This window comes from Variovorax boronicumulans (assembly GCF_029892485.1).
Taxonomy (GTDB): domain Bacteria; phylum Pseudomonadota; class Gammaproteobacteria; order Burkholderiales; family Burkholderiaceae_C; genus Variovorax; species Variovorax boronicumulans_B.
This window is the reverse complement of record NZ_JARXVG010000005.1, coordinates 397,254-491,839: the sequence shown is the minus strand read 5'-3', so window position 1 is coordinate 491,839 and position 94,586 is coordinate 397,254. Positions and strand designations below refer to the sequence as shown.

General features: G+C 67.3%; 79 protein-coding genes and 1 pseudogene (1 of these 80 only partly in view). 38 read left to right on the top strand and 42 right to left on the bottom strand.

All coding sequences use genetic code 11. From position 1 onward, the window contains the following. A partial coding sequence (locus M2282_RS15180) for a porin (RefSeq protein ID WP_280809601.1) occupies positions 1 to 821 on the bottom strand: 821 nt, incomplete at its 3' end. A 281-nt stretch (positions 822 to 1,102) separates the two neighbouring features. Here M2282_RS15180 and coq7 point away from each other — a divergent pair. Continuing rightward, positions 1,103 to 1,732 (top strand): 2-polyprenyl-3-methyl-6-methoxy-1,4-benzoquinone monooxygenase, encoded by a 630-nt coding sequence (gene coq7 / locus M2282_RS15175; RefSeq protein WP_280809600.1) that lies wholly within the window; start codon positions 1,103 to 1,105, stop codon positions 1,730 to 1,732. Positions 1,733 to 1,746: 14 nt separating this feature from the next. Here the strand turns inward: coq7 and M2282_RS15170 are convergent, their stop codons facing one another. After that, on the bottom strand, positions 1,747 to 2,196 hold the full coding sequence (locus M2282_RS15170; protein ID WP_126469846.1) for an OsmC family protein: 450 nt from the start codon (positions 2,194 to 2,196) through the stop codon (positions 1,747 to 1,749). Positions 2,197 to 2,464: 268 nt separating this feature from the next. On the opposite strand from M2282_RS15170, the gene M2282_RS15165 reads away from it, so the two are divergent. After that, positions 2,465 to 3,640 (top strand): porin, encoded by a 1,176-nt coding sequence (locus M2282_RS15165; RefSeq protein ID WP_280809617.1) that lies wholly within the window; start codon positions 2,465 to 2,467, stop codon positions 3,638 to 3,640. Between the two features lie 116 nt (positions 3,641 to 3,756). Here M2282_RS15165 and M2282_RS15160 read toward each other — a convergent pair whose 3' ends face one another. Beyond that, on the bottom strand, positions 3,757 to 4,887 hold the full coding sequence (locus tag M2282_RS15160; protein ID WP_280809599.1) for a hypothetical protein: 1,131 nt from the start codon (positions 4,885 to 4,887) through the stop codon (positions 3,757 to 3,759). A gap of 62 nt (positions 4,888 to 4,949) precedes the next feature. Here M2282_RS15160 and ilvA point away from each other — a divergent pair, with 62 nt between their 5' ends. Then, positions 4,950 to 6,545: a threonine ammonia-lyase, biosynthetic gene (gene ilvA / locus M2282_RS15155; RefSeq protein ID WP_280809598.1), complete on the top strand. Its 1,596-nt coding sequence runs from the start codon at positions 4,950 to 4,952 to the stop codon at positions 6,543 to 6,545. Between the two features lie 68 nt (positions 6,546 to 6,613). On the opposite strand, the gene M2282_RS15150 is transcribed toward ilvA, so the two are convergent. Continuing rightward, positions 6,614 to 7,243 (bottom strand): type II secretion system protein N, encoded by a 630-nt coding sequence (locus M2282_RS15150; RefSeq protein WP_280809597.1) that lies wholly within the window; start codon positions 7,241 to 7,243, stop codon positions 6,614 to 6,616. Between the two features lie 49 nt (positions 7,244 to 7,292). Between M2282_RS15150 and gspG the strand changes: the two genes are divergently transcribed. The 20 genes from gspG to M2282_RS15050 all read left to right on the top strand — a co-directional run bounded on the left by gspG (position 7,293) and on the right by M2282_RS15050 (position 31,087). Continuing rightward, complete coding sequence (gspG, locus tag M2282_RS15145) at positions 7,293 to 7,733, top strand: type II secretion system major pseudopilin GspG (RefSeq protein WP_280809596.1); 441 nt, start codon at positions 7,293 to 7,295, stop codon at positions 7,731 to 7,733. Next, positions 7,708 to 8,181, top strand: coding sequence for a GspH/FimT family pseudopilin (locus M2282_RS15140; RefSeq protein ID WP_280809595.1), 474 nt, complete (start codon positions 7,708 to 7,710; stop codon positions 8,179 to 8,181). The genes gspG and M2282_RS15140 overlap by 26 nt, the downstream gene beginning before the upstream one ends. Continuing rightward, complete coding sequence (gene gspI, locus M2282_RS15135) at positions 8,178 to 8,552, top strand: type II secretion system minor pseudopilin GspI (protein WP_280809594.1); 375 nt, start codon at positions 8,178 to 8,180, stop codon at positions 8,550 to 8,552. Before M2282_RS15140 ends, gspI begins: the two co-directional genes overlap by 4 nt. An 89-nt stretch (positions 8,553 to 8,641) precedes the next feature. Then, the gene (locus M2282_RS15130) at positions 8,642 to 9,343 is read left to right on the top strand and encodes a PulJ/GspJ family protein (protein ID WP_280809593.1); all 702 of its coding nucleotides are present in this window, start codon (positions 8,642 to 8,644) and stop codon (positions 9,341 to 9,343) included. Beyond that, a complete protein-coding gene (gene gspK / locus M2282_RS15125; RefSeq protein WP_280809592.1) occupies positions 9,340 to 10,341 on the top strand; it encodes a type II secretion system minor pseudopilin GspK in 1,002 nt (333 codons plus the stop codon). The genes M2282_RS15130 and gspK overlap by 4 nt, the downstream gene beginning before the upstream one ends. Before the next feature lie 127 nt (positions 10,342 to 10,468). Continuing rightward, a complete protein-coding gene (gspL, locus tag M2282_RS15120; RefSeq protein WP_280809591.1) occupies positions 10,469 to 11,680 on the top strand; it encodes a type II secretion system protein GspL in 1,212 nt (403 codons plus the stop codon). Then, a complete protein-coding gene (gene gspM / locus M2282_RS15115; RefSeq protein WP_280809590.1) occupies positions 11,677 to 12,213 on the top strand; it encodes a type II secretion system protein GspM in 537 nt (178 codons plus the stop codon). The genes gspL and gspM overlap by 4 nt, the downstream gene beginning before the upstream one ends. A 10-nt stretch (positions 12,214 to 12,223) precedes the next feature. Further along, the gene (gene gspN, locus M2282_RS15110; RefSeq protein WP_280809589.1) at positions 12,224 to 13,033 is read left to right on the top strand and encodes a type II secretion system protein N; all 810 of its coding nucleotides are present in this window, start codon (positions 12,224 to 12,226) and stop codon (positions 13,031 to 13,033) included. Positions 13,034 to 13,035: 2 nt separating this feature from the next. Further along, on the top strand, positions 13,036 to 15,363 hold the full coding sequence (gene gspD, locus M2282_RS15105) for a type II secretion system secretin GspD (RefSeq protein ID WP_280809588.1): 2,328 nt from the start codon (positions 13,036 to 13,038) through the stop codon (positions 15,361 to 15,363). A gap of 5 nt (positions 15,364 to 15,368) precedes the next feature. Then, positions 15,369 to 16,760: a GspE/PulE family protein gene (locus tag M2282_RS15100; RefSeq protein ID WP_280809616.1), complete on the top strand. Its 1,392-nt coding sequence runs from the start codon at positions 15,369 to 15,371 to the stop codon at positions 16,758 to 16,760. Between the two features lie 14 nt (positions 16,761 to 16,774). Continuing rightward, on the top strand, positions 16,775 to 18,013 hold the full coding sequence (gene gspF / locus M2282_RS15095) for a type II secretion system inner membrane protein GspF (RefSeq protein WP_280809587.1): 1,239 nt from the start codon (positions 16,775 to 16,777) through the stop codon (positions 18,011 to 18,013). A 13-nt stretch (positions 18,014 to 18,026) separates the two neighbouring features. Beyond that, on the top strand, positions 18,027 to 18,605 hold the full coding sequence (locus M2282_RS15090; RefSeq protein ID WP_280809586.1) for a hypothetical protein: 579 nt from the start codon (positions 18,027 to 18,029) through the stop codon (positions 18,603 to 18,605). Positions 18,606 to 18,625: 20 nt separating this feature from the next. Then, entirely contained in the window at positions 18,626 to 19,525 is a 900-nt protein-coding gene (locus M2282_RS15085) for a 5'-nucleotidase (RefSeq protein WP_280809585.1), read from the top strand. Between the two features lie 304 nt (positions 19,526 to 19,829). After that, the gene (locus M2282_RS15080) at positions 19,830 to 20,033 is read left to right on the top strand and encodes a hypothetical protein (RefSeq protein WP_280809584.1); all 204 of its coding nucleotides are present in this window, start codon (positions 19,830 to 19,832) and stop codon (positions 20,031 to 20,033) included. 17 nt (positions 20,034 to 20,050) lie between these two features. Continuing rightward, complete coding sequence (locus M2282_RS15075) at positions 20,051 to 22,309, top strand: phosphocholine-specific phospholipase C (protein ID WP_280809583.1); 2,259 nt, start codon at positions 20,051 to 20,053, stop codon at positions 22,307 to 22,309. 22 nt (positions 22,310 to 22,331) lie between these two features. Continuing rightward, positions 22,332 to 24,578 carry a phosphocholine-specific phospholipase C gene (locus M2282_RS15070; protein ID WP_280809582.1) on the top strand — a complete coding sequence of 749 codons (2,247 nt, stop codon included), beginning with the start codon at positions 22,332 to 22,334 and terminating at the stop codon, positions 24,576 to 24,578. Positions 24,579 to 25,027: 449 nt separating this feature from the next. Then, on the top strand, positions 25,028 to 25,210 hold the full coding sequence (locus M2282_RS15065) for a hypothetical protein (RefSeq protein WP_280809581.1): 183 nt from the start codon (positions 25,028 to 25,030) through the stop codon (positions 25,208 to 25,210). 32 nt (positions 25,211 to 25,242) lie between these two features. Then, positions 25,243 to 27,504, top strand: coding sequence for a phosphocholine-specific phospholipase C (locus M2282_RS15060; protein ID WP_280809580.1), 2,262 nt, complete (start codon positions 25,243 to 25,245; stop codon positions 27,502 to 27,504). Between the two features lie 22 nt (positions 27,505 to 27,526). Then, positions 27,527 to 28,921, top strand: a complete 1,395-nt coding sequence (locus tag M2282_RS15055; RefSeq protein ID WP_280809579.1) for an 8-oxoguanine deaminase — start codon at positions 27,527 to 27,529, stop codon at positions 28,919 to 28,921. A gap of 156 nt (positions 28,922 to 29,077) precedes the next feature. After that, positions 29,078 to 31,087, top strand: a complete 2,010-nt coding sequence (locus tag M2282_RS15050) for a lipoxygenase family protein (protein ID WP_280809578.1) — start codon at positions 29,078 to 29,080, stop codon at positions 31,085 to 31,087. A 6-nt stretch (positions 31,088 to 31,093) separates the two neighbouring features. On the opposite strand, the gene M2282_RS15045 is transcribed toward M2282_RS15050, so the two are convergent. Genes M2282_RS15045 through M2282_RS15035 form a run of 3 tightly spaced genes read right to left on the bottom strand, consistent with a single transcriptional unit; the run spans position 31,094 to position 33,277 of the window. Continuing rightward, positions 31,094 to 32,377 (bottom strand): c-type cytochrome, encoded by a 1,284-nt coding sequence (locus M2282_RS15045; protein WP_280809577.1) that lies wholly within the window; start codon positions 32,375 to 32,377, stop codon positions 31,094 to 31,096. A 7-nt stretch (positions 32,378 to 32,384) separates the two neighbouring features. Continuing rightward, entirely contained in the window at positions 32,385 to 33,092 is a 708-nt protein-coding gene (locus tag M2282_RS15040) for a c-type cytochrome (RefSeq protein ID WP_280809576.1), read from the bottom strand. After that, positions 33,089 to 33,277 carry a DUF2970 domain-containing protein gene (locus tag M2282_RS15035; protein ID WP_280809575.1) on the bottom strand — a complete coding sequence of 63 codons (189 nt, stop codon included), beginning with the start codon at positions 33,275 to 33,277 and terminating at the stop codon, positions 33,089 to 33,091. The genes M2282_RS15040 and M2282_RS15035 overlap by 4 nt, the downstream gene beginning before the upstream one ends. Before the next feature lie 80 nt (positions 33,278 to 33,357). On the opposite strand from M2282_RS15035, the gene M2282_RS15030 reads away from it, so the two are divergent. Beyond that, positions 33,358 to 34,788 carry a PLP-dependent aminotransferase family protein gene (locus M2282_RS15030; RefSeq protein ID WP_280809574.1) on the top strand — a complete coding sequence of 477 codons (1,431 nt, stop codon included), beginning with the start codon at positions 33,358 to 33,360 and terminating at the stop codon, positions 34,786 to 34,788. Here M2282_RS15030 and M2282_RS15025 read toward each other — a convergent pair. From M2282_RS15025 to M2282_RS15005, 5 genes are all read right to left on the bottom strand, one after another. Continuing rightward, the gene (locus M2282_RS15025; RefSeq protein WP_280809573.1) at positions 34,736 to 36,004 is read right to left on the bottom strand and encodes an MFS transporter; all 1,269 of its coding nucleotides are present in this window, start codon (positions 36,002 to 36,004) and stop codon (positions 34,736 to 34,738) included. The genes M2282_RS15030 and M2282_RS15025 overlap by 53 nt on opposite strands. 93 nt (positions 36,005 to 36,097) lie before the next feature. After that, the gene (locus M2282_RS15020) at positions 36,098 to 36,232 is read right to left on the bottom strand and encodes a hypothetical protein (protein ID WP_280809572.1); all 135 of its coding nucleotides are present in this window, start codon (positions 36,230 to 36,232) and stop codon (positions 36,098 to 36,100) included. 66 nt (positions 36,233 to 36,298) lie between these two features. Further along, positions 36,299 to 38,014 (bottom strand): putative 2-aminoethylphosphonate ABC transporter permease subunit, encoded by a 1,716-nt coding sequence (locus tag M2282_RS15015; RefSeq protein ID WP_280809571.1) that lies wholly within the window; start codon positions 38,012 to 38,014, stop codon positions 36,299 to 36,301. A gap of 2 nt (positions 38,015 to 38,016) precedes the next feature. After that, positions 38,017 to 39,090 (bottom strand): ABC transporter ATP-binding protein, encoded by a 1,074-nt coding sequence (locus tag M2282_RS15010; RefSeq protein WP_280809570.1) that lies wholly within the window; start codon positions 39,088 to 39,090, stop codon positions 38,017 to 38,019. A 22-nt stretch (positions 39,091 to 39,112) separates the two neighbouring features. Continuing rightward, complete coding sequence (locus M2282_RS15005) at positions 39,113 to 40,147, bottom strand: putative 2-aminoethylphosphonate ABC transporter substrate-binding protein (RefSeq protein WP_280809569.1); 1,035 nt, start codon at positions 40,145 to 40,147, stop codon at positions 39,113 to 39,115. Between the two features lie 297 nt (positions 40,148 to 40,444). Between M2282_RS15005 and M2282_RS15000 the strand changes: the two genes are divergently transcribed. Next, complete coding sequence (locus M2282_RS15000) at positions 40,445 to 42,235, top strand: ABC transporter ATP-binding protein/permease (RefSeq protein WP_280809568.1); 1,791 nt, start codon at positions 40,445 to 40,447, stop codon at positions 42,233 to 42,235. On the opposite strand, the gene queC is transcribed toward M2282_RS15000, so the two are convergent. Beyond that, the gene (gene queC, locus M2282_RS14995) at positions 42,217 to 42,930 is read right to left on the bottom strand and encodes a 7-cyano-7-deazaguanine synthase QueC (protein ID WP_280809567.1); all 714 of its coding nucleotides are present in this window, start codon (positions 42,928 to 42,930) and stop codon (positions 42,217 to 42,219) included. The genes M2282_RS15000 and queC overlap by 19 nt on opposite strands. Before the next feature lie 77 nt (positions 42,931 to 43,007). On the opposite strand from queC, the gene M2282_RS14990 reads away from it, so the two are divergent. Both M2282_RS14990 and M2282_RS14985 read left to right on the top strand, forming a co-directional pair. Beyond that, positions 43,008 to 43,418, top strand: coding sequence for a DUF2177 family protein (locus M2282_RS14990; protein ID WP_280809566.1), 411 nt, complete (start codon positions 43,008 to 43,010; stop codon positions 43,416 to 43,418). An 87-nt stretch (positions 43,419 to 43,505) separates the two neighbouring features. Further along, positions 43,506 to 44,648 (top strand): acyltransferase family protein, encoded by a 1,143-nt coding sequence (locus M2282_RS14985; protein ID WP_280809565.1) that lies wholly within the window; start codon positions 43,506 to 43,508, stop codon positions 44,646 to 44,648. Between the two features lie 9 nt (positions 44,649 to 44,657). Here the strand turns inward: M2282_RS14985 and M2282_RS14980 are convergent, their stop codons facing one another. Beyond that, positions 44,658 to 45,137 carry a DUF1854 domain-containing protein gene (locus tag M2282_RS14980; protein ID WP_280809564.1) on the bottom strand — a complete coding sequence of 160 codons (480 nt, stop codon included), beginning with the start codon at positions 45,135 to 45,137 and terminating at the stop codon, positions 44,658 to 44,660. Continuing rightward, on the bottom strand, positions 45,134 to 47,407 hold the full coding sequence (locus M2282_RS14975) for an ABC transporter ATP-binding protein (RefSeq protein ID WP_280809563.1): 2,274 nt from the start codon (positions 47,405 to 47,407) through the stop codon (positions 45,134 to 45,136). Before M2282_RS14975 ends, M2282_RS14980 begins: the two co-directional genes overlap by 4 nt. Positions 47,408 to 47,546: 139 nt before the next feature. Here M2282_RS14975 and cphA (M2282_RS14970) point away from each other — a divergent pair, with 139 nt between their 5' ends. The 5 genes from cphA (M2282_RS14970) to M2282_RS14950 all read left to right on the top strand — a co-directional run bounded on the left by cphA (M2282_RS14970) (position 47,547) and on the right by M2282_RS14950 (position 53,859). Further along, the gene (gene cphA / locus M2282_RS14970; protein ID WP_280809562.1) at positions 47,547 to 49,784 is read left to right on the top strand and encodes a cyanophycin synthetase; all 2,238 of its coding nucleotides are present in this window, start codon (positions 47,547 to 47,549) and stop codon (positions 49,782 to 49,784) included. A 41-nt stretch (positions 49,785 to 49,825) separates the two neighbouring features. After that, complete coding sequence (gene cphA, locus M2282_RS14965; protein WP_280809561.1) at positions 49,826 to 52,393, top strand: cyanophycin synthetase; 2,568 nt, start codon at positions 49,826 to 49,828, stop codon at positions 52,391 to 52,393. A 162-nt stretch (positions 52,394 to 52,555) separates the two neighbouring features. Beyond that, positions 52,556 to 52,966 carry a hypothetical protein gene (locus M2282_RS14960; RefSeq protein WP_280809560.1) on the top strand — a complete coding sequence of 137 codons (411 nt, stop codon included), beginning with the start codon at positions 52,556 to 52,558 and terminating at the stop codon, positions 52,964 to 52,966. A 31-nt stretch (positions 52,967 to 52,997) separates the two neighbouring features. After that, positions 52,998 to 53,465: a hypothetical protein gene (locus M2282_RS14955; RefSeq protein ID WP_280809559.1), complete on the top strand. Its 468-nt coding sequence runs from the start codon at positions 52,998 to 53,000 to the stop codon at positions 53,463 to 53,465. Positions 53,466 to 53,604: 139 nt separating this feature from the next. Then, positions 53,605 to 53,859 carry a hypothetical protein gene (locus M2282_RS14950; RefSeq protein ID WP_042580210.1) on the top strand — a complete coding sequence of 85 codons (255 nt, stop codon included), beginning with the start codon at positions 53,605 to 53,607 and terminating at the stop codon, positions 53,857 to 53,859. Between the two features lie 22 nt (positions 53,860 to 53,881). Here the strand turns inward: M2282_RS14950 and M2282_RS14945 are convergent, their stop codons facing one another. Next, positions 53,882 to 54,661 carry an SDR family NAD(P)-dependent oxidoreductase gene (locus tag M2282_RS14945; protein ID WP_280809558.1) on the bottom strand — a complete coding sequence of 260 codons (780 nt, stop codon included), beginning with the start codon at positions 54,659 to 54,661 and terminating at the stop codon, positions 53,882 to 53,884. Between the two features lie 118 nt (positions 54,662 to 54,779). Between M2282_RS14945 and M2282_RS14940 the strand changes: the two are divergent. After that, positions 54,780 to 55,679, top strand: a pseudogene (locus M2282_RS14940) (LysR family transcriptional regulator); the annotation flags it as partial. A 25-nt stretch (positions 55,680 to 55,704) separates the two neighbouring features. Here the strand turns inward: M2282_RS14940 and M2282_RS14935 are convergent. The 10 genes from M2282_RS14935 to M2282_RS14890 form a co-directional block, all read right to left on the bottom strand. Next, on the bottom strand, positions 55,705 to 56,622 hold the full coding sequence (locus M2282_RS14935) for a dihydrodipicolinate synthase family protein (protein WP_348541736.1): 918 nt from the start codon (positions 56,620 to 56,622) through the stop codon (positions 55,705 to 55,707). 9 nt (positions 56,623 to 56,631) lie between these two features. After that, positions 56,632 to 58,380, bottom strand: a complete 1,749-nt coding sequence (locus tag M2282_RS14930; RefSeq protein WP_280809556.1) for an IlvD/Edd family dehydratase — start codon at positions 58,378 to 58,380, stop codon at positions 56,632 to 56,634. 31 nt (positions 58,381 to 58,411) lie between these two features. Then, positions 58,412 to 59,446 carry a galactofuranose ABC transporter, permease protein YjfF gene (gene yjfF / locus M2282_RS14925; protein ID WP_280809555.1) on the bottom strand — a complete coding sequence of 345 codons (1,035 nt, stop codon included), beginning with the start codon at positions 59,444 to 59,446 and terminating at the stop codon, positions 58,412 to 58,414. A 61-nt stretch (positions 59,447 to 59,507) separates the two neighbouring features. After that, positions 59,508 to 60,542, bottom strand: a complete 1,035-nt coding sequence (locus M2282_RS14920; RefSeq protein WP_280809554.1) for an ABC transporter permease — start codon at positions 60,540 to 60,542, stop codon at positions 59,508 to 59,510. A gap of 148 nt (positions 60,543 to 60,690) precedes the next feature. Beyond that, positions 60,691 to 62,214 (bottom strand): sugar ABC transporter ATP-binding protein, encoded by a 1,524-nt coding sequence (locus tag M2282_RS14915; protein ID WP_280809553.1) that lies wholly within the window; start codon positions 62,212 to 62,214, stop codon positions 60,691 to 60,693. Positions 62,215 to 62,218: 4 nt separating this feature from the next. Continuing rightward, positions 62,219 to 63,433, bottom strand: a complete 1,215-nt coding sequence (gene mmsB, locus M2282_RS14910; RefSeq protein ID WP_280809552.1) for a multiple monosaccharide ABC transporter permease — start codon at positions 63,431 to 63,433, stop codon at positions 62,219 to 62,221. Then, positions 63,420 to 64,946 carry a multiple monosaccharide ABC transporter ATP-binding protein gene (mmsA, locus tag M2282_RS14905; protein ID WP_280809615.1) on the bottom strand — a complete coding sequence of 509 codons (1,527 nt, stop codon included), beginning with the start codon at positions 64,944 to 64,946 and terminating at the stop codon, positions 63,420 to 63,422. The genes mmsB and mmsA overlap by 14 nt, the downstream gene beginning before the upstream one ends. Before the next feature lie 35 nt (positions 64,947 to 64,981). Further along, positions 64,982 to 66,052 carry a multiple monosaccharide ABC transporter substrate-binding protein gene (gene chvE, locus M2282_RS14900; RefSeq protein WP_280809551.1) on the bottom strand — a complete coding sequence of 357 codons (1,071 nt, stop codon included), beginning with the start codon at positions 66,050 to 66,052 and terminating at the stop codon, positions 64,982 to 64,984. A 12-nt stretch (positions 66,053 to 66,064) separates the two neighbouring features. Next, positions 66,065 to 67,030 carry an ABC transporter substrate-binding protein gene (locus M2282_RS14895; protein WP_280809550.1) on the bottom strand — a complete coding sequence of 322 codons (966 nt, stop codon included), beginning with the start codon at positions 67,028 to 67,030 and terminating at the stop codon, positions 66,065 to 66,067. A gap of 60 nt (positions 67,031 to 67,090) precedes the next feature. Beyond that, complete coding sequence (locus M2282_RS14890) at positions 67,091 to 68,557, bottom strand: aldehyde dehydrogenase family protein (RefSeq protein WP_280809549.1); 1,467 nt, start codon at positions 68,555 to 68,557, stop codon at positions 67,091 to 67,093. Between the two features lie 149 nt (positions 68,558 to 68,706). On the opposite strand from M2282_RS14890, the gene M2282_RS14885 reads away from it, so the two are divergent. Further along, positions 68,707 to 69,666 (top strand): LysR family transcriptional regulator, encoded by a 960-nt coding sequence (locus M2282_RS14885; RefSeq protein WP_280809548.1) that lies wholly within the window; start codon positions 68,707 to 68,709, stop codon positions 69,664 to 69,666. Here the strand turns inward: M2282_RS14885 and M2282_RS14880 are convergent, their stop codons facing one another. Continuing rightward, positions 69,667 to 70,440 (bottom strand): SDR family NAD(P)-dependent oxidoreductase, encoded by a 774-nt coding sequence (locus tag M2282_RS14880; protein ID WP_280809547.1) that lies wholly within the window; start codon positions 70,438 to 70,440, stop codon positions 69,667 to 69,669. Between the two features lie 132 nt (positions 70,441 to 70,572). Here M2282_RS14880 and M2282_RS14875 point away from each other — a divergent pair, with 132 nt between their 5' ends. Beyond that, positions 70,573 to 71,493 (top strand): SMP-30/gluconolactonase/LRE family protein, encoded by a 921-nt coding sequence (locus tag M2282_RS14875; RefSeq protein WP_280809546.1) that lies wholly within the window; start codon positions 70,573 to 70,575, stop codon positions 71,491 to 71,493. A 9-nt stretch (positions 71,494 to 71,502) separates the two neighbouring features. On the opposite strand, the gene M2282_RS14870 is transcribed toward M2282_RS14875, so the two are convergent. The 4 genes from M2282_RS14870 to M2282_RS14855 all read right to left on the bottom strand — a co-directional run bounded on the left by M2282_RS14870 (position 71,503) and on the right by M2282_RS14855 (position 79,351). After that, a complete protein-coding gene (locus tag M2282_RS14870; RefSeq protein ID WP_280809545.1) occupies positions 71,503 to 72,582 on the bottom strand; it encodes an aldose epimerase family protein in 1,080 nt (359 codons plus the stop codon). Next, a complete protein-coding gene (locus M2282_RS14865; protein WP_280809544.1) occupies positions 72,579 to 73,562 on the bottom strand; it encodes an alpha/beta hydrolase family protein in 984 nt (327 codons plus the stop codon). Before M2282_RS14865 ends, M2282_RS14870 begins: the two co-directional genes overlap by 4 nt. Next, on the bottom strand, positions 73,559 to 78,358 hold the full coding sequence (locus M2282_RS14860) for a CapA family protein (protein ID WP_280809543.1): 4,800 nt from the start codon (positions 78,356 to 78,358) through the stop codon (positions 73,559 to 73,561). The genes M2282_RS14865 and M2282_RS14860 overlap by 4 nt, the downstream gene beginning before the upstream one ends. Before the next feature lie 114 nt (positions 78,359 to 78,472). Beyond that, the gene (locus M2282_RS14855) at positions 78,473 to 79,351 is read right to left on the bottom strand and encodes a LysR family transcriptional regulator (RefSeq protein ID WP_280809542.1); all 879 of its coding nucleotides are present in this window, start codon (positions 79,349 to 79,351) and stop codon (positions 78,473 to 78,475) included. 133 nt (positions 79,352 to 79,484) lie between these two features. Between M2282_RS14855 and M2282_RS14850 the strand changes: the two genes are divergently transcribed. Together M2282_RS14850 and M2282_RS14845 are read left to right on the top strand one after the other, a co-directional pair. Further along, positions 79,485 to 80,456: a DMT family transporter gene (locus M2282_RS14850; RefSeq protein ID WP_280809541.1), complete on the top strand. Its 972-nt coding sequence runs from the start codon at positions 79,485 to 79,487 to the stop codon at positions 80,454 to 80,456. Positions 80,457 to 80,460: 4 nt separating this feature from the next. Further along, positions 80,461 to 81,582: an NADH:flavin oxidoreductase/NADH oxidase gene (locus tag M2282_RS14845; RefSeq protein ID WP_280809540.1), complete on the top strand. Its 1,122-nt coding sequence runs from the start codon at positions 80,461 to 80,463 to the stop codon at positions 81,580 to 81,582. Positions 81,583 to 81,594: 12 nt separating this feature from the next. Here M2282_RS14845 and M2282_RS14840 read toward each other — a convergent pair whose 3' ends face one another. From M2282_RS14840 to M2282_RS14830, 3 genes are all read right to left on the bottom strand, one after another. Further along, positions 81,595 to 82,140, bottom strand: coding sequence for a DUF2147 domain-containing protein (locus tag M2282_RS14840; protein ID WP_280809539.1), 546 nt, complete (start codon positions 82,138 to 82,140; stop codon positions 81,595 to 81,597). Between the two features lie 99 nt (positions 82,141 to 82,239). Continuing rightward, on the bottom strand, positions 82,240 to 82,785 hold the full coding sequence (locus M2282_RS14835) for a GNAT family N-acetyltransferase (protein WP_432422904.1): 546 nt from the start codon (positions 82,783 to 82,785) through the stop codon (positions 82,240 to 82,242). After that, on the bottom strand, positions 82,782 to 83,372 hold the full coding sequence (locus M2282_RS14830) for a helix-turn-helix domain-containing protein (protein WP_280809537.1): 591 nt from the start codon (positions 83,370 to 83,372) through the stop codon (positions 82,782 to 82,784). Before M2282_RS14830 ends, M2282_RS14835 begins: the two co-directional genes overlap by 4 nt. Between M2282_RS14830 and putA the strand changes: the two genes are divergently transcribed. Then, positions 83,335 to 87,285: a trifunctional transcriptional regulator/proline dehydrogenase/L-glutamate gamma-semialdehyde dehydrogenase gene (putA, locus tag M2282_RS14825; protein WP_280809536.1), complete on the top strand. Its 3,951-nt coding sequence runs from the start codon at positions 83,335 to 83,337 to the stop codon at positions 87,283 to 87,285. The genes M2282_RS14830 and putA overlap by 38 nt on opposite strands. A 275-nt stretch (positions 87,286 to 87,560) precedes the next feature. Here putA and M2282_RS14820 read toward each other — a convergent pair whose 3' ends face one another. The 8 genes in view from M2282_RS14820 to M2282_RS14785 are tightly spaced (at most 48 nt apart) and all read right to left on the bottom strand, a layout consistent with a single transcriptional unit that may run on beyond the window. Continuing rightward, positions 87,561 to 87,953, bottom strand: a complete 393-nt coding sequence (locus tag M2282_RS14820) for a carboxymuconolactone decarboxylase family protein (RefSeq protein WP_280809535.1) — start codon at positions 87,951 to 87,953, stop codon at positions 87,561 to 87,563. Between the two features lie 48 nt (positions 87,954 to 88,001). Continuing rightward, positions 88,002 to 88,646, bottom strand: coding sequence for a phytanoyl-CoA dioxygenase family protein (locus M2282_RS14815; RefSeq protein WP_280809534.1), 645 nt, complete (start codon positions 88,644 to 88,646; stop codon positions 88,002 to 88,004). A 21-nt stretch (positions 88,647 to 88,667) separates the two neighbouring features. Next, complete coding sequence (locus M2282_RS14810) at positions 88,668 to 89,906, bottom strand: lipopolysaccharide biosynthesis protein (RefSeq protein WP_280809533.1); 1,239 nt, start codon at positions 89,904 to 89,906, stop codon at positions 88,668 to 88,670. 5 nt (positions 89,907 to 89,911) lie between these two features. Further along, the gene (locus M2282_RS14805; protein ID WP_280809532.1) at positions 89,912 to 91,177 is read right to left on the bottom strand and encodes a hypothetical protein; all 1,266 of its coding nucleotides are present in this window, start codon (positions 91,175 to 91,177) and stop codon (positions 89,912 to 89,914) included. Then, entirely contained in the window at positions 91,174 to 92,235 is a 1,062-nt protein-coding gene (locus tag M2282_RS14800; RefSeq protein ID WP_280809531.1) for a glycosyltransferase, read from the bottom strand. Before M2282_RS14800 ends, M2282_RS14805 begins: the two co-directional genes overlap by 4 nt. 22 nt (positions 92,236 to 92,257) lie before the next feature. Further along, on the bottom strand, positions 92,258 to 93,409 hold the full coding sequence (locus tag M2282_RS14795; protein ID WP_280809530.1) for a polysaccharide pyruvyl transferase family protein: 1,152 nt from the start codon (positions 93,407 to 93,409) through the stop codon (positions 92,258 to 92,260). After that, complete coding sequence (locus tag M2282_RS14790) at positions 93,406 to 94,464, bottom strand: hypothetical protein (RefSeq protein ID WP_280809529.1); 1,059 nt, start codon at positions 94,462 to 94,464, stop codon at positions 93,406 to 93,408. The genes M2282_RS14795 and M2282_RS14790 overlap by 4 nt, the downstream gene beginning before the upstream one ends. Continuing rightward, positions 94,461 to 94,586 carry the 3' end of a sugar transferase gene (locus M2282_RS14785; RefSeq protein ID WP_280809528.1) on the bottom strand. Its footprint extends 597 nt past the window's final position, so the window shows 126 of its 723 coding nt (coding positions 598–723); its start codon lies off the right edge, out of view; its stop codon occupies positions 94,461 to 94,463. The genes M2282_RS14790 and M2282_RS14785 overlap by 4 nt, the downstream gene beginning before the upstream one ends.

Genomic DNA, 94,586 nt, shown 5'->3' with positions numbered 1-94,586 from the left:
CCGAGGTTCAGGGTGTTGACCTTGTTGGTCGTGCCAACGTAGTACTGGTCGCCAACGGTGCTGCTGCCATAAGCAATTGCAACGTCCAGCGGGCCGTTTGCGTAGCCGAAGCGGCCACCGACGTAACGGCCAGCGCGCGAGTTGTTCGCGACGTCAGGCGTAGCGGTACCCGGGCTGTACTTGGTCTTTTCGCTGAATGCGTACTGCAGTTGGCCGTAGAAACCACCCAGGTTCGGCGGCAGGAAGTAGCCGATGCTGTTGCTGGTGCGAACGTAGTTGCTGCCGAAAACGCTAGGAACGCCAGGAACCGGTGTAGCAGCCGCGCCGTTGAAAGCGTTGAAGCCGTTGTTGGCGGTGAAGATCAGGCTGGTGCCAACGCCGTTGGTGCCGAACGGATCGAACACGGTGTCGTTCCAGAACGTGGCGGTGTAGTCACGACCCAGACGCAGTTCACCGAAACCACCCGACAGGCTCACGGTCGAACGACGAGCGAACGTCGAAACACCGGTTTGGCCGTCGTCATTGCTGATCGGGGCTTCGAGCCAGAAGCTGGCTGCCAGGCCACCACCGAGGTCTTCCGTACCACGGAAGCCCAGACGGCTGGAGTTGTAGGCGCCGTTGGCCAGTTCGCGACGGCTTGCCTTGATGCTGCCCTTGTTCACGTAGAACGGGTTCAGGAAGGTGGCACCGTTCAGGTCACGCGAGGTGGACGAGTAGCCGCTGATCGACGCGTCGACCACACCGAAAAGCGTGACGGACGACTGAGCCGAGGCAACACCGGCAACAGCCAGGGCAGCCAGAGCAACTAGAGATTTTTTCATTGCAAGTTTCTCCAAGGTTAAACATAGGGCTCCGGTGCGAAGGGCTCACCGTGACTGGCACTTTGTGCTCCCACCGGACCCCGGGCCAACCTCCTTTTGGGAAGTTGTTGCTATTGCACCAGAGCCGCTGCGGCAGGGCAAAACAAATCGCCCGAAATCTCTGATGGCTCGGGCGTTTCGTTGCAGTCCTGCACCAAAGGACTTAGCCCACTGGTCGCACCACGATGCGGAACAAGAACGTAACTTTTTGCAGCCTTTCCGAGGTGCGTTCAAATAGGCGAATGACGCTCTTGCTTGACCCCGTCCTCGTCGCAACCGATGCTGCCCTGCGCACCCTTTTCGCCCGCCCTCATGCAACACGGGCGATGCCTGCCCCGTCCAAGGCCCCAGGCGAAATGGACGAAAAGGAGCGCCGCCATGCCGGTGCGCTGATGCGAGTCAACCATGTCGGGGAAGTCTGTGCACAGGCGCTTTACACGGCCCAGGCTGCCGTGGCACGCGATCCGGTCTTGCGCGCCCAATTTCTTGAAGCCGCGCACGAAGAGACGGATCACCTGGCCTGGACACGGCAACGCCTGGATGAACTGGGCGATCGACCTTCGCTGTTGAATCCGCTCTGGTATGCCGGGGCTTTCGGCCTTGGCCTCGTCGCGGGCCGCCTCGGGGACCCTTTGAGCCTGGGTTTCGTCGCGGAGACCGAACGCCAGGTGGAAGCTCATCTCGACAGCCATCTGGACCGGCTTCCGCGGCCCGACAGCGCCTCACGCGCCGTGGTCGAGCAAATGAAGCTCGACGAAGCGCGCCATGCGGCGCAGGCCGTCGATGCCGGTGCCACGGAACTCCCGCCGCCGGTCAAGGCCCTGATGCGTCTGGCCTCGCGCGTGATGACGACGGTAGCGCACCGTATCTGAAAGGCGTCCCGGCTTCAGGTTTCGACCAGGTCGAAGCTTGTAGTGATCTCGGCGGTCTTCGCCAGCATGATGCTGGCCGAGCAATAGGTCTCGTGGCTCAGCGCAATCGCGCGCTCCACCGCGGAGGCCGGAATTCCCTTGCCCGCCACGGTGAAATGCATGTGGATCTTGGTGAAGACCTTGGGATCCTTTTCCGCGCGCTCGCTGGTCAGCTTGACGCTGCAGCGCTCCACGCGATGACGGCCCCGCTTCAGGATCAGCACGACGTCGTAGGCCGTGCAGCCGCCCGTGCCCGCAAGCACCGTCTCCATCGGCCTCGCGGCAAGGTTCTGGCCGCCGTTCTCGGGCTTGGCCGCATCGGGGGCACCATCCATCATCAGGACGTGGCCGCTCCCGGTCTCGGCGACAAAGCCCATGGCCGAACGCGTTCCCGCGTCGCCTGTCCAACTCACTGTGCATTCCATGATTTCTCGGATTCCAGTCTGGATGCCTGGGCAAAAACGCACGTTGGCATCGATTTGTGTGTGAAAAGCGTCACTGGCTTGTTGCATCGCAACAAACAGTCGATATACTTTATTTCATCGCGCATACGTTTGCGCCAACGGTTGTCTCCTCCACCCTTCCAATTGGTGGATTTAGCCCCGAGCTGCAAGGCTCGGGGCTTTTTTCTTGCCGATCGGCCTGCACGACCCGTACGCCACTCTAGCTTTCGCCCCCCAAAGGGCAGTTGCTCTGGCTGCCCTGGCTGTCGCCGGTGTTGCCTCGGCTCAGTCGTCCGTCACGCTTTTCGGTGTGGTCGACGCGTCGATCAGCGGCTATTCGAACAAGTCGCGCGATTTCAACAACAGAAGCGCCAAAGTCAGCCAGCAGGCTCTGACCAATTCGGGCTACAACGGCAGCCGTCTGGGCTTCCGCGGCACCGAAGACCTCGGTGGCGGCCTGGCTGCCAGCTTCTGGCTCGAAGCGCCGATCAGCAACGACGATGGCGCCAAGGGCATTGCCGATTTCACGCGTCGTTCGACCGTGAGCCTGTCGGGCGGTTTCGGTGAAGTCCGCCTTGGCCGCGACTACACCCCGACCTTCTGGAACGACACCGTGTTCGACCCGTTCGGCACCAACGGCGTTGGCACCAACCTGATCAATACGGCCAGCGGGTACAACTTCCTCACGGCCGGCGCCAAGGATACGGGTGGCTTCGGCTTCAACTCGAACTACGCACGCGCAAGCAATTCGATCGGCTACTTCCTGCCGCCGAACCTGGGTGGCTTCTACGGTCAGCTGCAATACGCGCTGCACGAGAACGTGAAGACCGACGGGGTTCAGGACAGCCCGAGCAAGCGCGGCCGCTATGTGGGTGGCCGCTTCGGCTACGCCAACGGCCCCCTCGACGTGGCCGCTTCCTATGGCCAGAGCGATGCCGGCGACCTGGAGCTGACCTTCGTTGGCTCCGGACTCCCCAAAATCGTTGCCGCTCCGGTCGTGAAGACCGCCAACCTTGGCGCCTCCTACGACTTTGGCCCCGCGAAGATCTTTGGCGAGTATTCGCAAGCCAAGATGGAATACGACATCAAGTCGCCTTTCATCGTGAGCGGCGATTCCACCCTCAAGGGCTATCTGCTTGGCGTGACCGTGCCTGTCGGCCCGGGCTTGATCCGTGCCGCCTACTCCAGCGTCAAGTACGACATGGGCGACCATCTGTCGTACCTGTATGACGACGGAAAGGCCAACAAGCTGGCGCTTGGCTACGTGCACAACCTGTCGAAGCGCACGGCTCTGTACGCAACGATCGCTCGCGTGAGCAACAAGAACGGTGCAGCCCTCACGGTCGGCGGCCCGGCCTTCCCGTCCAATGTCGCGCCCAAGAACACCTCGACGGGCTACGACTTCGGCATCCGTCACGCTTTCTGATCGGGATACCACCCTCGATGCTGGCGTACGCCAGTTCGAATCGGCAAAGCCTCAAGCCGCCCGGTACAAGCCGGGCGGCTTTTTGCGCCTTCTCGGCGTCGTCGTCATTGCCTCCCTCAACTCGCTCGGCCCCGCCTGCTCTGCAGCAGCCCCACGTTCATCTCTCCGCTCAACACCGATGCGTAGAAACGCTCGACCATGTTGACGCTCGTGCGCGCGTTACGCGCCAAGGTCAGCATGTCGATCCCTTGTCCATACAACAGCCGCAACGTGATCGCGGTATGGCGCAGGCAGTAAAGCGTTCTGGATTGACCCAACGGCCCCTTCGCGAGTCCGACCTTCTCGAGCACCCAGTGAAAGAAGAAGTTGAGCACCGCCAGCGCGTGCTCCCGGTTCTTCAGGTGCGGCATGAAGATGTAGTCCTCGGCACCGCCATGGCCATGCTCGCCGCGATAAGCGAGCAAACATTCATAGACGCGCACGGCCGGACGCAAGCTCACGATGGGCTGACTGTGCCGCTTGGTCTCCGGCAGATTCATTCGCAGGTAGACGTGTTTGCCGCGCACGATTTCGATGTGCTTGTGCTTCATGAGCTTGATGTCGCTCGGACGAACGAAGGTGTTCACCATCCAGCGGATCAGCCAGGGCAGTTCGTCGGGCATCACGAGCAGTTCTCTCGCGATCCAGAAACGTTCTCCGGCCGACAACCGATCGAGCACCGGATGCGCATGCCCACGCAGATTGCGTGCGGCCGAAATGATCGTTCGGTATTCCGCAACGCTGAAGCTGCCGCGCGGCTGGCTGCGCACCTTCACCTTCGGAAATACGGGCGCCTCGCGCAGCACGCCAGTGTGCACGCCATGCATCACGACTTTGCGAAACAGCACCAAGTACTGCGCGATCGTCGTGCTGGTGAAACCTTGTTCGCCAAGGTGGTTGATCAGTCGCTGCGCATCGGATGTGGCAAGCGACTGAGCCGGCAGATGGCCCAGCAATGGAACGATGTGCGCACGCAATCTGTTGCCCATCACTTGCCAAGTCGCGCGTCCGATCTCTCCGCGCTGAACGCGCGCCGCTTCAGCTCGCATCAGTCCCTTCGAAAGGTCGCTGACAAGAACTGTTAACAAATTTTGTTCAAACGTAATTTCATTTGCAGGCGTATGAATTGCGGAATAGTTGCGCGCAAAAAAACCGGAATCATTGGCTGCTGGCACGCTATTGAAGAGGGTTATGACATTTGTGTCCATGTCATATCTCGCATGCAATCTCGATACCATTTATCATCACGGGTAAACAAACGAAAACTCCCTTGGAAAAAGCTACGCACACGGCATCTGTACCGGCGCAATTGAAGCCCGCCGACTATCTCAGAAAAATTCTCAACGCCCGGGTTTACGACGTCGCTGTCGAGTCCGCGCTCGAGAAGGCGCGCGCGCTCAGCGAGCGTCTTGGAAATACTGTTTTGCTCAAGCGCGAAGACCAGCAACCGGTATTCAGTTTCAAACTTCGCGGGGCATACAACAAGATGGCGAATTTGAGTGCCGCGCAATTGGCGAGCGGCGTGATCTGTGCATCGGCCGGCAACCACGCGCAGGGCGTTGCCCTCGGGGCGCGCAAGCTCGGCACTCGCGCGGTGATCGTCATGCCGGTGACCACGCCCAAATTGAAGATCGATGCCGTGCGCGGCTTCGGTGGCGAAATCGTTTTGCACGGCGACAGCTATTCAGATGCCTACCTGCATGCGCTCGAATTGCAGAAGCAGCAAAACCTGACCTTCGTCCACCCGTTCGACGATCCGGACGTCATCGCGGGCCAGGGCACCATCGCCATGGAGATCCTGCGGCAGCACCAGGGTCCGCTCGACGCAGTCTTCGTGGCCATCGGCGGCGGCGGCTTGATCTCCGGTGTCGCCAACTACATCAAGGCCGTGCGTCCCGAGATCAAGGTGATCGGTGTCCAGATGAACGACTCCGACGCGATGATGCAATCGGTCGCGGCACGCCAGCGCGTGAACTTGCCCGACGTGGGTTTGTTCTCCGACGGCACCGCCGTCAAGCTGGTCGGCGAGGAAACCTTCCGCATCGCCAGCGAACTGGTCGATGAATACATCGCCGTCGACACCGATGCGGTGTGCGCTGCCATCAAGGATGTGTTCGTCGACACGCGCAGCATCGTCGAGCCGGCCGGCGCATTGGCCGTGGCCGCAATCAAGCAGTACGTGGCCGGGCACGGCCGCCACGGCGAGACCTACGCGGCCATCCTGTGCGGCGCCAACATGAACTTCGACAGGCTCCGCTTCGTGGCCGAGCGCGCCGAGGTCGGCGAGGAGCGCGAGGCGCTGTTCGCCGTCACGATTCCCGAGGAGCGCGGCAGCTTCCGCCGCTTCTGCGAGCTGGTCAGCGAACTGCCCGCGGGCGAATCGGATTCAGGCGGGGGCGCACCGCGCAACGTGACGGAATTCAACTACCGCATCAGCGACGCGGCCAAGGCGCACGTGTTCGTCGGACTCACGACCTCCGCGCGCGGCGAGTCGGCCACCATCGCGCGCAACTTCAGCGACCACGGTTTCGACGCGCTCGACCTCACGCACGACGAGCTTGCCAAGGAGCACTTGCGGCATCTGGTCGGCGGACGCACCGGCCTTGCGCACGACGAGCGCCTACTGCGCTTCGTTTTCCCTGAGCGCCCCGGCGCGCTGCTCAAGTTCCTGAGCCTGATGCGGCCGAACTGGAACATCAGCCTGTTCCATTACCGCAACCAGGGCGCCGACTATGGCCGCATCCTGGTCGGGCTGCAGGTGCCTGCCGGCGATGCCGCGGCCTTCGACGCATTCCTCGAAAACCTGGGCTATCCCTACGTCGAGGAAACGGCCAACCCGGCGTACCGATTGTTCCTTCAGGCCTGAAGCGCCCCCTCGCGAACCCATGAAAAAACCGGCGCGCAGCCGGTTTTTTCATGGACGCGAGCATCAGGTTACTGTTGCGTTGGCGCCTGCCCTTGTGGCGGTTGCGGCGGCGCCGTGTCGGGCTGGGGTGCCGGCGGCGGCATCGCCATGGCGGGCATGGTGGAAGGCAACATCCCGGCCGACCGCGGCGCAGGCACCGGGGCAGGCGACACGCCGGAGATCGGCGGCGGCGGCAGCCCCATGCTGATCGGTGCACGCACCGGCAGTTGAAGCGAGAACGCCGGCGGTCCATCGACCTGCGCACCGAGCGTTGCCGCACGCACGCCCACCGACTGGAGCACATAGTTGTCGCCGACGCGCGTGCCGACACGGAACGGCTTGGGCGGCTTGCCGTCGATGGCGATCAGCGCAGCGCCCTGGTTCGACGGATCGGCCACCACACCCACCAGCGCGAAGCGGCTGGCCGCCTCGGGAGCTGCAGGCGCAGCCGTCTGCGCGGAGACCACGCCGAGCAACCGCCCGACCGCCTCGGCATCCGCGGTGACCGAAGGCCGCGGCATCGCCGCCGCCGCGGCCACGGCATCGGCCGGCGAGGACAGGCGCAAGGCCCAGAACACCGCGGCGCCAGCGGCCAGCGCCCAAAGCCCCGTTGTTGCAAATGGGGCATGCCAGCGGGCGGCGGAGTAAGGACTTGTCATGGGCGCGGATTATCATGCAGCGCGCTTTCCGAATCATGTCGCCCAACCTATGAACAAAATCCTTCGTGCCGCCTCCCGGACCGCCCAGCGCGGCTTCACGCTGATCGAACTGATGGTGGTGCTGGTCATCATCGGCGTGCTCGCCGCGCTGATCGTGCCGAACGTGATCGAGCGTGCCGACGACGCCCGCGTGACGGCCGCCCGCACCGACATCAACAACCTGATGCAGGCCCTGAAGCTCTACCGCCTGGACAACCAGCGCTACCCGACCGCCGAGCAGGGCCTGCAGTCGCTGCTGACCCGCCCGACCGTCGGCCCGGCCGCTCCAAACTGGAAGCCCTACGTCGAGAAGCTGCCCAACGACCCATGGGGCCATCCCTACCAGTACATGAACCCGGGCATCAAGGGCGAAATCGACGTGCTCTCGTTCGGCGCCGATGGACAGAACGGCGGCGAGGGCAAGAATGCCGACATCGGCAGCTGGCAATAGCAGCAACCGCTCGGCGCGCGGCTTCACGCTGCTCGAGCTGATCATCGTGATCGCGATCATCGCGATCGCCACCGCCAGTGTGAGCTTTGCGATGCGCGACAGCAGCGCCGCCAAGCTCGATCGCGAGGCCGACCGGCTCGCCGCCCTCCTCGAATCCGCCCGCGCGCAGTCGCGGGCCAGCGGCGTCGCCGTGCGATGGCGCCCCGTCGAAGGCAGCTTCGTCTTCGATGGCCTCCCGCCCGAGGGGCTGCCCGGCGGCTGGGTCGCCGAAGGCATCACCGCCCAGGCCGCGCTCGGCAACGGCACGCTGGTTCCCGCACTGCAACTGGGGCCCGACCCGATCATCGCGGCGCAGCAGATCACGCTCTATTCCGCCGGCCCGCCCGCGCGCGCACTGCGCATCGCCACCGACGGCCTGCGTCCCTTCACCGTCTTCCCCGTGCCATGAGATCGCGGCCCGCCCGGACGACTCGCGGCTTCACGCTGATCGAAGTGCTGATCGCGCTGGGCATCGTCGCGCTGGCGCTGGCCGCGGGCTCGCAGGCCACGATGTCGCTCACGCGCAATGCGCAGCGCCAGTCCGACCTTGTGCTGGCCGACCTGTGCGCCGAAAACGAACTCGCCAAGGCCCGCCTCGCAAGGCAGATGCCGGCCGTGGGCGACTCGGGCTCGATCTGCGTGCAGGCGGGCGCCTCGTTCAACGTGACGACCTCGACCGTGCCCACGCTCAACCCCAATTTCCGGCGCGTGGACGTGCAGGTGCGCGACGAAGCGGATTCGCCGATCCTGCGCATCTCGACCGTGGTGGGGCGGTTCTGATGCTCGCCCCCAGGCTTCGCGCACTTCGTGTCGCTTCTCCAACCCCCTGCCGGGGGCAACACCTGCGGCCGGGTAAAGCCCGTTCCGCGGTGTTCCACCGACGGACCCTGCTGCGTCGGCCATGGGGCTTCACGCTGATCGAACTGCTCGTCGCCATCTCGGTGATGGCCCTGCTCTCGCTCGTGAGTTGGCGCGGGCTGGACAGCATGTCGCGCGCCACCACGCAGAACCAGCAGCGCGCCGACGCCATCCTCACGCTGCAGGCCACGCTCGCCCAGTGGGGCGCCGACCTCGACGCCGTGACCTCGATCGCGCAGACCCGCCCCATCGACTGGGACGGCAACGTGCTGCGGCTCACACGCCGCGGCAGCGATCCGACGGCGCCCGCCATGCAGGTGGTGGCCTGGACCCTCAGGCCCGGCACCGAAGGCCCACGCTGGCAGCGCTGGCAGTCGCAGGCCTTCACCACGCGCGGCGAATGGCAGCAGGCCTGGAACCTCGCCGCCTCCTGGGCGCAGGACGGCGGAGCGCGGGGCGGCGGCTACAACGACGTCGTGCTGATCCCCGCCAGCAGCTGGCAGCTGTACTACTTCCGCGAGAACGCCTGGACGCCCGCGAGCTCGCTGCCCACGGCGCCCGCCAACCCGGCGAACCCGGCCAACCCCGCGGGCCCGATCGTCAACATGCCCGATGGCGTGCGCCTGGTGATCAGCCTGCCGCCGGGCGACGGGCTGTCGGGCACGCTCACGCGCGACTGGGTCAGGCCGACGGTGGGAGCGTCGCGGTCATGACGAAGCGCGTGCCTTCGTTCATGCGCCGCGCGCGCCGCCAGTCCGGCGCCGCACTGCTCGCGGCGATGCTGACGGTGATGCTCGTGGCCACCTTCTCCTCGGCCGCGCTATGGCAGCAATGGCGCGCGGCGGAAGTAGAAGGCGCCGAGCGTGCGCGCGTGCAGGCGGCCTGGGTCCTGATCGGCGCGCTCGACTGGTCGCGTCTGATCCTTGCCGAAGACGGCCGCGCCGGCGGCTCCGACAACCTGGGCGAGCCGTGGGCCGTGCCGCTCGAAGAGGCGCGGCTCACCAGCTTTCTCTCGGCCGAGAAAAACGTGGCGAGCGACAACCTCGAAGGCCTGCCCGACGCCTTTCTTTCGGGCCGCATCGTCGATGCCCAGTCCAGGCTCAACGTGCTGTCGCTGGTCGATGCAGGCAAGCCGGTGCCGGCCAGCGTCGCGACCTTCACCCGACTCTTCAACCTGCTGGGCCTGCCGGCGTCGGAGCTCAGCCTGATGACCACAGGGCTTGCCAGGGCGCTGTCCACCGGCACCGACGAAGCCTCTGCCGGCGACTCTGGCAATGCGCCATTGATGCCCCAGGAAGTCTCGCAACTGGTGTGGCTCGGGCTCTCGCCGGCGACCGCCAAGGCGCTCGAACCCTACGTGACCATCCTGCCGGTCAAGACCACCCTGAACCTCAACACCGCGAGCGCCGAGGCCATCAGCGCCAGCCTGGAATCGATGCCGATCGCCACCGCGCGCCAATTGGTGGAGCGGCGCACCCGCTCCTTCTTCAAGACCATCGACGAGGCCAATCAGGGACTGCCCAGCGGCGGCTCCCGCTTCAATGCGGCCCAGCACGGCGTGGGCACCCAGTACTTCGAGGTCTATGGGCGGCTGCGGCTGGACCGCACCTGGGTCGAGGAGCACTCGCTCCTGCAGCGCAACGGTGTCACCGTGACCACGGTCTGGCGCACCCGCGGCGCCGGCGCGACAACCACCCCGGCTAAACCCTGAGTGCCGTTGACATCCATGGATAAAAAAGCCTTATAACGCCCGTCACAACTGTCAACTATGCTATTCAAATAATAGCAATTGCCTGTCAGACACCCTCCTACAATCACCGGCTTTTCCGACCATCTCCATGACTCCGCTGTTGCTCATTGCCCCCCTGCCTCCGGCCGACGCCGCGGGCGAGTACGACTGGGCCCAGGCAGGCGACGACGGCATTGCTTTGCGCAACCAGGGCCGCGCGCTGTTGGCGCTGCTGCCCTCGGGCAACGAGGTCACGCTCGGCATTCCTTCGGCGGCGCTGTCGTGGCACCGCGTCACGCTGCCCAAGGGCAGCATGGGCAGCGCGTCGAAGCTGCGCCTGGTGCTCGACGGCCTGCTCGAAGAACACCTGCTCGACGATCCCGAGGCGCTGCACTTCGCGCTCGAACCCGATGCGAAGGCCGGTGGACCGGTGTGGGTGGCGGCATGCAATCGCATCTGGCTGCGCAGCATCGTGCAGGGGCTCGAAGCGGCCGGGCGCCGCGTGGTGCGCATCGTCCCCGAATTCGCCCCCCAGGCGGCCGACGGCCCGTCGCTGCTGCAGATCACCGGCGAACCCGAGGCCCCGCAGCTCACCGTGTGCGATGCCGAGGGCGTGGTCTCGCTGCCGCTGGCCGGCGCCGGGCTCGCGCTGTCGGGCAGCCTTCCGCTCGACACGGCCGTCATCACCACCGAGCCTGCGGTCGCGGAAGCGGCCGAGCACCTGCTCGAGCGCCGCGTGCCGATCGTGCAGGCGCCGCAGCGTTGGCTGAATGCCGCGCGCACGCCGTGGGAGCTCGCGCAGTTCGACCTCGCCGCCACGGGCCGCGCGCGCGCCGGCAAGAAGTTCGCCTCGGTGCTGCAGACGCTGCGCTACGCGCCCGAATGGCGCGCCGCGCGGTGGGGCGTCGTCGTGCTGCTGCTGACGCAGCTGATCGGCCTCAACGCCTGGGCCTGGAAGGAGCGCAACGCGCTCGATTCCAAGCGGCAGGCGGCCAAGACCATCCTCACGCAGACCTTTCCCTCGGTGAAGATCGTGATCGACCCGCAACTGCAGATGACGCGCGAAGTCGCGGCGCTGCAGCAGGCCGTGGGCGACGTGGCCGCGACCGATTTCGAACCCATGGTCGGCGCGCTCGCCACCAACCTTCCGCCCGGCCGCACGCCTTCGGCCGTCGATTACAACGGCGGCCAACTGCGCCTGCGCGGCCTCGGACTGCAGCCTTCGGAGATCTCGCAGATCACCGGCGCGATGGCGCCGCGCGGCTACAACGTGCGCACCGAAGGCGACCTGCTGCTGGTACAGGCCGAGGCCATCCGATGAACTTCAGCGAACAACTCAAGGCCCGCTGGGCCGCCCTCGCGATGCGCGAGCGCCAGATGGTCGGCGCGGCCATCGCGCTCGTGGCACTGGCCTTGCTCTGGTGGATCGCGCTCGCTCCCGCGCTGCGCACGCTGGCCGCGGCACCGGCCGAACACGCGCAGCTCGATGCGCAGCTGCAGCAGATGGCCACCTTGCAGAACCGCGCGAAGGCGCTGCAGTCGCAGCCCCGGCTCGCCCGTGACGAGGCGCTGCGCTCGCTCGAGACCTCGGTGCGCGAGGGCCTGGGCGTCAACAACGCGCAGCTCATGACGGCCGGCGGCGACGGCGCCACCGTCACGCTGCGCGCCACGCCCGCCAGCACGGTGGCCCAGTGGCTCGCGCAGGCGCGCGGCAATGCCCACGCGGTGCCGCGCGAAGTGCACCTGACGCGCGCACCCGCAGCCACGCCGGCCCCTGGCAGCAAGGATGCGCCGCAGCTCCCGCAGGTCCGCTGGGAGGGCACGGTCGTGATGGCATTGCCCGCCCCCCGATGAACAGCCCGGCATGGTGACGCGCGCCCCTCTTTCCGCGCTCTCCGGGCCCAGGCCGCGACGCGGCTGGCGCTGGGCCCTCGTCGGCATCGTGGTCGGCGCGGTGCTCGCGGTGGTGCTGTTCGCGCCCGCGCGCTGGCTCGCCTCGGCGCTGTCGAGCTGGAGCCAGGGCCGGCTGCTGCTGGTCAATCCGCGCGGCACGGTCTGGAACGGCACGGCAGCCGTGGTGTTCGCCAGCGGCGCAGGCGGCGCGCAGGCGGTTTCGCTGCCCGGCCTCCTGCACTGGCGCATGCGCCCGAGCTTCAGCGGCATCTTCGCCTCGCTCGACCTGCCCTGCTGCGCGGCGCGCCCGCTCGAACTCAAGGCCAGCCCGCGCGGCGGCGGCATGCAGCTCGACTGGCAGGACAGCCGATCGCGGTGGCCCGCCACGATGCTCACCGGCCTGGGTGCACCGTGGAACACGCTCAAGCTCGACGGTGCGCTCGATCTCTCCACCAAGGCCTTCTCGCTGCAGTGGGACGGCCCGGTGCTGCGCATCGCGGGCCACGCCACGCTCGACGCCACCGATGTTTCCTCCAGCCTGTCGACCCTGCGGCCGATGGGCAGCTACCGGCTCTCGCTCGAAGGCGGCAACAGCCCGACGCTCCTGCTGAGCACGCGCGAAGGCAGCCTGCAGCTCAACGGCAGCGGCAGCTGGAGCGGCACCTCCTTCCGCTTCAACGGCGAAGCCAGTGCCGCGGCCGGCCGCGAAGACGCTCTTTCCAATTTGTTGAACATCATCGGACGGCGCGACAACGCGCGTTCGATCATCACCCTGGGTTGACCATGATGAAGTCCCATCCCTCGTTCGGCCCGGTCGGCATGCGCGGCGCCCGCCTCGGCGCCGTCGCAATCGCGGCGCGCCTGCTGATCGCGGCGTCCTTCCTGCAGGTGCTGCCGCCTGCCTTCGCGCAGGGCGATGCGCCGCGGCGCGGGGAGCCGATCACGCTCAATTTCTCCAACGCCGACATCGAGGCCGTGGCGCGCACCATGGCGGTGGTCACCGGGCGCGACGTGGTGGTCGATCCGCGCGTGAAGGGCACGATGAACCTTGTGACCGACCGCGCGATCCAGCCGGCCGCGGCCTTCAACCAGTTCGCCTCCGCGCTGCGCCTGCAGGGCTTTGCGGTGGTGGAGGCCGACGGCCTCTACAAGGTGGTGCCCGAAGCCGATGCCAAGCTGCAGAGCAGCACGGTGAACACCTCGATCGGCGCGACCGCGTCCTCGGGCAGCAACCAGATCGTCACCCAGATCTTCCGGCTCAACTACGAGTCGCCCAACAGCCTGCTGCCGGTGCTGCGTCCGCTGATTCCGCCCAACAACACCATCAACGTGAACCCGGGCAACAACTCGCTGGTGATCACCGACTACGCCGACAACATGCGGCGGCTGGCGCGCATCATCGCGGCGCTCGATGTGCCGAATGCGTCGGACATCGAGATCATCCAGCTGAAGCACTCGGTCGCCAGCGACCTGCTGCCGCTGGTGCAGCGGCTGGTCGACGGCAGCGGCGCGGGAGCGGCACCGGGTGCTGCGCCGGGCGCGGTCGATGCATCGTTCCGCACCACGCTGCTGGCCGACCCACGCAGCAATTCGCTGATCCTGCGCGCGGCCAACCCGGCGCGCGCGCAGCTTGTGCGCACGCTGGTCGAGAAGCTAGACCGTCCACCTGCCGAAAGCAGCAACGGCGCAGCCGGCAACATCTACGTGGTCTACCTGAAGAACGCCGATGCGGTGCGCCTGGCAGCCACGCTGCGCGCCGCGATGGCGGCGAACCAGCTGGCCACGCCGGGCACCCCGGGTGCCGCGGGCGGCGGCGGCAGCCCCGCGCCGCAGCAAACCAGCTTCCAGCAAAACAACCAGGGCAACATGGGCGGCAGCGGCCAAAGCGGCTCGCCTGCCGCCAACGCGCCGCTCAACAACGCCAACCAGCCGTCGACCGGCGGCCAGATCCAGGCCGACCCGTCCACCAACTCGCTGATCATCACCGCCCCCGAGCCCCAGTACCGCCAGATGCGCGCCGTCATCGACAAGCTCGATGGCCGCCGCGCGCAGGTCATGATCGAGGCGCTGATCGTGGAGGTCAGCGCCAACAAGGCCGCCAACTTCGGCGTGCAGTGGCAAAGCGCGCTGGGCAACAACGCGGTCATCGGCACCAACTCCAGCCTCAACAGGAACAACATCCTGGCGCTGACCCAGGCGCTGGCCACCCGCAATGCCGCAGGCCTGGCCTCCTCGATCCAGCCGGGCCTGAACCTGGGCCTCGCCGGAAAGATCGGCGGCCAGTACATCCTGGGCGCGATCGCCAACTTCTTCAACAGCGACGGCGATGCCAACGTGCTCTCGACGCCCAACCTGCTGACGCTGGACAACGAAGAGGCCAAGATCATCATCGGCCAGAACGTGCCCTTCCCCACGGGCTCGTATGCGAGCACCTCGGGCTCGGTGGGCGTGAACCCGTTCACCACGGTGGAGCGCAAGGACGTGGGCCTGACCCTGCGCGTGCGCCCGACGATCAACGAGAACGGCACGGTGCGCATGACGATTTTCCAGGAGACCTCCACGGTCGACCAGAACTCGCTGGCCAACCCCAACGGCCCGACCACCAACAAGCGCTCGATCGAGTCGAGCGTGCTGGTGGAGGACGGCGGCCTGGTGATGCTGGGCGGGCTGCTGTCGGACACCTACAACAACAACATCGAGAAGATACCGCTGGCCGGGGACATCCCGGTGCTGGGCAACCTGTTCAAGAACGAGAACCGCACGCGCAACAAGAGCAACCTGATGATGTTCCTGCGCCCGGCGGTGATGCGCGACGGGGCCTCGACCGAGGCCTTCGCCTACGACCGCTACGACGAGATCCGCGGCCAGCAGCTGCAGGTGCAGCCCAACACCGACAACATCATGCTGCGCGGCGTGAACGCCGCACCGGTGCTGCCCGAAGCGGCGCTGCAGCGCTCGAACAACCGGGGCAACGGCAGCACCCGCATGGAAGGCACGCAGCTGATTCCGCCGCCCCAGCCGCTGGCCGATACGCGCAAGCTCGCACCCAGCCCGCTGCGCGGGGCGCTGCCGCCTACGGCCGATCCGGTCTCCTCGCGCGAAATGCCCTGATGTCCATGCGCTACCCGCTTCCCTACGCGTTCGCACGCAGCCAGCAACTCCTTCTCGAAGAAGCCGACGACGGCCGCTACACGCTATGGATGTCGAGCCATCCCGCGCGCAGCGCGGTCGGCGAAGTGGCGCGCAAGTACAGCGTGCAGGCCTTCGAAGTGCTGGCCGACGGCGCACTCGCTCAGCGCATCAGCGCAGCCTATTCGCAGGGCGAATCGAGCGCCGCCGCGGTGGTGAGCGAAGTGCAGAACGACGCCGACCTCTCGCGGATGATGCAGGAGCTGCCGGCGGTCGAAGACTTGCTGGCCAGCGCGGGCGACGCGCCCATCATCCGCATGCTCAACGCGCTGCTCACTCAGGCTGCGCGCGACGGCGCGAGCGACATCCACATCGAGCCCTATGAGCGCACCTCGTCCGTGCGCTTTCGCATCGACGGCACGCTGCGCGAGGTGGTGCAGCCCAATCGCGCGCTGCACGCGGCGCTGATCTCGCGCCTGAAGATCATGGCCGACCTCGACATCTCCGAGAAGCGGCTGCCGCAGGACGGGCGCATCAGCTTGCGCATCGGCACGCGCGCGGTCGACGTGCGCGTTTCCACGCTGCCGAGCGCGCACGGCGAACGCGCAGTGCTGCGCTTGCTGGACAAGAGCGAATCGAAGCTCACGCTCGAATCGGTGGGCATGCAGGGCGACACGCTGCAGCGCTTCGAAAAACTCATCACGCAGCCGCACGGCATCATCCTGGTGACCGGGCCGACCGGCTCGGGCAAGACCACCACGCTGTACGCCGCGCTGGCCCGGCTCGATGCGAGCCGCAGCAACATCATGACGGTGGAAGACCCCATCGAGTACGAGCTGCCGGGCGTGGGCCAGACGCAGATCAACGCGAAGATCGAGCTCACTTTCGCCAAGGCCCTGCGCGCCATCCTGCGGCAAGACCCGGACGTGATCATGATCGGCGAAATCCGCGATTTCGAAACCGCGCAGATCGCCATTCAGGCCTCGCTCACCGGTCACCTGGTGCTCGCCACGCTGCACACCAACGATTCGGTCAGCGCCGTCACGCGCCTGACCGACATGGGGGTCGAGCCTTTCCTTCTGAGCTCGTCGCTGCTGGGCGTGCTCGCGCAGCGCCTCGTGCGCAAGGTCTGCACGAGCTGCGGCGGCGCGGGCTGCGACGTCTGCGGCCAGACGGGCTACCAGGGCCGCACCGGCATCTTCGAATTGCTGGTGGCCGATGAGACCGTGCAGGGCCTCATCCACAGCAAGGCGGCCGAGAGCGAACTGCTCAAGGCCGGCGCCCGCGGCGGCCTGCGCCTGATGCGCGAAGACGGCGAACGGCTGGTGCAAGCCGGCATCACGTCGCGCGCAGAGCTGCTGCGCGTCACACGCGACTAGAGCCCAGCCTCGCCATGCCCGCCTATTCCTTCGAAGCCATCGATGCCAGCGGCCAGTCGCGCGAAGGCGTGCTCGAGGCCGACACCGCGCGCAGCGCCCGCAGCCTGCTGCGCGCGCAGGCGCTGATTCCGCTGTCGGTCACGCCGGTCGGCAGCGACCACATCAACGGCACCGGACAGCGCAGCGGCCTTTCCCGCTGGCTGGGCGGCGGCAAGCGGGTCTTCAATTCCACGGGCCTTGCCGTGTGGACGCGGCAGCTCGCGGGCCTCGTCTCGTCGGGCCTGCCGCTGGAACGCGCGCTCACGGCGCTCACCGACGAAGCCGAGTCAGAGCCGCAACGCAACCTCGTCGCCTCGCTGCGCGCCGAGGTCAACGCGGGCTCGCCCTTCGCGCGCGCGCTGTCGGCGCACTCGCGCGAGTTCTCGCCCATCTACACCGCGGTGATCGGTGCCGGCGAACAGAGCGGCAACCTCGGCCTCGTGCTCGACCGTCTGGCCGACGACCTGGAAGAACGCCAGGCGCTGCAGCAGAAGCTGATCGGCGCGGCGCTGTACCCGGCCATCGTCACGCTGGTGGCGATCGTGATCGTGATCTTCCTCGTGAGCTACGTGGTGCCGCAGGTGGCGCAGGTGTTCGCGGGCACCAAGCGCTCACTGCCTTTTCTCACCACCGTGATGCTGTCGCTGAGCGCGGGCGTGCGCAACTACGGCTGGTGGATGCTGGGCGGCGTGGTGCTCGTCGCCATCGGCGTGCGGCTGGCCTTGGCGCAGGAGGCCTTCCGCCTGAAATTCGATGCCGCATGGCTCAAGCTGCCGCTGGTCGGCAAGCTCGCGCGCGGCTACAACGCGGCGCGCTTCGCAAGCACGCTGGCCATGCTGGCAACGGCCGGTGTGCCGATCCTGCGCGCGCTGCAGGCCGCCTCCGAAACGCTGGGCAATCGCGCGATGCGTGCCGATGCGCTCGACGCGCTGGTGCTGGTGCGCGAAGGCGCGCCGCTCGCCTCGGCGCTCGCGCAGAAGAAGCGCTTTCCGGGCCTGGTCTCGATGTTCGCCCGCCTCGGCGAACAGACCGGCACGCTGCCGCTGATGCTGCAGCGCGCGGCCAACCAGCTCGGCGCCGAGGTGCAGCGCCGCGCGATGCATCTGGCGACCATCCTCGAGCCGCTGCTCATCGTCGCCATGGGCGGCGTGGTGATGCTGATCGTGCTGGCGGTGATGCTGCCGATCATCCAGCTGAACCAGTTCGTCAAATAGCGGAAGTCGCGCCATGGCCAATCGGAGCTACCTGTTCGCGAGCCCCTTCGTTCCGGGGCCGAACGCCGCAGGGAACGATCCGAAACAGCTCAAGGGCCTCTCGGAGTGCAACTACAACATCCCGCTGGTCTACCAGCTTCTGGTGTCCACGGACGTGCAGCTGTGCCGCTCGACGATCTGGACCAGCCTGGACGAACCCACCGCACTCGCGGGCCGCGCCGGCGCGGGCATCGACCGGCTCCACCAGTTCCTGTCCCGCATCGATCATCCTTCGGTCGCGCCGCTGCGCGACCAGGCACTGGACTTCCTGAACAGCCACGCCGACCGCAACGGCTACTTCGTGCTGGAGTGCGCCGAGATTTTCGACATGGGCGACGAGCCGCTGGGCGAACAGGCCGTGAGTTTGCTGCGCGACGTGCAGAACATCGACACCGAGATCGAAGCCGCCATCAGCCGGCTGGCTCCGCAGAAAAAGACCTTCTGGGACCGCATCTTCACGCCGTCTCAGGAGAGCATCGAGGCGCCCTTGCGCGAGTTGGGCCTGGGCTACTGGTCGGATACGCTCTACTACTCGCCCAACGACGCCTCCTGAACCTCCGCCCGCACGCCACCATGCCAGTCACTCTCGAAGACAAACTCGTGGTCGCGATCTCCTCGCGGGCCCTCTTCAACCTCGAGGAAGAAAACAGGATCTTCGAAGCCGGCGACAACGAGGGCTACATGAAACTGCAGCTCGACCGGCTCGACGTGCCGGCCGCACCGGGCATCGCGTACTCGCTGATCCGCAAGTTGCTGCGCTTCAACGACGACGGCGTGCAGCGCGTCGAGGTGGTGATCCTTTCGCGCAACGACCCGGTCTCGGGCATGCGCATCTTCAAGTCGAGCGCGGCGGCTGACATCAAGCTGCAGCGCGGCGTGTTCACGCAAGGCCGGCCACCCTTCGGGTACCTGCGCCCGCTGCGTGCGCACCTGTTCCTCTCTGTCAATGCACAGGACGTGCGCGAAGCGCTGGGCGCGGGCTTTCCGGCCGCGCGGGTGCTGGTCGAATCGGTGAAGGCCAGCGATGCCTGGCCCAACGAAGTGCGCATTGCCTTCGACGGCGACGCGGTGCTGTTCTCCGACGAGGCCGAGCGCGTGTTCCAGGCCGAAGGGCTCGATGCCTTCCAGGCGCACGAGCTCAGCAAGGCCGAGCTGCCGCTGCCCGAGGGCCCGTTCAAGCCGCTGCTGATGGCGCTGCACCGCCTGCAGATGGCGGGCAATGCGCAGATGCGCATCCGCACCGCGCTGGTCACCGCACGCAGCGCACCGGCGCACGAGCGCGCGATCCGCACGCTGATGAACTGGAACATCCGCGTCGATGAAGCGATGTTCCTCGGCGGCCTGCCCAAGGGCGAATTCCTGCGTGAGTTCGAGCCCGATTTCTTCTTCGACGACCAGACAGGTCATGTCGATGCGGCTTCGCGGCATGTGCCTGCGGGGCATGTGTCGAGCGGGATCAGCAACGAGGGCTGAGCCCCGCTTTCGCGCACTTCGGGTCGCTTCGCCACCCGCCTTGCAGGGGCAATACCTACGGCCCGCAAAGCCGGTTCTGCGGTATTCCTGGAACGAGTTTCCCGCTTTTTTTAAGGTTGGATTCGTGCGCCGTCACACGCACGACTTCGCTCTGTCATCGCGCATTCATTGCCGCGTAACGCGCGCTTCTTAGCCTCGCTGTCTGTTCGGTGCGCAGTGCCTTCGTGGCACTTTTTCTTGCCGCACCGGCGTCCATCCCTCCGACACACAGCCCCGGCTTACTCCGATGCGCCCGACCCCAAACATGCGAATTCCATCTCTTGCCGCGCGTCTCGCGCCCTTGCTTTCCACGCTGGTCGTGGCATGCGTCCTGTCCGCCTGCGGTGGCGGCAGCGATGGCGGCGGCTTCTTCGGCGGCCTGCCTGGCGCCGGCACGCCGCCCACCACCCCGCCGACAACGCCCCCGCCCGAAACCGGCGTCGCCCCCGTGAAGAGCTGCGCGCCCTGAAAGAGAAAGCTCACGCCATGAACCAGAACGACAAGCCCACGAACTCGCGCCGCAAATTTCTGACGGGCACCGCCACCACCGGCGCTGCCGCGCTCGCGCTCTCGGCCTTTCCGCCCGCCATTCGCCGCGCGCTCGCCATTCCGGCCAACAACAAGACCGGCACCATCCAGGACGTCGAGCACATCGTGATCCTGATGCAGGAGAACCGCTCGTTCGACCACTACTTCGGCACGCTGATGGGCGTGCGCGGCTTCGGCGATCGCTTCACCATTCCGCTGCCCAAGGGCCTGAACGTGTGGCAGCAGAGCGATGCCACCGGCAAGCCGATCCTGCCCTACCACCTGGACAGCCGCAAAGGCAACGCGCAGCGCGTGAGCGGCACGCCGCACTCCTGGAGCGACGGCCAGAACGCCTGGGACGGTGGGCGCACCTACCAGTGGCCGCGCTACAAGACCAACGCGGCCATGGGCTACTACAAGGAAGCCGAGGTCGCCTTCCAGTTCGCGCTGGCCAACGCGTTCACGCTGTGCGACGACTACCACTGCAGCATGCACACGGGCACCAACTCGAACCGCATGTTCCTTTGGACCGGCACCAACGGCCCCGGCGGCCAGCTGGGCAGCGGCGTGGCCGGCGTGGCCGGCGTGGCCGGCGTGGCCGGCGTGGCCGGCGTGGCCACGGTCAACAACGAGTGGGACTCCATCGACAGCTCGGCCACCGGCTACGAATGGAAGACCTACCCAGAGCGCCTGCAGGAAGCCAAGGTCAGCTGGATCGTCTACCAGAACATGCCGGAGAACTTCGGCGACAACCCGCTCGCGGGCTTCAAGCAATACCGCCTGGCCAACGAGGCTTCGGGCAAGCCGGTGAGCAACGATGCGGCCTCGCCGGTGTACGACCCCGCGAGCGACGATGCGGGCAATCCGCTCTACAAGGGCATCGCCAACACCATGGGCGACGGCGGTTTCCTCGAACAGTTCCGCCAGGACATCAAGAACGGCAAGCTGCCGCAGGTGTCGTGGATCATCGCGCCGGCCACCTACTCCGAGCATCCCGGCCCGTCCAGCCCTGTGCAGGGCGGCTGGTACATCCAGGAAGCGCTGGACGCGCTCACCGCCGTGCCCGACGTGTGGAGCAAGACCGTGCTGCTCATCAACTTCGACGAGAACGACGGCTACTTCGACCACTACCCCTCGCCGGCGGCGCCCTCGATCAACCCCGACGGTTCGATGGCCGGCAAGACCACGCTGCCCGAGGCCGACCTCGCCGTGGAGCGCTTCAACCATCCGAAGCCACCGGGCACCAGCAGCCAGCCGACGCCCGATGGCCGTGTCTACGGCCCCGGCGTGCGCGTGCCGATGTACATCGTCTCGCCGTGGAGCCGCGGCGGCTGGGTCAACTCGCAGGCCTTCGACCACACCTCGGTCATCCGCTTCATCGAGGCGCGCTTCGGCGTGAAGGAGCCGAACATCTCGCCGTTCCGGCGTGCGGTGTGCGGCGACCTCACCAGCGCCTTCAACTTCGTCACGCCCAACACCGAGACGCTGCCCACGCTCGCCGGCCGCACGACCCGCACCGCCGCCGACAAGACGCGCAGCGACCAGGAGGCGCTGGCACAGGTGCCGCTGCCGCTCGATCCACAACTGCCGCGCCAGGCCACCGGCACGCGCCCCTCGCGCGCGCTGCCCTATGAACTGCATGTGAGCGCGCGCGCCGATTCGGTCAGCGGCAAGATCCAGCTGCTGTTCAAGAACAGCGGCAAGGGCGCGGCCGTGTTCCACGTCTACGACAAGCTCAACCTCGACCGCCTGCCGCGCCGCTACATGGTGGAACCCGGCAAGTCGCTGGACGACGCCTGGAGCCCGATGACCGACAACAGCGGCTTCTACGACCTCTGGGTGCTCGGGCCGAATGGCTTTCACCGCTACTTCAAGGGCGACCTCAACGCGCTGCGCACGAGCGGCGCGAATCCCGAGGTGCGCGTCTGCTACGACACTGCCAACGGCAACGTCTATCTGGAGATGCTCAATGCCGGCACGAACCCCGCCAAGTTCACGGTGCGTGCCAAGGCCTATCGCAACGACGGCCCCTGGGGTGCCACCGTCGCCGGCGGCGCCAAGGCCGAGCAGCTGTGGGTGCTGGCGAGCAGCGGCCAGTGGTACGACTTCGCGGTCACTTGCGATGCCGACCCGGCCTACTACCGCCGCTTTGCGGGCCGCGTGGAAAACGGCAAGCACACGGTGAGCGATCCCGCCATGGGCCTGGCCGATCTGTGAGTGCTGCACCGACCACAGCCTCATGAACTCACGCCGCAAATTCCTCACGGACACCGCCACCACCGGTGCCGCCGCGCTCGCGCTGTCGGCCTTTCCACCGAGCATCCGACGTGCCCTGGCCATTCCGGCCAACAACAAGACCGGCACGATCATGGACGTCGAGCACGTCGTGATCCTGATGCAGGAGAACCGCTCGTTCGACCACTACTTCGGCACGCTCAATGGCGTGCGCGGCTTCGGTGACCGCTTCACCATTCCGCTGCCCAAGGGGCTGAACGTGTGGCAGCAGAGCGATGCCTCGGGCAAGCCGATCCTGCCCTACCACTTCGACAGCCGCAAAGGCAATGCCCAGCGCGACGGCGGCACGCCCCACGACTGGAACGACAGCCAGAACGCGTGGGACAACGGCCGCATGTACCAATGGCCGCGCTACAAGACCAACAAGGCGATGGGCTACCACAAGGAGGCCGAGATCCCCTTCCAGTTCGCGCTGGCGAATGCCTTCACGATCTGCGATGCGTACCACTGCGGGATGCACACGGGCACCGACGCGAACCGCTCCTTCCACCTCACCGGCACCAACGGCGCGACCGCGCAGAACGTGGCGTTCGTCACCAACGAGTGGGACTGGATCGAAGGCAAGCCCGCATCGGCGAACACCGGCTACACGTGGAAGACGTATGCCGAGCGCCTCGAGGACGCGGGCGTCAAGTGGATCAGCTACCAGAACATGCCCGACGAGTGGGGCGACAACATGCTGGGCGCGTTCCAGCAGTTCCGCCAGGCCAACCTCGCCTCGGGCTTCCCTGTGTCCAGCGGCGGTGCGCCGAACAAGCCCTATGCAGACACCGGCCAGGCATTGCCGTACCACGCCTACGACGCGGCCAGCGACAACGCAAGGAACCCGCTCTACAAGGGCGTGGCCAACACGCTGCCGGGCACGCGCCCCGAGGAATACCTGGACGCCTTCAAGCGCGACATCCGCGAAGGCAGGCTGCCGCAGGTCTCGTGGATGAACGCGCCGTCGATCTACTGCGAGCATCCGGGGCCGTCGAGTCCCGTGCAAGGCGCGTGGTTTCTGCAGGAAGTGCTGGACGCGCTCACCGCCGTGCCCGAGGTATGGAGCAAGACCGTGCTGCTCATCAACTTCGACGAGAACGACGGCTACTTCGACCACGTGCCTTCGCCCTCGGCGCCTTCGCCCAACGGCGATGGCAGCTATGCCGGCAAGACCACGCTGCCCGTTTCGGACCTGGGCGCCGAGTACTTCACGCACCCGGCACCGGCCGGCAGCGGCAAGCAGCCCAAGCCCGACGGCCGCGTCTACGGCCCGGGCCCGCGCGTGCCGCTGTACGTGATCTCGCCATGGAGCCGCGGCGGCTGGGTCAGTTCGCGGGCCTTCGACCACACCTCGGTGCTGCGTTTTCTGGAAACGCGCTTCGGCGTGAAAGAGCCGAACATCTCGCCTTTCCGGCGCGCGGTGTGCGGCGACCTCACCAGCGCCTTCAACTTCGCCACGCCCAACAACGAAGCGCTGCCCACGCTCACGGGCCGCACGACCAAGGCCGATGCCGACAAGCTGCGCAACGACCAGCAGGCGCTGCCGCAGGTGCCGCTGCCGCTCGATCCGCAGCTTCCTCGTCAAGCGACCGGCACGCGGCCTTCGCGTGCGCTGCCCTACGAACTGCACGTGAGCGCGAAGACAGACACGATCGGCGGCAAGGTTCAGTTGCTGTTCTCGAACACAGGCAAAGCGGCCGCCGTGTTCCACGTCTACGACAAGCTCAACCTCGACCGCCTGCCGCGCCGCTACATGGTGGAGCCCGGCAAGATGCTCGACGACGCATGGACCGCGATGACCGACAACAGCGGTTTCTACGACCTCTGGGTGCTCGGTCCGAATGGCTTTCACCGCCACTTCAGGGGCGATCTCAATCGCCTGCGCTCGGGCGATGCGCCGGTTCCCGAGGTGCGTGTGTGCTACGACATCGCGAACGGCAACGTCTATGTGAGCATGCGCAACGACGGCAAGGCCCCTTGCAAGTTCACCGTGCGTGCGAAGGCCTACCGCGACGACGGCCCGTGGACCGCGACGGTCAACGGCGGCGCCACCACCGACCAGCACTGGGAGCTTGCGGCAAGCGGCCAGTGGTACGACTTCGCGGTGACCTGCGATGCCGATGCCAGCTACTACCGCCGCTTCGCGGGTCGCGTGGAAACCGGCAAGCACACGGTGAGTGATCCGGCGATGGGCTTGGCCGATCTCTGAAAATGTGAAGGGTGGCAGCCCCGGGGCGTGTGCACAGGCCACCGGGTACTCCCCTCCGCGAATGTCCCCCGGGCTTCGCCCTCCTCCTTGATTTCGCTGCAGGGAGCACCCGATGCCCTGCGCACCGGGGCACGCTGCTGGTGATCCGCGATCCACGACCGCTCTGAAGCGCTCGCGCTGATGGTGGGCCCTGTTTCGCGAAATCAAGGGGGAGCCCGAAGGGCGGAGGACATTCGCGAAACAGGGCCCGCCGTCGGCGTGAGTGCCGCCCTGAAAAAGAGCACAACGCGCCCCTCGAATGCATCGCGAACAACCCCGATCGTTTCGCACGCTTACACCTCGCCCCCTCAAGTTCATGGCGATGTCATAGGCACTTTCTAGCCTCGAGCGCAGCGGCCTCCACGACGTCCTTGGAGCCCCCGCCCCACACTTCAAGAGGATCTCCCCCGATGCGACTTCTTTCCTGTTCCGCGCGGCTGGTACCCGCATTGATCGTGGCCTGCGCACTCTCCGCCTGCGGTGGCGGCAGCGACGCAGGCGGCTTCTTCGGCGGCCTGCCCGCTGCCGGCACGCCGCCCGCAACCACGCCGCCCGATACTGGCGTCAAACCCGAGATGCGCTGCGCGCCCTGAACGTCCTTGTCAAATATCAGAACAACACAGCCATGACCTCACGTCGCAAGTTCCTCACAGGCACCGCCACCACCGGCGCTGCCGCACTCGCGCTCTCGGCCTTCCCGCCCAGCATCCGCCGCGCGCTCGCCATTCCCGCCAACAACAAGACCGGCACGATCATGGACGTCGAGCACGTCGTGATCTTGATGCAGGAGAACCGTTCTTTCGATCACTACTTCGGCACGCTCAAAGGCGTGCGCGGCTTCGGCGACCGCATGACCATCCCGCTGCCCAACGGCCTGGCCGTGTGGCAGCAGCTTGACGACACCGGCAAGCAGGTGGTGCCCTACCACCTCGACGCGACCAAGGGCAACGCGCTGCGCGTGAGCAGCACGCCGCACACATGGGTCGACTCGCACAACGCCTGGGATGGCGGTCGCCTCTATCAGTGGCCGCGGTTCAAGAAGGTGAGCAAGACCGCGCCCTACACGCAGTCGATGGGCTACCTGACGGAGGCCGAGCTTCCGTTCCAGTTCGCGCTGGCCAATGCCTTCACGATCTGCGACGACTACCACTGCGCGATGCACACCGGCACGCACGCCAACCGTTCCTTTCACTGGACGGGCACCAACGGGCCGACCGGCGCCAACGTGGCCTACGTGAACAACGTCAACGCGTGGAGCTCGACCGGCCCGTCGACCGAAGGCTACGAATGGAAGACCTATGCAGAGCGCCTGCAGGAAGCCAAGGTCAGCTGGATCGTCTACCAGAACATTCCCAACAACTACGGCTGCAATCCGCTGCTGGGCTTCAAGCCGTACCGCAAGGCGAACGAGGCTTCGGGCAAACCGGTGAGCACCTCCGGCGCGCAGGGCTCGTCACCGGCCTATGCACCCGGCGACGACGCCGGCAACCCGCTCTACAAGGGCACCGCCAACACGCTGCCGGTGGCCGACCAGGCCGCCTTCGATGCGGGCGCGATCTTCGATGCGTTCCGCGCCGACGTGAAGGCCGGCCGACTGCCGCAGGTGTCGTGGATCATTCCGCCGGATGTGTACTCCGAACACCCCGGCCCGTCGAGCCCGGTGCAGGGCGCCTGGTACATCCAGCAGGCGCTGGACGCGCTCACCGCGGTGCCCGAGGTGTGGAGCAAGACGGTGCTCATCGTCAATTTCGACGAGAACGACGGCTACTTCGACCACGTGCCATCGGCCTCGGCGCCCTCGCCCATTCCATCGGCCGACCCGGGCGCGAAGGCCTTCGCCGGCAAGACCACGATGTCGGACGCGGACCTGAGCTACGAGTACTTCAACCATCCGGCGCCAGCGGGCATACCCACGGCCCAGCCCACGCCCGACGGGAATGTCTACGGGCCCGGCATGCGCGTGCCGATGTACGTGATCTCGCCGTGGAGCCGCGGCGGCTGGGTCAATTCGCAGACCTTCGACCACACCTCGGTGCTGCGCTTTCTCGAAGCACGCTTCGGTGTGAAGGAAACCAACATCAGCCCGTTCCGCCGCGCGGTGAACGGCGACCTCACGAGCGCCTTCAATTTCGCCACGCCGAATGAAGAAGCGCCGCCCACGCTCGCGGGCCGCCGCAGCAAGGCCGAGGCCGACCAGCTGCGCGCCGCGCAGGACGCGCTGCCGCAGGTCACGCCGCCGGGCGACGGCAAGCTGCCCGTGCAGGCCACGGGCACGCGGCCTTCGCGCGCGCTGCCCTACGAGCTGCATGCGAGTGCCAAGGTCGACACGGCCGGCGGCACGGTGCAGCTGCTGTTCGCCAACACGGGCAAGGCCGCGGTCGTGTTCCACGTCTACGACAAGCTCAACCTCGACCGCCTGCCGCGCCGCTACATGGTGGAAGCGGGCAAGTCGCTGGACGACAGCTGGACCGCGATGACCGACAACGCCGGCGCGTACGACCTGTGGGTGCTCGGGCCCAACGGCTTTCATCGCCACTTCAAGGGCAACCTCAACGCCGTGCGCGCGGGCGATGCAGCGGTGCCCGAAGTGCGCGTGTGCTACGACGTCGCCAATGGCAACGTCTACCTGAGCATGCGCAACGACGGCGAGGCCGCCTGCAAGTTCACCATCCGCGCGAAGGCCTACCGTAACGACGGGCCGTGGACCGCGACGGTGAACGGCGGCGCTACGACCGACCAGCACTGGGAGCTTGCGGCAAGCGGCCAGTGGTACGACTTCGCTGTGACATGCGACACCGATCCCGCCTACTACCGTCGCTTCGCCGGCCGCGTGGAGACCGGCAAGCACACGGTGAGCGACCCCGCGATGGGCATGCCCGAGCTCTGAAAGTCGCGCGCAAAATGCCGGCATGCTGATCCTCCGACATGCCGACATCCTCGTCACCATGGACGCCGCCCGGCGCGAGATCGCCGACGGCGCCGTGGTGACCGACGGACCCGCTGTAGCCTGGGCCGGCCCCACCGCCGAACTGCCCACCGCCTGCCTCGATGCACTGCGCAACGGCCAGGCAGAAGCCATCGACATGCACGGCCACGTCGTGGTGCCGGGCCTGGTCAACACGCACCACCACATGTACCAGAGCCTCACCCGCGCCGTGCCCGAGGCGCAGGACGCCGAGCTCTTCGGCTGGCTCACGAATCTTTATCTGCTGTGGGCGCGCCTCACGCCCGAGATGATCCGCGTCTCGACGCAGACCGCGATGGCCGAGCTGATGCTCTCGGGCTGCACCACCACCAGCGACCATCTCTATCTGTTCCCCAACGGCTCGAAGCTCGACGATTCGATCGAGGCAGCCGACGCGATGGGCATGCGCTTCCATGCCGCGCGCGGGAGCATGAGCGTGGGCCGCAGCGCCGGCGGCCTGCCGCCCGACGAGGTGGTGGAAACCGAAGAAGCCATCCTGCGCGACAGCGAGCGCCTGATCGACCGCTGGCACGACCCTTCGCGCCATTCGATGCGCCGCATCGTGCTGGCGCCCTGCTCGCCGTTCTCGGTCTCGCGCGACCTGATGCGGCTGTCGGCCGAACTCGCGCGCGAACACGGCGTGTCGCTGCACACGCATCTGGCCGAGAACGACAACGACGTCGCCTATTCGCGCGAGAAGTTCGGCATGACGCCGGCCGAGTACGCCGAAGACCTGGGCTGGGTGGGCCGCGACGTGTGGCACGCGCACTGCGTGAAGCTCGACGAAGCCGGCATCGCGCTCTTCGGCCGCACCGGCACGGGCGTGGCGCATTGCCCCTGCTCGAACATGCGGCTCGCCTCGGGCATCGCGCCCATCGGCGCGATGCGGCGCGCGGGTGTGCCGGTGGGCCTGGGCGTGGATGGCAGCGCGTCGAACGACGGCGCGCACATGCTCGGCGAAGCACGGCAGGCCATGCTGCTGCAGCGCGTGGGCTACGGCCCCGCGGCGATGACGGCGCGCGAGGCGCTGGAGATCGCGACGCTCGGCGGCGCACGTGTACTGGGGCGCGACGACATCGGCGCGCTGGCGCCGGGCATGTCGGCGGACATCGTGGCCTTCGACATGCGCGGCGTGGCGCATGCGGGCGCGTGGCACGACCCGGTGGCGGCGCTGGTGTTCTGCACGCCGGGAGCGGCTTCGCTGAGCGTGATCAATGGCGAGGTTCGCATTCGCGATGGGCGCTTTGCAGCGCTGGAATTGCCACCCTTGCTGGCGAGGCACCGGGCGCTGGCGCGAACGCTGTACGAGAGCGCCCGCCACCCGCATACGGCCCTGTGACGCACGTCGAATGCGTACTTTTGAATTACGCGTGAACCCTGATTGCCAAGCCTCGGGCCGCTCCGCAGAATCCGCCCACTAAATAGAACGGGCGTTCGATTTAGAAGGCCATTCCCCCACGGCCTCCCGAGATTCATAACAACAGGGCCTTCCCCGATGAAGCGCAGAGACATCCTCAAGTGGTCCGCCTCGGCGGGCGGTCTGGGCCTGCTGGCCGGCAAGCCGTCCACCGCATCGGCCGCGCTGCCGGTACTCAAGCCCACGCTGCCGCAGAAGATCGATCCGATCAGTGCCACGCTGCGGCGGCTCGAACTGGTCGGCCGGCAGGCCACCTACCTCTGGACCGAATCGCACATCAACCTCGCGGGCGTGCCGATGGGCGCGGTGGTGCCGGTGGGCGAGCTGCCGGCCGTGGAGCATCAGCTGAAGACGGTGTCGAAGGCGGTCGAGGCGGTGACCAATTTCGCGGCCTCGTTCGCCACCAGCGCGCTCGCCTCGGGCAGCCTGCAGTCGCTCGACAACCTGCGCACCCGCATCGCTGGGCTGCAGGCCACGTTCGACCAGCTGGCCGCGCAGAATGCGGGCCTTCTCACCCTGCCGGCGGCAGTGCTGGCGCTGCTGGGCACGCTCACGAGCAGCGTGGGCGATGTGGGCACGCAGCTCAAGCAGATTCACCACGACCTGCTCTCGCAAGGACCGCTGGGCGCGCTGAACGGTCCCAAGACGCTCGCGCAGTACGACGCGCTGTTCGTCACCATCGAGAAGCCGTCGATCTCGCAGATCCTGCACGACAACGACCTGTTCGCAGCCATGCGCGTTGCGGGGCCGAACCCGATGCTGCTGCAGCGGGCCACGTCGCTGCCGACCAAGTTCTCATTGGGCAACGCGCAGTACCAGCAGGTTATGGGCACCAACGACAGCCTCGCCGATGCGGCCGCTGCGGGCCGGCTCTACCTGCTCGATTACGAAGGCCTCGGCGACATGGCGCCGATCGGGCCCGTCGTGAAACCGCTCACGGGGACGGGCTACGTCTACGCGCCGATCGCCCTCTTCGCACGCCCGAAGAACGGCCGCTCGCTCGTGCCGGTCGCCATCCAGTGCGGGCAGGACCCGCTGCAGAACCCGATCTTCCTGCGCGCCGACGACACCACCAGTGCCGAGGCCTACTGGACCTGGCAGTCGGCCAAGACCGCGGTGCAGGTGGCCGACTTCAACTACCACGAGATGTTCGTGCACCTCGGCCGCACGCACCTGATGTCCGAGGCCTTCGCGATGGCCACGCAGCGCCAGTTCGCGACCGCGCATCCGCTCAGCCGCCTGCTCTCGCCGCACCTCGAAGGCGCGATGTTCATCAACGAGTTCGCGACGCTGATCATCATGGCGCCGCTGACCACGGGCGACGTGATCCTTGCCGCGCCCATCGAGACGCTGCAGCACGAATGCGGCCGCGACCGGCTGGCCTACGATTTTTACGATCGCATGATGCTGCCGAACGACCTGCGCACGCGCGGCGTGGACGACACGACGGCCCTGCCCGACTACCCCTACCGCGACGACGCGCTGCTGGTGTGGAATGCCATCGCGCAGTGGGTGGCCGACTACGTGGCCGTCTACTACCCGAGCGACAGCGACGTGACCGGCGACTATGAGCTCGCGGCCTGGGCCACCGAACTGGCGACGACCGGCAAGGTGAAGGGCTTCCGCGCGATCGCCACGCGCGCGCAGTTGGTCGACGTACTCACCGCGATCATCTTCAACGCCAGCGCGCAGCATGCGGCAGTGAACTTCCCGCAGTATTCGGTGATGACCTATGCGCCCTTCAGCGCGGGTTCGGGCGGCACGCCGGCGCCCACGACGAGCGCGGGGCAGAACGAGGCGAGCTGGTCGCAGATGCTGCCGTCGCGGCTCGCGGCGCAGGAGCAGATCCTGCTGTTCCACATCCTCGGGGGCGTGTATTACCGGCCGCTCGGCGAATACAAGGACAACACTTTTCCGCACCTGCCGGTGCTGCTCGACCCTGCCGTCGCGGGGCCGGGCGGGCCGCTGGAGCGTTTTCGCACGGCGCTCGCGGGCATCGAGAACACGATCCGCCAGCGCAACACCACGCGCACGCGGCCTTACGAGCACCTGCTGCCGAGTCGCATTCCCTCGAGCACGAACATCTGACGGCGTTCAGCGCCGCATGGTGTCCATCTGTGTGACGGGCGCGCTGTCGTTGCCCCACGAGCCGCGGATGTAGGTGAGCACGGCCGCCACTTCCGCGGCATCGAGCACCTGCCCGAACGGCGGCATGCCGTAGGGGCGCGGATTGCCCGCCGTCGATGGCAGGAAGCCGCCATGCGACACCACCTGGATGAGGTTCGTCGGCGGCGACATGTTCACCGCGCGGTTGCCTGCGAGCGGCGGATAGGCGCCGGTCGCGCCCTGGCCCTGGTCGCCGTGGCAGTAGGCGCAGCGCTGGTCGTAGATCTTGCCGCCGCGCGCCATCGTGCCGGCGTCGCGGCGGATGGGCGTTGGCGAGCGTGCGGGCTCGTCGGACTTGGGAACCTCGGGCAGATCCTTCAGGTAGCCAGCCATCGCCGTCAGGTCCGCCTCGCTCAGGTGCTGCGTGCTGCGGAACACCACGTCGGCCATCGGCCCCATCACCGAACCGCCCGGCGCGGTACCGGTCTTGAGCAGCGCCACCACATCGGCCGTGGGCCACCCGGCCACGCCGGCCTGATGCCTGTCGGTGAGCGACGGCGCATACCAGTTCTCCACCGCGATGAGCCCGCCCGAGAGGCCGAGCCTGGTCTCGGTCGCGCCCAGCGAATTGCGCGCGCCGTGGCACGCGATGCAATGGCCGAGGCCATCGACGAGGTACGCGCCGCGGTTCCATTCAGCCGGCTTGCCCGCGTTGGCGACGAAGGGCTCGGGCTTGAACGAGAGCGCGCGCCATACCGCCAGCGCGGCCTGCGTGTCGTAGGGAAAGCGCAGCCGGTGCGCGAGGTTCGGCGCGGGCGCAGGCGCCACCGTGCGCAGGTACGCGTAGATGGCGTCCGAGTCTTCGCGCGTCACCTTGGTGAAGCTCGGGTACGGAAACGCGGGGTAGAGCAGGCGCCCGTCCTTGCTGCGGCCGTTGTGCATCGCGCGCCAGAAATGCGCGCTGCTCCAGCCGCCGATACCGGCCTTGGCGTCGGAGGTGAGGTTGCTCGAATAGATGGTGCCGAAGGGTGTCTCGATCGGCAGGCCGCCCGCGTAGGGCTGGCCGCCGCGTGTGGTGTGGCAGCCCGCGCAGTTGCCGGCCAGCGCGAGGTAGCGGCCGCGCTCGACCTGCTGGGGCGTGGCGTCGAAGGCTTGCGCTTGTTCGGGCAGCGGGTCTTCGCCGCGCAGGTTCATCGCCACGAGCACGCCGACGCACACGGCCGCCAGCACGATGAGAGTCAGGAGGGTCCAGCCGAGGTGTCGCAGTTTCATCGGCGGCTCACTTCGGCATGCCGCCGCAGGCGACGGGCAAGGGTGCGGGCAACGAAGCCGCGGGTTTGGTATTCGCCGGCATCGGCTGCACCGCCAGCCAGCTCGCAACGGCGTTGATGTCGGCCGTGGTCATGTGGCGGCCGACTTCGGCCATGCAGTCCGGTGCCATCGCATGCCGCTCGCTCGTGAGCCACGCGCCCAACTGCGAAGACACATAGAGCCGCGGCAGCCCGAGCAGCCCCGGGATGGCCGGCTGCACGCCGGTGAGCGCCGCGCCGTGGCATTGCACGCAGGCCGGGATGCCGCGTGCCGCATCGCCTTCGAGCGCGAGCTTGCGGCCGCGCTGCAGTTGCTCGGGCGTGGCGTCGCTGTTGGGGGAGATCGGCGGGTAAGGCAGGTCGAGCCCCGCGAAGTACTCGGCCATTTCGCGGAGATACGCGTCCGAGAGGTGCTGCACCATGTACGCCATGTCGGCGTTGAAGCGGCGGCCGTCGCGAAAGCTCACGAGCTGGTTGAAGAGATAACCCGCGGGCTTGCCTGCCAGCCGCGGGAAGAAGCCCGCGTTGGTGGTCGCGCCTTCGCGGCCGTGGCAGGCGATGCACGCTGCCACGCGCTGCTCGATGGTGTCGGGCACGGTGGCCGGTGGCGCGGCACTCGCCACGCCTTGCATGAGGAACAGCAGCGCGAGCGCGAAGGAGCGGAGAGCGGCCGTCATGTGCCCGCCACGAAGCGCGCCAATGTGATCAGGCCCGCGACCAGCAACAACACCACGAACAGCGCGACGCCGATCAGCGGCAGGATGCCGACCTGTGCGGTCCGCTCGTCGGCGTCGGCGCGGCGCCCGCCCAGCCCGATGAAGCTCCAGAGAACGGCGCGCACCGCGCGCATGAGAGTGGACATGCACCGACTGTGCCCCAAACGGCTTCGAAAAAACAGATGCAGATCTGGCCCGATTCACCGGTGCAGATAAAGTCCGCGCCATGAAACGCTATGAAGCTCTCGCTGCCGACATCGAGGCCTCGATCCGCAACGGCACCCTGAAGACCGGCGACCGCTTGCCTTCGGTGCGCCACACGGGCCAGAGCCGCGGCGTGAGCGCATCGACGGTGTTCCAGGCGTACTACCTGCTGGAAGCGCGCGGCCTCGTACGGGCGCGCGACCGCTCGGGCTACTACGTCACCGGCGGCGGCCTGCGCGATGCGCCGCCCGAATCCACCCTCACCTCGCGCCCCGCCGACGGACCGATGTCGCTCGACGTGAGCGACCGGGTGTTCGACATCCTCGAAGCCAGCATGTCGCGCAAGGTCGTGCCCTTCGGCTCGGCGTTTCCGAGCCCGCTGCTGTTTCCGCTGGCGCGGCTCGGCCAGTTCATGGCCGCGAGCGCCAAGTCGCTGGACCCATGGAGCACGGTGGACGACCTCACGCCCGGCAGCGCGGCGCTGCGGCGGCAGATCGCGCTGCGGTATCTGGCCGATGGCATGCAGGTGCCGGCCGAAGAGATCGTCATCACCAACGGCGCGCTCGAGGCGCTCAACCTGTGCCTGGCGGCGGTCACGCGGCCGGGCGATGCGGTGATCGTCGAGTCGCCCACCTTCTACGCGGCACTGCAGGCGCTGGAGCGCATGGGGCTGCAGGCCATCGAGGTGCCGACGCATCCGGGCGAAGGCATCGACCTGGGCGCGCTGGAGGCGGCCATCGCGGCGCACAAGCCCAAGGCCTGCTGGCTCATGACGACCTTCCAGAACCCGCTCGGCAGCCTGATGCCCGATGCGAAGAAGAAGGCACTGGTCGCACTGCTCGCGCGCCACGAACTGCCGCTGATCGAGGACGACGTGTACGCCGAGCTCTACTTCGGCGACCGCAAGCCCGCTCCGGCCAAGGCCTTCGATACGCAGGGGCTGGTGCTGCACTGTTCCTCCTTCTCGAAGTGCCTCGCGCCGGGCTATCGCATCGGCTGGACTTCGGCCGGGCGCTTCGCGCGCAAGGTGGCGCGACAGAAGCTCACGACCACGCTCAGCACCTCGGTGCCCGCGCAGCTGGCGCTGGCGACGTACCTGGAGAAAGGCGGCCTCGACAAGCACCTGCGCAAGCTGCGCCAGACGCTCGCGATGCAGCAGGCGACCTTCGCGCAGGCGGTGGGGCATTACTTTCCCGAGGGCACGCGCGCCACGCGACCCCTGGGCGGCTACTTCCTGTGGGTCGAACTGCCGGCGCAGGTGGACGCGCTCGACATCCATCGCCAGGCGCTGGCGCTCGGCATCAGCGTTGCGCCGGGGCCGATCTTTTCAGCGACGCGCGCCTTCACGCATTGCCTGCGGCTGAACTACGGCCACGCGTGGAATGCCCAGAGCGAGAAGGCTATGCGGACACTGGGCCGCCTGGTGTCCGAAGCCGCAGGCGGTACAGCCTGAACAGCAGGAACGACGCGATGGCGAGGTTCAGCAGATTCCAGCCGATGCCGTTGATGAAAGCCGCGTGGTAGCTGCCGGTCAGGTCGAAAACCTTGCCCGACATCCATCCGCCCAGCGCCATGCCGAACAGCGAGAACATCAGCACCGTGCCCACGCGCGCGCCGGCTTCCTTCGGCGGAAAGTGCTCGCGCACGATGATCGCGTAGGCCGGCACAAGGCCACCCTGGAAAAGGCCGAACAGCGCCGAGATCACATAGAGCGACACCAGCCCGTCGAACGGCAGGAACAGGAGCAGCGCGATGCACTGCAGCACCCCGCCCAGCAGCAGCGTGCGCAGGCCACCGATGCGGTCGCAGATGGCGCCCGACACCAGCCGGCTCACCACGCCGAAGCCCAGCATCAGCGACAGCATCATCGCGCCCTGCGTGGGTCCGTAGCCGAGGTCGCCGCAATAGGCCACGATGTGCACCTGCGGCATCGCCATCGCCACGCAGCAAGCCACGGCAGCGACGCACAACAGGGCTTGGGCTGTGCCCATGCCGAGGCCGAAGGGCCGAGTCATGTCGCGCTGCGGCAAGGTACTCGATGCGTTGCCGACCGGCGCGGCAGCCACTGCCGGTGGCCGCGCGCGGAAGAAGAGCGCGAGCAGTGCCATCGCGACGCCGCAGAAGATGCCCATGCCGATGTAGGTCTGGCGCCAGCCGACCGTCTCGATGAAGTGCTGCGCGATGGGCGGCCAGATGGCGCCGGCGACATAGTTGCCGCTCGCGCACACCGCCACCGCGATGCCGCGCCGCTTGACGAACCAGAGCGAGGTGTCGGCAACCAATGGCGCAAAGGCGGCTGAGCTGCCGAGCAGGCCGACCAGCAGGGCCTGTGCGATGGTGAACGAGACGATGCCGCCCGAGAGCCCCGTGGCGATGTAGCCCGCGGCGAGGAAGACCGAGCCCATCAGCAGCGGCCACATCACGCCGAAACGGTCGGCCAGCTTGCCCATGAGCACGCCGCCGAAACCGAAGCCGAGCATCAGCCAGGTGTAGGGCAGCGAGGCATCGGCACGGTCGATGCCGAACTCGGCCTGCACCGCGGGCAACATCACCGAGACCACGTACATGCCGCTGCTGCCGACCGTCATGATCAAGAGCGTGAGTGCCAGGCGCAGCATGGCGTAGCGCGAATCCGCCGCGTGGGCGGTTGTCTCTGAAGTCGTCGTCATTGTTTTTCTCCGCAGCGAGGATACCCCTCGGCGCGAAGATGCGAGCGCGCAATGGCCGGCGGCACGCGGCTGCCTTCGCGCGCGAAGCGCGTATCAGCCTGTGAACACGGCCGGCAGCACGACGTTCGCCGAAGCCTTGGGCATCGGCCCACCCGGCTTGGGCTTGTCGTCGCAACCAGCCGCGATGAGGCCGATGCAGAACAGAAGAGCAAGTGCTGTGCTTCTCATCCGGAAGATGCTATGCCTGCCGACTTGCCCGTCAAGTCGGACACCGCGCCGACAAGGACCTGTCGGCTACCGGCTTCTCCAGGCCTGCGTGTGTTTGAGCGCCCAGTGCCCGGCCAGCGCGAAGACGCCACGCCCGATCGCTGCGGTGAGCATGATCAAGGAAGCCATAGCGGCCGCAGGCGCCACGTCGCCGGCATCGTCCATGTTGAGCACCGCGATCGCGGCCAGCGTGGTCTGCGGCGAATAGAGGAACACGACGGCCGAGACGGTGGTCATCGCGTTGACGAAGAAATAGCCGCCCACGTTGAGCACGGTCGGCAGCGCCACCGGCAGGTGCACGCGCCAGAGCGTGTGCCAGAACGGCACGCCCATCGATTCGGACACCAGCTCGTACTCGCGGTCGAGCTGGCGCAGCGCGGTGAGCGAGGTGAGATGCGCCACCGAGAAGAAATGCGCCACCGTGCAGATGACCAGGATCGTCATGCCGCCGTACAGGCCGTTCAACGGATTCGACGGCGAGATGAAGAAGAAGATATAGCCCACGCCCAACACCAGACCCGGCACCGCGAGCGGCAGGTTGGCGAGCAGGTTGAGCACCTCGCGCAGCAGGCCGAAGTGGCGCGGCTTCTCCACGAGGTAAGCCGAGACGAAAGTGACGAGCGCACCCGCCACCGCGGCGCACAGCGCGAGGCGCAGCGAGTTGAAGTAGCTGCCCCATCCGCCGCCGTCCATGTTGCTGAAGTCGTAGTTCTTCAGCGATGGTGTGAGCTTGTAGGGCCAGTAGGTCGCGAGCGATGCGAACACCGCCATGCCGATCATGACCAGGATGGCAGAGGCCGTGAGCGTGCAGAACACGAGCAGCGCGCGATCGCGCGTCTTCACGGGCTCCGGTTGATAAGGCGTGGCACGCGCCGAGAGCGCCGCGGCCTGCTTGCTGCGAACGTAGCGCTCGACCAGGAAGGACAGCACCGCCGGAATCAGCAGCACGAGGCCGACCACCGCGCCCATCTGGAAGTTCTGCTGGCCGACCACCTGCTTGTAGATGTCGGTCGCGAGCACGCCGGTCTGGCCGCCGACCACCTTGGGCACGCCGAAGTCGGTGATGACCAGCACGAAGACCACCATCGCGGCCACGATGAGGCCGTAGCGAGAAGACGGCAGCGTCACGGTACGGAAGATGCGCCAGCGCGAGGCGCCCAGCGTCTCTGCCGCTTCATAGAGGCGGCCGTCGGAGGTGGCCATGGCCGTCGTGAGTATCAAGAGCGCATGCGGCAGCGTCCAGAACACCGAGCCGAGCACGATGCCCAGCGGCCCATAGATCGAGGCATCGCCCATCAACCCTTTGAAGAGGCCCTGGTTGCCGAAGAGGTAGACGAGGCTGATGGCCGGCAGCAGCGAAGGCGCGAGCAACGGAACGAGCGCCACCGCACGCAGCGCGCCCTTGGCCGGCATGCACGAGAGCGTGAGCGCATAGGCGTATACATAGGCGATGGCCGTGCAGATCACCGCGCTGATCGCGGCGAGCCACAGGCTGTTGAACGCCGACTGCACGAGCGCCGGGTTGTCGAGGTAGCGCGCGAAGTTCGCGAGGCCGACAAAAGCGCCCGCGCGATCGAAGAAGCTCTGGCCGACCAGCGCGCCCACGGGCAGCGCGACGATCACGACCAGCAGCAGAACGACCAGGGCAACGGCCGCGCCGGTGAGCCAGCGCTCGCGGTCGAACGCGCTGCTGCGCGGCATCGCCACCGGCATTGCGGCGATGGCGCCGGGAAAACTGCTCATGCTCAATGCGCCAGGACCGACAGCGCATTCAGCGGCAACTGGATGTGCACCATGCTGCTCGGCACCAGCGGCTCTTCGCCGCCATAGCGCGCATCGGCGGGCAGCTCGGCCTCGATCTCGATGCCAAGCGGTTCGCAGGCCAGCCGCGCCGAGGTGCGGTTGCCGAAGAATTCCGTGTCGAGCAGGCGCGCCGCAAAACTGTTCGCGCCGAGTTCGGTGCCGAAGCGTTTGACCACCACGTGTTCGGGGCGGATGCCCACGGTGGCCTGAGAGCCCACGCTGAGGTTGCCGGGCGCGCAGAACAGTTCGCTGTCGCGCACGCGCACCTTGCCGTCGGCCAGCACGGTCGCGGGCAGCATGTTCATGCGGCCGACAAAACCGGCCACGAAGCGGGTGCGCGGCTGGCGGTACAGCTCGTCGGGCGTGCCGGCCTGCTCGATGCGGCCGTTGTGCATCAGCACCACGCGGTCGGCCATCGAGAGGGCTTCTTCCTGGTCGTGCGTGACCATGATCGTGACGATGCCCAGGCGCTTCTGCAGCGCGCGGATCTCGCTGCGCAGGCTCGCGCGCACTTGCGCATCGAGCGCGGAGAGCGGCTCGTCGAGCAGCAGCAGGCGCGGGTTCGGCGCGAGCGCGCGCGCCAATGCGATGCGCTGCTGCTGACCGCCCGAGAGCTGCACCGGGTACTTGTCGGCGTGCGCGGCGAGGCCGACGAGGTCGAGCATCTCGCGCGAGCGCTTGGCCATCTCGCGCGCCAGTGCGCCGGTGGGGTGCAGGCCATACGCGATGTTCTGCGCCGCCGTGAGGTTGGGAAACAGCGCATACGACTGGAACACCACGCCGAAGCCGCGCGCCGCGGGCGGCAGGCCCGCGATGTCCTGGCCGCCGAGCAGGATCTGCCCGCTGTCGGCACGCTCGATGCCGCACACGATGCGCAGCAGCGTCGTCTTGCCGCAACCCGAGGGACCGAGCAGGCACACGAACTCGCCCGGCTCGATATCGAGATCGATGCCGTCGAGCACGCGGGTGGCACCAAAGGATTTGCCGATGCCGCGGAGAGAAAGAAAGCTGGTCATGTGCTGCTGTCCGGAAGCCGGATTACATGGGCTTCTTTTCCGACTTGGATTCGTAGCGCTTCGACCATTCGGTGAGGATGCGGTCGCGGTTCGCGGCAGCCCAGGTGAAGTCGTTCTTGGCGAGCAGCTTCTCGACATCGCCCGGCACGAACTCGAGCTTCTCCTGGATGCCCGGCAGTGCGAGCACGGCGAAGTTCTTCGCGTAGAGCTCGTTGGCCTGCTTGGTCACGGCCCAGTCGGCCAGGGCCTTGGCGGCGTCCTGCTTCTTGCTGGTCTTGATGATGCCGGTGGCTTCCATGTCCCAGCCGAGGCCTTCCTTGGGCAGCACGATGTCGATGGGCGCGCCGTCGCGCTTGGTCTTGTTGGCGCGGTATTCGAAGGACATGCCGAGCGCGAACTCGCCGGCGCCGGCCTGGCGGCAGGGCTTGCTGCCCGACTGGCTGTAGATGCCGATGTTCTGGTGCAGCGCGTCCATGTACTTCCACGCTTTTTCTTCACCCATCATCTGGATCCAGCCCGACACCATCAGGTAGCCGGTGCCCGAGGCGGCCGGGTTGGGCATCGTGATCTGGCCCTTGTAGACCGGGTTGGCGAGGTCGGCCCAGCTGGTGGGCTTGGGCAGGTTCTTCTTCGTGGCTTCGGCGGTGTTGAAGCAGATGGCCGACGACCAGACGTCCATGCCGACCCACTTGGGCGGATTGGCCGGATCGCGCATGGTGGGCTTGATGGCTTCCAGCCCCTTGGGCGCGTAGGGCTGGAGCATGCCTTCCTTGTCCAGCAGCATCAGCGAGGTGGCGGCCAGGCCCCACACCACGTCGGCCTGCGGGTTGGCCTTTTCGGCCAGCAGCTTGGCGGTGACGATGCCGGTCGAGTCACGCACGAACTTCAGCTCGATGTTCGGGTTTTCCTTTTCGAAGGCTGCCTTGTAGGCCTGGACCTGGTCGGCTTCGAGCGCGGTGTAGACCAGCAGTTCGGTGCGGCCTTGCGCGGAAGCGGCGAACGCCAGCGAGAACAAGGCGGCCGGCACGGCGGCACGACGGATGAAGCGAAGCAGCATGATGGGAAATCCCCGGGATGATTGAGAAGTACGCGGACGAAAGTACGCACGGCGTAGCCGTGAACGCGGCGATGCTGGCAGCGGCGTGTGACAGGGGTTTGTCAGATGCGTCAAGCGAATGTCATGGCGCGCGACGCCCGGCTCGGCTCGGCTCGGCTCGGCTCGGCTCGGCTCGGCTCGGCTGCGCAAAACAGTTAATTCGACCTTGCGGCCAGGTTTCAGGTCCGTTTAAGAAACATTTGTCTACTATGGTTCCTCACGATGTCCGGCGCACGAGCGCCCAGCGAGGAAACCTGCATGTCTTCATCCGTCACGGCGCGAGCCGCCACGTTCGCCCAGGTACTGAGGCGCGTCTTTGCGCTTGCGGCGCCTTATTTCAGGTCCGAGGAGAAGTGGCGCGCGCGAACCATGTTCGCGGCGATCGTCGCGCTCAACCTGGCCTACGTCTACGCGCTGGTGCTATTTAACCAGTGGTACGGGCGCTTCTACGACGGGCTGCAGAACAAGGACGCGACCGTGTTCTGGCGCGAGATCCGCGTGTTCTGCGTGCTGGCCTTCTTCAACATCCTGCTGCAAGTGCTCAAGTTCTACGTGACGCAACTGCTGCAGCTGCGCTGGCGCACCTGGATGACGCGCGACTACATGACGCGCTGGATGGCCAACCGCACCTTCTATCACCTGGAACTCGCGCGCTATGCGAACAAGGAGGGCCAGACACCGGACAACCCTGATCAGCGCATCCAGGAAGACATGCAGCTGTTCACCGACTACACGATGACGCTGTCGATGGGCCTGCTCAACGCCGTGGTCACGCTGGTGAGCTTCGTCGGCATCCTCTGGGGACTGTCGGGCAGCTTCGAGTTCTCGATGGGCGGCACCACCTACCAGATCGTGGGCGCCATGGTGTGGCTGGCGGTCGCCTACTGCGTGGTGGGCACGGTGATCACGCACTTCATCGGCCGCCCGCTGATCGGCACCAACTTCCGCCAGCAGCGCTTCGAGGCCGACTTCCGGCATCACCTGGTGCGGGTGCGCGAATACAGCGAGGCGATCGCGCTGGACCGGGGCGAGAAGGTCGAGCACGGCCAGCTCGACACGCGCTTCGGCAGCGTGCTGCGCAACTACCTGCTGCTCATCAAGCAGCAGAAGAACCTGATCACCTTCACCTCGTTCTTCGGGCAGGCCGCGGTGATCTTCCCTTTCGTGGTGGCCGCGCCTCGTTTCTTCAGCGGCGCCATCCAGCTGGGCCAGCTGATGCAGATTTCGTCGGCATTCGGCAAGGTGCAGGACTCTCTGAGCTGGTTCGTGGACAACTACGACAAGGTCGCCGTCTGGCGCGCCACCACCGACCGCCTGACCACCTTCGACGACGCCATGCGCGCCCATGCGGCGCAGGCCATGCCGCTGGAACGCGCCGAGGCGGCCGAGCTGCGCAGCGACGACCTCTCGGTGGCGCTGCCCAACGGCACCTCGCTGCTCAGCGGTGCCACGCTGGCCGTGAAAGCCGGCGACAGTGTGCTGCTTCAGGGCCCCTCGGGCAGCGGCAAGTCGACACTGTTCCGCTCCTTTGCGGGCATCTGGCCGTTTGCCAGCGGCCATGTGAAGGTGCCGGACGATGCGGTGTTCATGCCGCAGCGCCCCTACGTACCCGACGGCAAGCTGCGCGACGCGCTGACCTACCCCAACCCCGCTGCCGATTTCACCGACGACCAGCTGCGCCAGGCCCTGACCGACGCCCTGCTGCCCGACTTGGCCAGTCGCCTCGACGACAGCGACTCATGGAGCCAGAAGCTCTCCGGCGGCGAGCAGCAGCGCCTGGCCATCGCCCGCGTGCTGCTGAAAAAACCGGCATGGCTCTTCGCCGACGAGATCACCAGCGCGCTTGACGCGCAGGCCGAAGGCGTGCTCTACAAGCAGCTCTCGGACACGGTGCATGCAGCGGGCGGCGCGATGGTGTCGATCGCGCACCGCGCCGCGGTCGGCGACTTTCATAACCAGCGCTGGACGCTGGTGCCCCAGGAAGAAGGGGCTGCCGGCCGCGCGCGCTACCGGTTGAATGTGTCTGCCGCTCAGCCCGCAGCGGCCTGACCGGAATAACGCTCCCAGCCCTTCTTGCGCAAATCGCAGGCGGGGCATTCGCCGCAGCCGTAGCCCCAGGCCTGGCGATGCTCACGGTCGCCGAGGTAGCAGGTGTGGGTCTCTTCCACGATGAGCTCGACCAGCGGCTCGCCGCCGAGGCGATGCGCCATCTGCCAGGTTTCGGCCTTGTCGATCCACATGAGCGGCGTCTCGATGACCAGGCGGCGCTCCAGCCCGAGCGAGAGCGCGAGCTGCATCGCCTTCATGGTGTCGTCGCGGCAGTCGGGGTAGCCCGAGAAGTCGGTCTCGCAGACGCCGGTGACGATCACCTGCAGCCCGCGCCGGTAGGCCAGCGCGCCGGCCAGCGTGAGAAACAGCAGGTTGCGCCCGGGCACGAAGGTGTTGGGCAGGCCGTCGGCCTGCATGGCGAAAGCGACCTCCTCGGTGAGCGAGGAGCCGCCGAGCTGGGCCAGCGCCGCGAGCGTAAGCACATGGTCTTCGCCCAGGCGCGGCGCCCAGTCGGGAAAGCGCTCGCGCATCTGCGCAAGGATGGTGCCGCGCACATCGAGTTCGACGCGGTGGCGCTGCCCATAGTCGAAACCCAGCGTCTCGACGCGCTGGTATTTCGAGAGCGCATCGGCCAGGCAGGTGGTCGAGTCCTGGCCGCCGGAGAACAGGACGAGGGCGGTGGTGTGCAGGGGCATGTCCGTCAGCGGGGCCGTTGTAGTCCAAAGACGCGATTTTCGCAGGCCCGCCGGGGCGGGCGGATACGATCCCGCGGATGAACACCAAACACCTCGTCGCATGGATCGCCACCTTCATCGTGCTGCTGGTGATCGACATGCTCTGGCTCGGTGTCGTCGCCAAGAACATGTACCAGGACGCCATGGGCGACCTGATGTCGCCGCAGCCGCGGCTGGCCTTCGCGGCGATGTTCTACCTGCTGTACCCGGTCGGGCTCCTGATCTTCGCGATCCTGCCGGGCATCGATGCGCAGAGCGTGACGCGGGCAGCGGTGCTGGGCGGGCTCTTCGGGCTCTTCTGCTACGGCACCTACGACCTGACCAACCTGGCGGTGATCCGCAACTGGCCGCTGGCCCTGTCGTTCATCGACATCGCCTGGGGCACGCTGGTGAGCGGCGTGTCCGCGGCGGCCGGCGCCCTGGCTTTGCGCTGGTTCGCCGGGCGTTGATTCCGCCCCACACCATGACTTTCGTCAGGGGGTCTGTAACGTCTTGTTAAGGCAAAATCCTGCACCACCGATGCAGGGGACAACAAGATGGGCGAACGCGGCACCGCGATCAGCTTCGAAGACTTTCAGGGCACACGCAACTTCACCGCACTCGATGGCCTGCGGGCCGTCTCCGTCTTCCTCGTGTTCAGCGACCATTTCGGCGGCATCGGCTGGACGCGCTTCTCGGGCTGGCTCGGCGTCCACGCCTTCTTTGTTCTCTCCGGCTTCCTGATCACCACACTGCTGCTGCGCGAGCGCGACAGCACCGGCCGCGTGTCGCTCAAGGCCTTCTACATTCGCCGCGCCACGCGCCTGCTGCCGCTCTACCTGCTGGTGTTCCTGGCGGTGCTGGGCCTGAGCCATGTAGCCCACAACGGCACGTGGGAGCAGATGAAGGCGGCCGCGCCCTACTACCTCACGCTGCTCAACGAGATGGCCAACGTGGCGCCGCTGCACATGACCTGGACACTGGGCGTGGAGTGGAAGTACTACCTCGTCTGGCCTACGCTGCTCGTGGTGTTCGGCACGACGCTCCGCTCGGGCCTGGCGACCGTCGGCTTCTGCCTCGTGGCACTGGCGATGATCGGCATCGGCGGCTTCCATTGGGACCTGCTGCTGCCGCAGAACTACGTGGGCATGCTGTTCGGCTCGGCGCTCGCCCTGCTGATGAATTCGCGCCGCACCTTCGCCCTGGTGCGTGGCCTCATGACCCACGGCGCGGCCATCGCGCTGGTGCTGGCACTTCTGCTGGTGCATCGGCGCTTCCCGCTGATCGCCGGGCGCATCGGCGATGCGTCGGCCATTGCGGTGTACAGCCTGCTGATCGCGATGCTGATTCCGGCGCTGATCGCCACCCGCACCTGGATCGCCCGGACACTGGCGTCGAAGCCGCTGGCGTTCGTCGGGCACCGCTCGTATGCGATGTACCTGGTGCAGTACGTTGCGGCCCACACGGTGATCGCGCTGCTGCCGGGCTCCACCATCGTGGGCGGCACGCTGCTCTTTCTTTCGTTCGCCGTGGCGCTGCTTCTCTCCGACCAGCTCTACCGCTGGTTCGAGAAGCCGATCACCGACTGGGGCCACCGCTGGGCCAAGGCGGTGAAACAGGCGGCGCTGTCGAAGACGCCGCTGCCAGGGTGCGAGGCCGCCGCAGCGCTGCAACCGGGCGGCAACCGCAGCCCACTCTAGAAGCCCGCTCTAGAGGAAGCGCTCGAGCAGCTTGCGCGAAGGCCGGTCCAGCGCCTTCGCATCGGGAATTCGGAACTGCACGCCGTGCGCGCTGGCAATCAGCAGCGCGCCGCCTTCGAGCCGGCGGATGTCTTCCTCGGCCTTGAGCACGAAGCTGGTGTCGCCGCGGTCGGTGCTCACGGTCCAGGTGCTGGGCACGCCGAAGCTGGAAACCTTGTGCAGCTTCAGCAGCGTGGGCGCGAAGTCGCGCACGGCAAGTTCTTCTTCGAGCAGCGCCCGGCTCTGCGGCGGCAGCGTCTCGACGCGGTCGATCCAGACCAGCTCGCGGCCCTCGCCGCCGACCAGCGAGATGCCCTCGCCGGGCGCCGTGAGCGGAAAGGCGCGCACGGGCGTGATGCCCACATGGCGCTCGCCTTGGGCGTCAGTCAGCACGAGGCGGCCGAAGGCATCGCGCGCCAGATCGAAGGTGGGGATGTTTTTGTCGGTCATGCGTCACCTGCCGGGTGTGCTGCGTGGCTGATGAGTGGCAATTGCGCGCCCGCACGCTCGTCTACGGCGCCTTCGCTCGCATCGTCGTCCCCCTGGCGCAGCTGCGCCTGGTAGAGCCGCCAATAGGCGCCCTGCTTGGCCATGAGCGCATCGTGCGGCCCGACCTCGACCACCTCGCCGCGGTCCATGACCACGAGCCGGTCGGCCTTGCGCAATGTCGACAGCCGGTGGGCGATGGCGATGGTGGTGCGGCCCTGCACGAGGTTGTCCAGCGCCTTCTGGATTTCCTTCTCGGTCTCGGTGTCCACGGCCGAGGTGGCCTCGTCGAGGATCAGGATGCGCGGGTCGATCAGCAACGCCCGCGCAATGCTGATGCGCTGGCGCTCGCCGCCCGAAAGGCCCTGGCCGCGCTCGCCGACCAGCGAGTCGTAGCCATGCGGCAGCCGCAGGATGAAGTCGTGCGCATGCGCCGCGCGGGCGGCGGCCACCACTTCTTCGCGCGTGGCGTCGGGCTTGCCATAGGCGATGTTCTGCGCGATGGTGCCGAAGAAGAGGAACGGCTCCTGCAGCACCAGCCCCACGTGCCGCCGGTAGTCGGCCACGGCAAAGCGGCGGATGTCGGTGCCGTCGACCTTGATGGCGCCATCGGTTACGTCGTAGAAGCGGCAGATCAGGTTGACCAGCGTGCTCTTGCCCGAGCCGCTGTGGCCCACGAGGCCGATCATCTCGCCGGGCTCGATCACCAGATCGAGGTCGTGGATCACCGCGCGCGAGCCGTAGCGGAAGCCGAGGCCGCTCATCTCGATGCGGCCCTGCACGCGCTCCACCTTCACCGGGTTCACCGGCTCGGGCACGTTGCTCACGTGGTCGAGGATGTCGAAGATGCGCTTGGCGCCGGCAGCCGCCTTCTGCGTGACCGAGACGATGCGGCTCATCGAATCCATGCGCGTGTAGAACCGGCCGATGTAGGCGATGAAGGCGGTGAGCACACCCACCGTGATGCTGCCGCGCGAGACCTGCCAGATGCCGAAGCCCCACACCACCAGCAGGCCGATTTCGGTCAGCAGCGACACGGTCGGCGTGAACACCGACCAGGTGCGGTTGAGCTTGTCGTTGACCTGCAGGTTGTAGGCGTTGGCGGTGCGGAAGCGGTCGGCTTCGCGGCGTTCCTGCGCGAAGGCCTTGACCACGCGAATGCCGGGAATGGTGTCGGCCAGCACGTTGGTCACCTCGGACCACACGCGGTCGATCTTCTCGAAGCCGGTGCGCAGGCGATCGCGCACCACGTGGATCATCCAGGCGATGAAGGGCAGCGGCACCAGCGTGACCACCGCGAGCAGCGGGTTGATCGAGATCAGGATGGCCGCCGTCATGACGATCATCAGCACGTCGTTGGCGAAATCCAGCGCGTGCAGCGACAGGAAGACGTTGATGCGGTCGGTTTCCGAGCCGATGCGCGACATCAGGTCGCCGGTGCGCTTACCGCCGAAATAGTCGAGCGGCAGGGTCAGCAGGTGCTCGTACGTGCTGGTGCGCAGGTCGGCACCGATGCGCTCGGACACCAGCGCCAGCAGGTAGGTGCGTGCCCAGCCCAGCCCCCAGCCCAGCAGCGCCGCGCCCAAGAGGCCGCTCAGGTAGAGCACGACGCGGGACGGGTCGATCTGCTTGCCGTTCTGGAACGGGATCAGGATGTCGTCCATCAGCGGAATGGTCAGGTAGGGCGGCACCAGCGTGGCGGCGGTCGACAGCAGCGTCAGGAAAAACCCGAGGAAAAGCTGCTTGCGGTAAGGCTTCGCGAAACGGCCCAGGCGCAGCAGCACCCAGGTCGAGGGCGGGGTCTGGAGTTCGGTGTCGGCCGGTTCTTCCGCGTCGATGGCCTCCGCTGTCGCCTCCGCGACATCGGCCGCGCGATGGCCGAACAGCTTGAGCAGGCGCAGGGCGCTGGCCTGATTGCCCAGCGTGTAACGCCAGCGCGCCAGACGGCCGTCCGGCCCCAGCAGGTCGAGCGTGCCTACGCCCGAATGGTCGGCCAGCAGCAGTTCGAGGGCGGGTTCTGTGAGTGGCCACTCACGCCATTTGCCGCCCGGTTCGAGCGCGATCAGGCGCTGGTCAGTCAGGGCAACTAGGCCGGAAGCGAAACGAAGTTCGTAATCGAGGTCAACCGGCAGTGTTACCAGAACGTTTTCCGCGACAGCGAGACGGTTTTTCAGCGCGTCTGAAGCCGCCTCGATTTCGCCCTCCCGGGTGCCGACTGGATCGTGATGTTGCATTGTGTTTCTTTGACTCTTGCCCGTCGCGGGCCGCAGGGACCGCGCCTTGGCGTCCTTTGTCGGGCGCCGATTCTGACTGATTGCCATGGGCGCGCTTGAAGGCGCCGTGGTGCTCGGCCAAAGCACATCGAACGTTTTCATGACCCGTTTCGACGACATCCGCCTGCTGCGCATCAACTATTTGCGCGGTCCCAACCTCTGGACCTACCGTCCGGTGCTCGAAGTCTGGCTCGACCTGGGCCAACTGGAAGACTTCCCCTCCAACAAGATCGACGGCTTCACCGACCGCCTGACCGGCCTGCTGCCCGCGCTCATCGAGCACCACTGCGGCGTGGGCGAGCGCGGCGGCTTCATCCAGCGGCTGACCGAAGGCACCTGGTCGGGCCACGTGCTGGAGCACGTCGTCATCGAACTGCTGAATCTGGCCGGCATGCCGACCGGATTCGGGCAAACCCGCAGTACCTCGGAGCACGGCGTCTACCGCATGGTGTTCCGGGCGCGCGACGAGCAGGTGGCCCGGGTGGCGCTGGCCGAGGGCCACCGCCTGCTGATGGCGGCCATCAACAACGACCCGTTCAGCGCCGCCGACGTGCAGAAGGCCGTCGATGCAGTCAAGGCCAAGGTCGAGGACTGCTACCTCGGCCCGAGCACCGCCGCCATCGTCTCCGCCGCCACCGACCGCGGCATCCCGCACATGCGGCTGAACAGCGGCAACCTCGTGCAACTGGGTTATGGCGCCAACCAGCAGCGCATCTGGACCGCCGAGACCGACTACACCAGCGCCATCGGCGAATCGATCGCCAGCGACAAGGAACTGACCAAGTCCCTGCTCGCGAGCTGCGGTGTGCCGGTGCCCGAAGGCCAGATCGTCGCCAATGCCGAAGAGGCCTGGGAAGCCGCCGAAGACATCGGCCTGCCGGTGGTCGTGAAACCGTCGGACGCCAACCACGGCCGCGGCGTGTCGCTCGAACTGACCACGCGCGAAGAAGTCATGGCCGCCTTCGCTGTCGCCGAGCCCGAAGGCAGCGACGTGATGGTCGAACGCTTCATCCGCGGCCACGAACACCGCCTCCTGGTGGTGGGCGGCGAAGTGGTGGCGGCCGCACGCGGCGAGATCATCACCGTGACCGGCGACGGCAAGCTCAGCGTGGCCGAACTCATCGAAAAGCAGCTCAACAGCGACCCGCGTCGCGGCGCCGAAGAGGAATACCCGCTCGACCTGATCGTGCTGGCCACCGACGCCAAGCTGCAGCTCGAACTCAAGCGCCAGGAACTCGATGGCGCCGCCGTGCCGGCCGCCGGCCGCGTGGTCACGATCCAGCGCAACGGCAACATGGCCAACGACTGCACCGACCAGGTCCACCCCGAAGTCGCGCACGCCGCCGTGCTGGCCGCGCGCGTCGTGGGCCTCGACATCGCGGGCATCGACCTCGTGGCGCTGGACATCTCCAAGCCGCTGGGCCCGCAGCGCGGCGCGATCGTCGAAGTCAACGCCGGCCCGGGCCTGCTGATGCACCTGAAGCCGGCCGTCGGCTCGCCGCGCCCGGTGGGCCGCGCGATCTGCGACCACCTGTTCCCCAACGACGCACCCGGCCGCATTCCCGTGGTCGGCGTGGCCGGCTCGCAGGACACCGCAGTGCTCGCGCGCCTGGTCGCCTGGCTCATCAACCTGGGCGGCCGCCACACGGGCCTGGCCTGCCGCGACGGCCTGTTCCTGGAGCGCCGCCGTGTCGATGCGCGCAACAGCGCCAACTGGGACGCCGGTCACCGCCTGCTGGTGAACCGCGCCGTCGAAGCCGTGGTGATCGAGAACGGCGCCGAGACCATCCTGCGCGACGGCCTGGCCTACGACCGCTGCGAAGTCGGCATCGTGACCGACCTGGAAGGCGCCGAGGCGCTCGCCGACTACGACATCACCGAGAGCGACCAGATGGTCAAGGTGCTGCGCACGCAGGTCGACGTGGTGCTGTCCGAAGGCACGGCCGTGCTGAACGCGGCCGATGCGCGCGTGGCGGGACTTGCGCCGCTGTGCGATGGCGCCGTCATCCTGTATTCGGCCGATGCGCAGGCTCCGGCGCTCACTGCGCACCAGAGCGCCGGCGGCAAGGCCGTGCTCGTGCGCCAGGACCGCGTGGTGCTGGCCAACGGCAGCAGCGAATCGTTCCTGCCGGGCCTCGGGCGCCTCACGATCTGGCGCGCCACCCATGCCGGCGTGAGCCTCGAAAGCGTGCTGGCCGCCGTGGCCGCCGGCTGGGCGATGGGCATTCCGCTGAACCTGATCGGCGCCGGCGTGGAGGCTTTCGAGGCCGACCTGCAGGCCGCCCTGGCTTCGCTGCAACTGTCGCAAACGCAGCCCCTTCAACCTCAATTCGCCTGAGGCCTCGTGCCACTCGCCAGTTTGCAAGCCTTCGTCGCCCCATGAAAGTCACCCGCATCCGAGCCCTTCGCGGCCCCAATCTCTGGAGCCGCCACACAGCCATCGAGGCGGTCGTGGCCTGCGAAGGCGATGAGAACGCCATCAGCAAGCTCGCCGGTTTCGAAGCCCGCCTGCGGGCCCGCTTCCCCACCATCGGCGAACTGCATCCGATGGTGCTGGGCCAGCCGCTGGCGCTCGCCCATGTGCTGGAGAACGCCGCCGTGGCGCTGCAGGCACAGGCCGGCTGCGCGGTCAACTTCGGCCACACCGCGCAGACGGTGGAAGAAGGCGTCTACCAGGTCACCTTCCAGTACAGCGAGGAAGCCGTCGGCCGCCGCGCGATCGCGCTGGCCGAGGAGCTGATTGCCGCCGCGCTGGCCGACACGCCCTTCGATGCCACCGCCGCCATCACCGACCTGCGCGACCTGGACGAATCCGAGCGCCTCGGCCCGAGCACCGGCTCCATCGTCGATGCGGCCGTGGCACGCGGCATTCCGTACCGGCGCCTCACCAGCGGCAGCCTGGTGCAGTTCGGCTGGGGTTCCAAGCAGCGCCGCATCCAGGCCGCCGAGGTCGACAGCACCAGCGGCGTGGCCGAAGCCATCGCGCAGGACAAGGAACTGACCAAGCAGCTGCTCAACGCCGCCGGCGTGCCGGTGCCGCTGGGGCGTCCCGTTTCCAGCGCCGAAGACGGTTGGGCCGCCGCCGGGGAAATCGGCCTGCCGGTCGTGGTGAAGCCGCAGGACGGCAACCAGGGCAAGGGCGTGACCGTCAACATCACCACCCGCGAACAACTGACCTCGGCCTACGACTCGGCCGCCGTCTACGGCGAAGTGATGGTCGAGAAATTCCTACCGGGCTTCGACTTCCGCCTGCTGGTGGTCGGCGACCGGCTTGTGGCCGCCGCGCGGCGTGATCCGCCGCAGGTGATCGGCGACGGCCAGCTCACCGTGCGCCAGCTGGTGGACACAGTGAACCTCGACCCGCGCCGCGGCGAGGGCCATGCCACCTCGCTGACCAAGATCCGCCTGGACGACATCGCCATCGGCCGGCTCGAATCGCAGGGCCTCACGCCCGACAGCGTGCCCGAGCGCGGCCAGCGCGTGGTGCTGCGCAACAACGCGAACCTCTCGACCGGCGGCACCGCCACCGACGTGACCGACACCGTGCACCCCGAAGTGGCCGCGCGCGCAGTCGATGCGGCGCAGATGGTGGGCCTGCACATCTGCGGCGTGGACATGGTCTGCGAGAACGTGCTGCGTCCGCTCGAGGAGCAGCACGGCGGCGTGGTCGAAGTGAATGCCGCGCCGGGCCTGCGCATGCACATCTCGCCGTCGTTCGGCCGCGGCCGCGCAGTCGGCGAGGCGGTGATGGACACCCTCTTCTCCCATGGCGACGACGGCCGCATCCCCGTGGTCGCCGTCACCGGCACCAACGGCAAGACGACCACCGCGCGCCTGATCAACCACCTGCTCGCCTCCAGCGGCCTGCGCACCGGCATGACCAACACCGACGGCGTGTACGTCGACGGCCGCCAGACCGACAGCGGCGACTGCAGCGGCCCGAAAAGCGCGCGCAATGTGCTGATGCATCCCGACGTCGATGCGGCCGTGTTCGAAGTGGCCCGCGGCGGTGTGCTGCGCGAAGGCCTCGGCTTCGACCGCTGCCAGGTGGCCGTGGTCACCAACATCGGCAGCGGCGACCACCTGGGCCTGAACTACATCACCACCGTCGAAGACCTCGCGGTGCTCAAGCGCGTGATCGTGCGCAACGTGGCGACCGACGGCTATGCAGTGCTGAATGCGGCCGACGTGAACGTCGCGGCCATGGCGGCCGGCTGCCCCGGCCATGTGATCTTCTTCACCGCCGACCGCATGCATCCGGTCATGGCCACGCATCGCGCGCAAGGCAAGCGCACCGTGTACGTGGACCAGGACACGCTGGTCGCGGCCGAAGGCTCGTGGCGCGAACGCATTCCGCTGCGCGACGTGCCGATCACGCGCAACGGCACCATCGGCTTCCAGGTCGACAACGTGATGGCCTCGGTGGCCGCGGCCTGGGCCGTGGGCCTGGACTGGGACACCATCCGCAGCGGCCTGGCGAGCTTCATGAACGATGCGGCCGGCGTGCCCGGGCGCTTCAACGTCATGGACTACCGCGGCGCCACCGTGATCGCCGACTACGGCCACAACACCGACGCGATGCGCGCGCTGGTCTCGGCCGTGGACACCATGCCGGCCAACAAGCGCTCGGTGGTGATCAGCGGCGCGGGCGACCGGCGCGATTCGGACATCCGCGACCAGACGGCGATCCTCGGCGAAGCCTTCGACGACGTGATCCTTTATCAAGACGCGGCGCAAAGGGGCCGTGCCGACGGCGAAGTGATGGCGCTGCTGCGCCAGGGCCTGCAGGGCGCGGCGCGCACGCGCTACATCGACGAGATCCGTGGCGAGTTCGTGGCGATCGACACGGCGCTGGCCCGCCTGCAGCCGGGCGACCTGTCGCTGATCCTGGTGGACCAGGTCGAGGAAGCGCTCGCTCACCTCGCACAGCGCATCGCAGCAGGCTGACAGCCCGGTTGACGGACGTGTCCCACACACAGGGGGCGCGTCCGGCCCGCCTGGTGAACGGGGCTGTCCCACACGACGCTGGGCATGGTCGGCACCACACTGTGGCTCCGGTCGCGGACCTCTTCCTTCTGGAGGAGGGACGTGTCCCAACCAGGAGCCCGCATGACAACAACAGTTCGTTCCCTTCTTTCCGCCACGGCCATCTTTGCCGCCAGCGGTTTCATCGTCTTCGGCGCACAGATCGCCAGCGCACAGGCGCCCGGCACCGATGCACGCGCACAGAAGGAACGCGCCGTCTGCGACGGCGTGCAGCAAGACCGCGCCGCGTGCCTGCGCGAAGCCGGCGCCGCGAAACAGGAAGCCGGCCGCGCCGGTCTCACCACGCCGAGCCCGGCACGAGGCCAGGTCAATTCGCTGGCACGCTGTTCCGAGCAACCCGCGGCCGACCAGGCCGACTGCGAAGCCCGCATCAAGGGCGGCGCCCGCACCACCACCGAAGGCAGCGTGATGGGCGGCGGTGTCATCCGCGAAACGGTGACGCCCCTGCCGGCGCAACCCGCACCGGCACGTTGATCTACAGACCGATCACTCCAAGGAGCACCTCATGAAAAGCAACACCCGTTCGATCGTCCTCGCCCTGCTCGCCGTCGGCGGCATGGCCACCGCCGGCATGGCCTCCGCACAAGGTTCGCGCGGCGGCATCTACCAACAGGAGCTCTCGGTCTGCGGCCACAACCAGCAGGACCGCGCCGCCTGCATCCGCGAAGCCGGGGCCGCACGCCAGGAAGCCGCACGCGGCGGCCTGACCGGCGCACCCGACTACCGCGCCAATGCGCTCGCACGCTGCGGCCTGCAGCAGTCGCCCGGTGACCGCAGGGATTGCGAAGCCCGCGTGCTCGGCGGCGCAGGCAACACCAGCGCCAGCGTCGAAGGCAGCGTGATGGGCGGCGGCGTGATCCGCGAATCGGTCACCACGGTGGTGATGCCGGCGCCGATGCCGATGGAGCGCGCGCCCGATCCTGTGATGGCCCCGCGCCCGATGCCGATGCCGATGCCGGCACCGATGCGCTGATCGTGACTCCCTGCCTACCCGTCGGCCCCGCTTTGCGCGGGGCTGCGGGCGATGCCCTTCTTTGTCACACGACTGTCATAAAAGGTTGCCGTGTGCTAGCTATAGTTCTCGGTCCCCTGCCACCGAGGAACTCTTTCCCATGAATGCCATCAAGGTCGCTCGCCGATTCATAGAAACGGACCCGGCCAACGAATCGGCCAAGATCCTGGCCCAACTCGTGTTGGCCCTCGAGTCCGAACGCAGCTTCGAGCTGGTCACCCTCTACAGCCTCGACTACAAGAGCTTCGAGCTCGCCATGGACATCCTGAAGGAATGGCGGCTCGACCGCTACTACGCCAGCAAGTCCAAGCTGTTCGACCTGTCGCTGCAGGTCACCGAACTCGAGAAGAGCTAGGGCCTCCGGGGCACGGGCGTACTCAGACCATCATCCCGCCCGACACCTCGATCCGCTGGGCATTCACCCAGCGATTTCCCTCACCCAGCAAGCCCGCGATCGCACCGCCGATGTCGTCGGGCTTGCCCGCGCGTCCCAGCGCGGTGAAGCCGGCGATCATGGCGTTGACCTGCGGGTTGTCGCGCACCATGCCGCCGCTGAAGTCGGTTTCGATGGCACCCGGCGCGATGGTGTTCACCGCGATCCCGCGAGCGCCCAGCTCCTTGGCGAGATAGCGCGTGAGCACCTCCACGCCGCCCTTCATCGCCGCATAGGCCGAGGCGCCGGCGATCGAGAAGCGGGTCAGCCCCGACGACACATTCACGATGCGCCCGCCGTCGGCGATCAGCGGCAGCAGCTTCTGCGTGAGGAAGTACGTGCCCTTGAAGTGCACGTTGTAGAGCATGTCGAGCTGCGCTTCGGTCGTGTCCTCGAAGTTCGCATGCAGGCCGACGCCGGCGTTGTTCACCAGGAAGTCGAAGCGATCGCGCTGCCAGGTGGCGGCCAAAACCGTCTTCACTGAATCCGCGAACGCGGCGAAGGTCTTGCTGTCGCCGACGTCGAGCCGCAGCGCGATGGCGCGGCGGCCCTTGACCTCGATGTCCGACACCACCGCCTGCGCGCTGGCTTCGTCCGACACATAGGTCAGGATCACATCGACGCCATCGGCAGCGAGCGCCAGCGCGGCGCTGCGGCCGAGGCCCCGGCTGCCGCCGGTGACGAGTGCGATGCGGGATGCATGGGGGTTGCTGGAAGCGGTCATTTCAAAGTCCTCGGTGGTTGATCGGTAGATCGATGGGAGGACTTTAAGAATTACCGGCAGCAAGATAAATCCTGCCAGGCGTTGCACACTGTTATCCGATCAGGAAACAATCATCGCCATGAACACCGACGAACTGCGCATCTTCTCCAGGGTCGCCGAGCTCGCGAGCTTCAGCCGCGCCGCGGACCAGTTGGGCCTGACGCGCGCACGCGTTTCGGTCGCCGTGCAGCAACTGGAAGAGCGCCTGGGCACGCGGCTGCTCCAGCGCACCACGCGGAGCGTGCGCCTCACCGAAGACGGCGAACGCTTCCTGGACCGCTGCAAGGACTACCTCGCCGAAGGCGAGCAGTTGGCCACCATGTTTCGCGCGAGCATCGGCGGCCTCACGGGGCGCCTGCGCATCGACCTGCCGGCCACCGTGGCACGCGACCTGGTCATTCCGCGCCTGCCCGAATTCCTCGCGCGGCATCCCGCGCTGGAGATCGGCATCAGCACCACCGACCGCCGCGTCGACCTCGTGAACGAGGGCTTCGACTGCGTGCTGCGCGTGGGCGTGCTGGGCGACTCCGAACTCGTCGCGCGGCCGCTCGGTTTCATGCGGATGGCCAATGCCGCAAGCCCGGCCTACCTGCAGGCGCATGGCACGCCGCAGACCCTGGCCGACCTCGCACAGCACCGCATCGTCCACTTCGCGCAGACCCTTTCACCGAACGACGCAGGCTGGGAATACTTCGACGCGGCCCAAGGCCGCTACAGGATGCAGCCGGTGCGCGCCATCGTCACGGTGAACGGCACCGATGCCTACAACGCCGCGGCGGTCGCGGGCCTCGGGCTGATCCAGGCGCCGGTCTCGGGCCTGCAGCCGGGCTTTGCGCGCGGCTCGCTCGTGCAGGTGATGCCGGCGTTCACCGCGCGTCCGCTGCCGGTGTCGCTGGTGTACGTCAACCGCCGCCAGCTCGCACCACGCGTGGCAGCGGTGATGGACTGGCTGGCGGAAATCCTTGCGCCCTACTTCGCCGACGACGGCGAACTGGCAATGGCCTCTATTTCCCCCAGCGCAGCACCAGCGGGTCGAGCCGCTTCGCCGTCTCGATCAGGCCGGCGCGCGTCGCGGGGTGCATCGGCGGCAGCGGATGCCGCGGTGCCTCGCAAGCGATCACGCCGCCCTCCTTCATGAGCGACTTGCAGGCCAGGAGACCCGCCTGCCGGTTCTCGTAGTTGATGAGCGGCAGCCACTGCTGGTAGAGCCCGAAGGCCTTGTCGCGGTCGCCCGCGCGGTGCGCTTCGATGATCGGGCGAATGCCGTCCGGAAAGCCGCCGCCGGTCATCGAACCGGTCGCGCCTGCATCGAGGTCGGGCAGCAGCGTGATGGCCTCTTCGCCGTCCCACGGGCCTTCGATGGCATCGCCGCCCAGGCGGATCAGCTCGCGCAGCTTCGCGGCCGCACCGGCCGTCTCGATCTTGAAGTACGCGACGTGTTCGATCTCCTTGGCCATGCGCGCAAGGAACGGTGCCGACAGCACCGTGCCGCTGGCCGGTGCGTCCTGGATCATGATGGGAATGTTCACCGCATCCGAGAGCCCCGCATAGAACTCGAAGATCTGCGGCTCGGGCACGCGGAAGGTGGCGCCGTGATAAGGCGGCATCACCATCAGCATCGCGGCGCCCATGTCCTGCGCGCGGCGGCTTCGTTCGGCGCACACCTTGGTGCTGTAGTGCGTGGTGGTCACGATCACCGGCACACGGCCTTTCACATGCTCGAGCATCGTGCGCGTGAGCACTTCGCGCTCTTCGTCGGACAGCACGAACTGCTCCGAGAAATTCGCAAGGATGCACAGGCCGTCGGAGCCCGCATCGATCATGAAATCGACGCAGCGCTTCTGGCTTTCGAGGTCGAGCGCGCCCTGTTCGGTGAAGGTGGTCGGCACCACCGGGAAGATGCCGCGGTATCTGGGGGTCATGGTGTGTGGTCAGTGTGAATGGCGTGGAACGGCGGAGCCTCTGCAGCCCACAAGAAAGTCGAAGTCGCAGCCCTCGTCGGCCTGCAGCACGTGGTTGACGTAGAGCTTCTGGTAGCCGCCGCCGCGCGTGCTCATGGGCTGCGCATCGGAAGCGGACAGCGAAGCCAGGCGCGCAGCCAGCTCTTCGTCGCTGATGTCCAGGTGCAGGCGCCCCGCATCGCAGTCGAGCTCGATCCAGTCGCCATCGCGCACCGCGGCGAGCGGCCCACCATCCGCGGCTTCGGGCGCGACGTGCAGCACCACGGTGCCATAGGCTGTGCCGCTCATGCGTGCATCGGAGATGCGCACCATGTCCTTCACGCCCTGGCGCAGCAGCTTCGGCGGCAGGCCCATGTTGCCGACCTCGGCCATGCCGGGGTAGCCCTTGGGGCCGCAGTTCTTCAGCACCATCACGCAGCTCGCATCGATGTCGAGCGACTCGTCGACGATGCGTTCCTTGTAGTGCTCCAGGTTCTCGAACACCACGGCGCGGCCGCGGTGCTTGAGCAGTTCGGGCGTTGCCGCCGAGGGCTTGAGCACCGCACCGCGCGGCGAGAGGTTGCCGCGCAGGATGCGGATGCCGCCATCGGCGATCAGCGGGTTGTCGAGCGGGCGGATCACCTCGTCGTTGAGGCTCGGCGCCTCGCGCACGTTGTCCCAGATCGACTGGCCGTTGACGGTGAGCGCCTCCGGATGCGGCAGCAAACCGTTCTCGCCGAGGCGGCGCAGCACGGCGGGCAGTCCACCTGCGTAGTAGAACTCTTCCATCAGGAAGCGGCCCGAGGGCATCAGGTCCACGATGGTCGGCGTGTGGCTGCCGATGCGGGTCCAGTCTTCCAGTTCTAGGTCGACGCCGATGCGGCCCGCGATCGCCTTCAGGTGAATCACCGCATTGGTCGATCCGCCGATGGCCGCATTCACGCGGATGGCGTTCTCGAAAGCCTCGCGCGTGAGAATCTTCGACAGCGTGAGCCCTTCCTTGGCCATCTGCACCGCGCGCGCGCCCGACATCTGCGCGAGCACATAGCGCCGCGCATCGACCGCCGGAATCGCCGCGTTGTGCGGCAGCGAGGTGCCGAGCGCCTCGGCCATGCAGGCCATGGTCGAGGCCGTGCCCATGGTGTTGCAGGTGCCCGCCGAGCGCGACATGCCGCCCTCGGCCGAGAGGAACTGATGCAGGTTGATCTCGCCGGCCTTCAGCGATTCGTGCAGCTGCCACACGGCTGTGCCCGAGCCGATGTCCTTGCCGTCGAGCTTGCCGTTGAGCATTGGCCCGCCGGTCACCACGATGGCCGGGATGTCGCAGCTCGCGGCGCCCATCAGCAGCGCGGGCGTGGTCTTGTCGCAGCCGGTGAGCAGCACCACCGCATCGACCGGATTGCCGCGGATCGCTTCTTCCACGTCCATGCTCGCGAGGTTGCGCGTGAGCATCGCGGTGGGCCGCAGGTTCGACTCGCCGTTCGAGAACACCGGGAACTCGACCGGAAAACCGCCCGCTTCCGAAATGCCGCGCTTCACATGCTCCGCGATCTTGCGGAAGTGCGCGTTGCAGGGCGTGAGCTCCGACCAGGTGTTGCAGATGCCGACGATCGGCCGGCCATCGAACTCATGGTCCGGAATGCCCTGGTTCTTCATCCAGCTGCGGTACATGAAGCCGTTCTTGTCGGCCGAGCCGAACCATTCGGTCGAGCGCAGTTTCTTCGGAGGGGTGTCCGGCATGCGAGGTGTCCTGAGAGAAAAAGAGAGAAAGTCAGCGCCGGGGTGCGCGCGATGTGAAGAAGCGTTGCAGCAGGCAGAACACGAAGAGCAGCGCGCCGACGACGATGCGCGTCCACCACGAGCTCAGCGTGCCGTCGAAGGAAATGAGCGTCTGGATGATCCCGAGCATCAGCACGCCGAACAGCGTGCCCGCCACATAGCCCACGCCGCCGGTGAGCAGCGTGCCGCCGATCACCACCGCCGCAATGGCATCGAGCTCCAGCCCGAGCGCATGCAGGCCGTAGCCCGAGAGCATGTAGAAGGTGAAGATCACGCCCGCCAGCGCCGAGCAGAAGCCCGAGAGCGTGTACACGCCCACGAGCGTGCGACGCACCGGCAGGCCCATCAGCATGGCCGAATGCTCGCTGCCGCCGATGGCGTACACCGCGCGGCCGAAAGGCGTGCAGTGCGCAATGAACACCGCGGCCAGCAGCACCCCGATGGCAATCACCGCGCTGATCGAGACCGAGGCCTCGCCCCAGATCGGAATGCGGATCTGCGAGACCTCGGAGTAGAACTCGTTGGTGATGCTGATCGAGTCGATGCTGATGAGGTAGCAGAGCCCGCGCGCGAGGAACATGCCCGCGAGCGTGACGATGAAGGGCTGCAGCCTGAAGCGCTCGATGAGCAGGCCCATGAACGCGCCGAAGGCCGTGCCCATCACCAGCACCAGCGGAATCACGATGGCAGGGCTCCACCCGTGCTTCTCGACGAGCGAGGCCGACACCATCGTCGTGAGCGCGATCACCGAGCCCACCGACAGGTCGATGCCGCCCGAAAGAATCACGAAGGTCATGCCGACCGCGACGACGATGAGGAAGGCGTTGTCGATCAGCAGGTTGAGGAACACCTGCGCCGAGAAGAACCCGTCGTAGAACACCGAGCCCAGCGTCGCCATCAGCACGAACAGCGAGATGGTCGCGGTGAGCGGCAGGTACTTCGGATTGAGCCCTGCCTTGCCCCCTCTCCCGCTTGCGGGAGAGGGCTGGGGTGAGGGTGCTGCGGCCGTTTCGATCACAGCGCTCATTGAAAAACCTCCGTGCTTCGCACTGCGGTGCGAGCTTGCTTGGGGCGGCCCGGCGCGGCGCTCATGCCCTGCTCCCCTCATGCACCGGCCGCTGCACCAGCGACCGAACCTGTGTCCTGAACTCCGGCGACTGCAGCAGCATCACCACGAACACCACCACCGCCTTCACCACCAGGTTGATCTCCGGCGGCACGCCCAGCGAATAGATGGCATAGGTCAGCGTCTGGATGATCAGCGCACCGATCACGCTGCCCATGAGGCTGAATCGCCCACCGGTCAGCGCCGTGCCGCCGAGCGTGACCGCAAGGATCGCGTCGAGCTCCAGCAGTTGGCCGGCGTTGTTGCCGTCCGCGCTCTTCACGTTGGAGCTGATCAGCAGGCCCGCCACGCCGGCGCAAGCGCCGCAGAACGCGTACGCGCCGACGACGAGCCGCCGCGACTGGATGCCCGCCACGCGCGCCGCCGTCGGGTTGATGCCCACCGCCTGGATGAACAGGCCCAGCGCCGTGCGCGTGATCGCCAGATACAGCAGCACGAACACCGCTGCCACGATGAACAGCGAGAACGGCAATCCCAGCAGGTAGCCGCTGCCCAGGAAGAAGTAGGGCTTGTAGTAGATCGTGATGATCTGCCCGTCCGCGATGAGTTGCGCGATGCCGCGGCCGGCCACCATGAGGATCAGCGTCGCGATGATCGGCTGCATGCCGACCTTGGCGACCAGCAGGCCGTTCCACAGGCCGCAGAGCAGCGCCACGCCGATGGCCGCGAGAATCGCGAGGGACATCGGGAACCGGCTCACGTCGCTGGAGACCGAGCCGCCGATCATCCAGGCCGCGACAGCCGCGGCAATGGCCACCACCGCACCGACCGAGATGTCGATGCCGCGCGTGGCGATCACCAGCGTCATGCCGAGCGAAACCAGCACCAGCGGCGCCGCACGGTTCAGGATGTCGATCAGGCTGCCGTAGAGATGGCCTTCGCGCCATTCGAGATGCAGGAAGCTGGCGTTGAAGCCGATGTTGACGGCGAGCAGCAGGAGCAATGTGACGATGGGCCAGGCGAGGCGATGGCTCATGAGGGATGAAAGGCGGTTCATGTCTTCTGCCTTGCTCCTTCCCCTTCCGGGGGAAGGCTGGGATGGGGGCACGCGGCCTTGGATGTTGCGCGGTGGTGGAGGCCGCTGGCCCCCACCCCTGCCCTCCCCCGGGAGGGGAGGGAGAAACACAAAGAAAGATCGCTGTGCGTCATGCTGCGGCAATCATTTCGTAAACCTCGTCCTCGGTCGAACCGCCCGGCAGTTCGCCCACCTTCTGCCGGTCGCGCAGCACCACGATGCGATGCGCCACGCGCACCACCTCGCTCATCTCCGACGAGATGAAGATCACCGCCATGCCCGCGCGTGCGAGCCGCAATATCTCTTCCATGATTTCCTGCTTGGCCGCCACGTCGATGCCGCGCGTGGGCTCATCGAGGATCAACAGGCGAGGCTCGGTCGCGAGCCAGCGCGCGATCATGGCCTTCTGCTGGTTGCCGCCCGAGAGCAGGCCGATGGGGGTTTCGACGCTCGCCGTCTTGATGCCCAGCGACGCGACGAAGCGCTCGGCCATCGCGGTCTGCTCGGCGTGCGACAAAAATTTCCGCGTGCCCAGGCGCGCCTGCAAAGCGAGCGCGATGTTCTCGCGCACCGACAGCTCGGCCACGATGCCGTCCGTCTTGCGCTCCTCGGGGCACAGCGCCAGCCCTTCGCGGATCGCATCGGCGGGGTTCGAGAACGTGACGGCGCGGCCATCGACCTTGAGCACGCCGCGGTCGGGCGATTCCAACCCGAACAACAGACGCGCAAGCTCGGTGCGCCCCGCGCCGAGCAGCCCGGCGATGCCGACGACTTCGCCGGCACGCACGCGCAGATCGGTCGCCTGCAACTGCCCGGCCTGCCCCAACCCTTCGGTCTGCAGCAAGGCCGGCGCGGCTTCGTCGAACGCGGGCAGCGCCGCGGGCCGTGCCGACTGCGCAGCGAGTTCGCGCCCGAGCATCGCGGCGATCAGCGCCTGCGGGCCGAGGTCCGCGGCCTTCCATTCGCCCACCCAGTTGCCGTTGCGCAGCACGGTGATGCGGTCGGACACCGCGTACATCTGGTTCAGGAAGTGGGTCACGAAGACGATCGCGAGCCCTTCGGCGCGCAGGCGCCGCAGCACCTCGAAGAGCTTTTCCACTTCGTCGTCGTCCAGGCTCGATGTCGGCTCGTCGAGGATCAACACCTTCGACGACACGCCGAGCGCCCGCGCGATCGCCACCATCTGCTGCACCGCGACCGAATAGCTGGACAGCAGGCGCGTCACGTCGATATCGAGCCCGATGCGCGCCAGCAGCTCCTCTGCCCGGCGGTTCACCGCCGCCCAGTCGATGCGAAAACCCTGCATCGCACCGCAGCGCGGATAGCGCCCCGCGAACACGTTCTCGGCTACCGAGAGGTTCGGGCACAGGTTCACCTCCTGATAGACCGTGCTGATGCCGAGCTTCTGCGCCTCCAGCGGCGAGCCGGGCCGGATGGCCTGGCCGTCGAAGAACATCTCGCCGCCACTCGACGGCAGCACGCCCGTGAGCACCTTGATCAGCGTGGACTTGCCCGCGCCGTTCTGCCCCATGAGCGCATGGACTTCGCCCGGGTAGAGCCTGAGTTGCACGTCGTTCAGCACGGAGATGCCGCCGAACTGCTTGTGGATGCCCCGCAGTTCCAGCACCGGGGCAAGGGTCGCGCTTTCGGTCATGCGGCTACTTGTTCTTGTTGTAGACGTCGATGAACACCGCCGCCAGCAGCACCAGACCCTTGATGACCTGCTGGTAGTCGATGCCGATCCCCAGGATCGACATGCCGTTGTTCATCACACCCATGATGAAGGCGCCGATCACCGCGCCCATCACCCGGCCCACGCCGCCCGAGGCCGAGGCGCCGCCGATGAAGCAGGCCGCGATCACGTCGAGCTCGAAGCCCAGGCCCGCCTTGGGCGTGGCCGTGTTGAGCCGCGCCGCGAACACCAGGCCCGCGAGCGCAGCCAGCGCGCCCATGTTCACGAAGGTGAGGAACGCGAGCCGCTGCGTCTTCACGCCCGACAGCCGCGCCGCCTTCTCGTTGCCGCCCAGCGCATAGATGCGCCGGCCGATGGTGGTGCGGTTGGTGACGAAGTCGTACACCACGATCAGCACCGCCATCACCACCAGCACATTGGGCAGGCCCTTGTAGGTGGACAGCAGGTAGCTGAAGAACAGGATGATCGCCGCGAAGAACAGGTTCTTCACCAGGAAGAAGGCGTAGGGCTCCTGCTCCATGCCGTGCGCCTTGAGCTTGGCGCGCCCGCGCAGCTTGAAGAACACCAGCGCCGCGGCCGCGAGTGCGCCGACGATCAGCGAGGTGGTGCGCAGCGTGTCGCTGCCCAGCGGATCGGGAATGAAGCCCGAGCTCAGCCGCTGGAACTCGACCGGAAACGGCCCCACCGACTGCCCCGCCAGCAGCGCCAGCGTGAGCCCCTTGAACACCAGCATGCCCGCGAGCGTGACGATGAACGACGGGATCTTGCGGAACGCGACGAACCAGCCCTGCGCGGCGCCGATGACGGCACCGGCCACGATGCTGACGATCGCGGTCGGCACGAAATGCCATTCGTACTCCACCATGAGCACCGCCGCGAGCGCGCCGATGAAGCCGCAGACCGAGCCCACCGACAGGTCGATGTGCCCCGCCACGATCACCAGCAGCATGCCCAGCGCCATGATGACCACGTAGCTGTTCTGCAGCAGCAGGTTGGTGAGGTTGAGCGGCCGCAAGAGCGTGCCGTCGGTCAGCACCTGGAACAGCACCATGATCGCGACCAGCGAGATCAGCATGCCGTATTCGCGCAGGTTGTTCTTCAGGAAGCCCACGTGGAGCTTCGCAGTGGCCGGGGTTGCGGGAGCGGCGCCTTGCACCGCGTTGGCTTCAGGCTGCGACATGGACAGAGCTCCCTGCGCTGACGATGGCATGCATGATGCGTTCCTGCGAAGCCTCTGCGGCCGTGAACTCGGCCACGAAGCGGCCCTCGTTCATCACGTAGATGCGGTCGCACATGCCGAGCAACTCCGGCAGTTCGGAAGAAATCATGAGAATGCCTTTGCCCTCGCTCGCGAGCTGGTCGATGATGGTGTAGATCTCGTACTTGGCGCCCACGTCGATGCCGCGCGTGGGTTCGTCCAATATCAGCAGTTCGGGTTTGGTGAAGAGCCACTTGCTCAGCACCACCTTCTGCTGGTTGCCGCCCGACAGGTTGACCACCAGTTGCTCGACGCCCGAGCAGCGGATGTTCAGCGCCTTCTTGTAGTCGTTGGCGACCTTGAATTCGCGGCCGTCGTCGATCACCGTGCGTTCGGAAATCGCATCGAGGTTCGCGAGGCTGATGTTCTTGCGGATGCCTTCCTCCAGCACCAGCCCGAGGCCCTTGCGGTCTTCGGTGACGTAGGCGATACCGTGGTCGATGGCCTTGCGCACGGTGCTCACGTCCACCGGCTTGCCGTGCATGAGCACGGAGCCGCTGATGCGCTGCCCGTACGACTTGCCGAACACGCTCATCGCCAGTTCGGTGCGGCCCGCGCCCATGAGGCCCGCGATGCCGACGATCTCGCCCTGGCGCACATGCAGGTTCACGCCCTTGATCTGTTCGCGGTCGGCATGCAGCGCGTGGTGCACGCGCCAGTCGCGCACTTCCAGCACCGTCTCGCCGATCTTCGGCGAGCGTTGCGGATAGCGGTGCTCCATGTCGCGCCCGACCATGCCGCGGATGATGCGGTCTTCGCTGATCGGTGCGCCGCGGCAGTCCATGGTCTCGACCGTGGCGCCATCGCGCAGCACGGTGATCGAATCGGCCACCTTGGCGATTTCGTTGAGCTTGTGCGAGATGAGGATCGACGCGATGCCCTGGCGCTTGAGTTCGAGCAGCAGCATCAGCAGCGCATCGCTGTCGTTCTCGTTGAGGCTGGCGGTGGGCTCGTCGAGGATCAGCAGCTTCACCTCCTTGGCCAGCGCCTTCGCAATCTCCACCAGCTGCTGCTTGCCGACACCGAGGTCGGTCACCAGCGTGGTGGGCAGTTCCTTGAGGCCCACCTTGGCGAGCAGCTCGCGCGTCTTCGCATAGGCGGCGAACCAGTCGATCACGCCGCCGGTGGCGATCTCGTTGCCGAGAAACAGGTTCTCCGCAATCGAGAGCAGCGGCACCAGCGCGAGCTCCTGGTGAATGATGATGATGCCCAGCTTCTCGCTGTCGGCGATGCCCTTGAAGCGGCGAAGCTCGCCCTCGAAATGGATCTCGCCGGTGTACGAGTCGCACGGGTAGACGCCGCTCAATACCTTCATGAGCGTCGACTTGCCCGCGCCGTTCTCGCCGACCACCGCGTGGATCTCCCCCTCGCGCACGGCGAGGTTGACGTTGCTGAGGGCCTTCACCCCCGGGAACGTCTTGGTGATCCCGCGCATCTCGAGGATCGTGCGTTCGTCTCCGCTCACCGTGCTCACTTGACCTGGCTTTCCTTGTAGTAGCCGCTGTCCACCAGCACCTGCTTCCAGTTCGAGGCGTCCACGCTCACGGGCTTGAGCAGGTACGAGGGCACGACCTTGATGCCGTTGTTGTAGGTCTTGGTGTCGTTCACTTCGGGTGTCTTGCCCGAGAGCATGGCGTCGACCATCGCGACCGTCACCTTGGCCAGCTCGCGCGTGTCCTTGAACACGGTGGAGGTCTGTTCCTTGCGCAGGATCGACTTGACCGAAGGCACCTCGGCGTCCTGGCCCGAGACGATGGGCATCGGCTGCGAACCCGAGCCGTAGCCCACGCCCTTGAGCGACGAGAGGATGCCGATCGAGAGGCCGTCGTACGGCGACAGCACCGCATCCACGCGGTCCTTGGTGTAGTAGGCCGACAGCAGGTTGTCCATGCGGGCCTGTGCCACAGCGCCGTCCCAGCGCAGCGTGCCGACCTTGTCCATGCCCATCTGCTTGCTGCGCACCACCAGCTTGCCGCTGTCGATGTAGGGCTTGAGCACCGAGAGCGCGCCGTTGTAGAAGAAGAAGGCGTTGTTGTCGTCCGGCGAGCCGCCGAAGAGCTCGATGTTGAACGGACCCTTGCCGCTCTTCAAGCCCAGCGCCGCTTCGATCGATTGCGCCTGCAGCACGCCGACCTGGAAGTTGTCGAAGGTGGCGTAGTAGTCGACGTTCTTCGAGCCCTTGATGAGCCGGTCGTACGCGATGACCTTCACGCCCTTGTCGGCAGCCTTTTGCAGCACGTCGGAGAGCGTGGTGCCGTCGATGGCGGCGATCACGAGCACCTTCGAGCCCTTGGTCACCATGTTCTCGATCTGCGCGAGCTGGTTCGGGATGTCGTCGTCCGCGTACTGCAGGTCGGTCTTGTAGCCCTTGTCCTTGAAGTACTTGACCATGTTCGCGCCGTCGGCGATCCAGCGGGCCGACGACTTGGTGGGCATCGAGATGGCGATCAGGCCCTTGTCCTGTGCATTGGCCAGCGGCGTGAAGCCGACGACGGCGAAAGCCAGGCCCGCGAGCGAGGCCTTGAGGAATTTGCGTTTCATGAGGTGCTCTTCTTAGTATTTGCGGTTCGGGAATTCTTTGGCGGCGACTTCCATGGGGAAGATGCCTTCTTCGGTCACGATGCGCTTGGGCAGCGCCTTGCCGGCCTTGATGTCCTTCACGGCGCTCATCAGCTGCGGGCCGAGCAGCGGGCTGCATTCCACCGACACGTTGAGCTTGCCGGCGATCATGGCTTCGAAGGCACCCTTGACGCCGTCGATCGAGATGATGGTGATGTCCTTCGCCGGCTTCAGACCTGCCTCTTCGATGGCCTGGATCGCGCCGATGGCCATGTCGTCGTTGTGCGCGAAGAGCACGTTGATCTTCTTGCCGTCGGCCTTCAGGAAGGCTTCCATCACTTCCTTGCCCTTGGCGCGGGTGAAGTCGCCGGTCTGCGAGCGGATGATCTTGAACTTCGGGTCGGCCTTGATGATTTCCTCGAAGCCCTTCTTGCGGTCGATGGCCGGTGCCGAGCCCACGGTGCCCTGCAGCTCGACGATGTTCACTTCGCCCTTCTGGTCCTTCATCTTCTCGGTGAGCCAGCGGCCTGCCTTGCGGCCTTCCTCGACGAAGTCGGAGCCCATGAAGGTCACGTAGAGCGTGTCGTCCTTGGTGTTGACGGAGCGGTCGGTCAGCACCACCGGGATCTTGGCGGCCTTGGCTTCGCGCAGCACGGTTTCCCAGCCCGATTCGACCACCGGTGAGAAGGCGATCACGTCGACCTTCTGCGCGATGTACGAGCGGATCGCCTTGATCTGGTTCTCCTGCTTCTGCTGCGCGTCGGAGAACTTGAGCTCGATGCCAGCCTCCTTGGCCGAAGACTTGATCGACTCGGTGTTGGCGGTGCGCCATTCGCTCTCGGCGCCCACCTGGGCGAAGCCGAGCACGAGTTTCTTCTGCGCGAAGGCGGAAGCGGGCAGCAGGCTGCCCAGGGACGCTGCGGCGAGCGCGATGTTGAGAGTGCGGCGATTCATGGTCATGGTGTGTCTCCTTCTTGACGAGTCTGCGTTGCTGTACTTGATGATGAAACCCCGTACGGTTCAGGCCAGCATGTAGCCGGTCTTTACCGTCGTGTAGAACTCCGCGGCATAGCGCCCTTGTTCGCGCGGCCCGTAGCCCGACCCCTTGCGGCCGCCGAAGGGCACGTGGAAATCCACCCCCGCGGTCGGCAGATTGACCATCGTCATGCCGACCACGGCATGGCGTCTGAAATGCATCGCGTGCTTGAGCGAGTTGGTGCAGATGCCCGCACACAGGCCGAAGGGCGTGTCGTTGCACAGCGCCAGCGCCTGGTCGTAGTCGTCGGCGCGCAGCACGCAGGCCAGCGGCCCGAAGATCTCCTCGCGCGCGATGCGGTGCGAGGGCTTTGCGAGGAACAGCGCCGGGCTCATGTAGTAGCCAGGCGTGGAACGCTCCAGCGCCTCGCCGCCCCACACATGCTCGGCGCCCTCTTCGCGCGCGATCTCGACCCATGCGAGGTCCAGCGCGAGGCGCTCTTCGTCGGCCACCGGGCCGATGTCGATGCCGCGTTCCAGCGCATGGCCGATCTTCAATGTCTTGAGGCGCTGGCGCAGCTTGGCGACGAAGGCGTCGTGCACCGCCGCTTCGACGATCAGCCGGCTCGATGCCGTGCATCGCTGGCCCGCGGAGAAGTACGCGCCCTGCACCGCGCAATCGACGGCGCGGTCGAGGTCGGCATCGGCCAGCACCACGAGCGCGTTCTTGCCGCCGGTCTCCAGTTGCACCTTCGCGCGTCGCGCGGCGGCGGCCTGCAGCACCCGCTCGCCATTGGCGGCGGAGCCGGTGAAGCTCAGCGCATCGACCTGCGCGCTGTCGACCAGTGCCTGCCCCACCTCGCGGCCGCTGCCCATCACGAGGTTGAAGGCACCTGCCGGCAGGCCGGCGCGGCTGATGATCTCGGCCAGTGCCCAGCCGCAGGCCGGCACCAGTTCGGCCGGCTTGAACACCACACTGTTGCCATGGGCCAGCGCGGGCGCGATCTTCCAGGCGGGAATCACGAAGGGCGCGTTCCACGGCGTGATCAGCCCGGCCACGCCGACCGGCTCGCGCGTCACGTCGACCTGCACGCCGGCACGCACCGAGGCGAGGTTCTCGCCGCCGCCACCGCCGGCACCGCCGCGCAGGGCCTCGCCCGCGAAAAATTTGAAGACCTGTCCCGCGCGCGCCGTCTCGGCCACCGCTTCAGGCAGCGTCTTGCCCTGCTCGCGCGCCAGCAGGAGGCCCAACTCTTCCTTGCGTGCGATGAGCTCGGCGCCGATGCGGTCGAGCACGTCGGCGCGGCGCTGCGGGGTGCTGTGGCTCCAGTGGGGGAAGGCCTCGGTGGCTGCGCGGATGGCGGCCTCGGCCTGGCGGCGATCAGCCCGTGCGTACTCGGCGACCACCTCGCTGGTGTCCGAAGGATTGACGCTCACACCGGTGGTTGCGCTGGTTTCCCAGCGACCGTTGATGTATTGCCGCACGTTCTGATGGATCTCGCCGTGGATCACGAAGGCGCCGACCTTGTCTCTTTGTTGGAAGTGCCGTGAGTTTAGGAACAGAATTGATATCGATCCAATCGTTTTTTCGACAAAATGCATATCGATCGTCGGATTCTGGAAAACCCGAACAGCCTTTAGTTCCAGCAAATCACCCAAGAATGACCAACTACAACCACTGGTTCATACGCGCCCGGCTCAAGACGCGGCAACTGCTGCTGCTCGTGGCGCTGGCCGAGGAAGGCAACATCCACCGCGCGGCGCAGGTGCTCAACATGACGCAGCCCGCGGCCTCCAAATTGCTGAAGGACCTGGAAGACGTGCTGGAGGTGCCGCTGTTCGACCGCCTGCCGCGCGGCATGCGGCCCACCTGGTACGGCGAGACCATGATCCGCCATGCCCGCGTCGCGCTCGCGAGCCTGAACCAGGCGCACGACGAACTCACCGCGCTCAAGGCCGGGCGCTTCGGGCAGGTGAGCGTGGGCGCCATCACCACGCCGGGGCTGGCGCTGCTGCCGCCGGCCGTCGCGATGGTCAAGCGCGAGCAGCCCGACCTGCGGGTGTCACTGGAGATCGAGACCAGCCCGGTGCTGATCGAGCGGCTGGAGCAAGGCAAGCTAGACATCCTCGTGGCGCGGCTTTTTGCCGAGCACGACAAGTCGCAGCTGCGCTACGAGGCGCTGAGCGAAGAGCCGGTGTGCGCGCTGGTGCGGCCGGGCCATCCGATGCTCGGCGAGAGCGGCCTCACGCTGCGCGACGTGGTCGGCGCCGGCTGGATCGTGCCGCCCGCGGGCAGCGTGCTGCGCCACCGCTTCGAGCTGATGTTCCAGGAGGTAGGCCTCGCGCCGCCGACCAACACCATCGAGAGCTCGGCCCTGCTCTTCATCACCCGCATGCTGCAGCAGAGCGACATGCTCGCGGTGCTGGCGACCGACGTGGCGCGCTACTACGCGGCGCACGGCATCGTGTCGCTGCTGCCGCTGGAGATGCCCTGCCACATGGACCAGTACGGCATCATCACGCGCACCGACCGGCTGCTGTCGCCGGCGGCGCGGGTGATGATGAAGGCGCTCAAGACGGCCAGCATGAGCGTCTACGGACGCAAGCTGGAGATGGACTGATCAGGTCCAGCCGGCGTCCACGATGAACTCCTGCGCGGTGCACATCTTCGCGTCGTCCGATGCGAGAAACAGCACCATGCGCGCGATGTCCTCGGGCATCAGCTTGTCGGGCAGGCACTGGTTGCGCTTGAGCGCCTTCTCGCCTTCGTCGTCGAGCCACAGCTTGACCTGCCGCTCGGTCATCACCCAGCCGGGCGACACGGTGTTGATGCGGATGCGGTCCTTGCCCAGGTCCACCGCCAGCCCGCGCGTGAGACCGTTCACCGACGACTTCGCGATCGCATAGCAGGGATAGCCCGAGCCCTTGCTCTGCCAGCCGGTGGAGCCAAGGTTCACCACCGAACCGAAGCCCAGCCGCTTCATGCCCGGCACCACCGACTGGATCGCGAACAGCGCGGGCCGCTCGTTGATCGCCATGCGGTTGTCGTAGTAGTCGGGCGTGACCGATTCGAGCGTGTGGCGGTCGTCGCTCGCCACGTTGTTGACCAGCACCGCGAAGTCGCCGCACTCGGCGGCCGCATCGGCGATGGCACCTTGCAGCGCGCCGATGTCGCGCACGTCGCAGGCGCGCCACCAGGGCGCGGCATGGCCGGCCTCGACGATCTGCTGCGCGAGCGCGGCGCTGGCGCTCTCGGCGATGTCGACGAAGGCCACCCGCGCGCCCTGCGCGGCAAAGGCGGCGACGATGGCCGCGCCGATGCCGCTGCCGCCGCCGGTGACGAACACGGTGCGGCCTTTCAGGCTCGGATGGATCGAAAGATTCGGTGAATTCAAGAAGCGTCTCCAGTGAGGCTGGAATGTGACATTGCAAAATGCATATCAATCTATTCCATATTGTTTGATTTCAATTATCAATATGCCTTGATACGATCCGCCGCGTCAAGGAGACATGACAAGGAACAACAAATGACGAGCTGTACCGCACCCTCGATCGAGGGCTCCCCCGAATGCATCTGGCCCGCCGAGGCGAACCTCGGCGAAGGCACGCTCTGGTCAGAGCGCGAGCAGGCGCTTTACTGGATCGACATCCTCACGCCGCGCCTGTTCTGGTTCCGTCCTTCGGACGGCGCACGGCGGGCCTGGCAGTTCGACGAGGAGATCACCGCGATCTCCGAACGCGCGACCGCGCCGGGCCTCATCCTCACGCTGCGTCGCGGCTTCGCGCTTTTTGACACGACGCAACTGCCGGGCGCCGGCGCCCGGTCGCGCTACCTGCACCAGCCCGAACCCGAGCGCACGAACAACCGCTTCAACGACGGCAAGTGCGACAGCCGCGGCCGCTTCTGGGGCGGCAGCATGGACTTCGACTGCAAGGCCCCCACCGGCGCGCTCTACCGCTACGACGCCGACGGCCGCTGCACCCGGCACGACGACGGTTTCGAAGTGACCAACGGGCCGACGTGGTCGGCCGACGGCCGCACCATGTACTTCAACAACACGGCGATCAACAAGCTCTACGCCTACGACTTCGACATGGACGCCGGCACCGTGTCGAACCGCCGCGAGTGGCATCGCTTTCCCAAGGCGCAGGGCCTGCCCGACGGCATGACGACCGATGCGGCCGGGCGCCTGTGGATCGCGCACTGGGACGGCGCCTGCGTCACCTGCCACGACCCGGTGACCGCGGCCGAACTCGCCCGCATCCCGCTGCCCGCAAGCAACGTCACCGACTGCGCCTTCGGTGGCGCGGACATGCAGACGCTCTACATCACGACCGCGCGCAACGGCCGCACCGAAGCGCAGTTGCAAGACGAGCCGCTGGCCGGCGGACTCTTCGCCGTGCGCATCGGCAGCCCCGGTGTGCCGGCCGCCTTGTTCGCCGGCTGACGCAAGGCTTCAGCCGACGACGCTGAAGCGGTGTTCCGTCGTGCTGCGGAACACCTCGCCCGGCCGCAGCACGGTCGATGGAAAGCCCGGCTGGTTCGGCGAATCCGGGTAGTGCTGCGTCTCCAGGCAGAGGCCGTCGCCCTGGCGCAGGCTCGCACCCTGCGAGCCCATGAGGCTGCCGTCGAGGAAGTTGCCCGAATAGAACTGCACGCCGGGTTCGCTGGTGTGCACTTCCATCACGCGGCCCGAGGCTTCGTGTTCCAGGCGCGCAGCCAATGCAAGGCCAGCAACGCCATCGCCGCTGCGGTCGAGCACCCAGTTGTGGTCGTAGCCATGCGCCCGCAGCAGTTGCTCATGGCCTTCGCGGATGCGCTCGCCGATCCGCGTCGGCGAACGGAAGTCGAAAGGCGTGGCGCCCACCTCTTCCAGCCCGAGCGGAATCAGCGTGGCATCCACCGGGCAGTAGCGGCTCGCCGGCAGCGTCAGCACGTGGTCCATCACATCGCCGCTGCCCGCGAGGTTGAAGTAGTCGTGGTGGCTCAGGTTCAGCACCGTCGGCCGGTCGGTCTCGGCGCGGTAGTCGATGCGCCAGGTGTTCTGCGTCGCAGAGAGCGTGTAGCGCACGGTGAGCTGCACTTCGCCGGGGTAGCCCTCTTCGCCATCCGCACTCGTGTAGCGCAGCTCGATGGCGACGTCGCCGCGTGCGTCCTCGGCGGACACCGGCGCGATCTGCCAGAAGCGCGTGCCGAAACCCTTCGCGCCGCCGTGCAATGAATTCGCGCCGTCGTTCAGGCCCAGCTGGTGCGCAACGCCGTCGAGCGTGAAGCGCCCGGCCGCGATGCGGTTGGCATAGCGGCCGACGATGGTGCCGAAGTGCGGATGCGGCTTGAGGTAGTCGTCCAGCGACGGCAGCCCCAGCACGATGTTCGCGGCATTCCCGTGCCGGTCGGGCACGCGCAGCGCGGTGACGATGCCGCCGTGGTTGATGGCGCTGAGGCTGAGGCCGCGGCCGTTGTCGAGGGTGAATTCGGTCACCGTTCGCCCATCGGGCATGCGACCGTATTCGCGAGAAGTGATGCGGGGGCTCATTCGGCTCCTGGTGTTGGCGGAAACAGTGCCTCGCGCGCGCACAGCGATGCGGTCTGCAGGCCGATGCGGTCCGTGAGGTCGTGGTAGGTGGGCGGCTCGGCCGCGTGCGTCTTCAGCTCGATGCGGTGGCCGGCCTTCGCCACCGCATCGCCGAAGCGCTGCTGCAGGGCGAAGGGCGTGTTCCTGTCGTCGCGGTTGCCGATCAGCACGATGCGCCGCGATGGGTCGCGCGCGATGCCGCTCACGTGGTCGAGCGGATCGTAGAACTGCGTGCTGCCGGTGGTGTCGGTGCGGCCGTCCTTCGACATGCCCAGCATGCGCGCGCGTTCGAGCAGGCCGTAGGCGCCCGAGGTCAGCACCGCGCAGGCCACGCGCGTGCGTCCCATGGTGAGCAGCGCGGCGCCGGCGGTGGCGCCGCCGCTGTGGCCCAGGATCACGATGCGCTGCAGCTGGTGGCGCTGCATGAGCGCATCGAGCGCCGCATCGAGCGCATGGAACTCCACCGGCTCGCGGCGCTTGCGGTGGTCGCCCGACGAGCCGTAGGTGCCGGGCCGCGCCATGAAGATCCACGGCACGCCCGCGCGGTCGCGGCTGCGCTGCGCATCGAGCGTGCGCAGCGCCTCGGTGTTGCCGGGAATGCGCGTGGGCGGCTGGTCCATCACGCTGTCGCGGTCGCCGGAGAACTGCACGATGGCCACGCGCGCACCGTCGATCTCGTCGCTCGCGAAATAGCGGATGCAGGCCGGCCCTTCGACCGGCTGCACCCAGAGGTAGCCGCGGCGGTCGGGGCAGTTCGCGCGCACGGCGGGCTGGTTCCAGTGCAGCACCTCGTCTTCGGCGGCGCCGGTCGCGCGCGGTGTGCCCGGGATGCGCGGCGCATGCGGCTCGGGCCCGGCGCGCTGCGCGCAGGCGGTCTGCACGAGCGCAAGCAGAAGCCAGGCGAAGCGGGCGTGCCGCCGCAATGCGGGAAGGAGCGTCACAGCTGTTGCAGCCTTTCGGGGATGGTGCCGAAGTCGGAATCGACGCGGTCGCCCTTCACCAGCACCAGGTCGCCGTCGCGCAGGAAATCGCCGAGGTAGCCGGCGAGCTTCTCGGCGTTGTCGAAGTGCGGCCCGAGCAGCGCGGCCGGCACGTCCTCGCGCAGCCAGCGCATCTCGTCGCCATGCGTCACCAGGTGCTCGATGCCCGAGGCCAGCAGGGGTTCGGCCAGGCTGCGGTGCATGGCTTCCGACTCGCGCCCGAGGTTCACGATGCGCCCGAGCACGCCGATCCTGCGAGCGACCGGTGCGTGGTCGGCGTGCCGGTAGGTGCGCACGAACTCCATGGCGTTGCGCATCGACATGATCTCGGCGTTCCAGCTGTCGTCGATCAGCGTGGCCTGCACGCCGCCGCGGGTGCGCAGCGCATGCACCTGCATCACCGCGGCGGGCAGGCGCACCCGGGGCATGCGTGCGCAGGCGGCGTCGGCATCGAAGCCCATGGCCAGCAGCGCCGCGAAGGCCAGGGTCGAGTTGCGCACCAGCCCCGTGCTCGCGATCGGGAACTGGTACTGGAGCGTGCGGCCTTCCATCGCGATGCGCACGCGGCAACCGCCGCCGGGCTCCGGTTGCGTATCGACCACGCGGATGTTGGCATCGGGCCCCGGCCCCACCACCCAGATGGCGCCCGCCGTGCGCGCGGCCGCATGCACCACCTGCGCGAGGCAGGGAATGTGGTCGGGCACGATGGCCACCCCGCCAGGCTCCAGGCCCAGGAAGATGCGCGACTTGAACGTGGCAGTCTGTTCGACCGTCGAGGTCTGGCGCGTCTGCGACAGCCCGACCTCGGTGATGATGGCCACGTGCGGCCGCGCCATCAGCGAGATCGGCCCGCGGTCCATCCAGAGCCCGCTCTGCGCCATTTCGAGGATGCACACGTCCGCATCGGGGCCGAGGTTGGCCAGCATGGCCGGCACGCCGACGCGCGAGTTGTAGTTGTCGATGGTGGTGTGCACGCGCGCCGCCTCGGGCAAGAGGTCGCGCAGCATGGCGATGGTGGACGACTTGCCGACCGTGCCGGTCACGCCCACCACGTAGCCCTCGAAGCGCGCACGTGCCGCGACGCCGAGCGCGATCATTCCGCGGATCGGGTCGTCCAGCTGCAGCAGCGGAAAGTCGGGGGCCAGGCCTTCCACCGTGTGCGCGATCACCGCGCCGGCCAGGCCCTTCTCCAGCGAGGGAAGTTCGTCATGGCGGTCCAGGTTGGTGGGCAGCCGCTTGCTGTAGTTCTCGTGCACCGCCAGCGTGTTGTAGTCGGAGGCGACGAAGAGCGAAGGCGGCGGCAGCAGCGACATGTGGCGCGGCCCGCGCACCACCGAGTTCACGAACCAGCCCGGCGGCGGCTCGACCAGCCAGCGTCCGCCGGTGATGCGCTGCAGCTGCTCGGCGGTCCAGACCGGCGCCGGCTGCGCACTCGCGCCGGGACGCAGGGCCGTGAGCACGGGTGCCGGCCGCGCGGGCAGCGGCACCGGCGCCTCGGGCACGCGCAGGCCGCACCAGACGAACAGGCGCTGCTGCGGCGGCAGGTCGGCCAGTGCGCCGCGCACGCGCACCTCGAGCTGCAGCACGTCGCTCTCCAGCAGCCCGGGGCGCGGCGCGCGCAGGCCGTAGCGGTCGCGGTAGATGCGGCCCGGCTCCCAGCGGCTGGTCGGCCACATCCAGTCGCAGGGGTCGTGGTCCATGCCTTCGCCCCACGCCGGCATGCGGGTGCTGCGCATCGGGATCGCGCGGAACTGGATGCGCAGGTCGGCCGGCACGGGCGCATCGGCGGTCCAGAACGACTCGACCCACAGCATGCGCCGCCCGACGATCTGCCGGGGCGCGCAACGCACGCCCAAGAGGCGCAGCGGTCCGATCTGCAGCGGTGTCACGAGCGCGTCGGGCGGCACCCCATCGACCACCCAGCCGGGCCGGGGTGCGGGCACAGGCGCGACGACCGAAGGCGCGCGCACGGCCGGCTCGGTGGCGGCGCGCGGCGCAGATTGCCCGGGCCGCGCGGGTGGCAGCAGCTTCACCGCGCATCGCCCGCCGGGCTGCGGCACCATCTCGGTCCCGAGCGCGCGGCATTGTTCGGCGAAGCGCGCGCTCGCGGCCTCTGCCGGCTCGCCCGTGAGCTGCCGCGAAAAACCGAAGCCGACGCCGACCGGCGTGAACACGACCTCTTCCACGCCGCGCTCGCCCAGCGTCAGCGAGAACACGCCGGAATCCGCGAGATCGTTGCGTATCGCATCGAACAGCAGGTCGCCTGCGTCGTGCAGGATCGGCCGTCCGCGGTAGATCTCGATGCCCTGCAGCACGTGGGCCGAGCTGCCGAGCACGGCATCGGCGCCGGCATCGACGATGGCATGGCCGACGTCGATTTCCGCCTGCAAAGGTGCGGTCTCCAGGTTCGCGCCCCAATGCACCGCCACCAGCACCACGTCGGCTTCGGCGCGCGCGGCGGCAATGCGCGGCTGGAGCGTGGCGGTCCAGGCGGCGGGGTCGTCCAGCGACAGACAGGCGGCCCCGGGGCCGTCGGCCGTTGCGGCGAAACGCGGCTGCGTGGCATCGAGCGAGAACAGCGCCACGCGCAAACCGCCAGCCTGGCGAAAGGCCGGCCGCAGCGCGGCTTCGAGGTTGCGCCCCGTGCCGGCATGCGCGATGCCGGCGGCCTCCAGCAGCGCTTGCTGCTCCATCAGCGCGGCGGGGCCGTAGTCGCCGCTGTGGTTGTTGGCGGTGGCGACCATGCCGATGCCCGCCTCGGTCAGCACCGCGAGCATCTCGGGCCGGGCACGGTAGTAGTACGGGCCGCCCTCGTCCTTCTCGACGCCCTGCTCGCCCGTGGTGGCGACCACGCATTCGAGATTGACGATGCGCAGGTCCGCCTCGCGCAGCGCCGCGATGCCGCCCAACATCTCCTGCGGCCCGCCGAGCTCGTGCAGGCGGTAATGCTGACGGCGGCCGAGGTTCACGTCGCCGCCCCAGACGACGACGGGCGCGGAGGCGCTGGCTCCTGGCCGTGCCGGCGGCGCGGCCTCGGCTGCATAGGGCGCGGTGGGCGCGGCGTGCAGCCGCTGCGCCTCCCGCGCCTTCAACAGCCGGTGGTACGCCACATAGCCCGAGAGGTAATGCTCCACATCGTCGATGCGTACCCGAAAGCTGTGGTGCTTGATGAAGAACGACCCGGCGATGCGGTCCGGATTGCGGAAGAACATCGCCAGCTCGGGCCAGAAGTGGCCGTTGGCCAGGTAGCGCGCGCGGTGCTCCAGCGCGCGGTCGAACTTCTGGCGGTCGAGGCCATCGAGCAGCGGGCGCAGCGCCGGGTCGGCCTCGATGCGCAGCACCATCTCGCGCGCGGCCATCATCAGTTCGAGCAGTGTCGGGAAGGTGGTGATGCGCTCCAGCACGAAGTCCAGGTAGCCGGCCACGTTCTGCAGGCCGAACTGGTAGTAGCGCGTTTCGGGCCGGTAGCGGGTGAGCTCGTTGACGCAGTAGCTCAGCCAGTGGTCGTGCGCCTGCCAGTGCCTGGCGGCAATGAAATGCTCGAAGGCCTTCTCGACCACCGCAAGCCAGCGCTCGTCACGCGTGAGGCCGTACAGGCGCATCAGGCCGAAGGCGGCCTCGCCGTCGTAGTAGATGACGCGGAACGCATCCTTGATGTCGAGCTTGGGGAAGTTGAGCACGTGCACGAAACGCCCGGTGCCCTGGTCCTGCATGGCGCGGATGCCGAGCGCGAGCTGTTCCATCAGCGGCAGGTATTGCCGGTCGCCGGTGAGCTCGGTGTACTTCACCAGCGCAAGCAGGCAGACCGCATTGCCGCCGAGCTTGACCTCGTTGCCGACATCCACCAGCAGCGCCGCGAGCGTGCCGTCGGGCAGCGGCACCTGGCGGATCAGCCGCTGCGTCAGGATGCCCAGCGAGCGGTCGATGGCCGCCTTCTGCGTGGCGCTGCGCGTGAGCTCCCAGGCTTCCAGCATCGCGTAGGTGGTGCTGGCGTGGCGCAGGGTGTTGTAGGTGGGAATGGCGCGATCGAAGCAGGGGAACCAGCCGTAGTGGAATTCGCCCGTGGGCTTGACCTGTCCGGCGAGGTAGTCGCTCGCCGAATCGATCATCTGGCGGACCTGCCGCGCGTTCCAGTCGTCCAGGCGGCGAAAGCCCGCGGCCTGCCCTTCGGCGGCGAGGGGCCAGGCGCCATCGGCATCGACGTACACGGCGCGGGTGGTGAAGCACCAGACGGGCGCGGCATCGTCCGCGGGAAAGTCGATCTCGGCGCCGAAGCGGCGCTTGGCGTACAGGCGCAGGTTGGCGACGTTGGGCAGCGCGTGCTCCACCTCGCCGCTGTAGAGGACCGCCGCGCCCTGCATCTCCTGCGCGAGCAGCGCGTGCCTGAAGTGCGCATCGAGGGCAATGCCGAGGTTGAAATAGTTGCGCTTGGTCTGCGCCAACTTCGCCTTCAGCGCACCCCAGCTCATGGCCGTGACGGTATCGACGATTTCCGCGCGCAGGCGCTCGGGGGGCCGGTCGCCGCGCTGGGCCTGCAAGGCCAGCGCCTCGGCGGCGGACTGCCATGCGGCATCGATGTCCGGCCCGTTTCCGGACACCACGCGGGCGCGGCTTTCGCCTTCGCCCATGGCGAGGAAAACCACGCATCCCGCCTCCACGGTGGCGGGCGACACAAGGGGCAGAGCGCCCCCGGCACCGGCCAGGGCGAGCCTGGCACGGTTCAACAGATCGGCGAGGGGATTGGGGTCGTGCGTCATTCCACCGCCAATGATGACAGGCCATGGCACGGCCTGCCATCCCGGCGATCCATGACGGCATGCGGCCGGGATCTGCCGTCGCGGGAGAGTTCGTTCGGCGCGTGTGCGCAGGCCTCAGGCCCAGGCCTCCATCACCGCCCCCCGCACCGCATCGACCGACACAGCCCGCTTCCCGTCGACAGGCGCGACCCAGCACAGCCACGTGTGCGACCGCCACCCGTTCCAGATCGCGAGCTCCCCATTGCGTGCGCCCTGCTCCGCCTGGTCGAGCCGCATCAGCCCCGCGCCCATGCCGCTGGCGACCATGCTGCGGATCGCGCTCTCGCCGTCGGCGGTACGGCCCTGCTGGTATTCGCGGCCCGCGCCCGCGAACAGTTTTTCGAGATGCGCGCGCAGGATGCAGGACGGCGGCGTGCCCACCCACGGCAGGTTGACGAGTTCGCCCAGCGAGAGATCGGGGTGCGCCTGGGCGACCGGCAACGGCAGCACCACGGCCAGGTCGACCACGCTGAGGCGCCGCAGCTCCAGCCCCTCGGACTGCTCGCTGTCGCTCAACACATAGGCACAGTTGGGATCGCCGCGCTGCACGCCGGCCAGCGTCTCGAACGACAACCCCTGCCTGAGTTGCAGCGTGACCTGCGGATGGCGCTCCGCCAGCGTCACCAGCACCTCGCCCAGTTTCAGCGACACCGGATCGACCACCGTGCCGAAGCGCACCACGCCCTGCGTCGCGCCACGCAGTTGCTCGGCTGCCGAACGCATGCGCATCGCCGAGGCCAGCGTGCGTTCGGCCTCGTCGAGCAGGCTGTGGCCGGCTTCGGTGGGCACCATGCCGCGCGGGGTGCGGTCGAAGAGTTTCACGCCCAGTTCGTCTTCCAGCGCCTTGAGCTGGGCGCTGACTGCCGGGGCGCTGGTGAACACGCGCTCGGCGGCGCGGGTCAGGCTGCCTTCCTTGGCAATGGCGACAAAGGTCTTGAGTTGGTAGAGCTCCATGGCCCGGATTGTGAGCACTTCGGTGCGAGCCGGCCATTCGCTTTTTTGGAGGACCCGGTCCAAAGAAGCGAATGGAAATCAGGCGGCGGAACCCCGATTCTTGAAGCCATTGATTCATCGCCAAAGGCTCACCATGTCTCCTCGTCAACGCCTGCTCGGCATCGCCGCGCTGCTGCTCGCCACCTCCAGCTGGGGCGGCATGTTCCTCGTCAGCAAGGGCGTGCTCCAGCATGTCGAACCCGTGTGGTTCACGCTGATCCGCTACAGCATGTCCGCGCTCTTGTTCGTGCTCCTCATTCTTCCGCGCGGCATGGCGCCCTGGCGCAAGCTGCGGCTGCACGCCGGGCCGCTGGCGCTGCGCGGGTTCGCGGGCTTCGGCGTCTTCAGCGTGATGCTGCTGGTTGGGCTTGCGCACTCGGTGCCCTCGCACGGCGCGGTCATCGTGGCGACCACGCCGATGACCACGCAGCTGCTGCGCTGGGCGCTCGACGGCGTGCGCCCAGCGCGAACGACGCTGCTGGCCTCGGCGCTGGCGCTGCTGGGCGTGGCGATCGTCTCGGGGCTCTTGTTCGGCGATGCGTCGGCGGGCGCGTCGACGCTCTTCGGCGATACCGTCGCCTTCGTCGGCACGCTGGGCTGGGTCTGGTACACGCGGGGTGCGGCACGCTTTCCGGGGCTGGACGTGATCGAGTACAGCGCGCTCACCGTGCTGGCCGCGTGGCCGCTGTTGCTGGCTGTTGCCGTCGGAGCCAGCGTGCTGGGGCTCTCGCAGATGCCGAGCGCGGAGGGCCTGGGCCTGTCGTGGGAAGCGCTGCTCTACGTGGGCCTGGTGTCTTCGGCCATCGCGGTGCTGGCTTTCAACTACGGCGTGAGCAAGCTCGGGGCCGTGACGGGCACGGCCTTCTTCAACTTCGTGCCGGTGTCGGCGCTGCTGATGAGCATGGCGATGGGCAAGATGCCCACGGTGAACGAGGCGGTGGGCATGGCGATGGTGATCGGGGCGCTGCTGATCCATACCGCGGCCGGCCGCAAGGCTTCTTCGGCGCCGGCCGCCCCGATCGCGCCGGCGCTCCAGAATCGCGGCACCTGTGCAGCCACTTCATGAAAACATGAGCCAATCCCACCTCTTCACGCCCCTGCAACTGGGCACACTTCGCCTGGACAACCGCATCGTCATCGCGCCGATGTGCCAGTACTCCGCCACGGAGGGCACGCCGGGCGACTGGCACCTGATCCACCTGGGCCACCTTGCGCTCTCGGGGGCGGGGCTGATGATCCTGGAGGCGACGGCGGTGGAGGCCGAGGGGCGCATCTCGCCGGGAGACCTCGGGCTTTATTCCGATGCCAATGAAGAGGGCCTGGCCCGCGTGCTCGCGGCGACGCGGGCCCATTCGCCCATCAAGATCGCGATGCAGCTCGGGCATGCGGGGCGCAAGGCATCGAGCCGTGCGCCTTGGGAAGGCGGCAAGCAGATTGCGCCCGGCGAGCCCGGCGGATGGAAGGCGTATGCGCCCTCGGCCGTGCCGCATGCACCGACGGAAGATGCGCCCATCGCACTCGACGCCGCGGGCGTCGCACGCATCCGCAACGCATTTGCCGAAACAGCGCGGCGCGCGGCGCGGCTCGGGCTCGACGGCCTGGAGATTCACGCGGCGCACGGCTACCTGCTGCACCAGTTCCTCTCTCCGCTGGCCAATCACCGCGACGACGCATACGGCGGCAGCCTCGAGAACCGCATGCGCTTTCCGCTCGAGGTGTTCGATGCGGTGCGCGAAGCCTTTCCCGCCGACAAGCCGGTGTGGGTGCGCGTCTCGGCCGTCGACTGGGTGCCGGACGGCTGGGACCTCGAAGGCACCGTCGCCTTCGCCAAGGCGCTCGAAGCGCGCGGCTGCGCGGCCATTCATGTGTCCAGCGGCGGCGTATCGCCCAGGCAGGCCATCGCGCTCGGCGCGGGCTACCAGGTGCCGTTCGCCGAGCGCGTGAAGTCCGAGGTCGGCATGCCGGTCATCGCCGTGGGCCTCATCACCGAGCCGCGACAGGCCGAGGAAATCATCGCCAAGGGACAGGCCGATGCGGTGTCGCTGGCACGCGCGATCCTCTACGACCCGCGCTGGCCGTGGCACGCGGCCGCCGAGTTGGGCGCGCAGGTGAAAGCGCCGCACCAGTACTGGCGCTCGCAGCCGCGGGAGTTCAAGGATCTGTTCGAGAACGCGGCGTTCGGGGCGCGTTGATCGACGCCCTCGTCAGTCGTTCGACGCAACCCGCACCCAGCGCTGCGTCTTGCCGAACAGCGGCAACCCGACATACGCATGCAGCATCAGCTCGCCTGCCGCGTTGCCGGCGGTGCTGACCGACATGTTGCAGCTGTAGAGCTTGCCGTTCTCCCGGTTGTAGATCTGGCCGGTCCATTCGGTAGGCGGACGCGCGGGGTCGGCCGCATCGACGGGCGCGAAGTCCTTCAGCAGCGTCATGCCCAGTGCCGGGCGTTTGTCGGCCGCTTGCATTTCGCCACCGCCGGGGGCCATCGAGCGGTTGCCCAGGACCTTGGTGACGGTGCCGCACAACGCAGCCCCGCAGGGCGCGACCTCCACTTCGAGGTTGCCGTTCGCGGTGACCCAGCGGCCGCGCGGATCGGAGGCCGATGAGGATTGCGCCTGCGCCGCGAAGGCTGTGGCGAACAACAAAGCGGCGCCGAATGCGCGGCCTGGACGTTGGAGCGAGGGCGTGGTCATGAAGGGCTTCGTGTCGAGTGGATGGAGCGCCCATTCCATCGCAGCACGTGCCGTCATATGTGTCGAGACACACACTGAATCGTCGTGTTCCGTATCTGGCGTGACGCCAGACAGGTGCGATACAAATCTCCGCGCTTCAGCCTGATTCGAAGTTGCTCACGCGCGCTCTTGCAGCGCCAGATAGAAGAAAGTGGTGCCGCACGGCTCGCCCTCCGGCAGCAGCGCGAAGCCAGGAATCACGCCCACCCGCTGCCAGCCCATGCGGGCATAGAGCCGCTCGGCCTCGGCGCTCGATGTGTCCAGCACCAGCAGCGTCTTGCGGTGTTCGCGGGCAAGGTCTTCGGCCGCCTGCATCAGCAGCGCGCCGACGCCCCGGCGCCGCGCCCTGCGGTACACGAGCATCTTGGAGACCTCGGCGCGGTGCGGCTGGTTCTCGGGCTGGTCGAGCACGAGTTGCACGGTGCCCAGCAGTCCCTCCGCGTCTTCAGCCACCAGCAGCGCACGTTCGCCGCGCGCCACGCCGTCGGCCACCTTGCGCCAGAACGCAAGGGCGCGTTCGCGCGTGATCGGCAGCATGAAGCTCACCGAGGCGCCGCCCTCGACGCAATCGATCAGCAGGTCGGCCAGCGCATGCACATGGTCATCGCTCACTGTGTGAAGGGCACGGAGGCGGGGCGTTTCTTCGGTCGTCATGTCGTTCATCTCCAGGAGGTGGGTGCCGTGGTGATCACGACGGCATAGCGCGCGGTCTTGCGCGTGGGGTTGTGATAGCTCATGGGGTGGTCGAGCGTGAGCGCGAGGCAGTCGCCCGCGTCGAGCCGGTGCAGGTCGTCGCCGACCGTGACCTCGACGCGGCCTTCGAGCACCCACACCTGCTGGTGGATGCGTGGCTCTCGAGCGCCGGTTTCGTAGGCCACGCGGGCTTTTGGCGGAAAGTGCACCTCGACGATCTGGATGGGCGACACGGCGGCGCCGGGCGAGACATTCCGGCGCACGTAGCCGGAGTGCGGGTCGCGCCACTGCAGCTGGTCGGCCAGGCGCGACACGGGGCTGGCGGCGGGCGCGGCATCGTCGAACAGCGAAGCGAGCGGCACGCCCAGACCGGTGGCGAGTTTTTCGAGCAGCACGGCCGTCGGGCTGCTCTCGCCGCGCTCGATCAGGGAGATCATGGAGCGGCTGACGCCGCAGTGCGTGGCCAACGCATCGAGCGACAGCGAGCGGGCGGCGCGCAGGTCGCGCACGCGTCGGGCGATGCGATCGTTGAGGGTGGCGGGGGTTGATTCCGTCATATTGGATGAAATATCCAATGAAAAGGAAATCGAGTCAACCAATGGTGGCGGCTACGCCTCGGCGCTGACCAGTGATTTGTTCTGCAAATCGCCCACTCTTCGGATAAACATTCATCGAGCAGCTTGCGATCATTCAACTTATCACCAGCATGAGCCCGACATGAGCGTCAACAACCCCGACCCCCTGCCCTCTTCGTTCACCGCCTTCGCCGACGGCCTTGCGGCATCTTCGGCGCTGCGCTCGCCGATCACCGCCGCCTGGCGGCGCGCCGAGCCCGAAGCGATACCACCCCTGCTCGAACAGGCCCGCCTGCCGGCCGCGCAGGCCGAAGAGGCCCATGCCCTCGCCCACCGCATCGCCCAGCAACTGCGCAACCGCAAGAACGCCAGCGGCCGCGCCGGCCTCGTGCAGGGCCTGCTGCAGGAATACGCGCTCTCGTCGCAGGAAGGTGTCGCGCTGATGTGCCTGGCCGAAGCGCTGCTGCGCATTCCCGATGCCGAGACGCGCAACGCCCTGATCCGCGACAAGATCGCTCACGGCCAATGGCAATCGCATGCGGGGCGCAGCCCCTCGGTGTTCGTCAACGCCGCGACCTGGGGCCTGCTGCTCACCGGCAAGCTGGTGGCCACGCACAGCGAGACCGGTCTCTCCACGATCCTCACGCGCCTCATCGGCAAGGGCGGCGAGCCGCTGATCCGCAAGGGCGTGGACATGGCAATGCGCATGATGGGCGAGCAGTTCGTCACCGGCGAGACCATCGCGCAGGCGCTGGACAACGCGCGCGAGCTGGAGGCCGAGGGCTTTCGCTATTCGTACGACATGCTGGGCGAAGCCGCGCTCACCGCGAACGATGCGAAGCGCTACCGCATCGCGTACGAAGACGCGATCCATGCGATCGGCAAGGCCTCGAACCACCGCGGCGTGTATGCGGGCCCGGGCATCTCCATCAAGCTCTCGGCGCTGCATCCGCGCTACAGCCGCGCACAGCATGCGCGCGTGATGGACGAGCTGTACCCGGTGCTGCGCGACCTCACGCTGCTCGCGCAGCAGTACGACATCGGCCTCAACATCGACGCGGAAGAAGCCGACCGCCTGGAGCTCTCGCTCGACCTGCTGGAGCGCCTGTGCTTCGAGCCGGCGCTCGCGGGGTGGAACGGCATCGGCTTCGTGATCCAGGGCTACCAGAAGCGCTGCCCCTTCGTGATCGATTTCGTGATCGACCTTGCGCGCCGCAGCCGCCACCGGCTCATGGTGCGACTGGTGAAAGGCGCGTACTGGGACAGCGAGATCAAGCGCGCACAGATCGAAGGCCTCGAGGGCTACCCCGTCTACACGCGCAAGGCCTACACCGATGTGTCGTACCTCGCCTGCGCGCGCAAGCTGCTCGATGCACCCGAAGCGATCTACCCGCAGTTCGCCACGCACAACGCCCACACGCTGGCCGCCATCTACACGATGGCCGACCCGTCGCGCTACCAGCCGGGGCAGTACGAGTTCCAGTGCCTGCACGGCATGGGCGAGCCGCTGTACGAGCAGGTGGTCGGTCCGCTCGGGCGACCCTGCCGCATCTACGCTCCCGTGGGCACGCACGAGACGCTGCTCGCGTACCTGGTGCGGCGGTTGCTGGAGAACGGCGCCAACACCTCGTTCGTCAACCGCATCGCGGACCCGACGATTCCGCTCGAAGCCTTGGTGGAAGACCCCGTCGCAACCGTGGAACGCATGGCGGCGGACGAAGGCGCCATCGGCCTGCCGCACCCCGCCATTCCATTGCCAGTCGCTCTCTACGGCAAGCAGCGCGCCAATTCGCATGGGCTGGACCTGGCGAACGACGACAGCCTGCGCCTGCTGGGCGAAACGCTCCGGGCCACGGCCGCCGAGCCGTGGCGTGCCGAACCGTTGCTTGCCGAAGACTGCGAAGTCTCCAGCAGCTGGGCCGATGTGCTCAACCCCGCAGACCATCGCGATGTCGTCGGGCAGGTGCGAGAGGCGACGCTGGCCGATGTCGAATCGGCGGTCACGCACGCGCAAGGCTTTGCAACGACATGGGCCGCCACGCCGCCCACGGAACGCGCCGCCCTGCTCGACCGCGCGGCCGATCTGCTCGAAGCGCAGCAGCCGCGCCTGCTCGGCCTGCTCGCACGCGAGGCCGGAAAGACCTACGCCAACGCCATCGCCGAAGTGCGCGAGGCGGTGGACTTCCTGCGCTACTACGCCGCGCAGGCACGCACCGATTTCTCCAACGACACGCACCGCGCGCTCGGGCCGATGGTATGCATCAGCCCGTGGAATTTTCCGCTCGCGATCTTCACGGGCCAGGTGGCCGCCGCGCTCGCGGCCGGCAACCCGGTGCTGGCCAAGCCAGCCGAGCAGACGCCGCTGGTCGCGGCCGAAGCGATCCGCGTGTTGTGGCAGGCCGGCGTGCCGCGCGCGGCCGTGCAGCTCCTGCCGGGACGCGGCGAGACCGTGGGCGCCGCGCTGGTCGCGGATGCACGCGTGCAGGGCGTGATGTTCACCGGCTCGACCGAGGTCGCGCGCATCCTGCAGAAGACGCTGTCGACACGGCTCGGCGCCAACGGCGCGCCCGTGCCGCTCATCGCCGAGACCGGCGGGCAGAACGCGATGATCGTGGACTCGTCCGCGCTGATTGAACAGGTGGTCACCGATGTGATGGCCTCGGCCTTCGACAGCGCCGGCCAGCGCTGCTCGGCATTGCGCGTGCTGTGCGTGCAGGAAGAAGCGGCCGACCGCCTCATCGAGATGCTCAAGGGCGCGATGGCCGAGAGCTGCATCGGCAACCCCGCGCGGCTGGCCGTCGACGTGGGTCCGGTGATCGACGCCGAAGCCCGCGACAACATCGAGCGCCACATCGCCACCATGCGCAGCCGCGGCCGCAGGGTCTACCGGCAGGGCCGCGAGTACGGCCACGACACGCGCCAGGGCACATTCGTGATGCCGACGCTGATCGAGCTCGACAATATCGCCGAGCTGCAGCGCGAGGTGTTCGGGCCGGTGCTGCATCTGGTGCGCTACCGCCGCCGCGACCTGGGCGCGCTGGTCGGGCAAATCAACGGCACGGGTTATGGCCTCACGCTGGGCGTGCACACGCGCATCGACGAGACCATCGCGCAGATCGTGGAACACGCGAAGGCGGGCAACGTCTACGTGAACCGGAACATCGTCGGCGCGGTCGTGGGCGTGCAGCCGTTCGGTGGCGAAGGCCTGTCGGGCACGGGGCCGAAGGCGGGCGGGCCGCTGTACATGTACCGCATGCTGTCGAAGCGGCCGGACGATGTGCTGGTGCGCGCGATGGCGGATGCGGACCCTGGCAACGCATCGCCGACGCAGGTCGGTGCATCGCATGCTGCGCTCCCGGCCTTGACCCGATGGGCCAACGAAACGAACCGTCATGCATTGGCAACCCAATGCCAACGCTTCGGCGAACTCTCGCGCTCCGGCAGCTCGCGCACGCTGGCCGGCCCCACCGGCGAGCGCAACGTCTACACGCTGCAGCCGCGCGAAGCCGTGTTGTGCCTGGCCGATGCGGAAGCCGACCGGCTGGTGCAGCTGGCGGCCGTGCTGTCGGTGGGCAGTACCGCGATCTGGCCTGCGGATGCCGGCGCGCAAGGCCTGCGCGCGTCGTTGCCCGTCGAGGTGCAGCAGTCGGTCGCCATTGCGAGCGACTGGACTTCGGAGACCGTGGTCTTCGATGCCGTTCTTCATCATGGCGATGCGGTGAGCCTGAAGGGCGTCGTGCAGCTCGTCGCGTTGCGGCCGGGGCCGATCGCCGGTGTGCGCTCGTTCGCGCCTGGGGATACAGGCATTCCGCTTGAGAGCCTTGTGGTCGAGCGTGCCTTGAGCGTGAATACCGCTGCTGCCGGGGGGAATGCGAGTCTGATGACGATCGGCTGAGGGTGCTGTTCAGGGCGTGTGCACAGACCGCCGGGTACTCCCCTCCGCGAATGTCCCCCGGCCTGCGGCCTCCTCCTTGATTTCGCTGCGGGGAGCACCGGACGCCCTGAGCACCTGGACGCGCTGTTGGTGCGCAGCCGATCAACGACTGCTCTGAACACGATCACGCTGATGGGGTGCCTTGCGCAGCGAAATCAAGGAGGAGCGAAGCGGGGGACATTCGCGGAGCAAGGCACCCCGTCGGCGTGATCGCCGCCCCGAATGAACCCAGCGCCCTATTTGTCGAACGCCGGATCGACAGGCACCCGATACCCGTTGACCAGTCGGTTGGTCTCATTCGCCATGCCGACCACGCCCATGAGTTCACCGAACATCTCGGGCGTCATCCCTGCCTTCTCCGCACCCGCGTGATGGCTCGCGATGCAGTAGCCGCAGCCGTTGGAGACGCTCACCGCGAGGTAGATCATTTCCTTGACCACCGGATCGAGCGCGCCGGGGGCCATCACTTCCTTCAGGCTCGACCAGGTGCGCTTGAGCGTCACCGGGTCGTTGGCCAGGTACTTCCAGAAGTTGTTGACGTCGGGCACGTTGCGCGATGCCTTGATGTCGTCGAACACGGCCTTCACTTCGGGCGAGGCGTCTGCGTAGTCGATCGGTTGGGGTTTCATCGGGTCTCCTGAGTCAGCGGTGTGCTGGACACGAGGATAGTCGGCTCGTCATGCGAGGCGAGGCCCGAGGTCTCTGGCCGCCGGAGGCATCAGCGGTGGCCGATGTCTCAGGGCGAGCGCGTCGTCCGCATAGAGGATCGCGAAGGCCCTGCGTTTCTCGTTGAAGTTCACGCCGCTGGCGCCCGCATGGTGCAGCGAGCGGTGGTTGAAGGCCACCACGTCGCCCGCATCGACCTCGTAGCCCACGATGTCGAAGGCGCGGCGGTTGGCTTCGATGTCGCGCACCTCGATGCGGCCGGCCCAGCCGCATTCCACTTTCCAGAGGTGCGAGCCGCGCACCACCTCGATGCCGGTCTCGCGCGGCACGTGGTCCACCGGCATCCACACGCGCACGATGCGGTGGCTGTCGGCGAGGCCGTACGAGGTGTCCTGCTGCCATGGTGTGGCCGCCATCGGGTTGCGCGGGTCGCTGTCGAAGAGCTGGTCGTAGATCCAGCGCAGCCGCCGCGTCACCGTCAGTTGCCGCGCGACCTCGCCGGCTCCCGAGTCGAACATCGCCTGCTCGTGCTCGACGCCGTCCTGCGCGCGCCGCACCCACTCCGGCGAGATGATCTGGCGCAGGCACACCACGCCGTCCCGCAGGAAACGCAGGCGCTCGTCCATGCGGACGTCGCGGAGCAAGGGGGTGTGCATGGGGGGCATCTCCAGGTCGCCTTACCTGAGCCCGGGTGAAACGGCCTGCCTCGGCGCTCGCATGAGCAGGAACAGCCAGCCGATCATCAGCGCGGCCATGCAGGCAAAGCCCAGGGTCATGGCGTGGATGGTCTGGATGTAGGAGACCGGCGGCCTGGCCGTGAGCATCGAGATGGCGAACACCGCCGCGCCAACGACCGAGCAGAACAGCAGCGCGCCCGGCCGCGCCGCGGCACGGAAGCCGGTGCGCAGGCACATGGTGAGCCCGAAGATGGCGGGCGCGTAGTAGAACGGCGAGAAGTCCATGTGGCGGTAGTTCTCGCCGAAGGCCAGCACCACCAGGTGCGGCCCGAGCAGGCCCAGCACGACGCCGGCCGCCTCGGCCACCAGGAACCCCGTCAGCACGAACGTCACGAAGAGCCGGTACACGCTGCTGCGGTCTTCGGCGTGCCAGCGCGCGGCCAGTTGCGGCAGCAGGTAGTAGCCCAGCGCCGCGAGCACGTACTGCATCGGCAAGAGGAAGGTGATGTAGATCTTGAGCAGCCCGCCCTGCTCCGCATCGGCCGACGAGCCCAGCAGCAGGATCGCGCCCCCCGTCATGATCCAGCTCATGAACTGCGAGAGGCTGGCCTTCCAGCCGTAGGCCATCGACTCCTTGACGGTTAGCCCTTGCGCATCGCTTGCAGCGGGCAGCGCGGGCATCACGTGGCGCAGGTTCAGCACCACCAGGATCAGGAACGGAACCTGGAGAACGGAGACCAGCAGCAGCGCCTCCGACCATGTCGCGGGCCGCTCGACGCCGAGCACCGCGACATACCCCGCGCTGATCAGCACGCCGGTCGCGCACAGCATCGCGTAGCGCCGCCCGGTGAGCAGCAGGCTGCGCGAGATCCAGAAGATCTCGTAGCCGACGATCAGCGCCACGCCGACCCATCGCAGCTGCCCCGGAAACACGATGAGCTGCCAGCAGAGGTAACCCGCGAGCGACAGGAGCGCCACGAGCGCCCAGCTCACACAGGCCGCGGACCGGCTCGCGTAGAAGCGCCGGATCAGCAAGGGCTCGTGCACCATCGCCGTGTGCAGGATGTACTGGAAGCTGACGACCGCGAGGAACGCGGAGGCCACGCCGAAATCCGAAGGCGACAGCACACGCGCGAGCGCGAAGCTCAGCAGCAGCTGGCTCGCGCTGTAGATGCACTGGTCCGCGACCGCGAAGACCGGGCCGCCCAGGCGCTTCCTGATTCCGGAAAGACGCGCCATCGCCTCTAGTCCGAGATGGACAGCAGCACCGGAGAGGCCGAAGCCTTCGCGGCGAACCCGCCGTCCGTTCGGGGCCCGCAGCTGCCGCGGCGCACCTGCGGGAAGAAATCGACGCGCGTGCACTTCTTGCCCTCGGCCACGGGAACCGTCACGTCTTTTTCGGGGCCGGCGGTCCACACCACGTTCAGCAGTGCGTCGTCGCGGCGGAGCACCAGCCGGTTCACGCCCTTCGCGTCGTCATAGGAGACCTTTTTCGAATGCTTCGCGATCTTGAGGAATTCGGTGAGCGCGGAGAACGCCTCCTTCTTCTCGCCCGCGTTCGACATGATCCCGAAGTTGTCTTCCTTCGAGAACGACGAGCGGCCGCGGTCGCGCCAGGCATAGAGGTTCAGCAGCCTGATGTCGGCCGCGGCGTTGATCAGGTACTCGCGAAAGATCAGCGAGGCCTGCGTGCTCTGGCTGCGCACCGGCAGGTACGAGGCGTAGCCCCATTCGGAGATGACGATGCCCGTCTTCTTCAGCTGCCGCTGGTCGAGCTGGGCGCGCAGCTTCTGGTAGTCCGCAAAGGCCGTCTCGGGCACCGGGCGATACGGGTGGATGGAGATGTCCGTCAGGCAGTCGGACTTCGCGGCCGAGACGAAGGCGTTCTCCAGTTGCGCCGGCACCTTGCCGCCCACGAAGGGAAGGTTCGCGAAACCGTAGCCGACGACGATGTTCGGCTGCACCTTCTGCCTGGCCATGTTGGCGCAGAGCTCCGAGGACGCGGCCTCGAAATCCGGCAGCAGGCCGGGATTCAGGAAGGTCTTGTGATCGGGCTCGTTCCAGACCTCCCACACGGCCACGTCGTCGGTGTGCGCCTTCATGAAGCCGACCGCGAAATCGGAGAACAGGCTTTCCTTGCGGGCTCCCGCGCGCAGGTCTTCGGGCTTTGTCCCCCAGATCGCGTTGCCGCCGAACAGCGTCACGATCGCCTCGAGCTTCGCGTTGCGCACGCGCTTGATGAGGCTCGGGTAGTCGATGAGGCTGGGATTCACGCTCTTGAGCGGCGGCCGCACGCCGAAGCGCACGAACTCGAAGCCCGCCGCGCGGATCTCGTTGAGGTCGGCATCGCTGATGGTGGCCGGATCGATCTGCACGCTCAGTGCGACCGGGTAGTCGGTGTCGATGCCGTTCACGCCCCGGGCTTGCGCGGGATTGGCGGCGAACATCCACACGCCCAGCAACGCAAGGACCTGCAGGCAGCGCCGGGCGCGGCGGGAAAAAATGTTCATCGGAGAACCGACTCCTTGTAGAGATTGACGATGGCCGTGTTCATGCGCTGCGAGGTGAACTTCTCCTCGAAGATCTGCCGCCCGGCCTGCCCCATCTGCCGCAGGGCCGCGTCGGAGAGGCCGTCGATGTCGCGCAGCGCCTGGTCCATCTGGTCGAGGGAAAAAAGCCGGCCGCTGCGGCCGTGCTCCACGATGTCCACGAGGCCGCCGACGGCCGAGGCGAACACGGGCTTGCCGCGCGCCATGGCCTCGACGGCAACCAGGCCGAAGCCTTCCCAGCGCGACGGGACGATGGTGGCGTCGCACGATCGGTAGACGGCGTCGAGCTCGTCCTTCTCGAGCCAGCCCTTGAACTCGACGTGCTCCGGCTGCGCGAGCTGCAGGTCCTTGCGCACGGAATCGCCGACGACGATGAGCCTGAAGTTCGGCCGCACCCTGGCGTACGCATCGAGCAGGGCATCGATGCCTTTCTGCCGGTCGAGCCGGCCGACGAAGAGCACCTCGCGCGACTCGGTGGCGCCCCCTGGATCGCGCTGCGCCGGCTCGATGCGGTCGACGCCGTTCGGAATGCACTGGCATCGCACGATGCCGAACTGCTGCGCGATCTTGAGTTCGTGCTTGCTGATGCAGATGATCGCGTCGCTGCGCCACGAGAGCAGCCGCTCGATCCAGCGGTAGGCCAGGTTCTTGTAGGCCGGGCCGGTCTGGTCGAAGGCCCAGCCGTGCGAGCAGTAGACGATCTTCACGCCCCGCGGAATCTGCCCGGCGAGGGCCATGGCGCGCACGACGCCGCCCGCAATCGAGCTGTGCAAATGAAGAACGGCCGGCCGCTCGGCGGCGATGATCCTGCGCACGTCTTTCGCGTACCCCAGCAGCGCCGAGGCCTTGCGCGCCGTCGGCACCACATGCGTGTTCTCCGCGCCCAGCCAGTCGACCTGCCCGGGCAGCACGAACTTCACTTGGCTGATGTCGGGCGAGCGCGTCTGGTAGTTCGAGACGCTGCGAAGGTAGGTCTCCAGGCCGCCCTTGAGCGTCTCGGCAACGTGCAGTACTTTCATGAGGGGCTCGCTCCGAGGTCGGTCAGATCAGTGCGTGCGTGCCGGCGATGACTTCGCCCTTGAGCACGTCCAGCCGGTCCTGGTCCGCGTTCTTCTCGCGCAGCAGGTGCAGCACCGAGGCCTTGAGCTGGTCCGGGCGCGGCGACAGGTCGAACAGGTACTGCGTGCGGCCGGTGAGGCGGAAGAACGACTCCACCTTCTTGTCCCAGTTCATCCCCACCGAGGGAATGTTCAGGCTGTAGGCCACGATGTTCGCGTGCAGCCGGTGCGCCGCGATGCAGGAGCACGCGCTGATGAGCGCAACCAGGTCGTCGGGACGCTTGGGCACGAGGAAGGACGCGGCCTCCGCGGCGGCGGGCCGCGCGGAGATCTCGGCCATCACACGGTTGTCTTCCGCGGCGCCGTTGGTGAAGTACAGGACGCGTGCGCCCTCCTTCTGCAGCGCCTCGGCCAGGTTCGCGAAGAAATCGGCCGAGCCGATGGCGTTCGCATCGCCGTACTCCGAGTTCATGACCAGCGCATCGAGGCTGCTCACGCAGATGCCCACGTCCCATTTCTTGTCGGGCGAGAGCTCTTCGGAAAACGCGCTCGCGCAGACCAGCGCCGGATCGGGCACCACGCGGATGTCGAGCCGGGGAATCCGGAAGATGTCGTGCAGGTTCTTCGCGGACTCGGCATCGCGGGTGGCGAAGAAAACCGGCGCGGCATTCCTGAAGAACTTGCCGACGAGCACCTTGCCCCAGTACGACCACTTGGCCGTGACGCCCACCGACACCACCGCCACCCGCTTGCCGCGCAAGAGGCGGCTCAGGAGGAAGAGCTTGGCCGGAAAGTTCAGCGCCACGTCGCAGAAGAGCTGGCCGCCGCCGACGATGACCAGGTCCGCATCGCTCACGGCCGCCTGCCAATGCCGGCGCCAGTGCTGGAAATAGTTCTTCAGGCAATACGCGAACACGATGGCCGAGCGCAGCAGCGCGGGCAGTTTCTGGAAAACGCCGAATGCACCGCCGCCGCGCAGATTCTGTTCGTCGAATCCGTGCCGCCCGGCAATGTCGAGGAATTCGACCCGGGCATCTGGGTATTTGAGGCCGGCAATGTGCGCGAGCGATGCCGCAATGACCCCGTCGCCGAGGTTGTCGCTGAATGGCACTGCGCAGATCAGGATTTTCTTCATCTTGAAATTGGTTTGTTCCCGGAGACCTTGATGGCCACGAGATAAAGCATGACGGAGGTCAGATGCCGGGTGAAACTCCCCAGATCCGGCTCGAATATCAATTGCACGAGGATGTGCGCGATGAAAAGGCTGGCAAAAAACCGGAATTCAAAGCGGTCGAAGCCGCGCCTGGCTCTTTTTCTTGCTCTGTACAGGATCAGCAGCATCGCGCCGATCATCAATTGCATGAAGAAATCGCTCGGCGTCTGGAAATAGAGCACGGGCGTGATCAGCACCGTGGCCGCATAGCCGTAATTGACGAGAAAGCCGGCGCCGCTGGCGGGCGAGGCGATATTGGTGAAGGCCGTTCTGTTGTCGCTGCCGATCTGCTCGGCATAGGCATTGGAGGTATCCCGCGGCGATTGCAGCGTCTGAAGAATGCTCGACGGCGCAGCCATGATCGCCGCGACCACGAGAATTGCCGCCGCGATATGGTATTTGAGCGGCCGGCGCCACAGAAAATAAACAAGAAAAAATACGGCAACGATCAGCAGATAGTATTGCCGTACGAATATTCCATAAACCGCGTACAGCAACAGGAAGGCTCCGAAGGTCATGAACTTCGAAGTCCGGAAATAGATGGCCGACAGCGTGATGAACATCGTTATGATGAGCACCACTGTTTCCTTGGACGGCGCAAACATGTTCAGCATGATGCAAGGCGCAATCAGCAGCAGCCGCGAAAAGAAATCGCCCGCACGGCGGATATCGTGGGTCGCGAAAAACAGGAACAGCGCGCTCACGACGCAGGTGAAGACATCGAGGTTGTTGTTCCCGATGATTCCGAACAGCATCGCGGTGATCGCGAACGAATTGTCGTAATCGCCCGCGCCGCCGTAATTGATGATCTCGAGGATCTTGGCCGAATCCACGCTCCATTTCTCGGGAAGCATGTCCCTGAAATAGATGTAGACGACCGCGTAGATGCACACGATCAACACCCCGGCTATCGAATAGGGGTTGACGCGGCCTGAATTTCTTCTTGTTGGATATCCCTGCTGGATGGCGTGGCTCACCGCGACCCGTGACCGACCGCGACCACCCATATCGTTCTCAGGAAAATATCGACGTCCTTCGTGACGGAAAGCGTCTCGACATACCTCACGTCCAATGCAACGCGCGCGTTGTAGGTCAGCTG

What these genes read in the sequence shown, in the direction of transcription:
- coq7 (WP_280809600.1), top strand. Translation starts at nt 1,103, where the DNA reads ATGACGCTCTTGCTTGACCCCGTCCTCGTCGCAACCGATGCTGCCCTG.
- M2282_RS15170 (WP_126469846.1), bottom strand. Translation starts at nt 2,196, where the DNA reads ATGGAATGCACAGTGAGTTGGACAGGCGACGCGGGAACGCGTTCGGCC.
- M2282_RS15160 (WP_280809599.1), bottom strand. Translation starts at nt 4,887, where the DNA reads ATGGACACAAATGTCATAACCCTCTTCAATAGCGTGCCAGCAGCCAAT.
- M2282_RS15150 (WP_280809597.1), bottom strand. Translation starts at nt 7,243, where the DNA reads ATGACAAGTCCTTACTCCGCCGCCCGCTGGCATGCCCCATTTGCAACA.
- gspG (WP_280809596.1), top strand. Translation starts at nt 7,293, where the DNA reads ATGAACAAAATCCTTCGTGCCGCCTCCCGGACCGCCCAGCGCGGCTTC.
- M2282_RS15140 (WP_280809595.1), top strand. Translation starts at nt 7,708, where the DNA reads ATGCCGACATCGGCAGCTGGCAATAGCAGCAACCGCTCGGCGCGCGGC.
- gspI (WP_280809594.1), top strand. Translation starts at nt 8,178, where the DNA reads ATGAGATCGCGGCCCGCCCGGACGACTCGCGGCTTCACGCTGATCGAA.
- gspK (WP_280809592.1), top strand. Translation starts at nt 9,340, where the DNA reads ATGACGAAGCGCGTGCCTTCGTTCATGCGCCGCGCGCGCCGCCAGTCC.
- gspL (WP_280809591.1), top strand. Translation starts at nt 10,469, where the DNA reads ATGACTCCGCTGTTGCTCATTGCCCCCCTGCCTCCGGCCGACGCCGCG.
- gspM (WP_280809590.1), top strand. Translation starts at nt 11,677, where the DNA reads ATGAACTTCAGCGAACAACTCAAGGCCCGCTGGGCCGCCCTCGCGATG.
- gspN (WP_280809589.1), top strand. Translation starts at nt 12,224, where the DNA reads ATGGTGACGCGCGCCCCTCTTTCCGCGCTCTCCGGGCCCAGGCCGCGA.
- gspD (WP_280809588.1), top strand. Translation starts at nt 13,036, where the DNA reads ATGATGAAGTCCCATCCCTCGTTCGGCCCGGTCGGCATGCGCGGCGCC.
- M2282_RS15100 (WP_280809616.1), top strand. Translation starts at nt 15,369, where the DNA reads ATGCGCTACCCGCTTCCCTACGCGTTCGCACGCAGCCAGCAACTCCTT.
- gspF (WP_280809587.1), top strand. Translation starts at nt 16,775, where the DNA reads ATGCCCGCCTATTCCTTCGAAGCCATCGATGCCAGCGGCCAGTCGCGC.
- M2282_RS15090 (WP_280809586.1), top strand. Translation starts at nt 18,027, where the DNA reads ATGGCCAATCGGAGCTACCTGTTCGCGAGCCCCTTCGTTCCGGGGCCG.
- M2282_RS15085 (WP_280809585.1), top strand. Translation starts at nt 18,626, where the DNA reads ATGCCAGTCACTCTCGAAGACAAACTCGTGGTCGCGATCTCCTCGCGG.
- M2282_RS15080 (WP_280809584.1), top strand. Translation starts at nt 19,830, where the DNA reads ATGCGAATTCCATCTCTTGCCGCGCGTCTCGCGCCCTTGCTTTCCACG.
- M2282_RS15075 (WP_280809583.1), top strand. Translation starts at nt 20,051, where the DNA reads ATGAACCAGAACGACAAGCCCACGAACTCGCGCCGCAAATTTCTGACG.
- M2282_RS15070 (WP_280809582.1), top strand. Translation starts at nt 22,332, where the DNA reads ATGAACTCACGCCGCAAATTCCTCACGGACACCGCCACCACCGGTGCC.
- M2282_RS15065 (WP_280809581.1), top strand. Translation starts at nt 25,028, where the DNA reads ATGCGACTTCTTTCCTGTTCCGCGCGGCTGGTACCCGCATTGATCGTG.
- M2282_RS15060 (WP_280809580.1), top strand. Translation starts at nt 25,243, where the DNA reads ATGACCTCACGTCGCAAGTTCCTCACAGGCACCGCCACCACCGGCGCT.
- M2282_RS15055 (WP_280809579.1), top strand. Translation starts at nt 27,527, where the DNA reads ATGCTGATCCTCCGACATGCCGACATCCTCGTCACCATGGACGCCGCC.
- M2282_RS15050 (WP_280809578.1), top strand. Translation starts at nt 29,078, where the DNA reads ATGAAGCGCAGAGACATCCTCAAGTGGTCCGCCTCGGCGGGCGGTCTG.
- M2282_RS15045 (WP_280809577.1), bottom strand. Translation starts at nt 32,377, where the DNA reads ATGAAACTGCGACACCTCGGCTGGACCCTCCTGACTCTCATCGTGCTG.
- M2282_RS15040 (WP_280809576.1), bottom strand. Translation starts at nt 33,092, where the DNA reads ATGACGGCCGCTCTCCGCTCCTTCGCGCTCGCGCTGCTGTTCCTCATG.
- M2282_RS15035 (WP_280809575.1), bottom strand. Translation starts at nt 33,277, where the DNA reads ATGTCCACTCTCATGCGCGCGGTGCGCGCCGTTCTCTGGAGCTTCATC.
- M2282_RS15030 (WP_280809574.1), top strand. Translation starts at nt 33,358, where the DNA reads ATGAAACGCTATGAAGCTCTCGCTGCCGACATCGAGGCCTCGATCCGC.
- M2282_RS15025 (WP_280809573.1), bottom strand. Translation starts at nt 36,004, where the DNA reads ATGACGACGACTTCAGAGACAACCGCCCACGCGGCGGATTCGCGCTAC.
- M2282_RS15020 (WP_280809572.1), bottom strand. Translation starts at nt 36,232, where the DNA reads ATGAGAAGCACAGCACTTGCTCTTCTGTTCTGCATCGGCCTCATCGCG.
- M2282_RS15015 (WP_280809571.1), bottom strand. Translation starts at nt 38,014, where the DNA reads ATGAGCAGTTTTCCCGGCGCCATCGCCGCAATGCCGGTGGCGATGCCG.
- M2282_RS15010 (WP_280809570.1), bottom strand. Translation starts at nt 39,090, where the DNA reads ATGACCAGCTTTCTTTCTCTCCGCGGCATCGGCAAATCCTTTGGTGCC.
- M2282_RS15005 (WP_280809569.1), bottom strand. Translation starts at nt 40,147, where the DNA reads ATGCTGCTTCGCTTCATCCGTCGTGCCGCCGTGCCGGCCGCCTTGTTC.
- M2282_RS15000 (WP_280809568.1), top strand. Translation starts at nt 40,445, where the DNA reads ATGTCTTCATCCGTCACGGCGCGAGCCGCCACGTTCGCCCAGGTACTG.
- queC (WP_280809567.1), bottom strand. Translation starts at nt 42,930, where the DNA reads ATGCCCCTGCACACCACCGCCCTCGTCCTGTTCTCCGGCGGCCAGGAC.
- M2282_RS14990 (WP_280809566.1), top strand. Translation starts at nt 43,008, where the DNA reads ATGAACACCAAACACCTCGTCGCATGGATCGCCACCTTCATCGTGCTG.
- M2282_RS14985 (WP_280809565.1), top strand. Translation starts at nt 43,506, where the DNA reads ATGGGCGAACGCGGCACCGCGATCAGCTTCGAAGACTTTCAGGGCACA.
- M2282_RS14980 (WP_280809564.1), bottom strand. Translation starts at nt 45,137, where the DNA reads ATGACCGACAAAAACATCCCCACCTTCGATCTGGCGCGCGATGCCTTC.
- M2282_RS14975 (WP_280809563.1), bottom strand. Translation starts at nt 47,407, where the DNA reads ATGCAACATCACGATCCAGTCGGCACCCGGGAGGGCGAAATCGAGGCG.
- cphA (WP_280809562.1), top strand. Translation starts at nt 47,547, where the DNA reads ATGACCCGTTTCGACGACATCCGCCTGCTGCGCATCAACTATTTGCGC.
- cphA (WP_280809561.1), top strand. Translation starts at nt 49,826, where the DNA reads ATGAAAGTCACCCGCATCCGAGCCCTTCGCGGCCCCAATCTCTGGAGC.
- M2282_RS14960 (WP_280809560.1), top strand. Translation starts at nt 52,556, where the DNA reads ATGACAACAACAGTTCGTTCCCTTCTTTCCGCCACGGCCATCTTTGCC.
- M2282_RS14955 (WP_280809559.1), top strand. Translation starts at nt 52,998, where the DNA reads ATGAAAAGCAACACCCGTTCGATCGTCCTCGCCCTGCTCGCCGTCGGC.
- M2282_RS14950 (WP_042580210.1), top strand. Translation starts at nt 53,605, where the DNA reads ATGAATGCCATCAAGGTCGCTCGCCGATTCATAGAAACGGACCCGGCC.
- M2282_RS14945 (WP_280809558.1), bottom strand. Translation starts at nt 54,661, where the DNA reads ATGACCGCTTCCAGCAACCCCCATGCATCCCGCATCGCACTCGTCACC.
- M2282_RS14935 (WP_348541736.1), bottom strand. Translation starts at nt 56,622, where the DNA reads ATGACCCCCAGATACCGCGGCATCTTCCCGGTGGTGCCGACCACCTTC.
- M2282_RS14930 (WP_280809556.1), bottom strand. Translation starts at nt 58,380, where the DNA reads ATGCCGGACACCCCTCCGAAGAAACTGCGCTCGACCGAATGGTTCGGC.
- yjfF (WP_280809555.1), bottom strand. Translation starts at nt 59,446, where the DNA reads ATGAGCGCTGTGATCGAAACGGCCGCAGCACCCTCACCCCAGCCCTCT.
- M2282_RS14920 (WP_280809554.1), bottom strand. Translation starts at nt 60,542, where the DNA reads ATGAACCGCCTTTCATCCCTCATGAGCCATCGCCTCGCCTGGCCCATC.
- M2282_RS14915 (WP_280809553.1), bottom strand. Translation starts at nt 62,214, where the DNA reads ATGACCGAAAGCGCGACCCTTGCCCCGGTGCTGGAACTGCGGGGCATC.
- mmsB (WP_280809552.1), bottom strand. Translation starts at nt 63,433, where the DNA reads ATGTCGCAGCCTGAAGCCAACGCGGTGCAAGGCGCCGCTCCCGCAACC.
- mmsA (WP_280809615.1), bottom strand. Translation starts at nt 64,946, where the DNA reads ATGCGCGGGATCACCAAGACGTTCCCGGGGGTGAAGGCCCTCAGCAAC.
- chvE (WP_280809551.1), bottom strand. Translation starts at nt 66,052, where the DNA reads ATGAAACGCAAATTCCTCAAGGCCTCGCTCGCGGGCCTGGCTTTCGCC.
- M2282_RS14895 (WP_280809550.1), bottom strand. Translation starts at nt 67,030, where the DNA reads ATGACCATGAATCGCCGCACTCTCAACATCGCGCTCGCCGCAGCGTCC.
- M2282_RS14885 (WP_280809548.1), top strand. Translation starts at nt 68,707, where the DNA reads ATGACCAACTACAACCACTGGTTCATACGCGCCCGGCTCAAGACGCGG.
- M2282_RS14875 (WP_280809546.1), top strand. Translation starts at nt 70,573, where the DNA reads ATGACGAGCTGTACCGCACCCTCGATCGAGGGCTCCCCCGAATGCATC.
- M2282_RS14870 (WP_280809545.1), bottom strand. Translation starts at nt 72,582, where the DNA reads ATGAGCCCCCGCATCACTTCTCGCGAATACGGTCGCATGCCCGATGGG.
- M2282_RS14860 (WP_280809543.1), bottom strand. Translation starts at nt 78,358, where the DNA reads ATGACGCACGACCCCAATCCCCTCGCCGATCTGTTGAACCGTGCCAGG.
- M2282_RS14855 (WP_280809542.1), bottom strand. Translation starts at nt 79,351, where the DNA reads ATGGAGCTCTACCAACTCAAGACCTTTGTCGCCATTGCCAAGGAAGGC.
- M2282_RS14850 (WP_280809541.1), top strand. Translation starts at nt 79,485, where the DNA reads ATGTCTCCTCGTCAACGCCTGCTCGGCATCGCCGCGCTGCTGCTCGCC.
- M2282_RS14845 (WP_280809540.1), top strand. Translation starts at nt 80,461, where the DNA reads ATGAGCCAATCCCACCTCTTCACGCCCCTGCAACTGGGCACACTTCGC.
- M2282_RS14840 (WP_280809539.1), bottom strand. Translation starts at nt 82,140, where the DNA reads ATGACGGCACGTGCTGCGATGGAATGGGCGCTCCATCCACTCGACACG.
- M2282_RS14835 (WP_432422904.1), bottom strand. Translation starts at nt 82,785, where the DNA reads ATGAACGACATGACGACCGAAGAAACGCCCCGCCTCCGTGCCCTTCAC.
- putA (WP_280809536.1), top strand. Translation starts at nt 83,335, where the DNA reads ATGCGATCGTTGAGGGTGGCGGGGGTTGATTCCGTCATATTGGATGAA.
- M2282_RS14830 (WP_280809537.1), bottom strand. Translation starts at nt 83,372, where the DNA reads ATGACGGAATCAACCCCCGCCACCCTCAACGATCGCATCGCCCGACGC.
- M2282_RS14820 (WP_280809535.1), bottom strand. Translation starts at nt 87,953, where the DNA reads ATGAAACCCCAACCGATCGACTACGCAGACGCCTCGCCCGAAGTGAAG.
- M2282_RS14815 (WP_280809534.1), bottom strand. Translation starts at nt 88,646, where the DNA reads ATGCACACCCCCTTGCTCCGCGACGTCCGCATGGACGAGCGCCTGCGT.
- M2282_RS14810 (WP_280809533.1), bottom strand. Translation starts at nt 89,906, where the DNA reads ATGGCGCGTCTTTCCGGAATCAGGAAGCGCCTGGGCGGCCCGGTCTTC.
- M2282_RS14805 (WP_280809532.1), bottom strand. Translation starts at nt 91,177, where the DNA reads ATGAACATTTTTTCCCGCCGCGCCCGGCGCTGCCTGCAGGTCCTTGCG.
- M2282_RS14800 (WP_280809531.1), bottom strand. Translation starts at nt 92,235, where the DNA reads ATGAAAGTACTGCACGTTGCCGAGACGCTCAAGGGCGGCCTGGAGACC.
- M2282_RS14795 (WP_280809530.1), bottom strand. Translation starts at nt 93,409, where the DNA reads ATGAAGAAAATCCTGATCTGCGCAGTGCCATTCAGCGACAACCTCGGC.